Here is a 114,308-nt window from a genome sequence, read left to right on the forward strand (position 1 = left end):
GCGGCTGTGCTTCGAGACCGCGGAGTCGCTGACCCCGACGAGGTCGCGGGCGGTACCGAACTCCACCCAGTCGGCGCCCTGCAGCAGCGCGCACAACGCCAGCCGCGGTCCGGTCTCGAAGATCGGGTGCCGGACGCCCGCGGACCCGCCGGGCGCGGTCACGGTGTCACTCGGCCGGCCGCGATGTCGTCGCGCATCCGGGCCCGCACCCACATGTTGCCGAGCACGATGAGCACGGCCACCGGGACCAGCACGACGAGGGCGACGACGCGCTGGCCGTTCCCGACCAGGAGGTGGATGGAGGCCAGACCGGCGAGGGTGACCAGGAAGACCAGCGGCCGCACCCGCCGGGCGCCCGGGTACGCGCGGACACTGCGCGGCAGCGCGACCCCGGACCGCCGGCGCCGGAGCACCGCCCAGGCCGCGGCGGCCGCGGCGACACCGAGCAGCGCCCACTGGACGCCGGGAAGACCGCCGGGCAGGAACGAGGCCCAGATCGGGATGCCGGCCATCAGGACGAGCGCGGCCCCGGTGACCACCCAGTAGGAGGTCGGGAACCCGGCGTGCTCGGACAGCGCGCGTCGCGCGGCGGCGACCCGGGCGAGCTCGGGCGTGTCGGACACGGCATCTCCCATTGCGCACACTCTCCTATCCGCATCAACTTTCTACATGGAAAGCGTATGCGAGATCGCCACAGAGCGTCAACCCGACCGCGCTGCGGGGCGCTACGGGCAGCGCGCGCACGGAACGGGTACACCCGTCCGAACGTCCCGACCCCCGCGAAGGAGCCCGCCCGTGTTCCGCTCCACCCCCGCTCCCTGGACGACCGCCGACATCCCGCCCCAGCAGGGCCGCACCGTGGTCGTGACCGGTGCGACCAGCGGGCTGGGCCTGGAGACCGCACGCGCGCTGGTCGAGGCGGGCGCCCGTGTGGTGCTCGCCGTGCGCGACACCGACCGCGGCGACGCCGTGGCGGACGGTCTCGGCGGCGCCGCGAGCGTGCGCCGGCTGGACCTGGCCGACCTCACCTCGGTGCGCGAGTTCGCCGCCGGCCTGGAGGGCCCGATCGACGTGCTGGTCAACAACGCCGGGCTGATGGCCGTCCCGGAGGCCCGCACCGCGGACGGGTTCGAGATGCAGCTCGGGGTGAACTTCCTCGGCCACGCCGCGCTCACCGGCCTGCTCGCGGACCGGATCACCGACCGCGTCGTGACGCTGTCCAGCGCGGCGCACCGGATCGGCCGGATCGCTCTCGACGACCTGAACTTCCAGCGCCGCCGCTACGAGCGCTGGACCGCCTACGGCCAGTCCAAGCTGGCCTGCCTGATGTTCGCCTACGAGCTCGAGCACCGGTTCGTCGCCGCCGGGTCCCGGCTGCGGTCGGTGGCCGCGCACCCCGGTTACGCGGCGACCGACCTGCACTCGCGCACCGAGTCCGTGCAGGACACGGTGATGGCCGTACTGGTCCGGGCGTTCGCCCAGCCGGCCGCGGCCGGTGCGCTGCCGACGCTGTTCGCGGCCACCGTGGCCGACCTGCCCGGCGGCGCCTTCATCGGACCGGACGGGATCGGCGAGGCGCGCGGGCACCCGCGCCCGGTCGGCTCCTCGGCCGCCTCGCACGACCGCCGGGTGCAGCGGGCGCTGTGGGACCGGGCCGAGGAGCTGACCAAGGTGTCCTTCCCGATCTGAGAAGGAGCTACAGCTTCGAGGTGCGGGTGAAGTTCTCCGGGACGATCAGGTCGTCCCGGGTGAGCTCGTGGATCGAGCTCTTCCCGAGCCCGAGCAGCGCCTCGTCGATGCCCTTGTAGAGGATCGACAGCACGTTGCTCACCCCGCGCTCGCCCTGGGCCGCCATCCCCCACAGGTAGGCGCGCCCGATCAGGCAGGCGCGCGCCCCGAGCGCCAGCGCCTTCACCACGTCCGACCCGCGGCGGATCCCGCCGTCCATCAGCACCTCGACCTGCTCGCCGACCGCGTCGACGATCGCCGGCAGGGCCCGGATCGACGCCGGGGTGCCGTCCAGGTTGTTGCCGCCGTGGTTCGACACCGAGATCGCGGTGGCACCGGCGTCGACGGCCCGGCGGGCGTCGTCCGGGTGCATGATCCCCTTGATCATGAACGGGCCGCCCCACTGCTCGCGCAGCCAGGCGATGTCGTCCCAGGTCGGCAGCGGCGAGGTCCACCACACCCCGTAGGCACCGAAGAAGGTCGGGGCCTCGCCGTCCGACGGCGCCATGTTCGGCGTCTTCAGGTCCGGCAGCCGGCCGCTGCGCGCCCAGTCCAGCAGGTAGCGCGGCCTGGTGATCACCTCGGGCGCGAACTGCGCCATCGCCTTCAGGTCGATCTTCTCCGGGATGGGCGGGCTGCCCCAGTCCCGGCGGGTGGCGAAGGTCCAGTCCAGGGTCACGATGAGCGCCTTCGCGCCGGCCGCGCGGGCCCGCTCGGCACGCGCCAGGATGTCCTCCTTGGACCCGGCCCAGTAGACCTGGAAGAAGACCTTGTCGTGCACCGCGCAGACGTCCTCGACCGACCGCGAGGCGAACGAGGACAACCCCATCGCCGTGCTGACCGTCTGCTCCGGGTTCAGCGGGTTCTGGATGTTCGAGCTCGCCGCGGCCCGCGCGACGGCGACCTCGCCCTCGGGGTCCACCGCCTGCACCCCGGTCGGCGAGATGACCACCGGCAGGTCGATCTCCTGCCCCAGCACCGTGGTCTTCTGGTCCCGCTGCGGCGGCAGGCCCGCGATGTGCGGACGGAACCCCAGCTCGTCGAACGCGGCGACGTTGTCGGAGAGCGTGATCCCCTGCTCCGACCCGGCCACCAGCGCGTAGTACACGGACTTCGGCAGGCGCCGGCGCGCCCGGCGCTGGGCCTCCGCGACCGTCTCGAACCAGTCCTTCGTGCTCGCCATGGCTGCCCCTTCGCAGTCCGCCCGGTCACTCGGTGTGCCGATCACCGCACCGTCGGGAGCGACGGTGTCACGGGACGGCCTCCGTCCGCACCGTAGCGATTCGGCACCCGGTGCCACAATCGGCAGGGGTGATATCCCGTCCGTTCGACGGGGCCGGCACCACCCGCTCGACCGGCCAGGACGGCGCTCGCGACACTCCCGGCCGGGTCATGCGTCACCCTGTCGCCCGTTCCGCCGCACGCACACTCACGCTGCGCCACCGGGACCACCGGGACGGCCTACCCCGGATCGGGCGAGACAGGGCTCCGGACCGGGCGTTCGTGACGCTCCGCGCCCTCGATACGGTGTGCCCGCAGTCACCGGTCAGCGGGCCGAGGAGGCCCGCGGCGAGGAGGAGCCGTGTACAGCCACTCGCGGGGTGGGCACGTATCCGGTGCGACGCCGATCGCCCCCGGCGGGGCCGCCGGGTACGGGACACCGGGCGGATTCGGGGCCGGCAACCACCGGCCGATCGGCCTGCCCGGCCAGGCCCGGGCACCCGAGCCACCGCCACAGCGCCCGACCGAGGGCGGCGGGGGACTGACGGTCCTGGCCGTGGACGACGAGGAACCGGCCCTGCTGGAACTCGCCCACCTGCTCGGCGAGGACCCGCGGGTGACCTCGGTCCTCACCGCCCCGGACGCGACCGAGGCGCTCCGGATCCTGCACGGGTCGCAGGCCGACACCTCCAAGCCGACCGTGGACGTGGTGTTCCTCGACATCCGGATGCCCGGTCTCGACGGCCTGGAGCTGGCCCGGGTGCTCAACGCCATGGCCGACCCGCCCCCGGTGGTGTTCGTGACCGCGCACGACGACCGGGCGGTCGACGCCTACGAGGTCGGCGCCGTCGACTACCTGCTCAAGCCGCTGCGCACCGAGCGCCTGTCCGGATCCCTGGACCGCACCGTCGCGCTGCGCACGGCTCGCCGGACCGACCCGGGCGGGCCGGGTGGGCACCCCGACGGACCGCCCACGCTCCCCCCGGGCACGCCGGTACCGCACGCCCAGCCGCGGCGGGGCGCTCCCCCGGCGCCCGGCACCGACGACGAGGTCGTCCCGGTCGAGCTGGCCGGCACCACCAAGCTGGTCCCCCGCTCGTCGATCCGGTTCGTCGAGGCCCAGGGCGACTACGCCCGGCTGCACACCAACGAGGGCAGCCACCTGGTGCGCATCCCGGTCTCGGTGCTCGAGGACCGGTGGGGCGAGGCCGGGTTCGTCCGGATCCACCGGGCCTACCTGGTCGCGCTGCCGCTGATCACCGAGCTGCGGATGTCCGGCTCCGGCTACGTGGTCCGGCTGGGCAACGGCCCCGGGGCGGTCGAGCTGCCGGTCAGCCGCCGGCACACCGCCGGGCTGAAGCGGATCCTGCGCGGCCGGCCGCCGCGGCCCCAGCGCGGCCCGGACGACGGCCCCGACGGCCCGATCCTCCCCCGCTGACGGCGTTCCCCGGCCGTTCGACCGCTGTCCCCCGACCGGCGACGCACCCGGGTTCGCGACACGGGGACACCGCCCGGTCACGCTCCGCGCTGCCGAACGATCTCCCGTCACCTAGCCTGGTGATCGGTGTTCACCTCCTCCGCGGTCGCAGGGTCGTCGTCCGGTCACCGGGCCACCCGTCGTGCACGGTCGCTCGTGCTGCTCGTCGTCACCCTCGCCGCGTGCGCGCTGCTCGCGAGCTGCGCGCCGGCGCCCGAGCCGCCCGCCGAGGCCGCGCCCGGCCCCCCGGCGCCACCCCCGCCGTCGGCGGCGCCGGCGGTCCCCGAACTTCCGGGCGGCGGCACCGAGCTCTTCCCCGGCCGCCGGCTGGTCGCGCTCTACGGGCACCCCGGCACCCCCGCGATGGGTGTGCTCGGCGAGCAGGACGTGACCGCGTCGATCGCCCGCGCGAAGGACCTGGCCGCGGACTACCAGCCGCTGGTGGACGAACCCGTGGTCCCCGCGTTCGAGATCATCGCGACGGTCGCGGACACCGCGCCCGGGCCGGACGGCGACTACACCTCCGCGATGAGCGTCGACGAGCTCCGGCCGTGGGTGGACGAGGCCGAGCGGGCGGGCGTCTACGTCGTACTCGACCTGCAGCCGGGCCGCGCGGACTTCGGGTCCCAGGCGCAGCGCTACACGGAGCTCCTGACCCGCCCGCACGTCGGGCTGGCCCTCGACCCGGAGTGGCGGCTCGAGGACGGCCAGCAGCACGGGGACCAGGTCGGGTCGGTGGACGCCACCGAGGTCAACGAGACCGCCGACTGGCTCGCCGGGCTCGTCCGCGAGCACGACCTGCCGCAGAAGGTGTTCCTGCTGCACCAGTTCCAGGTCCCGATGATCACCGACCGGCAGGACGTTGTCACCGACCGGCCCGAGCTCGCGACAGTGCTGCACGCGGACGGGTTCGGGACCCCGCAGGAGAAGATCGAGACCTGGAACACCCTGCACACCGCCCCGGGGCCGGACGGCCTGTGGTGGGGCTGGAAGAACTTCATCGACGAGGACTCGCCGACCTTCACTCCACAGCAGACGTTCGACGTCCGTCCCGAGTCACCGGTGTTCGTCTCGTACCAGTGAGCACTCGCGACGGTCCCACCGGGCCCGCACGGCGGGGTGGGCGGCCGCCGAGATCGTGATCACAGGAAGTACGCTCGGATGACCCGAGCGCCGGAGCAGCCGCCGGGCACGCGCCCCTGCCAGGGATCCCGAGCCCCGGCACGGGGTACCCGTCCGTGCCGACCAGTGAAGGGGGTGCCCGGTGGACCGACCGCGTGACGGCGCGCGACCGCCGGGCGGCGACCCGCGCCGTCCCCCCGTGCCGCCGCGGGGCGAGGAGCCCCGCCACGGCCGGCCCGACGAGGACGACGCCGGACGGGACGCACCCCGCTCCGGTCCCGGCCCACGCGCGCGTGGCGGGCGCCCCCGATCTCCCGAGCCCACGCCCGCCCGCCCGGACACCGGACCCGAGCGCCGGCCCGGCCCGCCCCCTGCTCCACCCGGTTCGCCCCCCGCGCCGGCGTCCGACGACCCGTGGATGCGCCGCAGGGAGCGCGACGCCGCCGCGCGAGCCGAGCGCGACGCGCCGTGGGCCTCCCGTAGCGGCCGCGAGGCCGCCGAACCCGGACGAGGCGGGCACAGCGACAGCCGTCCCACCGACATCCGGTCCATCGGCGCCGCCCGGCGCGGGATCGGCGACACCGTGCGGACCACCGCACGGCGGCCGGACACCGCCGCCGAGCGACGGCGGCACCGGGCCGGCGAGCCCGACGCGCCGCCGCAGGAGCGGGACCGCGCCGCCCGGCTGAGTGGTGAGCTGCCCGTCGTCGCGCGCCGTCCCCAGGACCGGTCCGGCCGCCCGGGGGCACCGGCCGGGGGCGGCCCGGCACGCCCCGGTGCGCGGGACGCGGGTGCGCCGCCCGCGTCGGGTACCCGTGACCCGCGCGGCGCCCCGGCCGCGCCTCCCCCGGGTCCGTCCGGTCCACCGGCGGGGCGCGGCGGTCCGCCGCCACCCGCTGCCGCCGCGCCGGCCGGGGCGCCCCCGGCGGGCGCGCCCGGCACCGGGACGGCACGGCCGCCGGGCGACCGCCCGTCCGGTCCGGCCGGCGGGCCGCCACCCGGCCCGCCCACCGAGCGTCCCGCCGCCGGCGGCGCCGAACCGGGCACCCGCCGGCCCGCCGCCGGGACACCCGGTTCCGGCCCGGCCCGGCCCGGACGGCCCGACGGCCCCGGCGACCCGGCCCGCGGGCGCACCGAGCGACCCGGCGCCCCGGCCGCGGCCGCCGCCGGGTCCGCCCGGCCCGGTCCGCCCGGGGAGCGCCCCGGCCGGCCTCCGGTCTCGCGTGGCGCGGGCTCCCGGCCCGGCAGCCCGCCCGCGGCACCGGCGGGCGACCGGCCCGGCGCGGGCACGTCGGCGCGCCGGCGGCCCCTCGACACCGCGCGGGCCTCGCTCGGCGCGGCGCTCGGGCTCACCGCGGCCTCCACCCTGCTGCCCGGCAGCGGGCACCTCGCCCTGCGACGGCGTCGCACCGGCGGCCTGATCCTGGGCACGCTGCTCGCCGTGATCGGCTCGCTGGCGATGCTCGTCCTGCTGTCCCGGCGCTCGACACTGCTGCAGAACCTGCTGTCCACCACCACGCTGACCGTCATCGCCGGTGCGCTGGTGCTGGGCGGGATCGCCTGGATCGCCCAGGTCGCGCGGACCTACGCGCTGGCCCGCCCGCGCGGGATGCCGCTCGGGCAGAAGATCCTCGGGACCGGCACCGCGGCCCTGCTGTGCCTGACCGTGGCCGTGCCGTTCGGGTACGGGGTCGAGCTGCTGAACTCCCAGCGCGGCCTGCTCAACACGCTGTTCCAGGGCGACGACGCGACCGCCGCCGAGGCGCTGGGCAAGCCACGGCTGAACGTGCTGCTGCTCGGCAGTGACGCCGGCGACGACCGGGCCGGCACCCGGACCGACACGATGATGGTCGCGAGCATCGACACCAACTCGGGCCGGACGACGCTGTTCAGCCTGCCCCGCAACATTCAGCGGGCCGAGTTCCCGCCGGGTTCCGAGGCCGCCGAGGAGTTCCCGAACGGCTTCCGCGACGCGAGCGGCCCCGAGGGCGACTACCTGCTCAACGCGGTCTACGGCTACGGCGAGCTGCACCCCGAGCTCGCGCCGCCGGGCCCCACCCGGTTCCCCGGGCTCAACCTGCTGCAGTCGACGATCTCCTACATGACCGGGCTCCCGCTCGACTACTACATGGAGGTCGACATGGCGGGGTTCTCGTCGATGATCGACGCGCTCGGCGGGGTCACGGTCAACGTCGGCGCCGAACCGGTCCCGGTCGGCGGGGTCACCGCGGGCGGGACGTACACCACCCCGGACTACTACATCCAGCCCGGCATCCAGCACCTCGACGGCGAGGACGCGCTCTGGTTCGCCCGCTCCCGCCGCGACGGCACCGACTACCAGCGGATGGGCCGGCAGCGCTGCCTGATCCAGGCGATGACCACCCAGACCACGGCCACCGAGGTCATCACCCGGTTCCAGAGCATCGCCGAGGTGACCCGGGACAACGTCTCGACCGACATGCCGCAGACGGTGCTGCCCGCGCTGGCCGTGCTCGCCGACGAGGGCTTCCGGCTGGAGAGCGTGGCGTTCGACCCGTCGCTGCCCGACCCGGAGTCCTCGACCGGGTTCTTCAACACCGCGCGGCCGAACGTCCCCTACATGCAGCAGGTGGTGCGGGACGCGATCGCACCCCCGCCGCCCCCGCCGGACCCGGCGGCGGCACCGCCGCCACAGGCGGACGGGTCCACGACGCCCGAGCCGACGGGTGACGCGACCGCCGAGCCGGAGGAGGAGCCGGCCTCGGCCGCACCGCAGTCGGTCGAGGACGCCTGCGCGGCGGTCGGCGAGGAGGACGCCGAGGGCGAGCCGCAGGGCGACGGGTCCCCCGCCGCGTCGTCGTCCAGCACGACGACCACCGGCATGGGCCCGGTCGGCGGGGTCCGGCGCGAGCACGGCTGAGCCGCCTCCCGGCCACCGGTCCGGCATGGTCTCCGGCCGGATCCGTCCGGGAACCGGGCCGGCGGGGCGACCGACGCCGCGGGCCCGCACGCCGGGAGTGGCGTGCGGGCCCGCGTTGCGTGTGTGACCGGGTCAGGCCGTGGCGAACGCGCCCAGCACCTGGTCGGGCCGGATGCCCGCGAAGTGCCGCTGCCAGATCTCGTAGTAGAGGAACTCCTCCTCCGAGCGCAGCGCCCACGAGTTCTCCGGCTGCTCCGGCACGGACCGGATCTCCCCGGACTCGCGCGCGGCCGCGGCCTTGGTGTCGGCCAGCTCGGCGAGCACGGTGCCGGCACCGGACCCGTCGCCGAACTGCTCCTTGCCCCGCCACAGCAGGTCCTCGGGCAGCCAGCCCTCGAACGCCTCGCGCAGGATCGCCTTCTCCGGGCGGCCGTCGGTGCGCAGCTTCCACTCCGGCGGCAGCGCCAGCGCGGTGCGCACCAGGCCCGAGTCCAGGAACGGCTCGCGGGCCTCCAGACCGAAGTACATCGTGGTGCGGTCGCAGCGCTGCAGGTTCAGGTGGTGCAGCTGCTCCAGCGAGCGGACGAGCTCGGCCTGCAGGGTGTCGGGGTCGGCGTACTCGGGGCCGTGCGTGTAGGAGTAGCCGGCGAACAGCTCGTCGGCACCCTCCCCGGTCAGCACGACCTTGACCTTCTTGGCCGCCTCGCGGGCCAGGATCAGGTTGGGCACCGCGCTGCGGACCAGGGCCGGGTCGTAGTGCTCGATGACCTCGACGGCGTGGTCGAGCGCCTCGTTGATGTCGTCGGCGGACACGATGATCTCGTGGTGGTCCGACCCGATGTGCGCGGCGACCTTGCGGGCCGCGATCAGGTCGCCGGAGTCCTCGGTGCCGACGGCGAAGGTCGGGAGCTGCTCCCCGCGGGCCCGGGCCTCCTGCGCGGCGATGGCCGCGACCAGCGCCGAGTCGAGACCGCCGGACAGGAACACGCCCACGCCGACGTCGGACATCATCCGGCGGCGCACCGCGGCGATGACGGCCTCGCGGACCTGGGAGAGGTCGGCCTCGTCCCAGCCGGGCCGGATCGCCCGGCGGGCCGGGCGGACCTCGACCGGCACCGACTCGGCGAACCGCACCAGGCCGGACGCCGGGCTCCACAGGCAGCCGGGCGGGAACGACTCGACGAAGGGCCGGTCGTCGGCGTCGAACGCGCGCAGCTCGCTGGCGAACAGCACCGTCGCGTTCGGGTCCGGGTTGGTGTAGGGCACGGTGTCCCCGGCCCCGTCGGCGATGTCGCGTGGCGGGATCCAGTACAGCGGCTTGACGCCGAACGGGTCGCGGGCCACCAGCCCGGACCCGTCCTCGCGCCCCATCGCGACGGCGAACATGCCGTTCAGCGAGGCGACCGCGACCTGCCCGTCCCACATCACCGCGTGCAGCGCGGCCTCGGTGTCGGACTTGGTGCGCACCGTCCCCTCGGGGAAGCCCTTGCTGATGCGCTCGTGGTTGTAGATCTCGCCGTTGCCGACGATCCAGGCCGTCTGCCGGGCGTCCGACATCGGCTGGTGGCCGCCACTGACGTCCATGATGGACAGACGCTGGTGTCCGAGCCAGGTGCTGCCCACCACCTGCACGCCCGTGTCGTCCGGCCCGCGGTGCGACACTCTTGCCAGCATCCGCTCGTACTTCTCGGTGTCCTTCGGTGTTCCCACCGCTGTCCCGCCGAAAGCGGCGACGATCCCGCACATGATTCCCATCATCCCATGTCCGGGTGGATACCTCCGGGGACTTCGGCATGATCAAGGTGTGAGTTCGGACGCTGAAAGGCGTTTCCGGCCGTTTCGGGTTTGCCCCGTAGGTCCCGGGTCAATACCGTCGTGACAGGCCGGGGCGGTCCGGCGTCACCACTGCCGATCGCGGATCCTCGCTGTCGACGGACGGCCTCCCCACCCCGGCCGAGGAGCAGGCGCGGCGACGCCGCGTCATGGACCGACCGCGAGGGGCGGAGTCACGTGAGCACGGCAGGGCACGACGAAGGCACGGGCCGGCACAAGGTCGTGATCGTCGGCGGTGGATTCGGCGGCGTCCAGGCGGCCAAGGCGCTCAAGGGCGCGGACGTCGACGTGACCGTCGTCGACCGCACCAACCACCACCTGTTCCAGCCGCTGCTGTACCAGGTCGCCACCGGGATCCTGTCCCCCGGGCTGATCGCGCCCGCGCTGCGCCGGGTGCTCAAGAAGCAGCGCAACGTGCAGACGCTGCTCGCCGAGGTCGGTGAGATCGACCTCGAGGCCAAGGTGGTGCGCGCGGCCGCGCCGGACGGCCAGCGCATCGACCTGCCCTACGACACGCTCGTCGTCGCCGCGGGCGCCACGCACGCCTACTTCGGCCACCCCGAGTGGGCCGAGCACGCGCCGGGCATGAAGACCATCGAGGACGCCCGGCTGCTGCGCAGCCGGATCCTCGGCGCCTACGAGCTCGCCGAGGTCTCGCACGACCCGGCCGAGCAGGCGGCCTACACGACCTTCGTCGTCGTCGGTGCCGGGCCGACCGGGGTGGAGCTCGCCGGTCAGCTCTCCGAGCTGGCCCAGCACGTGCTCCCCCGCGAGTACCGCGCGATCGACACCCGCAAGGCCCGGATCATCCTGCTGGACGCCGCGCCCGCGGTGCTGCCGCCGTTCGCGAAGAAGCTGCAGGACTACACCCGCAGGACCCTCGAGGCCAAGGGCGTCGAGGTCCGGCTCAACACGATGGCGACCGGAATGGACGCCGACTCGATCACCGTCAAGGGCCCGCAGGGCGAGGAGCGGATCACCGCCCGCACCAAGGTCTGGGCGGCCGGGGTGCAGGCCAACCCGCTGGCCGAGCTGCTCGCCAAGGCCTCGGGCACCGAGGTCGACCGGGCCGGGCGGCTGCCCGTCGACCCGGACTGCAGCCTGCCCGGCCACACCGACGTCTTCGCGGTCGGCGACATGGTCTCGACCATCGACCGGCTGCCCGGCGTCGCGCAGGTCGCGATGCAGCAGGGCACCTACGTCGGCAAGCTGATCGCCGCCCGGGCCAAGGGCGACGACACCACCCCGGCGCCGTTCCGGTACTTCGACAAGGGCTCGATGGCCACCATCGGCGCCCGCGAGGCGGTCGCCGACGTCCGTGGCGTCAAGTTCACCGGCTGGCTCGGCTACGTGATGTGGTGCTACGTGCACGTCATGTTCCTGATCGGCTGGGGCAACCGGTTCGGCACGCTCTACAACTGGGTCCGCTCGCTGCGCTACGCGCGCCACCGCGGCCACCGGCTGATCAGCGTCACCGCCTCCTACGACGCCGCGCAGGACGACCGGCACGCCCGTTCGGTCGACTCCGCGCACCCGCACGACCCGGTCGAGCACCGCGGCGACGTCGACCCGCGCGCGGCGGCGGCTCCGGAGGACGGCCCGGCGAGACCCGCGGCGTCGGCCTGAGCCTCTCTCGCACCGCCTGACCTGGGAGGACACACCTGGGTGACGGTGGTGCGGCAGGCGGTCGGCTTTCCGCGCCGAGGGGCCGTCCGACGGTGCGACACGCCCCGGGGATGGGGGTTCCCGCAGGTCGTGCGCATGGTTCTGCCACTCTGTACCGCGATCCGCGATACACAACCGCCCCGCCACGGGGCGCGTGGAACCGAGAGGAGGCGTCAGAGATGGCACTGCCCACCCTGACCCCGGAACAGCGCGCCGAGGCGCTCAAGAAGGCGGCTGCCGCGCGCACCGCCCGCAAGGAGCTCCGCGACAAGATCGCCAGCGGCGAGGAGACCATCCCCGCGGTGCTGGGTCGCGCGAAGACCGACCAGATCGTCGGCAAGACCAAGGTCGCCGATCTCCTGAAGAGCGTCCCGGGCTGGGGCCCGGCGAAGGTCTCGAAGGTGATGGAGGAGGCCGGCATCGACGCCTCGCGTCGTGCCGCCGGTCTCGGCGAGCGTCAGCGCCAGACGCTGATCGAGAAGGTCGGCTGAGTCCTTCCTGCTCCGTGCGACGGCCCGGACCACCGCCTGGTGGCCCGGGCCGTCGCATGTCCAGGGCGGGCGTGGCACGAAGATCGTCTGCTGGCAGGCTGCACGTCCGTGGAGCGTGAGGTCGAGGTCGAGCCCGGGGTGTCGCTGTGGGTCGAGGACCTGCCCGCCGACGGCCCCGCGGCCGGCGTGCCCGCGGTCCTGCTGCTGGCGGACGCGAACACCTCCGGGATCACCTGGCCGGACCGGCTGGTGGCGGCGCTGCGGGCCCGCCACCGGGTGCTCCGCTACGACCACCGGGACACCGGGCGGTCCACGCACGCCTTCGAGGACCACCCCTACGGCGTCGCCGACCTCGCCGCGGACGCGCTGACCGTGCTGGACGCCTGCGGCGTCGAGCGGGTGCACGCCGTCGGCGCGGGGATGGGCGGAACGCTGGTCCAGCTGCTGGCCCTGGACGCACCCGAGCGGCTGGCGAGCGCCTCCCTCGTGGTCTCCACCGCCCTCCCGGCGGCCTCCGGTCCCGAGCCGCTCCTGCCCGCCCCGTCGGTCGAGATCCGGCGGATGTGGCAGGAGATGGCGGACCCGCGCGACGAGCGCGTCGAGCTGGCGTGGCGGGTCGAGTACCGGCGACGGCTGGCGGGCCCGGCCGCGCCGTTCGACGCCGCCGACGCCGAGGCGCTCGAGCGCCGGGTGCTGGCGCACTCCGGGCGGGTCGAACCGGCCACCGCGCACACCGAGGCCGACCCGGCCGGGACCGGCCGCGGCGACGAGCTGGGCACCATCGCGGTGCCGACCCTGGTCGTCGAGGGGCCCGAGGACCCGGTGCACCCGCCACCGCACGCCGCGTACCTGGCCGAGCGGCTCGCGGGCGGCCGGAGCGCCCCACCCGTCCGGCTGGTGTCGGTCGAGCACATGGGCCATGTCCCGGTGCCCGCGGTACTGGATCCGCTGGCCGCGGTGCTCCTGGCCCACCTGGCCGAGACCGCTCCCCCACCGGCGGCCCGTCAGCCGACCCAGCGGTAGCGGCGTTCCGGGCGGCCGGTGCCGCCGTAGCGCAGCCGGACGGTCACCGCCCCGGTCGAGACGAAGTGTTCGAGGTAGCGGCGCGCGCTGACCCGGGACAGCGCCGTGGCCTCCGCGCACTCGGACGCCGACAGATCGCGGTCCGGCTCGCCGGTGTGCTCGCGCAGGGTGCCGGCCACCAGCTCCGCGGTCGGCGTCGTCAGCCCCTTCGGCATCCGCTCCGGGCCACCGGCCGGTACGGCGGGCGCCGGGCCGGGCCCGCCGAAGAGCCGGTCGATGTCGGACTGTCCGCGGACCCGGTCCAGGTCCCGCCGGGTGCGCGCCACCCGGTCGAGCTGCGCGGCCAGCGCAGCCGAGTCGAACGGCTTGACCAGGTAGTGCATCGCCCCGCCGTGCAGGGCCGCCGCGATCGTGTCCGGGTCGTCGGCCGCGGTCACGACGAGCACGAACGGGTCGTCGGCCGCCCCGGTGCGCAGGCCGCGCAGCACCTCGATGCCGGAGCGGTCGGGCAGGTAGACGTCGAGGAGCACCAGGTCCGGCCGGAGCCGGCCGGCGAGCTCGAGGGCTTCGGCGCCGGTGTGCGCGACCCCGACCACGGTGGCGCCGGGCGCCCGTTCCACGTAACCGGAGTGCACGGTCGCGACCATGAAGTCGTCGTCGACCACCAGCACCCTCATCGCAGCACCTCCTCACCGGCTCCGGCGGGGGCCGCTGTCACCAACGGCAGGGTCGCCACGAACACCGCGCCGGCGCCGGTGCCCGCCTCCTGCACGGTGATCGTGCCACCGCGACGCAGGCAGGCCTGCCGGGCCAGGGCCAGGCCGATCCCGCGGCCCCCGATCTCGGCCGCCTTCGTGCTGAACCCGGCCCGGAACACCTCCTCGGCCAGCTCGGAGGCCACCCCGGGACCGGAGTCGCGGACCTCGACCCACACCTCGCCGTCGTCCCCGCCGTCCACGGCACCGCCGCCGGCCAGGCCGATCTCCACCCGGCGCTCGCCGTCGCGGGAGGCCGCCGCGTCGATCGCGTTGTCGATCAGGTTGCCCAGCACTGTCACCAGGTCCGCGGACAGGTCGGGATCGCGCTCGGGCGGCGTCGGCTCCAGCCGGGAGTCCGGGTCCAGCGCCAGCACCACCCCGCGCTCGGCCGCCTGGCTGTTCTTCGCGACCAGCAGCGCCGCCGTCGCCGGGTCCCCCACCCGGGCCGACACCTCGCGCCGCCACCCCTCCGAGGCCGCGACGATCCCGGCGACGAACCGCTGCACCTCGTCGTGCTCGCCGAGCTCGGTCAGCCCGGCGATGGTGTGCAGCCGGTTGGAGAACTCGTGGGCCTGCGCGCGCAGCGTGTCGGTGACCGTGTGCGAGGTGTCGAGCCGGTGCTGCAGGGTGGTCAGCTCGGTGCGGTCCCGGAGGGTGACCACCGCACCCACCTCCCGCCCGGCCACGCGGACCGGCATCCGGTTCAGCACCAGCGCCCGGTCCTCGCGCAGCACCAGCTGGTCCTCGCCGGCGGCGGCCCCGGTGAGCACCTCGCGCAGCCGCTCGTCGAGACCGAGGTCGCCGACGTGGTCACCGGGGCGCGTACCGGGCAGCTCCAGGAGCTCGCGGGCGACCGGGTTGAGCAGGGTGATCCGGTCGGCGGTGTCCAGTCCGACGACCCCCTCCTTGATCCCCAGCAGCATCGCCTCGCGGCGCTGCACCAGCTCGACGATCTCGGCCGGCTCCAGGCCGAGGGTCTGCCGGCGGACCCGGCGGGCCAGCAGCAGCGATCCGGCGACGCCGACGCCCAGTGCCAGCCCGAGCAGCGCGAACGTCTCCGCGCGGGCCGCGGCCAGCGACTCGAACGGCGACGGCGCCCGGATGCCGGCCGACACCAGCCCGGCCACCGCGCCCCGGTCGTCGATCACCGGGACCTGGGCGACGACGCCGCGCCCGTCCGGATCCCCGACCCAGGCCCGGCCGGCCGGCGCGGTGCTGTCGCCGGGGTCGAACGGTTCACGGTCCCGGGCCGGGTCCGGTGAGGTGCGTACGACCAGGTCCCGGTCGACGATCTCGATGCCGTCCGCCCCGGACAGGTTCTCGGCGCTGCGCGCGAACGCCGGCAGCAGGTCGTACCGGCCGCTCGCCAGGGCGGAGCGCACGGTGGGGATGGACGCGACGTCCTCGGCGACCGAGAGCATCCGGCGGCCCTGGGTCTCCCGGAACGACTCCGCGGACTGCACCGCGGCGAGCGCGGCGACCGCCCCGAGCAGCACGACGACGACCACGAGCTGCCACACCAGGAACTGGCGTGCCAGCGATCCTCCGGTCCCGCGCCGTCGCACCGGCACAGCGTAGGCGGTGCGATGCGCCGGCCCGCGCCGCTTCTCGCCCCCGCTCCGACGTCGATCGCCCCGGCCCCGGCCGCTCCGACCGCGCCCGCTCACCGGACCGGCGTCTGCTCATGCGATGGCGTGAGCGTTGCCGAGTCCGGTGAGCGTCCCGGCAGCGGGCACGGCCGCGCGCGGCGGGCCACCTCGCAGACGCCACAGCACCTGCGAGGTCACCGAGAGGCCTGCGAGGTGGGGCGGAACCGACTCGCTCCATCCGTCGCACGCTCACCGGATCGGCCTCGTGTGGGCAGCGGGGCTGAGCAGACGGAGCCGGGCGGGTGGGGGGGGTCGGCGGGGACCGGGGCGGGGCGCAGACTCGGTCGGCGCAGATGCGCATCGACGACGGGCGGGACACGGGACCATGGACCGGACGACGACGCGGCGCCGGGCGTCGCTGCTCGCGCTGCTGCTGGTGGCCGCGCTGCTCGCCGCGGGCTGCGGGGCCGGCGGCGCGGACGACCAGGTCCGCGGGCTGCGGATGCTCGTCCCCAACTCCCCCGGCGGCGGGTTCGACGTCACCGCCCGCAGCGCCGCGCGGGCGCTGGAGGACACCGGCCTGACCGGCCCGGTCGAGGTGTTCAACCTGCCCGGAGCGGGCGGCGTCGCCGGCGTCGGCCGGCTGGTCGGCGAGGCGGGCGACGACCGGCTCCTGATGAGCATGGGCCTCGGCGTCGTCGGCGCGGTCGCCTCGCACGGCGCCCCGGTGACGCTGGCCGACACCACGCCGATCGCGCGGCTGGTCTCGGAGAGCGAGATCGTCGTCGTGCGGTCCGACGCGCCGTACCGGGACGTGCACGACCTCGTCGACGCCTGGCGGGCCGACCCCGATGCGGTGACGGTCGGCGGCGGCTCCACACCGGGCGGGCCGGACCACCTGACCACGATGGCGCTGGCCGGTGGGGTCGGGCTCGACGAGTCCGGGGTGCGCTACGTCAGCCACGACGGCGGCGGCGCGCTGCTGGCCGCGCTGCTCGGCGGCGAGGTCGACGCCGCCGTCTCGGGGACCGGTGAGTTCGCCGACCAGATCGCGTCCGGGGCGCTCCGGGTCCTCGCGGTCACCGACGACGACCGGGTGCCCGGCCTCGACGCGCCGACCCTGCAGGAGACCGGGATCGACGTCGTGTCGACGAACTGGCGCGGCCTCGTCGCGCCACCGGGCCTGTCCCCGCAGGCCCGCGAGGAGCTGGTCGCGGTGGTCGCGCGGCTGCGCGGGTCCCCGGAGTGGGCGGAGGTGCTGCGGACCAACGGGTGGCAGGACGCGTGGCTGCCGGGCGACGAGTTCGGCGCCTTCGTGACCGCCGAGACGACCCGGGTGGAGCGGGTGCTGACCGAGCTCGGGCACGACCGGGAGGCCGGGGACGGTTGACAACCCGTCGCTCCGCGCGTTCGGTGAGACGCGTGGTCGTCTTCCTGCTGACCCGCCGCCGCCACGTCGACAACCACGTCGTCGTGAGCCAGGCCTGTCGTTGACCCGCTGATCACCAGGTCCCGCACCACCCCTCTCCGTCGCGCGCGCCCCTCGGGTGTGCCCGAGACGTGCCCGACGACCGATCACCGGGAGCCTCCGTGCCCGACATCGACATCGACACCGACCACCGGACCGACGAGCCGCTGCGGTTCGCCTACTGGGTCCCCAACGTCTCCGGCGGCCTGGTCACCTCGACCATCGAGCAGCGCACCGACTGGGGCTACGACTACAACGTCCGGCTCGCGCGCACCGCCGAGGCCAACGGCTTCGACTACGCGCTGTCCCAGATCCGCTACATGGCCAGCTACGGCGCCGACCACCAGCACGAGGCCACGAGCTTCTCGCTGGCCCTGGGTCTGGCCACCGAGCGGCTGAAGGTCATCGCCGCCGTGCATCCCGGGCTGTGGCAGCCGGCCGTGCTCGCGAAGTGGATCGCGACCGCCGACCACCTCACCGGCGGCCGGATCGCGGTCAACGTGGTGTCCGGCTGGCTGAAGGACGAGTTCACCTCGATGGGCGAGCCCTGGCTCGAGCACGACGAGCGCTACCGCCGCACGAACGAGTTCATCCGGGTGCTGCGCGAGATCTGGACCGCCGGTGACGGCGGCGCCGAGTTCCGCGGCGACTTCTACCGGGTGCACGGCTTCGACCTGAAGCCGAAGCCGGTCGAGGTCCCCGGACGGCCGCATCCGGAGATCTTCCAGGGCGGCAACTCGACCGCGGCCCGGCGCAACGGCGGGACGGTGTCGGACTGGTACTTCTCCAACGGCAAGGACTACGACGGCTTCAGCGAGCAGGTCCACGAGGTCCTCGGGCACGCCGCGACGGCCCCCCGTCTGCGGCCGGTCCGCTTCGGACTGAACGGCTTCATGATCGCCCGGGACGCCGAGCGGGAGGCCCACGAGACCCTGCGCGAGATCATCGCCAAGGCGAACCGCCCGGCCGTCGAGGGTTTCCGGGCCGCCGTCCAACAGGCGGGCAACGCGACCGGCGACGGCCGGGGTATGTGGGCGGACTCGGAGTTCGACGACCTCGTCCAGTACAACGACGGGTTCCGCACCCGGCTCATCGGGACGCCGGAGCAGATCGCCGACCGCGCGATCGGGTACAAGCGACGCGGCGCGAACCTGCTGTTGCTGGGGTTCCTGCACTTCCAGGAGGAGGTCGAGTACTTCGGCGCGAAGGTCCTGCCGATCATCCGGGAGAAGGAGGCCGAGCTCGCCCGCGCGCGGCAGCACGCCACGGTCTGAGCCGGCCGCCACCCGTGGGCCGTGGGCCGGCGATCAGAGGATCGCGGCCCGCAGACCCTCGGCGTGGTCCCGGGCCCAGGCCGCGACGCTGGTGCCCGGCCGTCCGGTGACCTCCTCGACGATCCGGTTCGGCGCCGGCTCGGCGTCGTGCAGGAACCCGAGGATCGTGTGCACCACCATGCCGGCCTCGTCGGCGCCCATCGACGGCTCCAGCGCGGCGACGGCCTCGTCCGGGGTGACCTGCTCGAACCCGATCGGCACGCCGGTGGCATCGGCGAGCGCGGCCACCCACTCCCGGCGGGAGACGGCCTCCGGCCCGGTCAGCGGGTAGGCCTTCCCGGCGTGTCGCCCACCCTCGATCAGCGCGACGGCCGCGACCTCGGCGATGTCGGTCATCGCGGTCGGGGTGCTCGCCAGGTCCGGCCACGGCTCGCGCACGACCCCGGTGGCCTTGATCTGCGGCAGCCACATCCGGCCGTTCTCGACGAAGTCGGCCGGCCACAGGTGGGTCCAGGCCGCGGCGCCGTCCTCGACGGCCCCGCACACCGACCCCCACCAGCTCTCCGGCTCCCCGGACAGGTCGACGACGTGCTCCACCCCCGCCGCGGTGGCCCGGGCGACGACCTCGGCGGCGGTGTTCTCGTCCGGCGCCAGGTACATCGCGCGGACGCCGTCGAACACCCCGTCCAGCGACGACGGCCGGCGCACCGACCCGCGGACGGCCTCCACACCGTCCGGCAGCGCCGCCCGGGCCGGGTCGACGGTCAGTGCGCGCACCGGGCCCGCACCGCGGGCGACCAGGTGGTCGACGACCATCCGGCCGATGTTGCCGGTGGCTCCGGTGACCAGGATCGTCATGCGTTCTCCTCTTCCCGTGGGCGACCTCCAGATCACCGTACAGCGTACCGAGTACGGTCGCACGGTCCGGACACACGACGACGCCCACCCCGGGAGACCGGGACGGGCGTCGTCGTCGTGGAGTCGTCGTGGAGCCGGTGTCAGCCGACCTTGCTGTCGTCGCGCGCCGCAGCGCCGCCCCGCAGCCGCGGGAGGAACCGGCCGGTCCGCGCGCGGTACGCGGCGTACTCGTCGCCGAGGGCGGTGCCCAGCCCCGGCTCGTACACCCGGCGGGCCTGGATCTGGACGGCGACGAGGATCAGCACCCCGGCGAGCACCCCGAGCAGGGTCGGGGCCATGAACAGCATCCCGGCGCAGCCCACGATCAACCCGGTGAGCGCGGGGTTGCGCACCCGCCGGTGCAGCCCGCCGGTGGCCAGCACCGGGCGCCGGGCGGCGTCCGGGTCACCGGCCGCGGCGGCCCCGGCCTCGGCGGCCGACCGTCGCCAGACCGTGCCCAGCTGCAGCAGCGAGACCGCGACGACCGCGAACCCGAGCAGCAGCAGACCGGCCCCGACCACGGCGACGCCCGGCCGGGACAGCACCGAGATCGGCTCGAGCACGTCCAGGGCGACCAGCAGCGGGGCGACGAAGCCCAGCGCCGCGGCGAGGACGAACAGGGTGCGCGCCCACCAGGCGGGGCTGCCCGGGGTGCGGGCGATCTCGAGCCGGCGCTCACCGCGCGCGCGGTGTGCCCGCCGCCGCGCCCAGGCCCCGACGCCGACGGCGGCCAGGCCGAGCAGCAGCGCGGCCCAGCCCGCGCCCCGGTGGCCGACCTCGGCGGCGACCCGGGCCCAGGCGTCGTCGCCCCAGACCTGCGGGACGGCCTCGACGAACAGCCAGCCGCCGAACACGAAGAACATCACCGACGCGCCGATCGCGATGACCCGCTCGGGGAGCTTCTGGCCGAGCTTGCGGCCGATGACGATGGCCATCGCGTCGGCGGCGACCATGCCCAGCGTCGAGCCGAGCCACACGCCGAACCAGCCGTACTGGGTGGCCAGGGTGATGGTGGCGAGCATGGTCTTGTCGCCCAGCTCGGCCAGGAAGAAGGCCACCGTGACGGCGATGACGGCCGACTTCCCGGCCCGCGCGGCCTTGCGTTCCTCGTCGTCGGACAGCGAGTCCCCGCGCAGGGTCCACGCGCCGAAGACTCCGAAGGCCAGCGCGGCGACCAGGGAGATCCAGCCGGTGGGGAGCGTCGCGCCCAGGCCGTAGCCGACGGCGACCGACACCAGGTGGGTCACCGAGGTGGCGATCGTGATGCCGATCAGGACCGGGACCGCGTTGAAGCGGGTCGCGAACGTCAGCGCCATGAGCTGGGACTTGTCCCCCAGCTCGGCCACGAAGATGACGCCGAAACTGACCGCGAACGCGATCAGGAATCCGTTCATGTCCATCCCTCGATCTCGCGCCGGACCGAGGTGGAAACGGGAGTAGCTCGATCCGGCTCATCCGGATCGAAGGTCTCGCTCGCCTGGTGGTGGACAGGCCGCTGCACCCGGGCCGGTCGACGAGGACCGCGCCAGTATGTCGAGCGCAGCGTTGGGAGCTACTCCCCTTCGCGTGCGTCGATCACGGTACCGCATCGTGCCGCCGGTGTTCGAGGCCCGGCACCGGATCCGCGCGTGTGACCGCGCCCACGTCCGCTGCCTCCCCAGTTCTGTCCATTCGTGATCTCGGCACCTCACCGAGCCGCTATGTTCCCGCCGTGGTGTGGATCGGGATCATCCTCGTGCTGCTCGGTGCCGGCTGCTTCTACGGCGCCGTGCACACCCAGCGGCGGGTGCACGCGATGATGGCGGCGGAGACGCTCTCGGTGCCGGAGCTGCTGGAGCAGGCGGGCATCGCGGCGGAGCTGAACGGCGGGCCCGGGAGGTTCCGGAAGGTGTGCGAGGTCGTCGGGGAGACCGCCCCGGCGCCGGTCGGCGTCCTGCGCTCGGAACTGACCGGCACCGAGTGCGTCTGGCACTCGCACCGGGTGGAGCGCCGTTACGAGAGCCGTGACCGGGACAGCGAGGGCCGTACCCGGACCACGACGAGGACCGAGACCGTCTCCGAGCGCACCTCCCCGCACGGCTGGCCGCTGCTGCGTGACGGCCACACGATCGGCATCGACCACGGCGGGCGGCGCCCGGACCCCGTGGAGCAGGTCCTCGACCGTTTCGAACCGTCGGACGAGCAGCGCGGCTTCTTCGACCGGGGCGACCGGACGCTCGGTTACCGCCACCAGGAGTGGGTGCTGCGGACCGGGGTGCCGATGTACGTCCTGGGGGAGGTCGACGACCGGGACGGCCCCCTGATCATCCGGCCGCCGGCGGACACGACGCAGCCGTTCGTGCTCTCCACGCGCACCGAGGAGGAGCTGACCCGGTCCGACCGGCAGACCCAGCGGTGGTGGGCCCGCGGCGGAGCGGTACTCGTGGTGCTCGGCCTGGCACTGACGGTGGGCGGCGTCCTGACCTGAGCGCGCGCCGCGTCGTCGCACATCGAACGCGCGCCGGATTCCCAGCGCGGTCACAGGGTCGTCTCAGGCTCGCGACGCACAGTACGTCCATGACCGAACACCGGCCGGGCCAGGACGAGCCCCACGCCACGTCGCCCGACGGCGGCCCCGCCGGGGATCCGGTCCAGGACCCGATCCGGCCCGATCCGCGTACGCAGGGCGCGCACGCCGAACCCGCCGGCGAGCAGGAGGCGGCGACCACCATGACCGACACCGACCACCGGAACCAGCAGCCGCCGGAGTGGGCGACCAGGACGTACCCGTCGGTCCCCGCGCACGGCGCCGGCGCCCCGCCGACCTCGGTGTACCCACCGTTCCCGCCGCAGACCGGCGGTGGCCGGCACGGCGGGTCGACGCCGCCGCGGCGCCGCGGCGCCGGGCTGGTGGCGGTCGCGCTGGCCGCCGGTCTGATCGGCGGCGGTGTCGGCTTCGGCGGCGCGTACGCGGTGTTCGAGAACGGGTCCGGCACCGCGGCGACGCTGACCAGCAGCGCCGCCCCCGGCACACCGGCCACACCGGCCGACGGGACGGTCGCGGGCGCGGCCGCCGCCGTCACCCCCAGCACCGTCGACATCCAGGTCCGCGGTGCGCAGGGCACCGCGGAGGGCTCCGGCGTGATCCTCACCGCGGACGGCGACGTGCTCACCAACAACCACGTCGTCGCCGGTGCCGGTGGCGGCGGGCAGATGACCGTGACCCTCGCCGACGGCTCGCAGCACTCGGCCACGGTGGTCGGCACCTCCCCCAGCTACGACCTCGCCGTGATCAAGCTCGACAACGTGTCCGGCCTGAAGGCGGCCACGCTCGGCGAGTCGAACGACGTCCAGGTCGGCGAGGAGGTCGTCGCGATCGGCTCGCCGCAGGGCCTGTCCGGCACGGTGACCGCCGGCATCGTCAGCGCACTGAACCGGACCGTCACCGCGGGCGGCGAGAACAACGAGGCCCCGGTCGTCTACAACGGACTGCAGACCGACGCGCCGATCAACCAGGGCAACTCCGGCGGGCCGCTGACCAACCTGGCCGGGCAGGTCGTCGGCATCAACTCGGCGATCGCGACGAGCGGGCAGAACGCCGGCTCGATCGGCCTCGGCTTCGCGATCCCGGTGGACACCGCCAAGCGGGTCGCCCAGGAGCTCATGTCCGACGGTGTGGCGACCAAGCCGCAGCTCGGCGTCCAGGGATCGGTGACCGGCGCCGGAGCGGGTGCCGACCGGGCGGCCGGTGGCGGCGCGGAGATCGCGTCGGTGCAGCCGGGCTCCGCGGCGGCGAACGCGGGACTCGCGGCCGGCGACGTCGTCACCCGGGTGAACGAGTACCCGGTCTCCAGCTTCGCCGACCTGATCGCCCGGGTCGGCAACTTCGCCCCCGGCCAGCAGGTCACGCTGACCGTCGGCAGCGGCGAGGGCGCCCGGCAGGTCCCGGTGACCCTCGGCAGCGTCCGGGACGACCAGGCGGCGAACGCCCAGAACGGCTCGCAGAGCAGCCCGCTCGAGCCCGGTCAGGGCGGTCAGCCCGGGCAGGGCGAGGGCGGCCAGGGCGGCGGCCTGCCGTTCGGGTTCAGCCCCTTCGGCGACGGGAACTGACCCGGCCCGCCCTTCGTTCACACCATCGACGGCCCACACTCTCCGGCCGGACGCGGCTCCATCCCTCCCGCCGCGTCCGGCCGGACCCTTGTCGGCCAGGGTCCGGCTCAGGCGTTGCCCAGCACCCGGTCGACGGCGATCTCCAGCACCACCCGCTGCGGGTTGACCCGCGGTTCCTTGTACTCGGCGGCGTAGCGACGCTCGGCGTCGTGCACCACGGCCGGGTCGTCCCGGACGAACGCGACGCCCTCCAGCGTCGACCACGTGCGGCCCTCCACCAGCGAGACGGCGACCCGGGCACCGCCCGGTCCGGCCGCGACGACGTTGCGGGCCTTCTGCGAGCCCGCGCTGCAGATCACCCGGGCGATCCGCTCCCCGACGTCGACGGTGACCCCGACCGGCACCGCGTGCGGGGTGCCGTCCCGCCGCGGGGTCACGAGGGTGCACGGGCGGCGCTCCGACCAGAGCTCGACGAACCGGTCGGAGACGCCGTCGGCGAGGGATCGGCGAGAAGTCATGGGTCCATCCTCGCCACCCGGACGCGTGCGCACCGCCCGGCACGCCGACGCCCGCGGTGACCGGTCGCAACCCCACCCGGTGGTGCGACTCCCGTCCGGGTGACACGTCTACCGATCTTGAGAGGGTCTCGCTTCACTCTCCGCTGTCGCCACGGGCGCCCCATTCGCCCCGGCGGTCACATCGAACACGTTCGTCACAGGGAGTGGATCCATGACCGCACGCTCGCTCACCCGCCGCACCGGGACCGTCGCCGCCGCGCTGATGCTGGCCGGGTTCGCCGCCCTGCCGCTGGCCGGCGCGGCGGCCGCCGCCGAGCAGTACCCCGGGGCGGGGACCGCGGCGCCGCACGCCCAGCAGCAGGACCCCGACCCGTCGGCGCCCGACGACATCAGCATCGGGACCGACGGGAACGCCGCGTCGGCCTCGAGCACCTCGACCGTCCGGACCGGCGAGGGGTCGGCCGGATTCGTCGATCTGGACTGCGCGGACCTCACCCGGGCCCAGGCGCAGGCGCTGCTGGAGGCCGACCCGACCGACCCGCACGGCCTCGACCGCGACAACGACGGGCTCGCCTGCGAGCGCAACGGCGTCCCCGAGACCACCGCGACCGAGAACAGCGGCGCGGTCGGGAACAGCGGCGCGGCCGGGAACAGCGGCGCGGCCGAGGCGGCCGGGTACGGGTCCGGCCAGGTGCTCGCCGTGCCGGAGGGCGGGGTCGAGGCCGGGGACGGCTCGGGCGCCGGCGGCGCGCCGGACGCGTCCGCGTTCGTCCTGGCCGGCACCGGGGCCGTGCTCGCCGCGGGTGCCGGGGTCGCGGTGTGGAGCGGTCGGCGGTCGGGCCGGGCCGCGGCGCTCCCGGGCCGTCACACCGGCCACGGTGCGGGCCGGGTGTGACGTGCCTGCCGCCCGGCAGGACCTCGGGTGGCGCGGCGCGCGGTGGCGGCGGGCGGTCGTCGCGATGGCGGTGACCGGGGTGGTGCTGACCGTCCCGTCCGCGCTGCCGCCGGCCGCTCTCGGCGGGACGGTCGCGCCCGTCCCGACCACGACGACCCGTCCGGCCGCCGCACCGCTGCCGGAGGCGACCCCGGTCCGGGTGCGTGCGACGGCGATCGGACTGGACAGCCCGACCGTTCCGCTCGGGCTCGACGACGCGGGGGCGCTGGACGTCCCGGTCGGTGCCGCGAGCACCGGGTGGTACGCGGGCGGCCCCGTACCGGGGGCCCGCGGCCCCGCGGTGCTCACCGCGCACGTCGACTGGGACCGGGAGCCGGGACCGTTCTTCCGGCTCGGCGAGCTGACCCCCGGGGACCTGGTGCGGGTGGACCGCGCCGACGGCAGCGTCGCGACGTTCGAGGTGCAGGCCGTGCGCCGGCACCCGAAGGAGCGGTTCCCCACCACCGAGGTCTACGGCGACCTGCCGGTGGCCGGGCTGCGGCTGATCACCTGCGGGGGTGGGTTCGACCGGGTGGCGCGCAGCTACTCGGACAACGTCGTCGTCCATGCCGCGCTGGTCGAGCCGGGCCGCGGTCCGGTGTAGACGCCCCGCGGCCGGGCCCGTGGGCCGGGCTCGGCGTACTCCTCGAGCGCGTGCGCCACCCAGCCCACGGTCCGGGCGACGGCGAACACCAGCTCACCGGCGTCCGATCGCAGGTCGTGGGCGAGCATCAGGGCGGCGAGCGCGAGATCGATGTTCGGGGCCGGGCCGTCGCCGCGGGCCAGCCCCTCGGTCAGCGCGTCGACGGCGGCCAGGGCCCGTTCCGCGGCCGGGTCACCGCGCAGCACGGCGAGCAGCTCGACGGCCCGCGGGTCCGGTCCGGTGTAGACGCCGTGGCCGAACCCCGGTACCCGCTCGCCGGCCCGCAGCCGTTCGGCCAGGGCGGCGTGCGGGTCCTCGAGCGCGCCGGCGAGGAACCGGTACGCGAGCCCGCTGGCCAGGCCGTGCCGCGGGCCGTCGAGGGCGCCGAGGCCGGCCGAGACCACGGCGTGCACGTCCGCCAGGGTGCCCGCCGCGACCCGGGCGGCGACGGTCGAGGCGGCGAGGCCGTGGTCGGCGAGCAGCACCAGGGCGGTGCCCACCCGGTCCGGGCCCGCCCCCGGGTCCGCGGACGGGTCGCGGGCGAGCGCGGGCCACAGCCGCGCGGCGAGCCCCTCCCCCTCGGCCTGACGATCCGCGCCGAGCGGCACGTCCCGTGCCCCCGGATCGGGGTCGGCGACACGGGACGTGCCACTCGACGGGCGCGCCGCCGTGTCGTCCGGCCCGGCCCCGTCGGCCAGGGCGGCGACGACCGTTCCCAGCAGGCTCGCGGCGGTCCGGGTGACCGCGGCGGCACCGACGTCGGCGCGCAGCGGGTCGGCCGCGGCCAGCGCCGCGACCGCGAGCCGGAACCGGTCGGTGCCCCGCGCCCCGGCGGGCAGTGCGGCCAGCGCGGACCGGACCACCGGCAGCAGACCGGGGTCGGGGTCGAACGCGACCGGCCCCGGCGCCTGCCAGAGCAGCCCGGCGACGTCGGCCAGCGTGCCCCCGGCCCGGGCGATCTCGCCTGCGGGCACGCCGCGGTAGTACGGGCCGCCGTCGGCCACGAGTGTGACCCGCGTCCTGATCCGCTCCACCGCCCCGGACGGGTCCCCGGCCTCGCGGCCGCGCCCGGCGAGCGCCTCCACCTCGTCCTGGGCGAACCGGCTCCCCCGTCGCTGCGCACCGCGCACGCTGGTCAGCAGCCCGCGGCTGGCATAGGCGTAAACCGTCTCGCGCTTCACACCGAGCCGCTCCGCGGTCTCGGCGACCGTCAGGTACTCCACCTCGTGGACCGTATCAACATTGACCGCATCAATATTGACAACGACGGTCGCCCGCGCGCACGGTCCGCCCATGACCACCATCGAGAGCACCGTCCCGCCGGTCCCACCGGGCCTGCGCGGCGTGGCCGTCACCACGACCGGGATCGGCGACGTCCGCGGGGACGAGGGCTTCTACCACTACCGCCAGTACTCCGCCGTCGACCTGGCCCGCAGCCGGACCTTCGCCGACGTCTGGCACCTGGTCGCCCGCGGGACACTCCCCGGCCGGGAGGCGGGCGCGCGGTTCGCCGCCGACGTCGCCGCCCGCCGGGCCCTGCCGGACGCGCTGGCCGCCGCGCTGCCGGTGATCGCCGGTGCCTGCCGCGACGACCTGCTCGCCGGACTGCGGACCGCACTGTCGATGCTCGGCCCGCTGCGCGGCATGCGGCCGATCTGGGACGCCGGCCCGGACCGCGGTGCCGACGACGCGCTCACCGTCTGCGCGGCGACCCCGACCGTGCTCGCCGCGCTGCACCGGCTGCGCGCCGGGCTCGACCCGGTGCCGCCGCGCGCCGACCTCCCGGCCGCCGCGAACTGGCTGTGGATGCTCACCGGCGACGAGCCCGCCCCGGCGCACACCCGCGCGGTCGACGCCTACCTGGTGAGCACGCTCGACCACGGGTTCAACGCCTCCACCTTCACCGCCCGGGTGGTCGCCTCGACCGGTGCCGACGTCGCGTCCTGCGTGGCCGCCGCGCTCGGCGCGTTCGCCGGCCCGCTGCACGGCGGCGCGCCGGACCGCGCGCTGGAGTCCCTGGACGCGATCGACCGGGACGCCGGCGGCTCGCCGGAGCGCTGGGTGGCCGACCGGCTCGCCGCCGGGGAACGGATCATGGGGTTCGGGCACGCCGTCTACCGCGGCCCGGACCCGCGCACCGCACTGCTGCGCGAGGTCGCCGAGCAGCTCGGCGGCCCGCTGCCCGCGCGCGCCGCCGACGTCGAGCGGAGGGTCGCCGCGACGCTCGCCGAGCTGCGCCCGGACCGGCCGCTGCACGCGAACGTCGAGTTCTACGCCGGCGTCGTGATGGCGGGCTGCGGCATCCCGCGGCACATGTTCACGCCGACGTTCGCGACCAGCCGCGTCGTCGGGTGGTGTGCGCACGTGCTGGAGCAGGCGGCGCAGCGGCGGCTGATCCGGCCGTCGGCGACCTACGTCGGGCCACCGGCGCCCCAGCCGGTCCCGGATCCGTCGTGACGGCCTGAATCAGCGCGGGTCCGCGCGGGTGTCCCGGCGGATCGGGTGGTCCGCCGGGATCTGGACCAGGACGATGCGGGTGCCGTCGGGGTCGGCGACCCACATCTCGTGCAGGCCCCACGGTTCCTGTGCCGGCTCGCGCAGCACCGGGACGCCGGCCGCGGACAGCTCGGCGTGCGCGGCGTCGAGGTCGCGCACCTGCAGCCACAGGCGCAGCCCGCCGGCGTCCGGCGCGACCTCGCCGGCGCCGGTGTCCGGGGCCCCGGAGGGACGCGCCGACACCTCGAGGAACCCGCTGCCCAGGAAGAACACGGTCCCGCCGGGGAACTCCCGGGAGATCGCCAGTCCGAGCGTGTCCCGGTAGAAGGCGACCGCGGCGGCGGGGTCGGCGGGCCGGAGGATGGCGCGGCTGGCGAGGATCTCCACGGCGTCGCACCGTAGTCGCCCGGGTATGCGGGTCCCGCACCGCGGCGAGATGCATTGCATTGACAAGATCCTCACTTGCCGGGCGCGCGCGGCCGTGCTCATCTGGAGGAGCACCATCGGTTTCTCCTCGACATGTCACGGAGGTCGTGTGTCACGGGACGCGACGCCAGCCCGCCCGCTCGTCGCGATCACCGTCCTGGCCTCGTGCGGCGTGCTCGTCTCCCTGCTGCAGACGATGGTCGTCCCGTTGCTGCCGCAGTTCCCCGCGCTGCTCTCGGTCAGCCCTGCGACGGCGTCCTGGCTGATCACCGCGAACCTGATCGCCGGCGCCGTCTCCGCGCCGGTGTTCGGCCGGCTCGGTGACATGTACGGCAAGCGCCGGATGCTGCTGGTGGCCCTGGGCATGATCGCGGCCGGTTCGCTGCTCGGCGCGCTCACCACGGACATCGTGTTCCTGCTGGTCGCGCGGGTCCTGCAGGGCGCGGCCTTCGGGGTGATCGCGCTGGGGATGAGCCTGATGCGCGACGTGCTCCCCCCGGAGCGGATCGGATCGGGTGTCGGCCTGATGTCGTCGTCGCTCGGGTTCGGGGGCGCGATCGGGCTGCCGCTGACCGGGGTGGTCGCCCAGTTCGCGGACTGGCGGTGGCTGTTCGCGGGGACCGCGGCGATGGCGGTGCTGCAGCTGCTGCTCGTGGGCCGGCTGGTGCCGGAGTCCGGGTCGCGTCCCGGCGGGCGGTTCGACGTCGTCGGCGCACTGGGGATCGGTGGCGCGCTGGTCTGCGTCCTGCTCGGGGTGTCCAAGGGCAACGAATGGGGCTGGACGTCGCCGCTCGTGCTCGGCCTGGCCATCGCGGCGGTACCCCTGATCGGCGTCACCGGGTGGCACCAGCTGCGCACCAGCGCGCCCCTGATCGACCTCCGGGTGTCCGCCCGGCCGACCGTGCTGCTGCCGAACCTCGCCTCGGTGCTCCTCGGTTTCGCCATGTTCGCCGGCTTCCTGCTCACCCCGCAGATCCTGCAGGCACCGGTCGACACCGGTTACGGCTTCGGGTTCTCGCTGGTCGCCACCGGGATCGCCCTGCTGCCGATGGGCGGCATGATGGTGGTGTTCTCGACGGCGTCGGCCGCACTGTCGCGGGCCCGTGGCCCCCGCACGACGGTGCTGCTCGGCACGCTCCTGCTGGGGTCCGGCAACTTCGCGTTCGCCCTGATCCCCGGGACGGTGTGGCTGCTCGTGGCCGCGTCCACGGTCACCGCGATCGGCGCCGCGCTGGCCTTCTCGGCGATCCCGCTGCTGATCATGCGGGCGGTCCCGCCGACGGGGACGGCCGCGGCGAACAGCCTGAACACCCTCGCCCGCCAGCTCGGGACGAGCTCGTGCGCGGCGGTGGTCGCCGCGGTGGCGACCGCGTTCCTGCACGACGGCGGACCGCTGCCCTCGGCGACCGCCTACACGATCGCGTTCGCCGCGGCCGGCACCGCGGGCCTGCTGGCGACGGTGCTGGTCGTCCTCACCCCGGCCGCCCGCCCGGTGCGGGCGGACGCCGCCGAGCCGGTCGCCGCCGGCTGAGAGGCCCCGGCGGGCACCGCCGCGTCGAGCCGACCTCCGCTCCACAATGGACACGGCTGCGTGCCGCCCGCGGACGGCCACGACGGCCCGGACCCGCCGGGCGGCCGTCCCGCGCTGCGGCGTGCATGTGCACGCCCCGGGGACGCCCCCGTCGCGATGATGATCATTCTACTGTGGACAGTATATGGTCGCCCACCTGCGGAAATGCCGCAACAGAATGCGAACCAGCGGGTACGACCGACCGGTAACATTCTCGCCGGTAACAGTCCGAGTTGACCGACTTTCCGTGAGGGCGCACACTTCGACCACTCATCACATTCCGATCGTGGCCGTCCACCTATACCGTTGCAGGCACCGCATCCGACCCGATCACCCGGCCTGAAGCACGCGTCCGGCCAGGTGATTCCGCCGCCGGCCGCACCGGCCCCAGGAGGTCGCCCATGAAGCCGTTCGTGGTCAACAACCACGGCCGTCTGGTCTTTCCCGCCAATTTCCTCGCCGAGCTCGATTTCTCGGTGATCGACGACCTCGAACAGTTCACCGCAATCGTCGGCCGCGATTTCGAGGCGAAGGCCCCGACCGGGACCGAGATCCTGGAGCGGATCACCTCCGGCAGCTACGAGAGCCGGTTCGGGCTGCTGCGCGACATGAGCCAGAACCTGTTCTGGGTCAACCGGTTCTCCATGACGATGTTCGAGAAGCGGCCCACCCGGTGGCGGGACCTGCCACGGCAGCGCGGCGACGTCTACCTGCCCGTCCTGACCCCGTGGGAGGACGGCGACAAGAAGGTGCGCGCGGTCCGGGAGGCGTTCGCGTCGCTGCCGCCCACCTGGGACGACGGGACCGAGAAGAAGATCTTCGACATCCTCTTCGACGTGTTCGGGCACCGGCGGCACCACGCCACCGAGCTGCCCGCGCTCAAGCCGACCGTCGCGGAGTTCCTGGACACCCCGGGCGCACGGACGTTCGTCGTGCCCGGCCACGACCCGGACTACCCGGTGTACTCCTTCAACGAGATCCTCGACGCGCACGCCGAGCGGCCCGAGCTCGAGGCGCTCACCCGGTGGGCGATGGTGCTGCACAACCAGTACCCGTGGAACCGCGCCGCCACCGAGCTGCGCACCGCCGACGAGATCGGCGACGACGACCACGTCATCGCCTTCCACCCGCGCAACCGCGACGTCGCCGCGTTCCTGGACCGCGCCCGGGGTGCCCGCCCGGCCCGCCGCGGCCGGGTCTCGGTCCAGGCCGACCCGGTCGCCCCGCAGACGCCGCTGCCCCCGGTCCGGGTCCGCGAGGCCTTCCGGGTGCAGCCGAAGGTCGAGGCGGTGGCCGTCGTCCGCGGTGAGCACGTCTGCTCCAACACCGACGTCGTGCGGAACTCGGCGTTCTCCTGGTCCCCGATGAGCGCCGAGGAGATCTCCGCCAAGACCGGGATCGACCAGCGTCGCTACACCGAGCTCGACATCGAGGACCTGGCGTGGTCGGCCGCGGTCCGCGCGCTGGAGCACTCCGGGCGGGGCCCGGAGGAGATCGGCGCCGTGCTCGTCGCCACCTGCACCAGCGAGCGGCTGATCCCGTCGCTGTCGACCTGGCTGTCCGGCCGGCTCGGGCTGCTCCAGACGCACTGCTCGGCCGACATCGTCGCCGCCTGCGCCGGGCTGCCCTACGGGCTCGCCGAGGCCGTCCGGCAGCTGCAGGAGGTGGACCGGCCGGTGCTGCTGGTCTGCGTGGAGAAGTTCTCCGACAAGATCGGCAACGTCCGGACCTCCCGGATGATCTTCGGGGACGGCGCCGCGGCGATGGTGATCTCGCCCGCCCCGGCCGGCGAGCCCGGCGACGTCGACCTGCTGCAGACCTACGCGTCGGGCCCGGTCTCCGAGGTCAACTCGATCATCTGGCCGAACCCGGACTTCGACAACGACATCACCGTCTACGGGCCCGAGGTCAAGGCGCTGGTGTCCCGGTACCTGGACCAGATGATCTCCGAGCTCGGCGAGCAGCCGGGTCCGGACGGCACCGGGTCGATGCTGGACGCGATCGACCTGATCGTCCCGCACCAGGCCAACAAGACCATGATCCTGCAGCTCGCCGGGAAGGCCGGACTCTCGGCGGACCAGCTGTACTTCGACATCGAGCGGATGGGCAACGTCTCCGCGGCGTCGATCCCGATCGCGATGTTCGACGCCGTCGCCGACGGCGCCGTCACCGGCCGCACCCGGGTCTTCGCCCCGGGGTTCGGCGCCGGAGCGGTCGGCGGCTACGCCGTGCTCGAGGTCGATCCCGCGGTCATGGCACCCGAGGTCGTCCTCGACCCGGCCGCCGGCGCGCGGCCTCCCGCCGAGGCCGTCGCGGCCCCCACGACGGACGACGTACGCATCGCGTTCGGCGAGTAGCAGGATGGGCCCTGACCGACCGGACGGGGGCAGGCGATGCTTGTCCCCGTCCGGGCCGGTGGGAGAGCCGGCCGTACCGCCGTCGTCCGCAGCACCGTCGTCGCAGTACAGCACCGTCGTAGCAGCACAGCACCAGGAGCAGTGACACCCGCCATGTTCTCGCGCATCGCCATCGTCAACCGCGGCGAACCCGCCATGCGACTGATCAACGCCGTCCGCGAGTGGAATGCGCAGAACTCCCCGGACCGGCGTCTGCGCACCATCGCCCTGCACACCGCGGTGGACCGCCGCGCGATGTACGTCCGGGAGGCCGACGAGGCCGTCCTGATCGGGCCGGACGATCCGGACCACATGGGCGCGAGCCCGTACCTGGACCACGCCGAGCTGGAGCGCGCGCTGCGTGCGACCCGGGCCGACGCGGTCTGGCCGGGCTGGGGCTTCGTGTCGGAGAAGGCGGACTTCGCCGAGCTGTGCGCGCGGCTGGGCATCACCTTCGTCGGCCCGTCGGCCGAGGTCATGCGCCGGCTCGGCGACAAGATCGCGTCCAAGCAGCTGGCCGAGTCGGTGGGGGTCCCGATGGCCCCGTGGTCGGGCGGCCCGGTGGCGGACATCGAGGCGGCCCGCAAGGCCGCCGACGGCATCGGCTACCCGCTGATGGTGAAGGCGACCGCGGGCGGCGGCGGCCGCGGCATCCGGTACGTGCCCGGCCCCGACCAGCTGGACGAGGCGTTCGAGCGGGCGGCGTCCGAGGCCTCCCGTACCGCGGGGGACGCGACGGTGTTCCTGGAGCGGGCGGTCTCCGGTGGCCGGCACGTCGAGGTCCAGGTCGTCGCGGACCACACCGGCGACGTGTGGACGCTCGGGGTGCGGGACTGCTCGGTGCAGCGCCGCAACCAGAAGGTGATCGAGGAGTCGGCCTCCACCGCGCTGGACGCCGACCAGGAGACGCTGCTGCGCGACTCCGCGGCCGAGCTGGCCCGGGCCGCAGGCTACGTCAACGCGGGCACCGTGGAGTTCCTCTACCAGCCCGAGGAGAAGCTGCTCTCCTTCCTGGAGGTCAACACCCGGCTGCAGGTCGAGCACCCGGTCACCGAGGCGTGCACCGGCGTCGACATCGTCAAGCTGCAGCTGCACGTCGCCGCCGGGGGCACCCTGGCCGAGGTCGCACCCTCGGTCCCGACGGCGAGCGGCTGGGCGATCGAGGCCCGGCTGACCGCCGAGGACCCGGAGCGCGAGTTCGCGCCCGCCCCGGGCCGGATCGAGCACCTCGCGCTGCCGAGCGGGCCCGGTATCCGGGTGGACACCGGCGTCGCCGCCGGGGACGTGATCCCGCCCCAGTTCGACTCCATGATCGCCAAGGTGATCGCCTGGGGCCGGGACCGCGACGAGGCCCGCGCGCGGCTGTCCCGGGCGCTGCGCCAGACCGCCACGGTGATCGACGGCGGCTCGACCAACAAGGCGTTCCTGCTCGACCTGCTCGACCGCCCGGAGCTGCGCTCCGGCGCGCTGCAGACCACCTGGCTCGACTCGATGATGGCCGGCGGCTACATCCCGCCGCGCCGCCTCGACGTCGCCCTGCTGGCCACCGCGATCCAGTCGCACGACGGGCACGTCGCCCGCCAGCAGGAGCGGCTGGTCCGCTCGGCCGAGGCCGGCCGGCCCGAGGTCGGCTACGAGACCTGGCACCAGACCGACGTCACCGTCGCCGGGCAGTCCTATCCGCTGCGGGTGGCCCGGACCCGGGCCGGCCGCTACCGGGTCGAGCTGGACGGCGCGACGCTGGACGTCGACGTCGAGCGCAACGGCGCCTACGAGCGCCGGATCACCGTCGGTGAGCAGAGCTGGACCGTGCTGTCGGTGGCCCAGGAGTCCGACTACCTGGTCGAGGTCGACGGGGCCGTGCACCGGATCTCCGGCGGCGAGGCCGGCATCGTGCGCGCGCCCGCCCCGGCGATGGTCGTCGCGCTGCCGGTCTCCCCCGGCGACGTGGTGTCCGAGGGCGACACGGTCGCGATCGTCGAGTCGATGAAGCTGGAGACCTCGCTGCGCGCCCCGTTCGACGGGACCGTCGCCGAGCTGCTGGTCCCGGCGAACACCCAGGTCGACGGCGGCACCAAGCTGGTCCGCCTGGAGCCCTCCGCCGACGCCGGCTCCGCGGCCGCGTCCTCCCCCGCCGACCGGGCCGACCTGAGTGCCTTCACCGGCACCGGTGACTCCGGCGAGCCCGCCACGACCGCCGCGGACGCGCTGAGCGCGCTGCGCTTCCAGGTGCTCGGGTTCGACGTCGACGAGAGCCAGGCCCGCCCGCAGCTGCGCCGCCTGGCCGGGGCCCGCACGGAGCTGGCCGGCGACGACCCGTCCGTGCTGGCCGGTGAGACCGCCGTCCTGCGGATCTTCGCGGACCTGTGCGCGCTGTCGCGCAACCGCTCGGAGACCGACGACGAGACCGGCGAGACCGAGCGCAACCCGCAGGAGTACCTCTACGCCTACCTGCGCACCCGGGACGTCGAGGACGAGGGTCTGCCCGAGTCGTTCCAGGCGAAGCTGCGCCGGGCGCTGGCGCACTACGGCGTCAGCGACACCTCGCCCGACCCCGAGCTCGGCCCGGCGCTGTACCGGATGTTCCTCGCGCACCGGCGCGCCGCGCAGCAGGTGCCGGTCGTGCTGGCCCTGCTGAACTGGCGGCTGCAGCACCCGGAGTCGCTCTCCGGGCTGACCGCCGCCGGCCGCGAGGACTACCTGCGGACCCTCGACGAGCTCGTCGTCGCCACCCAGCTGCGGCACCCGGTCGTCGGGGACACCGCCCGCCTGCTGCGCTACCGGGCCTTCGACGCGCCGGTGGTCGCCGCCGAGCGCACCCGCGTCCTCGGTGAGGTCCGGGAGAGCCTCGACGTGCTCGCCGCCGACCCGGACACGGCCGACCGGGCGTCCCGGATCGACGCCCTGGTCGCGTCCTCGGAGCCGATCCTCGGCGCGTTCGGCGACCGGCACGACGCCGTGCTGCTGGAGGTCATGACCCGGCGCTACTACCGGGTCCGGCCGCTGGGCGAGCTGGAGCACACCGAGTTCGCGGGCCGCCCGCTGCTGACGGCCCGGTACGACCACCTCGGCAACGACCGGACGCTGTTCGCCTCGGTGATCGACAACAACGACCCCGAGGGTGCGCTGGCGACCGCCGAGGAGCTGCGCCGCCGGGTCGCCGAGCTCTCGGACGGCCGCACCGCGCTGGTCGACCTCTACGTCACCTCCACCAAGGCCGACGACGGCGGCGACCCCGACTCCCGCGCCGAGCGGGTCCGCGCCGCGCTGGGCCGCGTCCCGGGCGCGCTGCACCGGGTCGCGGTCGCGGTCCGGCCCAACCCGCGGACCGTGGAGTCCGACGCGGCCGAGGGTCCGACCTGGTTCACCTTCCGGCCGGACGAGACCGGCGAGCTGGTCGAGGACCGGACCCTGCGCGGCATGCACCCGCTGGTCGCCGACCGGCTGCGGCTGTGGCGCTTCCGCGACTTCTCGCTCAGCCGGATCCCGGCCGTCACCGACGTCCACCTGTTCCGGGCCACCGGCCGCGAGGTCACCGCCGACGACCGGCTGATCGCCATGGCCGACGTGCGGGAACTGACCGTCATCCGGGACGACGAGACGGGGCGGGTCCGCTCCATCCCGCAGTTCGAGCGGGCGCTCGACGCCTGCATCAACTCGCTGCGCGCCGCGCGGGCCGCGGACCGGACGCTGGCCCGGATGTCCTGGAACCGGATCCAGCTCTACGTCTGGCCCGAGGTCGACATCCCGCTCACCGAGCTCGACTCCGTCGTGCGCCGGCTGGCCCCGCGCACCGCGAACCTGGGCCTGGAGCAGGTGCTGGTGGAGTTCCGGACCTCGCAGGGTGACGGGGACCCGAAGTCGATGCTGCTGCGGATGTCCCGGCCCCCGGGCGCGGGGCTGACGCTCAAGCTCGACGAGCCGCCGACCGAGCCGATGCGCGAGCTGGACGCCTACGACCAGAAGGTGCTCAAGGCCCGTCGCCGCGGCGCCGTCTACCCGTACGAGATCGTCCCGCTGCTCACCGCGCCTATCGACGCCGGCGAGGGCGTGTTCACCGAGTACGACCTCGACGACGACGGGGTGCCGCACCCGGTCGACCGCGCCCCCGGTGGCAACGCGGCCAACCTGGTGCTCGGCGTCGTCACGGTGCCGACGCAGCGCTACCCGGAGGGTATGACCCGCGTCGTCCTGCTCGGCGACCCGACCCGCGCGCTCGGCGCGATCGCCGAGCCGGAGTGCCGCCGGGTGCTCGCCGCGATCCACCTGGCCCGCGAGCTGGACGTCCCGGTCGAGTGGTTCGCCGTCTCGGCCGGCGCGAAGATCGCGATGGACTCCGGCACCGAGAACATGGACTGGATCTCCCGGGTGCTGCGCGGGATCATCGAGTTCACCCAGGACGGCGGCGAGATGAACGTCGTCGTCACCGGCATCAACGTCGGCGCCCAGCCCTACTGGAACGCCGAGGCCACGATGCTGATGCACACCAAGGGCATCCTGGTGATGACGCCGGACTCGGCCATGGTGCTCACCGGCAAGCAGTCGCTGGACTTCTCCGGCGGCGTCTCGGCCGAGGACAACTTCGGCATCGGCGGCTACGACCGGATCATGGGCCCGAACGGCCAGGCGCAGTACTGGGCGCCGGACCTGTCCGGGTCGGTGAAGGTGCTGCTGTCGCACTACGCGCACACCTGGACGCTGCCGGGCGAGCGGTTCCCCCGGCCCGCGCCGAGCACCGACCCGGTGACCCGCGACGTCACCACCGCGCCGCACTCCGGCCCGAACTGCGAGTTCGGCACGCTCGGCGAGATCTGGGCGGCGGAGACGAACGGCGAGCGCAAGAAGCCGTTCGACATCCGCTCGGTGCTGCGCGGCGTCGCCGACGCCGACCACCCGACCTCCGAGCGGTGGGCCGACATGCACGACGCCGAGTCGGTCGTCGCGCTCGACGCGCACCTCGGCGGGCAGCCGGTCGCGATGATCGGCGTCGAGTCCCGGCCGATCCCGCGCCGCGGCCCGCGCCCGGTGGACGGGCCGTCCCAGTTCACCGCGGGCACGCTGTTCCCGCGCTCGTCGCGCAAGTGCGCGCGGGCGATCAACGCGGCGTCCGGCAACCGGCCGCTGGTCGTGCTGGCGAACCTGTCCGGGTTCGACGGCTCCCCGGAGTCGCTGCGCGGCCTGCAGCTGGAGTTCGGCGCCGAGATCGGCCGGGCGATCGTCAACTTCGACGGCCCGATCGTGTTCTGCGTCGTCTCCCGCTACCACGGCGGCGCGTTCGTGGTGTTCTCCGGAACGCTCAACGACAACATGGAGGTCGCCGCGATCACCGGCTCCTACGCCTCCGTGCTGGGTGGCGCGCCCGCCGCGGCCGTGGTGTTCGCCGGCGAGGTCAACCACCGGACCGCCGCCGACGAGCGGATCACCGGCCTGGAGTCCCGGATCGCCGCCGCCGGCGAGGCCGGCGACGAGGCCGAGGCGTCCCGGCTGCGCGGCGAGCTCGCCACGCTCCGCCCGGACGTCCGCTCGGAGAAGCTCGGCCAGGTCGCCGACGAGTTCGACACCAAGCACTCCATCGAGCGGGCGCAGTCCGTCGGCTCGGTGCACCGGATCGTCACCCCGGAGCAGCTGCGGCCCTACCTGGCCGACGCCGTGCAGCGGGGTATGGCACGCACGCTCGACGTCCGCTAGAGCGAGATCACTGGAGGTTCGCCCATGACCGCAATCACCGACACCAACCCCGAGCAGCGCGTCGCGATCGTGACCGGCGGTGCGCGCGGGATCGGCGCCGCGATCACCACCCTGCTCGCGCGGCAGGGGGTGCACGTCGCCGCCGGGTACTCGTCGAACTCCAAGGCCGCCGAGGACCTGGCTGCGAAGCTCGGCGCCGAGGGGGCCTCGGTGTCGGTGCACCAGGGCAACGTCGGTGAGCCGGACGACTGCAGCCGGGTCGTCAACGAGGTCCTGGAGCAGCGCGGCCGGGTCGACTACCTGGTCAACAACGCCGGGATCACCGTCGACAAGACCGTCCGGAAGCTGACCGTCGACGACTGGCACGCGGTGCTGCGGATCAACCTGTCCGGCGCGTTCTACATGACCAAGGCCGTGCTGGAGCACATGACCGGCAACGGGTTCGGCCGGATCGTCAACATCTCGTCGGTGATCGGCCAGACCGGCTCGATCGGGCAGGCCAACTACGCCTCGTCCAAGGCGGGGCTGATCGGGTTCTCGAAGTCGCTGGCCCAGGAGGTCGCGGGCAAGGGCGTGACGGTCAACTGCGTCGCCCCCGGCTTCATCGAGACCGAGATGGTCGCGGCGGTGCCGGAGAAGGCGATGGAGAAGATCCTCGCGAAGATCCCGGTCGGGCGCCTCGGGCAGGCCGACGAGATCGCCCGCGCGGTGCAGTTCCTGGTCGACGACCGCGCCGGCTACGTCACCGGCTCGGTGATCAGCGTCAACGGCGGCCTGGACATGGGTTCCTGACCCGCCCCTGCCCCTGTACCCGCCCGCGGCCACCCCACCCCGGTGCCGACTCATGACGCTTAGGTCCGGTATCACCGAACCGAAGCGTCATGAGTAGGGCGTGGGGTGGGGCGGTCGGAGCAGTGCGGCCAGTTCGGCGTACGGGAGTGCCTGTTCGATCGGGGTCCAGGTGCCGCGGTCGAGGAGCTCGGCGGCCAGGTCGCGGGTCGCGGTGATCGCGGAGCGGGCGGGCGGAGCCCACCGACAGCCGGGCCACGCCGAGCGCGCGCAGGCCGTCGACGTCGGGCAGGCCGGGACCGGCCAGCACGTTGAGCGGGACGTCGAGGGCCGCCACCAGCTCGGCGATCGTGTCCGGGTCGGTGAGCCCCGGCGCGAAGACGCAGTCGGCGCCGGCGGAGTGGTAGGCGCGCAGCCGCTCGACGGTGTGGCCGAGGCGGTCCTCCGGTGCGCCGATCCCGCGCCAGTACACGTCGGTGCGGGCGTTGACGACGATCGGCACGCCCGCGGTCCCGGCGGCCTCCCGGGCGGCGCCCACCCGCTCGGCCGCCTCGGCGACGGCGAACAGGTTCCCGGCGCCGTCGACGTCCTCGATGTTGATGCCGGCCGCGCCGGCGCCGATGACCGTCGTGACGGACTCCGCGACGTCGACGGGGCCGGCGCCGTAGCCGGACTCGAGGTCGGCGGTCACCGGCAGCGCGACGGCCGCGGCGATCCGGCGGATCTCCTCCACCATCTCGTCGAGACCCATGACCTCGCCGTCGGGGTAGCCGCGGGTCGCCGCGATGCCCGCGCTGGTGGTGCCCAGCGCCCGGCACCGCGGGTGGGCGGCGAACACCCGGGCGCTGGGCACGTCCCAGGCGTTCGGCAGGACGAGCGGGATGTCGGAGTGGTGCAGCCGCCGCAGTGTCTCGGCGCGCTCGCGGGGATCGGGACGGTCGGGCATCGGCCCACTGTCCCACTCAGCTACGGGAGCAGAGGCCCTTCGACTCCAGGACCCGGGCGACGGCCGCGTCGTTCGCCTCGGGGGTGATCCGGCCGTCGGCCAGGGCCTGCTCGGCGGCGTCGAGCAACGGGCCGACCGGGGTGACGTTCGAGGAGAGCGCGATGTCCGCGCCGGCCGACAGCGCCCGCGTGGTCGCCTCCGCCAGCCCGAACCGGTCGGTGATCGCCTTCATCGCGCCGAGGTCGTCGGTCATCACGACGCCGTCGAAGCCGTACTGATCCCGCAGCAGCCGGTAGGTGGCGGCGTCGATGCTGGTCGGGTTGCCGTTCTCGGTGAGCCCGGGGACCTCCAGGTGCCCGAGCATCACGCCGACCCGGCCGTCCAGCGGTGCGCCGGGACCGATCAGGTCCGCGTAAGGGCGCAGGTCGGAGGCCTGCAGCTCGGCCAGCGGCGGGGTGCTCACCGACCCCTCGTGCGAGTCGCCGGAACTGTTGCCGTGTCCGGGGAAGTGCTTGAGGACGCCGTACACCCCGCCGGCCTCCTGGCCCTCGGCCCACGCCCGGGCGTAGCGGGTGACGGTGTCCGGGTCGTCGGAGAACGCGCGGTCGCCGATCACCGAGTTCGCGGGCTGGGCGGACACGTCCACCGACGGGGCGAGGTTCCAGGTGACGCCGCGGGCCCGCAGCTGCTCGGCACGTTGCGTCGCGATCGCGGTGACCTGTTCGGGCGTGGACTCCGCGGCCATCCGCCGGGCGCTGGGGATGTCGCCGTCGAGCTCGTCGATCCGCTGGACGCGGCCGCCCTCCTCGTCGACCGCGACGGCGAGCGGGGTGTCCGAGGCGTCCTGCAGCGCCTGCATGGTGCCGTCGGTCAGCAGGGCGGTGGCGTTGCCGCCGAGGAACACCCCGCCGACCTTCGAGTCCCGCACGATCGTCGCGGCGCCGGCCGGGTCCGCGGCGTCGACGCCGACCATCAGCCGCTGCGCGAGCCGGTCGCGTGTGGACAGGTCCCCGACCCGCGGGAGGCAGGTGTCGGTGGGCTCCGCGGCCGCCTCGGGGACGTCCACCGGGGCCGCCCGGGGTGCCGCGGCGCCGTCGGGGCCGGTGGCGGCCGAGGCCAGCATCGGTCCCGCGACGACGGTGCCGGCGACCAGCGCGCCGGCGACCAGCGCCGTCCCCAGGACGGCGGCGAGCGACCGGCGGCGGGTCCCGGTGACCGGGTGTACACGTCCACGCATCGCCGGACATCGTGACATCCGGCCACGACGACCGGAGCGTCCCGCCGCGCCCGGGCGGGTGTCACCCGCCGAGAAGCACCCCACGTGCGTCGGGCGGTCGGGTGCACGCTCTGCAGGCCGGCCACGCGCCTCCTCAGGGGCACACCAGCGCTGTTCGATCATGAGCCGAGGGCGCTCGGGTACCCCTCGACGGATCCGAGGCACGGTGCGAGGCACGAGGCCGAGGCCGAGGCCGAGGCCGCGCCGCCTCGCCTCGGGCGACCGGCGGTCCCAGCTCTCGAGGGGCATGTGGGGGTAGTTCGATCATGAGGCGGCAGCTCTCACGTACCCCTCGAGCGACGCCGGCGGGCCGGTGCGTGGCGGTGTGCACAGCACAGAGGGCTCAGGTCAGGGGCGGCACGCGCTCGTTCCCCGGGGGTGGGCCGGGCGGGGTGCCGTCGCCGAAGGGCCGGCCGCCCAGCTCGTCGCGGCCGTGCGGGGTCAGCCAGCCGGACGGGTCGGGCCCGTCCGGGACGATCCCGGTCGGGTTGATCGAGGTGTGCACGCCGTAGTAGTGCTGCTTGACCTGCTCGAAGTCGATCGTGTCGCCGAAGCCGGGGGTCTGGAACAGGTCGCGGGCGTACGCCCACAGCACCGGCAGCTCGGTGAGCTTGTGCCGGTTGGCCTTGAAGTGGCCGTGGTACGCGGCGTCGAAGCGGACCAGCGTCACCCACAGCCGGATGTCGGCCTGGGTGATCGTGTCGCCGACCAGGTAGCGACGGTCGGACAGATGCCCGGACAGCGCGTCGAGCCGGTCCCAGAGGGCGCGGTAGGCCCGGTCGTAGGCGTCCTGGGTGCCGGCGAACCCGCACTTGTAGACGCCGTTGTTGACGTCGTCGAAGATCCCCTCGCCGATCCGGTCGATCTCGCCCGCGTCCGGCCACAGGTCGGGCGCGCCGTCCCGGTGGAACTCCCGCCACTCGGTCGAGAGGTCGCGTTCGAGCGCCGCGTAGTCGTTGGTGGCGACCTTCCCGGACGCGACGTCCACCATCGCCGGGACGGTGACGCCGTCGTCGTAGCCGGGGACGGCCTTCTCGTAGGCCTCGCGCAGGTACTCGATCCCGAGCACCGGGTCGACGTTCCCGGGGTCGAGGTGGAAGCGCCAGCTGCGCTCGTCGTGCAGCGGCCCGGCGATGCCGAGCGAGATCGCGTCCTCCAGGCCCAGCAGGCGGCGGGTGATGATCACCCGGTTCGCCCACGGGCAGGCCCGCGCCCCGACCAGCCGGTAGCGGCCGGGCGCGACCGGCCAGGGTGCCGACTCCTCGGCCGTGATCCGCCCGGCGACGCCCAGTGGTTCCCGCACGAACTCGCCGCTGCCCTGCTCTCTCTCCACGCGGAGCGACGCTAGCGGCGGACGGGGCACCGCGCAGGTCGTCCCGTCGTCGCGACGACGCCGGTCGGACACCCGGGAACGAACGTCGCACACCTCCCGACGGAGTGGCTGCGTTGGTACGGAAGAGTGATTTCGAAATCCATGCCGTGAGCGAGGTCACACTTCTGTCTCGAATTTCGCGGAGTCGACACGGCACGGCGTGTCGGGCCTCGCCCCCGGACGGCCGCGCGCCGCCCCGGCCCGCGCCACCCCGCGCCCGCGCCGCGGCTGCGGCACTGGTCGAGGCGCCGCCGGCGGCACCCCCACTCCGCGCCCGAGGCTCGGGGAAACATGCCGGAAACATGGTCCGGACCGGCTGCGTTGCGTATAACACAACATCTGCGACCGATCCAGGCCCTCCCACCGTGCCCGGACGCAACACCCCGTCGCCCCCTACCGTCGAGGCGCCCGAAGAACCTGCGATCAACGTCGAGGAGACGCGGTACATGACGGCCGATCACCGCACCGACAGCGAACTTCCCGAGCTCGGCAGGACCGTTCAGGAGTTCGGAGACGAACCGCTCGAGGTCCGGGAATCCACCCACTACAAGCACGAGTACGTGCAGACGTTCGTCGACAAGTGGGACGAGCTGATCGACTGGAGAGCCCGCTACCAGAGCGAGGGGAAGTTCTTCGTCGAGCAGCTGCGCGACCGCGGGGTGGAGAGCGTCCTCGACGTCGCGACCGGGACCGGCTTCCACTCGGTCCGGCTGCTGGAGGAGGGCTTCGAGACCGTCGTCTCGGCCGACGGGTCCGCGGAGATGCTGGCGAAGGCCTTCGCGAACGGCATGAAGTTCGGCGGCCACATCCTGCGTGTCGTGCAGGCCGACTGGCGCTGGCTGAACCGGGACGTGCACGGCGAGTACGACGCGATCATCTGCCTCGGGAACTCGTTCACGCACCTGTTCTCCGAGCGCGACCGCCGCAAGGCGCTCGCCGAGTTCTACGCGATGCTCAAGCACGACGGCGTCCTGATCCTGGACCAGCGCAACTACGACTCGATCCTGGACAACGGGTTCTCGTCGAAGCACCAGTACTACTACTGCGGCGACGACGTCGTGGCCGAGCCCGAGCACGTCGACGACGGGCTGGCCCGGTTCCGCTACCGCTTCCCGGACGGGTCCGAGTACCACCTGAACATGTTCCCGCTCCGCAAGGACTACACCCGGCGGCTGATGCACGAGGTCGGGTTCCAGCGGGTCAACACCTACGGCGACTTCCAGTCGACCTACTCCGACAGCGAGCCCGACTTCTTCGTGCACATCGCCGAGAAGGCCTACCTGGAGGGTGGTGACCAGGCGTGACGCAGGCGCAGGCCGCGGAGACCACCGCCCGGAGCTACTACGACTCGGAGGACGCGGACACCTTCTACTCGCGGATCTGGGGTGGCGAGGACATCCACGTCGGCCTCTACGAGACCCCCGACGAGGAGATCGCCGCGGCCAGCCGGCGCACCGTGGCCCGGATGGGCGAGATCGCCGGGATCGGCGCCGGCACCCGGGTGCTGGACCTCGGCTCCGGCTACGGGGGTGCCGCGCGTCAGCTCGCCCGCCGGTTCGGTGCCGGCGTGCACTGCCTGAACCTGTCCCCGGTGGAGAACGACCGCAACACGCGGCTGACCCGGGAGCAGGGCCTCGCCGAGCAGGTGACGGTCGCGACCGGCACCTTCGAGGAGGTGCCCGTCCCGGACGGCTCGGTCGACGTCGTGTGGTCGCAGGACGCGTTCCTGCACTCCGGTGACCGGGAGCGGGTCCTCGACGAGGTCGTGCGGGTGCTCGCGCCCGGCGGCCGGGTGGTGTTCACCGACCCGATGGCCGTCGACGGGCTGGACCAGTCGTCGATCCAGCCGATCCTGGACCGGATCCAGCTGTCCACGATGGCCACGCCCGGGTTCTACACCGAGGGCCTGGAGAAGCGGGGCCTGTCGCAGGTGCGGTTCCACGACCACGCCGCGCAGCTGCCGACGCACTACCGCCGGGTGCGCGAGGAGCTCGTGGCGCACGAGGACGAGCTGTCCTCGGCGATCTCGACCGGCTACATCACGAAGATGAAGGCGGGGCTGCAGCACTGGGTCGACGGCGGCAACGCCGGGCGGCTCACCTGGGGCATCCTGCACGCCGTGAAGGACTGACCCCTCCACCACGCACGACGGGCGCGGCTCCACATCGGAGCCGCGCCCGTCGGGCGTCCGGGCCGGGTGGGCTCAGCCGTCGTCGCGGTCGTCGTCGTCCCGGTCGTCGTCACCCCGGTCGTCCTGGTCGTCCCCGTCGTCGTCGCGGTCGTCGTCGCCGGCGGGCTGTTCCTGCGGGGCCGGCTGGGGCGCGGGGGCGGCGTCACCCCCGCAGGATGCGGCGGTGGTGAGGACGAGGGCTCCGGCGGCGAGGGCACCGAGCAGCGCCCGGATCAGGGAGGAACGTCGCATGTGTGCAGATTCTGCCCCGCAACGGCTCCGTTCACCTGTTCAGGAACCGCCGCAGTGATGCGGTCGTCACCGCGGGCTGCTCGTCGACCAGGAAGTGCCCGGCGCCGGCGACCGGTTCGCCCTCGACCAGCCCGGGGTCGGCGGCCTCCCGGCGCCACACCTCCAGCGGGCTCTCGGCGTTGCCGCCGACGACGCCCTGCTCGCCCCACAGCACCAGGGTGGGCGCGGAGATCCGGATCCCCCCGGCGGCGGACGCCGCGTCGTGCTCCAGGTCGATCGAGGCCCCCGCCCGGTAGTCCTCCATCATCGCGTGCCGCGCGGCCGGGTCGGCGAACGCGCGCTCGTAGTCCGCGACCGCCTCGACCGGGTGCGCGTCGAGGCCCGATCCCCAGCCGCCGAGCGCGGTGTGCAGGTACCCGATGGGGTCCCCGGAGAGCAGCCGCTCCGGGAGGTCGGCGGGCTGGATGAACAGGAACCAGTGGTAGTACGCCGTCGCCAACCGCCGGTCGGTGTGGTCGTAGACGTAGCCGGTGGGCAGGATGTCGAGCAGCGCCGCCCGCTCGACCCGGGCGGGGTGGTCGAGCAGCATCCGGTGGGTGACCCGTGCCCCGCGGTCGTGACCGAGCACCGCGAACCGGTCGTAGCCCAGCCGCTCCATCACCTCGACCTGGTCGGCGGCCATCGCGCGGAACGAGTAGCCGGCGTGGTCGTCGCGCGGCTCGGGCCGGCCGGACGCGCCGTAGCCGCGCAGGTCGGTGACGACGACCGTGTGGTCGCGGGCCAGGTCCTCGGCGACCGGCGCCCACATCGCGTGGGTCTGCGGGAAGCCGTGCAGGAGCAGGACCGGCGGGCCCTCGCCGCCGTGCACACCGTGGATCCGCACCCGGTCGGTCGGGTGCCCGCCGTCGGCCGGGCCGACGGTCAGATCGAAGGGCGTGAAGTCGTCGTACACGGCTCGTCGCCTCCCGGGGACGTCGTGTCGTCCACCGCGCGGGCCCGGAGGTCGAACACCCAGAACCGCAGCACGGCGAAGCGCAGCAACCCGCCGGCGAGGCTCGCGACGACCAGCGCCGCCGCCTCCTCCCGCGGGCTGGGCGTCGCCACCCACTGCAGTGCCAGCAGCACGGCCGAGGTGTAGCAGGCGTAGAACGCGACGGTGCCGATGTCCTGGACCCACTCCCGGAGCCGGTGGGCCGGGGCGCCGCCGAAGGCGAACCGCCGGCTCAGCTCGGTGCTCAGGGCGGTGGTGAGGATCAGCGCGAGCAGGTTCGCCGGGACGGCCGCCAGCCACGGCCGGAACAGCAGGAACAGCGCCGCGTTCAGCCCGGTCGCCACTCCCCCGACGGCGGCGTAGCGCCCCAGCTGGTCGACCAGCGGGTGCCGGAGGGCGGCGCTCATGCGGGTGCGGACGCCGGTGTGCGTGCCGACGACGGCGTCCGGCGCCGGCCGCTCGCCCGCGCCGGAAGTTGTTGCGTTCACCGGACCTCCCGCCGTCCACCCTGGATCTTCCCAGGGGTACCCGCGGGCCGCACGCGGAACCGTCCGGCGCGTCACAGTGACGTCTCGGGTCGCCGACGTCCCGGAGTCACCAACGCCCCTGGTCGCCGCCCGGGGACCGGCGCCAGTTCTCGCACCCCGTCGCGGGGCTCGCACCCCGGGATGCGTCGGCGCACCGGCTGTCGTCGGTGCGGGAACGGCGCCGGGGTGCGAGAACCGCCGCGACGGGGTGCGGGACCCGCGGAGGGGGCGGAGTCAGATCTGCAGGAAGACCGTCTCGCCGTCGCCGCGCAGCCGGATGTCGAACCGGTAGCGGCCCTCGCCGTCCGGGGTCGCGACGAGGGTGTCCCGCCGGTCCACCGGGACGTCGGCGAGCAGCGGGTCGGTGGCGTTGGCCTCGGCGAACTCGGGGAAGTAGATCCGGGTCACCAGGCGGTCGAGCAGCCCGCGGGCGAAGACCGAGACGTCGATGTGCGGGGCCTGACCCGGCTCGTCGCCGAGGCCGGGCAGGGCTCCGGGCAGGACGGTCCGGACGCTCCACCGGCCGTCGTCGCCGGTGGGGGCGCGACCGAACGCGCGGAAGCCCTCGACGGCCGGCTCCTGCGCGCCGCGCGGGTCGTCCGGGTGGTCGAAGCGGCCGTCCGGGTCGGCCTGCCAGGTCTCGATCATCGCGTCCGGCACGACGGACCCGTTCCCGTCGTAGACGGTGCCGCCGATCGTGACCGCGCCCGGGGTGCCCTCCGGCACGACGTCGGGGCCGTCCGGCCAGGGCAGCCCGAGGGACAGGTAGGGGCCGACGGTCTGCGACGGCGTCAACGGGTGGGTCATGCGTGCGGCTCCTCGAACGGGGTCTGCTCCCGGCCGCGCAGCACGATGTCGAACCGGAAGGCCAGGGCCCACTCCGGCCGCGTCGCGTCCAGGTCGAAGGTGGACACCATGCGGCGCCGGGCGCCCTCGGGCACCGAGTTGTAGATCGGGTCCTGGGCGAACAGCGGGTCGTCCGGGAAGTACATCTGGGTCACCAGGCGCTGGGTGAAGGCCTGGCCGAACAGCGAGAAGTGGATGTGCGCCGGCCGCCACGCGTTGTGGTGGTTGCCCCACGGGTAGGCGCCGGGCTTGATCGTCGTGAAGGTGTAGTTGCCGAGCGAGTCGGTGAGCACCCGGCCGCCGCCGGAGAAGTTCGGGTCCAGCGGCGCGGGCCAGGTGTCCCAGCGGTGCGCGTAGCGCCCGGCCGCGTTCGCCTGCCAGACCTCGACCAGGGTGTCCGGCACGGGCCGGCCGTCGGAGTCCAGGACGCGGCCGAAGACCACGATCCGCTGGCCCTGGGCCTCGCCGGTCCCGCCGCGGGTCAGGTCGTCGTCGCCGGGCTCGATCGGGCCGGTGAGCAGCGGCCCGGTGACCTCGGTGAGCCGGTGGCGCAGGATCACCGGCTGCTGCTGCGGCGCCCGCAGCCCGGTGCTCTTGTAGCCGGGCGAGAGCATCGGGGGGTGGGTGCCCTCGGGCACCGGCGCGTAGCCGGGCGGGCGGAGCAGGGGCGGCGTCATCGGCGGCGGTCCTTCCTCGTGGTGGGTTGTCAGCGCTGAGATTCGTTCCGCGAGCTGCTCTCAACAACTGCCGTGCGGCAGGCCGACGTAGTTCTCGGCCAGGCTCGTCGCGGCCGCGCGGGAGGTGACGGTGTAGCGCAGCTGGGAGCGCTGCAGCCCGGTGCCGAACGCGTCGCCGGCCTCGGTGTCCGGGCCGAAGCGGTGCAGCATCGAGGTCATGAACCAGGAGAAGTGCTCGGCCCGCCAGACCCGGCGCAGGCAGGTGGCCGAGTACGCGTCGAACCCGGTTCCCGAGCCCGTGCGGTAGTGGTCGGTGATCGCCTCGGCCAGCACCCGGACGTCGGCGATCGCCAGGTTCATCCCCTTGGCGCCGGTGGGCGGGACGATGTGCGCGGCGTCGCCGGCCAGGAACAGCCGGCCGTGCCGCATCGGGGACGCGACCATGCTCCGCATCGGCGTCACGCCCGGCTTCTCCAGGAACTCGCCCTCGTTGAGGGTGAAGCCGTCACAGGCCAGCCGGGTCTGCAGCTCGTCCCAGATCCGCCGGTCCGACCAGGCCGCCACGTCGGAGTCCGGATCCCGCGCGTCCGCCGGGACCTGCAGGTAGAGCCGGGTGACCTCGGGGTTGCGCATCGAGTAGAGCGCGAAGCCGCGGTCGTGGTGGGCGTAGACGAGCTCGTCGGTGGTCGGGGCGGCGCGGGCCAGCACGCCCAGCCAGCCGAACGGGTACACCCGCTCGGCGATCTCCTGGTCGTAGGCGGTGCGCGAGATCCCGTGGAACCCGTCGCAGCCGGCGACGACGTCGCAGCGCAGCCGGTGCTCGGTGCCGTCGGCGGCGGTCCAGGTGATCGACGGGGTCTCCGAGTTGAGGTCGTGCAGCGCGACACCGGAGACGTCGAACTCCACCGGCAGACCGGCGTCGTCGACCCGGTCGGCGAGCAGGTCCTTCACGACCTCCTGCTGGCCGTAGACGGTGATGCCGGACCCGACCAGCTCGCCGAAGTCGATGCGGTGGTCGGCGGCCGGGCCGCCGGGCTCGTCGGAGAACCGCAGCGCGATCCCGTGGTGCGGCATGCCCTCACGGTCCAGCCGCCCCGCGACGCCGGCCTCGCGCAGCAGCTCGACGGTCGGCGCCTCGAGCACCCCGGCCCGGACCCGGGCCTCGATGTAGGCGCGTGACCGCGCCTCCAGCACCACGCTGTCGATCCCGGCCAGCGCGAGCAACCGCGCCAGGACGAGCCCGGCCGGCCCCGCGCCGACGATCCCCACCCGGGTCCGGTGCTCGGTCACCCCGCTCCCTCGCGTCATGGCCGTACTGTCCCCGACCCTCGGCCACCCCCTCGACCAGCCTTCCGCTCTGCGGAAGAATGCCCGCTCATGTCGACGCGTCCGGCCCGCTCCGGGGTGACCGCCCGGGTGCTCGACGTGCTCGGTGCCTTCACCGCACGCACCCCGGCGCTGAGCCTGTCCGACATCGCCCGCCGGACCGACCTGCCGCTGACGACCGTGCACCGGCTGGTCGGCGAGCTCACCGCCGGCGGCGCGCTGGACCGCGGCGACGACGGCCGGTACACGATCGGCCTGCGCCTGTGGGAGATCGCGCACCTGGCACCGGCCAGCACCGGCCTGCGCGAGGCCGCGATGCCGTTCCTGGAGGACCTGCACGAGGTCACCCGGCACAACGTGCAGCTCGCGGTGCTGGACTCGGCCGACCCGGGCGAGGTCGTCTACGTCGAGCGGCTGTCCACACGCGACGCCGTGTCCATCGTCACCCGGCCCGGGTCGCGGATGCCGGCGTGCGCCACCGGGGTCGGGCTGGTGCTGCTCGCGCACGCCGACCCGGCCGACGCCGAGCGGGTGCTGGCCCGGCCGCTGCGCCGGTTCACCCCGCACACCGTCTGCGACCCGGACGACGTCCGCGCGCTGCTCGCGCAGGCCCGGGCGGGCGGCTTCGTGATCTCCGACCGGCAGGTCGAGCCGGTGTCGCTGTCGGTCGCGGCACCGGTCCGGTCCGGCGACGGCCCGGTCGTCGCGGCCCTGTCGGTGGTGGTGCCCGCGGACGGCACGAACCCGCACACCTGGGTGCCCGCGGTCCGGGCGGCGGCCCGCGGGATCAGCCGGGCGCTGGGCGCTGCGCGCCCGTGAGTGCTTTCCGGGGCCAGGGCCCCGGAAAGCACTCACGGGTGGAACGGTGGGCGGCGTGCGCGACTTCCGGATCGAGATCCCCGACGCCGAGCTCGACGACCTCCGGGACCGGCTCGCCCGGACCCGCTGGCCGTCCCCCGCGACCGTCGACGGGTGGGACCAGGGCGTGCCGCTGGACTACGCCCGCGACCTCTGTGAGTACTGGCGGACCCGCTACGACTGGCGCCGGGCCGAGGCCGAGATCAACGCCTGGCCGCAGTTCCGCACCGGCCTGGACGGCGGGGGCGACGACGCCGTCGAGGTGCACGTCCTGCACGCCCGCTCGCGTCACCCCGGCGCGACGCCGCTGCTGCTCACGCACGGCTGGCCGGGCTCGCTCGTGGAGTTCCTGGACGTCCTGCCCGCGCTGACCGACCCGCCGGAGGGGGCCGACGCGTTCCACGTCGTCGTCCCGACGCTGCCCGGCTACGGGTTCTCCGGCACGCCCACCGTCCCCGGCTGGGGGATCGAGCGGATCGCCGTCGCGTGGGCCCAGCTGATGGACCGGCTCGGCTACGAGCGGTTCGCGGCCGCGGGCGGCGACTGGGGTTCGGTCATCACCTCGGCGCTGGGGACCGCGGCGCCGGAGATGCTCGTCGGGATCCACCTGACGATGCCGACGGCCCCGCGCCCGGAGGACGACCCGCCGCTGACCGCGCAGGAGAAGGCCGACATCCGGTTCGCCAAGGAGTTCGACCGGTACGGCGGCGGGTACTCGGCCGAGCAGTCCACCCGGCCCCAGACGATCGGGTACGGCCTGGCCGACTCCCCCGCCGGACAGTGCACCTGGATCGTCGAGAAGTTCTGGGACTGGACCGACTGCGCCGGGTCCCCGGAGAACGTGATCAGCCGGGACCGTCTGCTGGACAACGTGATGCAGTACTGGCTGGGTGGAGCGGGGGCATCGTCGGCGCGGTTGTACTGGGAGAGCTTCGGACGGCGGCGGCGCAGCGACGAGGTCCCCGTGCCGACCGGGGTCGCGCAGTTCCCGCAGGAGATGCTCAAGCTCCCGCGGGTGTGGCTGGAACGGCGCTACACCGACCTGCGCCGGTTCAGCCGGTTCGACGTCGGTGGCCACTTCGCCTCGCTGGAGCAGCCGGACATCTACGTGGACGAGCTGCGGGAGTTCTTCCGCCCGCTGCGCTGACTCCCCGTGCGGGTCCCGCCTCAGACCACCAGCACCGAGGCGGTGAAGCCGTGCAGGTGGTTGCGACCGCCGACCGGGCCGATCTCGCCGGCGGCGAAGAACCCGGCGACCCGCGGGCCGCGCCGTCCGCCGTGCGCGGCCGGCGGCGCGGCGGCGCCGTCCGGGTCGAGGCCGGCGCGCACCGCGCGGACGTCGTGGTCGGCGTCGCCGAACATCCCGGCGCCGCGGCCGTTGCAGGAGAACAGCAGCGCACCCTCCGCCGGGCCCGAGCGACGCAGCGGGCCGAGCAGTTCGTGCAGGTTCTGCGCGGCGCCGGCCGCGTCACGGACCTGGAACCGGACCGTCGTGCCGACCGGGACGACGTCGCCCGCCACCACCGACCCGTCCGCCGGGTCGACCGCGAGCACCGCGCGCACGAGGAAGTCGCCGCGCTCGTGGGTCTCGGCGTACTCGTCGACGGCGACGCCGAGGTGCAGCCCGCGCAGCGCCTGCTCCGCCTCGCCGGGCGGGAGCGCGGCGATGATCTCGCGGAGCCGTTCCGCCGCGGGACGGCCGGCGAGGCCGAGCAGGCGGTTCTGCTCGGCGCCGGTGACCGCCATCGCCGGGCCGATCGGGCGGCAGCCCTGGCTGACCACCAGCCGCGGGGCCGGGTCGCCGCCGAGCAGCGCGCCGACCGCGCCGCCGGTGTGCACCCGGCCGTCGACGAACAGCCGGTTCGCCCCCGGGCCGCCCGGGGCGCTGGCGAGCCCGCCGATGACGGGGAAACCCGGGTTCGTCGCGTTCACCCGCTCCAGGACGCCGCCGACCGGGAACGCGTAGGGGTCGGCGACGAGGACCGCAGCCCGGTCGCCCTCACCGGGCGGGCGCAGGCCGCGCACGGTGATCGCGTCCTCCCCGTTCGGCCCGACACCCGGGCGGCGCTCGGCGGACGGGACCAGCGCGGTGACCGTCGTGCCGGGGAGGGCAGCGGCCCAGACCGCGACCGCGGGCTCGGCCTCGACGCCGCGGGCGTCGGCCATCACACCGTGCGCGGTCGCGCCGATCGCGGTCGCCGCGCCGGCGAGCTCCATGACGCGCAGACCCGCCGCCTCGACCTCGGTGCCGGGTGTCCGATCCGGGCCTCCGGGGCACACGAAGAACACGAGCAGGTCGGGGGTGCTGCCGCCGAGTGCGGCCAGGGCCTGGGCGGTCGCGACCTCTGCCGCGCCGGTGAGGTCCGGTCCGACGGCGAGCCCGTCGCCGACGCGCCTGTCCCCGGTCGGCATCGCCGCCTCCTCGTCCCCGGCGCGGGCTGCGAGGTGCGGCCAGGGCCGACGACGCTACGCGGGCCGGGGTCGCGCCGCAGCCCGCCACGGTCGCGCCGGGGCGGGAGGCTCAGGGGTCGCGCGGGCGGGGCGCGGGGATGCGGCCGGGGCGCGGCCACAGCCGCAGGCGGGCGACGGCGTGGACCCGGGCCGGGCCGAGGGCCGCGGAGTCGGTGGAGCCGTAGGGGTTGTCCCCGCGGACGTGCCACCCGTCGCCGTCCGGGTGCTCGGCGCGCTTGACCGACAGCTGACCGGGACGGGTGTCCCAGGTCACGAGCACGACGTCACCGGGTCGCGGCCTGGCGCCGAACCGCACCAGCACGACGTCGCCGTCCGCCAGCGCAGGCGACATCGAGGGCCCCCGCACGGTCACCCTGCGCCAGCGCACGATCGCCTCCCTCCAGAGTGGATCTCGCCGCTGCGCCCGGCCTGCTGCGGTCCGGCCACGAGAGTAGGGTCGGCGCTGCCAGAACGATCACCCACCAGGGAGGACCCCCATGCGGCTGTCCCGCATTCTCCGCCCGCGGCTGGAGGCCACCGCGCACTGCGACCTCCCCTGCGGCGTGTACGACCCGGCTCAGGCCCGGATCGAGGCCGAGTCGGTGAAGGCCGTCCAGGAGAAGTACCAGGGCAACTCCGACCCCGAGTTCCGGGCGCGCGCGATCGAGATCAAGGAGCAGCGGTCGGACCTGGTCAAGCACCACCTGTGGGTGCTGTGGACCGACTACTTCAAGCCGCCGCACTTCGAGAAGTACCCGGAGCTGCACGAGCTGTTCAACAAGGCCACCAAGGCCGCGGGCGCCTCCGGCACCAAGGGGTCGGTCGACCCGGCCACCGGCCAGGAGCTGCTCGACTACATCGCCCAGATCGACAAGATCTTCTGGGAGACCAAGCAGGCTGCCTGATCACAGGCCCCGAAGCGGCGCTGACCAGCGGGAACGTCTCCCGACGGTCAGCGCCGTTTCGCGTCGTCCGCGTCGCGGACGTCCGTCCCGTGCTCGGCGAAGGCCGTGAAGTCCCGCATGTGCTGCAGCTGCTGCGCGCGGAAGGCACCGCGCATGAGCGGCGCCATCAGCCGCATCGGCGCGCTGCTGAACCGGTACTCGTTCTCGCTCACCCAGAGCGTCGCCCCCGGACCGGCCTCGGTCAGCCGCTCGCGCGCGGCGCTCCACATGCCCGTCGCGACGAGTTCCCGCTCGTAGTACACGAGGCCGTCCCCCGGGATCCCGTGCAGGTCCGCCGGTTCCCGGCGTGTGATGGTCTCGGTCGCCTCCATCTCCTGCTTCCCGGTCCGCAGCACGACGCGCGACGTGGTCCCGACCTCTCCGTGCGCTCCGTTCAGCGGTTCGTGCAGGACCAGACCGCGCAGCCACTTCGGCAGGTGCGCGGGGTCGGCGAGCAGCTGGACCACCCGCTCCCGCGGCAGGGCGATCTCGGTCGAGACGGTGAACTTCATGGCGGGGCGCTCCAGGACTCGTCTTATATCAGCGACAACTAATACTCTTCCGGCGCTCGGAGATCCAGCCGCGTGAGCGTGGGCCACCGGTCGGACGCCCGGGCGGGCCGGCTCCCGAACGGCGCCGGCGGCGCGGGGGCGCCGAGCGCGCGTCGAGCTCGTCGTCCGTGAGTCGTCTTACCCACACCCGGCAGGCCGACCGTGAGGTGCAACGTCGGCCGGGAGCTCATGGGAGCATCCTGCCCGGCAGGGTCCCGCGGATCCGGTCCACCAGATCCGCCACCGGCGTCCCGGCCTCCGCTCGGTTCCGCACGGCCACGACGAGGTCCCGGTGCGCCCACCCGTCCTCCAGCGGCACCCCCACCAGCGACTCACCGACCTCGCGCGCGGGCAGGATCGCCACCCCGACCCCGGCGGCGACCGCCCGCAGGACCGAACCGGCGTCGGGGAACCGCGCGCGGTGCCGGGGATGGCTGCCCAGCGGGACCGCGTGCGAGCGGAGCAGCTCCTCCAGCGGGCTGCCCTCGACGTGCCCGACGAGCACGTCGCCGTCGAGCACCTCGGCGAACGCCACGCCACCGCGGCCGGCGAGCCGGTGGTCCGGCCGGACCGCGACCACCAGCGGGTCCGGTCCCAGCGAGTACCGCTCCAGCCTCCCGAGGTCGACGCTGCCGGCCAGCACGCCGAGGTCACCGCGGCCGGCGGCGAGGTCGGCGACGATCCGCCTGCTCGGCTGCTGCACCAGGTTGACGTCGATGCCCGCGTGCTCGACGAGGAAGTCGACCACGTGCCCGGTCACCAGCGAGACGCCGGCCGTGTTGACCAGGACGGTGACCGTCGCGGCGTGCCCACCGGCGAGCTCGGCGAGCTCGAGGCGCAGCCGTTCGTGCCGTTCGACGACGTCGCGGGCGTGTGCGAGCAGCCGTTCCCCCTGCCGGGTGGGTGTGACGCCGCGCCGGTGCCGGTCGAACAGCGGCACCCCGGCCGCAGCCTCCATGGCGGCGACCCGGCCGCTCGCCGACGCCAGCGAGAGGTGCACGAGCTCCGCGCCACCCGTGATGCTCCCGCGGTCGACGACACCGACGAGCAGCCGCAGATCGAGCAGGTCGAACGACACCGGGACAGGGTAGACACTTCGGACCGACCGAAGGCAGATTTCGCGAATATCGGCTTCAGAAGCACGGGACGCCGATCCAGACTTCTCGACATGGACACACCAGAGAGCTCGGCGACCCGCCTGCGTCGCGCCACGCCGGCACTCGTCGTCGCCCTGCTCGTGCTGGCGGTGACCGTCGGGCAGGTCGCGGGTACCCGGGCGGTCCGGGAGCAGCTCCCGGACGCGCACCGCACCGTCGCCACGGTCCTCGAGGTCGTCGAGGCTCCGGCCGCGCGCAGCGCCGGGCCGCCCCGGAGCGCGGTCCGGGCGACCTGGACGGGCCCGACCGGGGAACCGCAGGTCGGAACCCTGGTGCTCGACGGGCGCCCCGACCCCGGGAACAGTCGCACCATCTGGACCGACGGCGGCGGCGCGCCGGTCCGCGTCCCGATCGAGGCGACGACGGCGGGCCTGTCCGCCGCGAGCCTGGTCCTGCTCCTCGGGGCGGCCGCGTTGCTCGGCGCCCGGGTATGGACGACCACCGTCGAGGCTGAGCGGGACCGTCACGCGCTGGCTGCCGAGTGGGCCGCCGTCGAGCCGCTGTGGAGTGGGCGCGGCGGGGTCCCCGGCGACCGATGAGCCCGCCCGGCCCGGCCGGTCTGCCCTTTCACGAACGGACGGACGGACCGGGCAACGGGAGGTGGGGCGGGTGAACACGCTCGCGGGACAGGTCGCGCTGATCACCGGCGGCGCACGCGGGCAGGGCCGGGCGCACGCGCTGACCCTCGCCCGGGCCGGCGCCGACGTCGTGGTGTGCGACATCGCCGGCCCGGTCCCCGGCGTCGACTACCCGCCCGCCACGCCCGACGACCTCGACGGCACCGTCGAGGCGGTGGAGGCACTCGGCCGTCGCTGCCTCGCCGTCGTCGCCGACGTGCGGGACGCCGCGGCGATGCAGGCCGTGGCCGACCACGCCGTCGAGACCCTGGGCCGGATCGACATCGCCGTCGCGAACGCCGGGATCGCCACCGGCGGCCCGCTCGCCACGATGTCCGACGACACCTGGCGGACCATGATCGACGTCAACCTGACCGGTGTCTTCTGCACGTTCCGGGCGGTGCTCCCGCACATGATCGAGCGCGGGTCCGGGCGGATCGTCGCGACGTCGTCGATCGTCGCCGAGACCGGTGCGCGCGACTCGGGCCACTACGCCGCGGCCAAGGCGGGCGTCGTCGCGCTGGTGAAGTCGGTGGCCCACGAGGTCGCCGACCACGGGATCACGGTGCACGCCGTGCTTCCCGCCGGGGTGAACACGACGATGATCCACAACCCGGCGACGTACCGGGTCATCCGGCCGGACATGGAGAACCCCGGGCGCGACGACGTCGAGAAGGTGTTCGCCCAGGGCAGGCCCCGCCCCGGCCTGCTGGAGCCCGACGACGTCGCGAACGCGGTGCGCTATCTCGTCTCCGACGAGGGCCGGCTGCGGTCCGGGGACTGCCTCACCCTCGCGAACGGGCTGCAGTGAACGCGCTCCGGTAGAGCAGAATCGGCAGCCGTGCCCACCCACGTCGCGCTGCTGCGCGGGATCAACGTCGGCGGTTCCGGGAAGGTCCCGATGGCGGAGCTGCGCGCGGCGCTGACCGCCCGCGGGTTCACCGGCGTCGCCACCTACATCCAGTCCGGGAACGTCGTGCTGACCAGCCCGGACGACCCCGGCGCCGTCGCCGGGACCGTCGCCGGCGTCCTGCGCGAGGAGTTCGCGCTCGAGCGTCCGGTCGTGGTGTTCGGGCGCGACGAGTACGCCGCCGTCCTCGCCGCGAACCCGTTCCCGCAGGTGACCGAGCCGAAGCAGCTGCACGCGGTCTTCCGGGCGGCCCCGCCGACCGACGCCGAGCGCGCCGCCCTCACGGCCGCGGTCGAGGCCGGACGGGCCGGGGGCAGCCGGGAGGACGCCGCGATCGTCGGGCGGGTGGTCTACCTGCACCTGCCCGACGGCATCGGGCGCAGCGAGCTCGGCGCCCGGCTCTCGACGCGGACGACGGCGGCCGACGGCGGCGGGACGGCCCGCAACTGGGCCACCGTGCGCCGGCTGCGGGAGATGCTCGACGACTAACGGTGCGCGCCGGCGCCGGTGACGCCGGTCGCCCGCAGGAGAAGGTGCATCGCGACGTCCACCGACCGTTCGCGGACGTCGGTCCGGCCTCCGGGCAGCTGCACGTCACGGGCGATCACCTCGCCGACCGCGGTGCTGACACACAGGCAGACGTAGCCGACCGGCTTCGCCTCGGTCCCGCCGTCCGGGCCGGCGACGCCGGTGATGCCGACCCCGACGTCGGCGCCGAACCGGTCCCGGGCGCCGTCGGCCAGCGCGCGGGCGACCTCCGGCGACACCGACCCGTGCTCGGCGATCACCTCCGCGGGTACGCCGAGCAGCGCGGTCTTGGCCTCGTTCGCGTAGGCGACCACCCCGCCCGCGACGTAGGCCGACGACCCCGGCCGGTCGACCAGCCGTCCGGCCAGCAGCCCGCCGGTGCAGGACTCGCCGGTCGCGACCGTCCACCCCTTGGCCCGCAGGGCGTCGGCGAGCAGCTCGTCGGTGCTCGTGCCGTCCGCGCTGATCAGCTGCCGGGCGTGCTTCTCGACGATCGCGTCGGCGAGCGCGCGGGCCGCGTCCTCCGCGCCCGGCAGCGGGCGCAGGTCGACCTCCAGCTCGGACCGGCGCAGGCACGTCGTCACCTCCACCCCGGACGGGTCGAGACCGCGCAGCGTCGCCGCGATCTCCGACTCGGGCAGCCCGGCGAAGCGCAGCAGCCGCGGCTCGGTGCGCGGGGCGCGCGCGAGCAGCTCCGCGACGGGTGCGGCCGCCAGCGCGGCCGGCCACATCCCGGCGAGCTCCCGCGGCGGCCCGGGCAGGACGACGACGAGCGGGCCGCCGTCGCGCCGCACGGCCAGCCCCGGCGCGGTCCCGACCGGCTCGAGCACGGTCGCGCCGCGCGGCACCCGGGCCTGCTTGTCGGTCGCCGCGTCCAGCGCCGGCCCGTCGAACCCGGACCGGCTCGCCCAGCCCGCGACCTTGGCGTGGATACGGTCCCGCAGTCCCGCGTCGAGCTCCATCGGTGCCCCGCAGAACGCGGCGACGACGTCCGCGGTCAGGTCGTCGGCGGTCGGGCCGAGTCCACCACTGGTGACGACGAGGTCGTCGCCGGCCGCGGAGTCGAGCTCGGCCCGCAGGTCCTCGGGCCGGTCCCCCACCAGTACCACCCGGCGCACCTCGATGCCGAGCTCCCCCAGCGCCCGGGACAGGAACGGCCCGTTGGCGTCGGCGAGCAGCCCGGTCAGCAGCTCGCTCCCGGTCACCAGGACGGACGCGGTGGGGCGGGTCGGGGGCGTCGGCATGGCCCGAACCTACCCGCGCGCCGGGGCCCTCGCCGCCACTCCGCGGGCGCCCCGCACGATCGGCCGCAACGGTCCCCGAACGGCCCAACCGCGCGGCCGGGTCACCCGGCGGTGCGCGACCGCGCGGGCGTCGCCGCAGGTCGTCCGGTGTGGCATCACCGATCGATCGAACGGATCACCCGATCGTGAGGCAACCTCCACCCGGACACGCCGACAGGCGCTCGCCGACGGCGTGTCCTCGCCGGTTCCGGACCGCTCGTCGCGGGCGACGCGCTCGCCGACGATCATGCCCCGTCGTGTCCCGGATCCCGGCGCGGCGCGCGACCGGCGCCCGACCTGGACGGACGGGCAGATCGACACCGGAACCGGTGAACCCTGCCGCACCGATGACACAGAGTGGTCACGACTGCGCAGACGGACGCTCTCAGTGTGGTCTCAGCGCGGGTGCCCGACACTGTGTGGCATGTCAGGGATGTCTGGGACCACCGGCCACGCCGGACCGTCGGACGACGCCGCTACCTGGGTGGGCGAGCTCGACAGACTCGCACCGCTGCGTGACCTGCGCGTCGCCCCGGAGTTCCGGGCCGCCCGGCTGCTGATCACCGTCGGCGGCACGCCGCAGGGGCAGGTCACCGTACCGTTGCGGAACGGTCGTGCGACCGCCGCCGACCTCGAGGCCGCCTGCGTGACCCTCGGCCCGCCCGAGCAGGTCACGCCGGCCCCGGTCGCCGCCGACCCGGTCACCGTCGTGATCGCGACGCGGAACCGTCCCGAGTCGCTGGCCCGCTGCCTGCGCGCCGTGCTCGCCTCCGACCACCCCGCGCTGTCGGTCATCGTCGTGGACAACGACCCCACCGACGAGCTGACCCGCGACGCCGTCGCGGCCGCCGGGTCGCCCCGGGTCCGCTACGTCCGCGAGCCCCGCCGCGGCGCCTCGGTCGGGCGCAACCGCGGGCTGGCCGAGGCCCGGACCGAGATCGTGGCGTTCACCGACGACGACACCGAGGTCGACCCCGCCTGGGCCTCCCGCCTCGCCGGCGCCTTCGCCGCCGACCCCGAGCTGGCCTGCGTCTCCGGCCCGGTGCTGGCCGCCCGCCTGGGCAGCCCCGAGGAGCGCGCCGCGGACGTCGCGCTGGCCTGGAACAAGGGCTTCGCCCCGCGCCGGTTCACCCTCGACAACCCGCCCGAGGACTCGCCGATCTTCCCGTTCGCGCCCGGCCTGTTCGGCATCGGCGCGAATCTGGCCGTGCGCGCCGCCGCGGCCCGCGCCGCCGGCGGCTTCGACGAGGCGATGGGCCCGGGCACCCCCACCCACGGCGGCGAGGACTGCGAGTTCCTCGTCCGGATGATCCTCAACAGCTACGTGCTGGGCTACGTGCCGGGCGCCTACCTGTGGCACCACCACCGTCCCGACGCGCACGCCCTGCGCGCCCAGATGGAGGGCTACGCGGTCGGGCTCGGCAGCTTCCTCGCCAAGGTCGCCCTGTCGCCGCAGGGCCGCACCGCGGCGCTGCGCCGGCTGCCCGCCGCCGTCGCACGGCTGCGGCACATCTCGGCCCGTGAGGCCGGCGCCGGTGAGGCGATGCCCGCCGACGCCGACCAGACCCGCGCCCGCGGCCTGCTGACCGGGCCGCGCGCCTACCTGCAGTCCCGCCGCGCGGTCCGCCGGGCCGGCGGAGCGGTGCCCCCGCTGGTGACCCAGCCGATGCAGGCGGTCACGCCGAAGAACCCCGCCGCATTCGGGACACCGTCCGCCACGGCGCCGGTGTCCCGGCCGGCCGCCGGCCGGGAGCCCGGGCGGGACCCCGTCGCGCCGCCGGTGCCGGTCGCACCGGCCCTCGTCGCGGGGTCGTCGGCCGGAGCGTTCACGGCGGTCCGCCCGGTTCCCGCGACCGGGTCCGCGGCCACCGACCCCGGCGCTCCGGCGCCGGGCCCCGGGCACGCCCCGGCGCCCGGTCACGGGGGCCCGGCCGTCCGGACCTGAGCGGCCCCGGTGCCGCGCCCGGTCCCGTCCCGCCCGGGTACCCGGCCGGAACGCCGAGGCGGCGTCCCGGAACGTTTGTGCGACCTACGACCGCGGTCGTAGGGTGGGCGCCCGCCCTGACTAGGGTGGGAGCGGGGGGCCACACGAGCGGCACGTCAAGCAACGGCGGCCGGTTGTCATCCACGGTGAGACCCAGGTGAGAGCCGGGCCGCGCACCGCTGTCGACGACTGTCGAGGGAGCACGAGAAACATGAGCAGTGAGACGCCCACCGGGGTGGGGGACGAGCAGGGCCCCGACGTCGGCGAGGTCGTCCGCTTCGAGGTGGTCGAGCACTCCGGCGGCGCGATCGTCGTCCACGTGCACGGCGAGATCGACACGATGACCGCGCCGGTGCTGTCCGAGCAACTGGCCGAGAAGATCCCGTCCGCGGCCTTGCTGGTGGTCGACCTGACCCGGGTCACGTTCCTGGGGTCGGCCGGCCTGGCCGCGCTGGTCGAGGCCAAGGCGAAGGCGGAGGGGGCCGACAGCCGGCTGCGGCTGGTGTGCGGATCGCACGCCGTGACCCGCGCGCTGGAGGCGACCAACCTGATGTCCCTGTTCGACGTCGCCGACGGTGTCCCGGAGGCACTCCGGACGGCGTGAGGGCCGGGGAGGCGTATGGGCGCCTGGTGGCCCCCGCGGTCTTCAACACCGACGTGGCCGGGTATCCCGGCCAGGCGGGTTCGATTCCCGTCCGCCTCCGCCATCTCCGCCAGGGCTACTACGGTGATCCGCCGTGCCGCCCGTGAGCTCAGAACCGATCTCCTCGCCCCCCGCGTCGCCGCCCGCCGATGACCCGGCGCGCCGGCTGACCGACGTCGCCGGCGCGGTGCGCTCCGGGCGGCGCACCGCCGGCGAGGTGGCCGTCGCGCTGCTCGACCGGCTCGGGACCCCCGGTGCCGACCCGGCGGCGCTGCTCTCGGTCGACCCGGAGGCGCTGCGGGCCGCGGCGGCCGGACTCGACCGGCGGACCGACCGGTTCGCCCTCCCGCTGGCCGGCGTACCGGTCGCGGTCGAGGACGGCATCGCGGTCGCCGGGCGCGGCGACGAGCCGGTCCGGCGGCTGCGCACCGCGGGCGCGCTCGTCGTCGGCCGGGCGCGGACCGCGGAGCTCGGGATCGGTCCCGACGACTCCCCCGGCGGCCGGGCGACGGCGGCCGCCGTCGCCGCCGGGCTGGTCCCGCTCGGGGTCGGGGTGGACGGCGACGGCGCCCTGCGCGCGGCCGCCGCGGCGCACGGGCTGGCCGCGCTCAAGCCGGGACGCCGGGTGCTGCCGCTGTCCGCCGTGCAGGAACGCCGATGGTCAGGGCTCGCCGAGACCACACTGGTGACCGCGGGCCCGGCCGACCTGCTCGCCGCACTCGACGCGCTCACCGCGCCCACGGCGCGCGGGACCGCGGCCGCCCGGGCCGGGGACCCGGCCCGCCTCGCCCGGGCCGTGTCGGACCCGGACGGCGCTCCCGCCGCACCGGCCGGCGGCGACCCGGACGCGCCCGCACCCGTCGGGACGCTGGTCTGCTCGCTGCGCACCGGCCGGACCGGCCACGCCGACCCGACCGCCGCCGCCGGCGTGCACGCCGCGCTCCGGCTGCTGGAGGCCGCCGGCCTGCGGCTCGTCGCCGCGGACCCGCCCTACGGCGCGGTGCTGTCGGTGCACGCCGCCCGCCGCCGGCAGGCGGGGCTGGCCCGCAACGTCGACGACCTCGGCCTGGACCCCTCGGCGCTGCCCCGCCCGGCCCGGGCGGCGCTGCGGCGCGGACGCCGGATCCGTCGCCTCGGCGGGGTCCGGCCGGCCACCCCGGCGTCCTGGCGGCAGCGGCTGCTGGGCTGGCTCGACGACACCGGCGCCGAGGCGGCGCTGCTGCCCGCCCCGGCCGGTCCGGCGGGCGCGGGCTCGACCGGGCTGGCGGCCTGGAACCTCACCGGGCTGCCGTCGCTGGTCGCGCCGGTGCCGTGGGCCGGTGGGCGGACCGGCGTCCAGCTCGTCGGCCGGCCGGGTTCGGAACGGCGGCTGCTCGCCACCGCGGCGCTGCTGTAGCCCGTTCAGACCGCGGGCGGTTCCCACCTGCCGGTGGCCAGGAAGCGCTCCAGCGTCGCCGTGTACGGAGCGAGGTCCATGCCCTGCCCGGCGACCCAGCCGTCGTCGTAGTAGCTGTGCCGGTAGCGCTCGCCGCCGTCGCACAGCAGCGTGACGACGCTGCCCGTCCGGCCGTCCCGGATCATCCCGGCGACGAGCTGGTAGACGCCCCACAGGTTGGTGCCGGTCGACCCGCCGGCCCAGTGCCCGGTTCGCTCGCGCAGGTGCCGGACGGCGGCGACGCTGGCCGCGTCGGGCACCGGGAACATCCGGTCGATCACCGACGGCACGAAGCTCGGCTCCATCCGCGGCCGGCCGATGCCCTCGATCCGCGACGGCATCCCGGTCACGTGGTCGGCCACCCCGCTCGCCCAGCCGGGCAGGAACGCCGAGTTCTCCGGGTCCACCACCGCGAGCCGGGTCGGCAGCCGCCGGTAGCGCAGGTAGCGGCCGATCGTCGCCGACGTCCCGCCGGTACCGGCGCCGACGACGATCCACTCCGGGATCGGGTGTGGTTCCTCGGCGAGCTGGGACAGGATCGACTCGGCGATGTTGTTGTTGCCCCGCCAGTCGGTGGCCCGCTCGGCGTAGGTGAACTGGTCCAGGTAGTGCCCGCCGGACTCGGCGGCCAGCCGCTCGGCCTCGGCGTAGACGTCCGGGCCGCGCTCGACGAAGTGGCACCGCCCGCCCTCGCGCTCGATCAGCGCCACCTTCTCCGGGCTGGTGGAGCGGGGCATCACCGCCACGAACGGCAGCCCCAGCAGCCGGGCGAAATAGGCCTCGGACACCGCGGTCGACCCGGAGCTGGCCTCCACGACCGTCGTACCCTCGGTGATCCAGCCGCTGGCCAGTGCGAACAGGAACAGCGAGCGGGCCAGCCGGTGCTTGAGGCTGCCGGTGGGGTGCACCGACTCGTCCTTGAGGTAGACGTGCACGCCCCACTCGGCGGGCAGCTCCAGCACGTGCAGGTGGGTGTCGGCCGACCGGTTGGCGTCGGCCTGCACGCGGCGCATCGCCTCGTCGGTCCAGGCTCGGGTACGGGCGCAGGAACGGTCGACCGGGTCCACGCCCGCGGACCCTATGCGATCAGGTGCACGGTCCCACCGCCCTCGTTCCCCCCGCCCTCGGTGACCGCGCCGATCCGGGCCGCCCGGTGGCCCCGTCCGCGCAGCCACGCGACGGCGGCGTCGGCGGCGTCCGGCGCGGCGCCGAACAGCAGGCCGCCCGAGGTCTGGGCGTCGGCGAGCAGCAGCACCTCGTCCTCGGTCACCTCGCCCGCGATCCGGTCGGCCACCCACTCACGGTTGCGGCGGGTGCCGCCGGGCACGACGCCGCCGGCGATCAGCTCGCGCACCCCGTCCAGCACCGGCACGGCCGCGACGTCCACCCGTGCGTCCACACCGGACGCGGCCGCCATCTTCGCCAGGTGGCCGAGCAGGCCGTAGCCGGTGACGTCGGTGCACCCTCCTGCGCCGGCCTCGCGCGCGGCGACGGCGGCGTCGGCGTTCGGTGTGGTCATCGCGGCCACCGCGGCGTCGACGTCGGCCGGGACACCGCGCTTCACCGCCGTCGAGATCACCCCGATGCCCAGCGGCTTGGTCAGCACCAGCGCGTCGCCGGGCCGCAGCCCGGCGTTGGTCAGCACCCGGTCCGGGTGCACCTCGCCGATCACGGCCAGGCCGTACTTGGGCTCCGGGTCGTCGATGGTGTGCCCGCCGACCACGGCGAACCCGCAGTTCCGGCCGATCTCCGCGCCGCCGGCCAGCACCTCGGTGAGGACCTCGGGCCCCAGGTCGTCGGACGGCCAGCACACCAGGTTCAGCGCGAACAGCGGCGTGCCGCCCATCGCGTAGACGTCGGACACCGCGTTGGTCGCCGCGATCGCGCCCCAGGTGCGCGGGTCGTCGACGATCGGGGTGAAGAAGTCCGTGGTCGCGACCAGCGCCCGGTCCGCCGACAGCCGCCAGACCGCGGCGTCGTCACCGGTGTCGGTACCGACCAGCAGGTCCGGGTGCGACGGCGGGACGAGGCCGGCCAGCGCCGCGTCCAGCCGGGCCTGGCCGAGCTTGCACCCGCACCCGGCGCCGTGGCTGAACTCGGTGAGCCGCCGGCGGGTCACGGTCTCCGACATGGCTGTCCCCTCTCGGCGGTGACGGGCGTCACCGCCGACGCTACCCGCACGGCCGAACGGGACACCGGATCGCAGGCCGCCGGGCGACCGGCCGGTCCCGTCCGTCGAACGGGGGCTGCGCGACCACCGTGGCGCACCCGAGACTGTCTCGTCGTGATGGTGGCGTGAGAGGTGTACGGGGCCGGGCCGGCGGCGTGGGATCCGATGCGGGACCCGGACGGGAGCCGGTCGGGGAGGCGGTCGACGACGTGACCGGCGAGGAGGGCGCGACGACCGCGGACGAGTCGTCGGACGCCGGACACGACGCGGGCCGTGATCCGGACCCCGACCGCCGCACCGGCCACGACCCGGGCCAGCACGCGGACGACGTGCGGGACGACGAGTCCACCCGGGCCGCCACCCGCCCCGTCGCCGAGGCGCGGCCGGCGGCCGCCCGGGGCGGGGACGGCGCGCAGGCCGGGCCCGCGGCTCCCGGGGCTCCCGGTTCCGCGGACGGGGCGCTGCAGTCCCGGCTGGCCGCGGCCGACGCCGACCGCGCCGAGCTGCGCCGCCGGGTCGAGATCCTCGCCGCGGCGCTGGAGGAGGCCCGGGCCCGCCCGCCCGAGACGTTCGGGATGCGCGCGGACAAGGTGCTGCGGATGGCCGAGCACGACGCCGAGCGGCGTCGCCGCGCCGCCGAGGCCGACGCCGGGCAGCTGCGCGAGCAGGCCCGCGCGGAGGCGGACCGGCTCGTCGGCGACGCCCGCGAGCACGCCGGCCGGATCACCGCCGGCGCGCACGCCGAGGCCGGGCGGATGCTCGCCGACGCCCGCGCCGAGGCGGACCGGCTGGTCGGCACGGCCCGGGCCGACATCGACCGGCTGCGCGCCGCGGGCGCGGGGGCCCGCCGGGACAGCGCGCTGACCGCCGACGCCGCGGCGTCGATGCACGCGCACGCGGTCGGGGTCCGGGACGCCGTGCGGGAGGAGATCGCACGGCTGCACGGGGTGCTCGGCGACGAGCTCGGGCGGCTCGGGGGGCCGGCGCCGGCGGGCACCGGCGTCGGGCGCGGCTCCGCTCCCGGTGGCGGGTGGGTCGACGACACCGGCGGTGCTCGCAACGGCGGTCCGGACGGCACCGGATCGTTGTCCGCGGCGCCGGGGCCGCGGCGTGCGGGCGCGCACGCCCTGTTCGATCCCGAACCGGGTCCGCCCGGACCGGCACGCCCCGCGAGCCCGCAGCCCTGGCCCGCGCAACCCGGCGTTCCGCAGCCCGAGAGCCGTCAGCCCGGGAACCCGCAGCGTGGGGGCGCGCGGCCCGACGGTTCGTGGCTCGACGGTCCGTGGCCCGGGACCTCGCCGTCCGGTGACCCGCAGCCCCGGATCTCGCTGCCCGCCCAACGCGGGCCGGAGGACACCGCGGTGGATCCCGAGCCGGACGCGATCGACGCGGACGTCGCCCACGGCGCCGACGTGGAGGCCGAGGGCAGCGGCGAGCCGGTGCGGGACACCGCGGGTTCCTGACCCGGGCGGGGCCGTACCTCGTCCCGGGTGGGAGCGCGCGGGCTGCCGGGAGCGGCGGCGTTCCGCGGGACACCGTCGGGCTGCGGTACTACCGTGCGTGGATGACCACCGCGCGCCCGCCGGAGGCGGCGGACCCGCGCCGCCGCGTCCCGCGCACCGACGCCGTCCTGGCCGAACCCGAGCTGCGCGCGGCGGCCGGGCGGCTCGGCCGGGACCGGGTCAAGCGGGCCGTCACCGCGGCCCAGCAGCGGGCCCGGGACGGGCTGATCGACCCCGCCGGCGTCGCCGCCGACGCGCTCGCCGCGCTCCCCGCGGCGGCGACCACGATCCGGCCGGTGCTCAACGCCAGCGGCGTCCTGCTGCACACCAACCTGGGCCGGGCCCCGCTGTCCGACGCCGCGGTCACCGCGCTGTCGGCCGTCGCCGGGACGTGCGACGTCGAGCTGGACCTCGCCACCGGCCGCCGCGGGCGCCGCGGCACCGGGGCACTCGACGCGCTGCGCACCGCCGTCCCCGGCGCCGATGCGGCCTGGGTCGCCAACAACGGCGCCGCCGCGCTGGCGCTGGTCTGCGCCGCCCTGGCCTCCGGCGGCCGCGAGATCGTGATCTCCCGCGGCCAGCTCGTCGAGATCGGCGACGGGTTCCGCATCCCCGAGCTGATCGAGTCGACCGGCGCCCGGCTGCGGCCGGTCGGCACCACCAACCGCACCCACCTGCGCGACTACGCCGAGGCGATCGGTCCGGACACCGCGTTCCTGCTGGTCGTGCACCCGTCGAACTTCGTGGTCAGCGGGTTCACAGCCGACGTCGGCGTCGCCGAGCTCGCCGGGCTCGGGCCACCCGTCGTCGCCGACATCGGGTCCGGCCTGCTCACCCCGCACCCGCGGCTGCCCGACGAGCCGGACGCGTCGAGCACGCTGACCGCCGGCGCGGACCTGGTGACCGCGTCCGGGGACAAGCTGCTCGGCGGCCCGCAGGCCGGGCTGCTGCTCGGCGGCGGGCAGCGCGGCGCGGAGCTGGTGGAGCGCGTGCGCCGGTTCCCGCTGGCCCGGGCGGTACGGGTGGACAAGCTGACCCTGGCGGCGCTGGAGGCCTCCGTCACCGGCCCGCCGACGCCGGTCCGGGCGGCGCTGGACGCCGACCCGGCCGACCTGCGGGCGCGGGCGTCCACACTGGCCGCCTCGCTCGCCGCGGACGGCGTCGACGCGTCCGCTGTGGACACCGTCGCCGGGGTCGGCGGGGGTGGCGGCCCCGGGGTCGAGCTGCCCAGCGCGGCGGTGTCGCTGCCCGCCCGCTACGCCGACGCGCTGCGCGCCGGGGACCCCGCGGTGCTCGGCCGGGTCGCCGACGGCCGCTGCCTGCTCGATCTGCGGGCGCTGCCGGCCCGCGACGACGACGTTCTCGCGGGGGCCGTACGCGCGGTCCGGCCCGGGGTCTGAGCCGTGCACGTGCTCTGTACCGCCGGGCACGTCGACCACGGCAAGTCGACCCTGGTCCGGGCGCTGACCGGGATGGAACCCGACCGGTACGCCGAGGAGCACCGGCGCGGGATGACGCTCGACCTCGGCTTCGCCTGGACCACGCTGCCCGGACCCGGGGCGGTCGCGTTCGTCGACGTGCCGGGCCACGAGCGGTTCGTCTCCACCATGCTCGCCGGCGCCGGGCCGGTCCCGGCCGCGCTGTTCGTCGTCGCCGCCGACGAGGGCTGGATGCCGCAGTCCGCCGAGCACGCCGACGCGCTGGCCGCGGCCGGGCTGCGGCACGGGCTGCTGGTGATCAGCCGCGCCGACCTGCTGGACCCCGAGCTCGCGCGGGACGACGCCCGGGCCGAGCTCGCCGCCCGCGGGCTCGGCAGCTGGCCGGCGGTCGCGGTCTCCGGTCGCACCGGCGAGGGGCTCGACGCGCTGCGGACCGCGATCGCCGAGCTCGTCGCCGGGCTGCCGGCGCCCGACCCGGACGCCGCCGTCCGGATGTGGGTGGACCGGGCCTTCACCGTCCGCGGGTCCGGCACCGTCGTCACCGGCACGCTGGGCACCGGCACCGTCCACCGTGGCCAGGAGCTCGAGCTCGACGGCGCCGGCGGCCGGATCGCGGTCACCGTCCGCGCGGTGCAGGAGCTCGGTGAGCCGGTCGAGACCGCCACCGGCGTAGCCCGGGTCGCGCTGAACCTGCGCGGGCTGCCCCGGGAGAAGGTGCGCCGGGGCGACGCGCTGCTCGACCCGCACGCCTGGCCGTCCGTCGTGGAGGCCGACGTGCGCCTGCACGGGATCGGCGGGCCCGCCCAGGTCCCCGACTCGCCCGTCGGGCTGACGCTGCACGCCGGTTCCGCGGCCGTCCCGGTGCGGGTCCGCCCGCTCGGCGACGACGTCGTCCGGCTCCGTCCGGACCGCCCGCTGCCGCTGCGCATCGGCGACCGGGCGGTGCTGCGCGACCCGGGGGCGCACCGCGTGGTGGCCGGGCTGACCGTGCTCGACCCGCAGCCCCCCGCCCTGCGCCGGCGCGGCGCGGCGCGGCGCCGGGCCGGGACGCTGGCCGCGGCGAGCGGAGTGCCGGACGCCGCCGGGGAGCTGTCCCGCCGCGGCGCGGTACGGACCGGTGACCTCGTCCGCTGGGGGGTGCCCGGACCGGAGGTGGCCGCGCTCGCCGCGCGGGTCCCGACGGCCGCCGGCTGGCTGCTCGATCCCACCCGCGCGACCGAGGCGGCCGAGGCGCTGGACCGCGCGGTCGCCGCGCACGACGCCGCCGACCCCCTCGACCCGGGGATCCCGCTCGCCGAGGCCCGCCGGGCGGCGGGGCTGCCGGACGTCGCGCTCGTCGCGGTCGCACTGGACCGGGCGGGCGACGGGGCGCCCGGCGGCCCGGTGGTGCGGGACGGCCGCGTCGTCCGCGCCGGCGACGACGGGCCGCCCGCCGCCGTCCTCGACGCCGCCCGGCAGCTGCACGCCGACCTGACCGCCGCGCCGTTCGCCGCACCGGACGCCGACCGGCTCGCCGCGCTCGGGCTGGGCCCGCGCGAGCTGGCGGCCCTCGAACGGGCCGGGGAGCTCCTGCGGCTCACTCCGGACGTGGCGCTGCTGCCGGACGCGCCGGACCGGGCCGTCGAGGTGCTGCGCGGCCTCGGCCCGGAGTTCACCCTCAGTGCCGCGCGGCAGGCGCTGGGCACGAGCCGGCGGGTCGCCGTGCCGCTGCTCGAGCTGCTGGGACGGCGGGGCCGTACCCTCCGGACGCCGGAGGGGACCCACCGGTTGAGGTGAGCCGCTCCCCGGACCGGGTCCCGCTCCGACTGGCGGCCCACCCCGGCGGTGCCTACCGTCGTTGCGATGACCGACTCCCGCCACCCCGGCCCCGGCGATCCGGACGGGACGCCCGGCGGGATCGTCAGCGCCGACCCGCCACCCCGCGTTCCCGGCGTCCCGGGCCTCCCCGACGTCACCGACACCTCCGGCGGGTTGCGGATCGAGGTCGTGGCCCGCCCGGCGGGTGTCGTGGTGGTCTCGGTACAGGGTGAGCTCGACATGCTCACCGCCCCGGAGATGCGGCAGGAGGTCTCCGAGCGGCTGCGGACCGCGTCCCTGGTGGTGCTCGCACTCGACGGCGTCGCCTTCCTCGGCACGAGCGGCCTGGCCGCGCTGATCGAGCTCCGCGAGCAGGCACACCGGGACGGCGTCGAACTGCGACTCGCCTGTACGGAGCGCCGCGTGCTCCGCCCGCTCGGGATCGCGGGGCTGCACCACCTGTTCGACATCCACGACGACGTCGAGGCCGCATTGAACTCTTGAGTGTGACATAGGTCACTCATGCGCAACGGGGAACGGGCGTGTACGCCCCGTCGATCACGTGTGAGCAGGGCCGATGGCCACCACGCGGCCGTCGTACGGGGCGCCCTGACACCGGACCGTGCCCGTCGCAGGTTTGATCTCGGGCTCCCTCGGGAAACGCAGCGACAACGCAGCCCGGCCGACCCCGGGGTCCCGACCGACGAGGTGAGCACGTGAGCGACGTTTCCCGGCTTCCCGGCCCGATGGACGACGTCTGGCAGTGGCAGCGCCTCGGCGCGTGCCGCGGCATGGACAGCGCGGTCTTCTTCCACCCCGACGGCGAACGCAACCCGTCCCGCTCGCGGCGCACCGAGCGTGCCAAGCAGGTCTGCCGGGGCTGCCCGGTCGTCCAGGAGTGTCGCCGGTTCGCCCTCGCCAGCCGCGAGCCGTTCGGGGTCTGGGGCGGGCTCGGCGAGTCCGAACGGCGCGCCATCCTCGAGCGCCGCGACGCCGCCGAGCGGCCCGCGGTCGTGGCGGAGGCGCCCGGGCTGGTCGCCGCCGGCTGACAGTCGTCCATCCCGAGCCCGCCACTGCGCCCGCGGTGGCGGGCCGTGTCGCATCCGGACATCGTGCCCGGACGTCCTGCCCGGACGCCGTCAGGCGGTCTCGGCGCACGCACCGTCCGGTACCGGGGCGGCCTGCGCGTAGTGCCCGACCGGGCCGTCGGCCAGCGGGCGGTACGGCAGCACCGGCAGCCCGTAGACCCGGGCGACCCGCCGTACGGCCCGCCGGACGACCTCGATCTCCGGGTCCGCCACCGGGCCGGTCGTCGCGGGTGCCACGCAGAACGTGTGCTCGTCCGGGTCGAACCCGACGAGCTCGGACAGCGCGGCGACGAGATCGTCCTCGTCGCCGTCCTGCACGGTCCAGCGCAGCCCCAGCCGGTGCACCCGGACCCGGCCGGCGCCGATGCGGGGCACCGGCATCGTGACCGGCTCGGGATCCGGGGCCGGCTCGCCCGCGCCCGCCTCGCCGACGGGGCCGGCGTCGTCGGCGGGATAGTCCTCGGCCTCGGCCGGGGCGACCAGCCGCTGCGGTCCGGCCGGATCGGTACGGACGACCAACAGGTCGGTCTCCCCCACGCCGTCCGGCAACACGGACAGCCCGGTCCCGGTCCGGACGACCTCGGCCTCGGTCAGCGCCACGGCCACCAGCCGGCGCGGCCGGGCCGCGTCCTGCCCCACGCCCATCACGTGCCCCTCGGATTCGCACTACTGCTGTCGGGGGACAGTAGACCGCGCACGGAGCAACTCAGCGCGCCGAGATCGGCCCCGTTCGGACGAGTGGAGTCACCGGCTCCGCGAGCGGATCGGGCCGGTCCCGACGGGCCGCCGAACGTCCACGGAGGACTCCGGCGGCGCCGGTCGCGGCGATCACCGGTCGCCGCTCCGGGCCGGGCGGTCGAGCGGCCGGTCGCTCCCGCCGGCCGGTTCGCGGGGGCGGGGCGGCGGGCTCAGGCCGGGCCGTCGAGCCGGATCGCGAGCAGCGCGATGTCGTCGTCGAGCCGGGACGGCAGGCACACCTCGAGCAGCTCCTCGACGACGGTCTCCGGCGCGGCGTCGGACGCCAGCCCGGCCAGCGTCCGCTCCAGCAGCTCGGCACGGGCGTCGGGGTCCTCGCCGACGATGTCGGTCAGGCCGTCGGTGTAGAACACCAGCAGCGACCCGGGGGGACAGGTGACCGACGCCTCGTCGCGGCTCGCCCCCGCGGCCCGGCCGAAGTCCGGCACCGCGCCGAGCATCGGCGAGTGGTGCTCGTCCAGCCGGGTGAGCGCCCCGTCCGGCGTGCGCAGCAGCGGGGCCGGATGCCCGGCGTTGGCGTAGCTCAGCGCGCGGCTGCCGTCCGCGGCGGCCGGTTCGAACCGGGCGTAGACCGCGGTCGCCATCGCCGCGATGTCGAGTCCCTGCACCAGCTGGTCGCAGCGGTCGAGCACCGACCCGGGCCGGTCCCCGCCCCAGGCGTAGGAGCGCAGCACACCGCGCAGCTGGCCCATCGCGGCCGCGGCGTTCAGGTCGTGGCCGACGACGTCGCCGACCGCCGCGCCCACCGACCCGTTCGGCATCGGCAGCACGTCGTACCAGTCCCCGCCGACCTGGTTGCCGTCGGCGCCGACCAGGTAGCGCGCGGCCACGGCCATGCCCGGGACCTGCGGCAGCACCGGGAGCAGGCTGTGCTGCAGGGTCGCCGCGGCCGCCCGCTCGACCTCGTAGAGCCGGGCGTTGTCGACCGCCAGCCCTGCCCGCCCGGCGAGGTCGACGGCCAGGTGCAGGTCCCGCTGGGTGTAGCGGCGGCCGTAGGGGAACTGGGTGGCCAGCGTCATCAGGCCCAGCACGCGGCCGCGGCCGCGCAACGGCACGACGAGCGCCGAGCGCAGCCGCAGCCGCTCGTAGTCGTCGGCGGCCGCCGGGTCGTCCGGGTGCAGCTCGCGGCCGTCGTCGGGCAGGTCCTGCACCAGGTAGGGGTTCCCGTCCCGGATCGCGGCCGCGGCCTGCTCCTCGATCGGCGCGGTCCGCAGTGGACCGTCCCGGCCGAGCAGCTTCTCGTCGTCGCCGTCCCGTGCGGCGACGGCCATCCGCTCCCGGCTGCGGCCGTCCGGGATGTCGAGCAGGTCCACCGTGCACAGGTCGGCGAGCTCGGGGACGACGATCCGGGCGAACCGGGAGCACGCGTCCGCGACGTCGAGCGCCGCGGTCATCTGGGTGGTCGCCTCGGCCAGCAGCCGCAGCTGCGCCCGGGCGGCCTCGGCGTCGGCGAGCGCGGCGCGCCGCTCCTGCTCGACGACGACCCGCTCGGTGACGTCGCTCTGCACGCCGACGAAGTTGACCAGCTCGCCGTCCCCGTCGTGCACCGGCGAGATCGAGATCTGGTTCCAGAACGCGGTGCCGTCCCGGCGGTAGTTCAGCAGCACCTCGGTGATCGGCCGCCGGTCGTGCAGGGCCTGCCGGATCCGCCGGACCGAGGCCCGGTCGGTGTTCGGGCCCTGCAGGAACCGGCAGTTCTTGCCGACGACCTCGTCGAGCGGGTAGCCGGTCAACCGCTCGAACGACGGGTTCACCCAGGCCAGCGGGTCGTCGTCGCGCTGCGGGTCGGAGATCGTGAACGACATCTCGGTCGCCAGCACGGCGCGGTCGCGCAGGAACTCCATCCGGCTGCGGTCCCGGCCGCTGCCGTCGGAGTCGGCCAGCGGGAGCAGGACGGCCAGCGCGCGGGAGGGCCCGACCCCGGCCGACTCGCCGTCCGAACTGCCCGCCTGGGGATCGGCCAGCGCGAACCCGGTCACCCACACCAGAGTGCTGCTGGCCGTCCCGCCGTCGCCCGGCACGGAGCCGGCGGCGCCCGCCTCGGCACCGCCGACCGGCGCCCCGTCGCGGTCGGGCACGAGCCCGGTCCCGTGCAGCGCGACCGGCACGCCCGGGACCGACTCCCCGGCGGCGACCCGGGCCAGCGGGGACTCCTCACCGGCGAACGGCCGCCCGTCGAGGTCGGTCAGCCGGGCGGCCTCGCTCCACTCCCGGACACCGATCGGCAGCCGGACGGCCTCCCCTGCCAGATCGAGGGCCGTGGAGTTGGCGTAGACGATCCGCCGCTCCGTGACGTCGATCATGAGGACGGCCACCTGCGCACCCCCGCGGACGTGCGGCATGGCCGGGGTGCTGGGCTGCTCGCCGAGTGACTCGGTGGACGTCGCGACCGCCTGGTCGACGGCGCGGTCCACGGCGTCGCCGGGCGGCCCGGCATCGACGGCCGGCACGTGGTCGGGATACCGGGACACGCCCGCGAGCGTAGTGGCGGTGAGCCGGGGGCAGCGCGTCAGGACCGAGGCACGGCGGTCGAGTGCCGAGGCAGCGGCACCGAGGCACGGCGGTCGAGTGCCGAGGCAGCGGCACCGAGGCACGGCGGTCGAGTGCCGAGGCAGCGGCACCGAGGCACGGCGGTCGAGTGCCGAGGCAGCGGCACCGAGGTACCGAGGCGGGCGTGCCGGGCCCGGCGGTCCGGAGCCGAGGCGGCGGCACCGGCCGGTATCGTCTGGGCAGGGCGACCCGCGGGGCGGCCGCGCCGGGACCCGGCCGGACTGTTGCGCGGCGGAGCCGGCTCATGTCCGCCCGGGTCGAGACCAGGGCCGTGCGGCACCGGTGAGAGCCACGGCGTCGACGCGTCGCGGCGTCCCACACGGAGGTGATTCCCCTGCCCGGATCCACGGCGGCGCAGCCGTCCCGGGACGACGGCGGCCCGACCGGAACCGCCGATCTCGACGTGTCGTTCTCCGCACCGCGCGGTGGCCTCACGGTCCTGACGGTGCGGGGCGAGGTCGACACCCTCACCGCACCACGGCTCGGCGTCGCCCTCGACGAGCTCCTCGACGACGGTGCCCCGGGGGGCTCCATCGCCGTCGATCTCGAGGCCGTCACCTTCCTCGCCTCGAGCGGTCTCGGCGTGTTGATCCACACCGCCCGGCGGGCCGCCCGCGACGGGAAGCAGCTCTACGTCGTCGCCACCAACCGGGCCGTCCTGCGTCCGCTGGAGGTGACCGGTTCGGCCCAGCTGTTCACCCTCGTCGCCGACCGGGACCAGATCCCGGGCCCCTGACCGCCGGGCCCGACCCGCGCTGCACGACGGGGCGCGGCGGGCCATGATCACCGCGCCGGCGCGTACGCCTCGTGACCGGCCGCACCGACCACCACCGGACGAAAGGACCCCCCGCGTGGCCCAGGAGGACATCCCCAGCGACCTCGCCGACCGCGGCACCGCGGGCGCTGCGGGAGCTGCGACCGTCGAGATCCGGACCGCGGCCCGCCCCGCGCTGATCCCGACGGTGCGCGCGGTCGCGTCGGACCTGGCGGCCCGGGCGGACTTCGACCTCGACGCCATCTCCGACCTGCGGATGGCGGTCGACGAGGCGTGCGCGACGCTCGTCGGGCTCGCCGCGCCCGGTTCCGCGCTGGAGTGCACGTTCGACGTGCACGGCGAGCGGATCGACGTCACCGCGCGGGTGGACACCCCGGCCGACGCGGCACTGCCGACCGACAGCTTCGGCTGGCGGGTGCTGCAGACCCTCGCCGACCACGTCGCGGCCGAGACCGGTGAGGAGGGCGAGGGGCACTCCGCCCTCATCATCCGGCTGCACAAGCTCGCCGGACCCGGGCTGTGACGGCGGACGCCGAGTACGCCCACCTGACCCCGCTGCTCCAGGAGTACGCGGGCCTCGACGCCGACGACCCGCGCCGCGAGACGCTGCGCGCGCAGCTGGTCACCGGCTACCTGCCCGTCGCCCAGCACATCGCCCGCCGGTTCAACCACCGCGGAGAGCCCCTCGACGACCTGGTGCAGGTCGCGACGGTCGGGCTGATCAACGCGATCGACCGGTTCGACCCCGAGCGCGGCGGGGAGTTCTTCTCCTTCGCCGTACCCACGATCTCCGGCGAGGTCCGCCGGCACTTCCGCGACCAGAGCTGGTCGATGCGGGTGCCCCGGCGGCTCAAGGACATGCACGTGTCGATCAACGGCGCGGTCTCCGAGCTGTCCCAGGTCCTCGGCCGCGCCCCGAAGCCCTCCGAGATCGCCGACCGGCTGGACCTGCCGGTCTCCGAGGTGCTCGAGGGGCTCGAGGCCGCCGAGGCGTACCGCAGCTCGTCGCTGGACGAGATGCTGTCCTCCGAGGACGGCAGCGCCACGGTCGGCGAGCTCGTCGGGGACGCCGACGCCGAGCTCGACCGGGTCGACTACCGCGAGTCGCTCCGGCCGCTGCTCGCCGATCTCGCCCCGCGCGAGCGCACGATCGTGATGCTGCGGTTCTTCGGCAACCGCACCCAGACCCAGATCGCACACGAGGTCGGCATCTCCCAGATGCACGTGTCCCGGCTGCTGGCCCAGACCCTGGCCCGGCTGCGGAACCGGCTCGACCCCGACGACCGCCGGATGTGACGACGACCCCGCGCCGCAGCGTGGTGACGAGACGGGAGCGCTGATGAGCGAGCCGGAGCACGTGGTGGTGGTCGGTGCGGGGCTGGGTGGCCTGCGCACCGTGGAGGGGCTGCGCCGGGCCGGCGTCGGCGGGCGGATCAGCCTGGTCGGCGCGGAGAAGCACCTCCCCTACGACCGCCCGCCGCTGTCCAAGCAGTACCTGGCCGGCGAGTGGGAGCACGACCGGATCGCCCTCACGACCGAGGACGACCTGGACGAGCTGGGCGTCCGGATGCACCTGGGCCGGTCCGCGGTCGCGCTGGAGCCCGGCCAGGTCGAGCTGGACGACGGCACCACCCTGCACGCCGACGCGATCGTGCTCGCCGTGGGTCTCACCTCCCGCACCCTCGACGGCGGGCCGGGATCCGCGCGGCTGCTGCGCGACCTCGACGAGTCCCGGACGCTGCGCGACGCGCTCGGCGCGGCGTCGGAGCTGCTGGTCGTCGGGGCCGGGTTCATCGGCACCGAGGTCGCCTCCACCGCCGCGTCCCGCGGGCTGAGGGTGACCGTGCTGGAGGCCGCCGCGACGCCGATGGCCCGGGTGCTCGGCGAGCAGGTCGGCGCGCTGGCCGCCCGGCTGGTCCGCGAGGGCGGGGTCGACCTGCGCTGTGACGCGTCGATCGCGTCCCTCGGGGACGACGGCGCGACCCTCGGGTCCGGGGAGGTCGTGACCGCCGACGAGATCGTCCTCGGGATCGGCGGGCAGCTCGACCTGGGCTGGCTGGAACCGACCGGCCTGGACCTCTCCGGCGGGATCCCGTGCGACGAGCGCGGCCGGGTCGACGGGCTGGACGGCGTGTGGGCGGTCGGTGACGCCGCCGCCTGGACCGATCCCCGGCACGGCGACCGGCCGCGGCACGAGCACTGGACGTCGGCGACCGACCAGGCGGCGGTCGTGGCCGCCGACATCGCCGGCACCGACCCGCCACCGGCGACCGTGCCCTACTTCTGGTCCGACCAGTTCGGGCTCAAGATCCAGCTGATCGGGCGGCCCGACCTGGCCGACTCCGTCCTGCCGCTGCACGGCGAGGGCTTCGCCGACGACGGCGACACCGGCGGCCCGATCAAGGGCACCGCGATCGGCTACCTGCGCGGCGACGAGCTCGTCGCCGTCGCCGGCTTCGGTGCGGCCCGCCGGGTCGCCCGCTACCGCCGGCCGCTCGCCGACGGCGCCGACCGGGCCGCGACGCTGGAGTTCCGCGACTCGCTCGGCTGAGCGCTCCGGACGCCCCGGCTCCGACGGGTCAGCGCAGGATCGAGCGCAGCAGGGCGAGGCCGACCAGCGCGCCGACCGCGATCAGCGAGTACTTGATCTTCGGGTCGGCGAGCCTGGCGGCGACCTGCTCCTTGCCGCCCTCGATCAGGTTCTTCGGGTTCGCCCGCTCGGCGAGCGCGTCGAGGCTCTCCTCCAGCGCGTCCCGGGTCTTCTCGATCTCGCGCTGGATCTTCTCGGGGTCGCGGGCCACCACGTCTCCTCCGACTCGGCCGGTGCGCGCCACGCGCCCGGAGCTCTGCTGTGTACTCGCCCGCGCCAGGTCCGGGCCGTGGGGGCCGGGCGGTGGGCGGGGTGGCACACACCGTAGCCACCGTGCGGGCCGGTCGCGCCCCGGGCCACGGCGCGCCGCGGGATCCGTCCACAGATCGGGCGGGAACACCCGATCCATCCACAGGACGCGCACTCGTCGCGGACCCGGCCCGGAACGGGTGGCACGCTGAGCGCCATGAGCACCAGGCTGCAGGCGGGAGACCCCGCCCCCGACTTCACCCTCGACGACGCCGACGGCAAGCCCGTCTCGCTGGCCGACCACCGCGGCCGGAAGGTGATCGTCTACTTCTACCCCGCGGCGAGCACCCCTGGCTGCACGAAGGAGGCCTGCGACTTCCGCGACAACCTCGCCGAGCTGAACGACGCCGGGATCGACGTGCTGGGGATCTCCCCGGACGAGCCGGAGAAGCTCGCGCGCTTCCGGGACGCCGAGCAGCTGACCTTCCCGCTGCTGTCCGACCCGGACCGCACGGTGCTGACCGAGTGGGGCGCCTTCGGCGAGAAGACGATGTACGGCAAGACCGTCACCGGGGTCATCCGGTCGACGTTCCTGATCGGCGAGGACGGCACGATCGTCGAGGCGAAGTACAACGTCCGGGCCACCGGTCACGTCGCCAAGCTCCGCAAGGACTGGAAGATCTGACGGCGGCGGGGCGGCCGGCGGGCGGTGTGTCGTGCCTCGCGCCCGCCGGTGGACCGATGCGCAGCTGGTCGACGCGGTCGCGGCGTCGAGCCGGTTGAGCGAGGTCTGTCACCGGCTCGGGATCAAGCCGGGGCGGTACGACTGGCTCCGGGCACACATCGTCCGGGTCGGAGCGGACGCGAGCCACATCCCCGCCGCGGCGGAGGGGCGACGGCGGAACCAGTGGACGGACTCGCGGCTCGAAGCGGTCGTCGCCGGTTCTTCCTCGGCCGCCGAGGTGCTGCGCACGCTCGGCTACGCGCCCAGCGGCGGCATGCACAGACTCATCATCGGCCACATCCGCCGGCTCGGACTCGACACGAACCACTTCCGGGGTCAGGGCTGGGCCCGCGGCCGCACAGTCCGGACCCGGAAGGTTCGTCCGCTGGCCGAGATCCTCATCCGGAACTCCACCTACACGAACACCGGGCATCTGCGACGGCGGTTGATCGCCGAGTGGCTCAAGCCCGATCACTGTGAGGAGTGCGGGCTCCGGGAGTGGCGGGGTCGCCCGCTACCGCTGACGCTCGACCACGTGAACGGTGACCACACCGACAACCGCCTCGACAACCTCCGTATCCTGTGTCCGAACTGCCACGCGCTCACGGAGACGTGGTGCGTCCGAAAAGACTAACCGGTGTAGCCCAATCGGCAGAGGCGCGGTCTTTAGGTGGCCGTCAGTGCGGGTTCGAGTCCCGTCACCGGTACGAGGCTCAGGCCGAGGGGGTCTCGGGTATCGGCCGGCGGGCCGCGAGTATGACCCCACCGAGCCCGAGCGCCGCACAGATCACCGAGACCACCAGCAACGACGGCGGCACGTGTCCGGTGACGGCGTCGCCGAGGGTCACGATCGCGACCGTGCTCGGCGACGATCCGATGATCGTCCCGATCAGGTAGGGCCAGAACCGGATCGACGAGAGTCCGGCGAGGTAGTTCATCACCGCGAACGGCAGCAGCGGCATCAGCCGCAGCGAGGTGACGGCGAGGATCCCGTGGTGGTCGAGCCGCTCCCGCACCCAGAGCGCGCGCGGGTTCCGGGCCCAGCGACCGATCATCCGGCCCCCGGTGAGCCGGACGAGGGCGAACGCGACCGTGGCGGACAGCGCGGTCGCGAGCACGGCGAGCGCGATCCCGGCGGTCGTGCCGAAGAGCACGCCCGCGGACACGGTGAACACGGTGCGCGGGAACGGTGGCACGTTCAGCACCACCTGCAGGAGCACGAAGACCACCGGGCCCCACGGACCGGCGGCCTCCACGACGCGGCGGATCTCACCGAACTGCGGCACCACCGACAGGCCGTAGGCCCGCGCCACCAGAACGACCAGCGCCGTCGCGAACACCAGGCCCACCAGGACCAGGAGGAGACGCCACCACCGCACGAGGTATCACCGTACTCAGCGGGACCGCGCGACCGGCGTCACATCCCCGATTGCCGGTGCGCCTGGCACGGTGCTCGGTATGAACGCCGGTGAGACTCCGAAGATCGGTCTGGACCCCTCCGAACTCGACCCCGACGGCCTGGCCGTCCGGCGCGAGGTGCTCGGCAGCGCGCACGTCGAGAGGGCGATCGCGCGGGCCGACGCCACGACCGCCGAGTTCCAGCAGCTGATCACCCGCTACGCCTGGAACGAGATCTGGACCCGGCCCGGCCTGGACCGCCGGATGCGGTCGGCGATCACGCTGACCGCGCTCGTCGCGCACGGGCACTGGACCGAGTTCGAGATGCACGTACGGGCCGCCCTCCGCAACGGGCTGACGCCCGAGGAGATCACCGAACTGCTGCTGCAGACGGCGATCTACTGCGGCGTCCCGGCGGCCAACTCCGCTTTCGGGATCGCCCAGCGGGTGCTGGCCGAGCCCGATCCGACGGGCTGAACCGGCCGGCCGCACGGCCGGTCGGCCGGGCAGGACCCCACTGCCGGCGGTCGGGCCGGCGGCTCAGGCGTCGCCGAGCAGGGCCCGCAGGTGCGGTACCAGGGCACGGAGGGCGAGCCCCCGGTGCGAGGCGGCGTCCTTCTCCTCGGCCGACAGTTCGGCCGCCGCGCGGGTGTCGCCCTCCGGGGCGAAGATCGGGTCGTAGCCGAACCCGTTCTCCCCGCGCGGCGCGCGCAGCAGCGCCCCGCGCCAGGTGCCGTGCACGACGGTCCGGCCCGGGACGTCCTGCTCGGCGCCGGGCACGGCGTCACCGGATGCGGCGGCGGCCTCCGGCGACACCAGCGCGGCGGCGCACACGAACGCCGCGCCGCGGCGCTCGTCGGGCACGTCACCGGTCTGGCCGAGCAGCAGCCACAGGTTGGCCTCGTCGTCGCCGTGGGTCCCGGACCAGCGGGCCGAGAAGATGCCCGGCATCCCGTTGAGCGCGTCGACGGTGATGCCGGAGTCGTCGGCGATCGCCGGCAGCCCGGTCGCCGCGGCGGCGTCGCGGGCCTTGGCCAGGGCGTTCTCGGCGAACGTGGCGCCGGTCTCCGGGGCCTCCGGGAACTCGGGCACGTCGGCGAGCCCGAGGATCTCGACGCCGTCCAGCCCGGCGGCGTCGACGATCCGGCGCAGCTCGACGAGCTTCTTGGCGTTGCGGGTGGCGAGCAGGACCCGCGTCACGGCGTCTCGTCCTTCTCCGCGGCCGCGGCGGCCTCGGCCTTCTCCGTGGTCAGTTTCGGGTGCGGTCCGGCCAGCGCCTCGATCTGCATCCGGGCGAGCTCGGAGATCCCGGCGAGCGCGGAGTCCAGCATCGCGTCCAGGGTGGCCCGGGAGAACGTGGCGCCCTCGCCGGTGCCCTGCACCTCGATGAGGGTCCCGGTCTCGGTGGCGACGACGTTGGTGTCGACCTCGGCCCGGGAGTCCTCGGTGTAGGGCAGGTCGAGGCGGACCCGGCCGTCGACCACGCCGACCGAGACCGCCGCGACCTGGCAGGAGATCGGCTTGGGGTCGGACAGCTTGCCGTGCTCGCCGAGCCAGGTGACGGCGTCGCACAGGGCCACGTAGGCCCCGGTGATGGCCGCGGTGCGGGTGCCGCCGTCGGCCTGCAGCACGTCGCAGTCGATCGCGATCGTGTTCTCCCCCAGCGCGCGCAGGTCGATGCAGGCCCGCAGGGACCGGCCGATCAGCCGGGAGATCTCGTGGGTGCGGCCGCCGATCTTCCCCTTCACCGACTCCCGCGACGAGCGGGTGTCGGTCGCCGAGGGCAGCATGGCGTACTCGGCGGTGACCCAGCCGAGCCCGGAGCCCTTGCGCCAGCGCGGGACGCCCTCGGTCACGCTCGCGGCGCACAGCACCCGGGTGTCGCCGAACTCCACCAGCACCGATCCGGCCGGGTGCTTCTGGAAGCCCCGGGTGATCGTCACCGGGCGCATCTCGTCGTCGGTGCGTCCGTCGGCCCTGACCTCTGCTCTGCTCACCGGGCCATCGTAGGAAGTCACACCTCGAGGACCGCGTCCGGGAACGCGTGCTCGACCGGCCCGGCGAACGCGGCCCTCGCCTCGGCGACGATCTCGTCGCCGTCGTGCCAGGCGGGCACGTGGGTGACCACCAGCCGTCGGGCACCCGCCGCGGTGGCCTGCTCGCCGGCCTCGCGGCCGGACAGGTGCACCCCGGGCGGGTTGTGCGGCCCGTGCGGCCAGCTGGCCTCGCAGAGGAACAGGTCGGCGTCGCGGGCGGCGGCGACCAGTCCGTCGCACGCGGCGGTGTCGCCGGAGTAGGTCAGGACCCGGCCGGCGTACTCGACCCGCAGCGCGTGACCCGGGGCGGAGTGGAAGACCGGGAATGCGGTGACGGTGACGGCGTCGTCCCCGCTCCCGACGGTCACCGGGGTGCCCGCGGCGAGGTCGGTGAAGGTGAAGACGTCGGTGAGGTCGGTGCCCGCCAGCTCGTCGCCGGTGGGCGCGTAGGCGCGGGCGAACCGGTCGTGCGCACCGGCCGGGGCGAGCACCGGCAGCGGACGGGCGGTGGCGTCGTACGGCGGGCGCGGGTGGTACCGGCGGTGCACGACGAGCGAGGCGAAGTCGGCGCAGTGGTCGGGGTGCAGGTGACTGAAGGCGACCGCGGTCAGGTCCCACGGGTCGGCGTGCCGCTGCAGCGCGCCGAGCGTGCCGTTGCCGAGGTCGAGGACCAGCCGGGTGCTCCCGGCCTCCACCAGGTAGCCGGACGCCGGGGACCCCGGACCGGGGCCGCTACCGGAACATCCGAGAACGATCAGCCGCACGGGAGCGGACCCTATCGGGCGCGTCCGGTGCGGCGCAGCCACCAGAGCCCGACGAAGGGCAGCACCAGCGGGATGAACGCGTAGCCGATCCCGTAGTAGGACCAGACCGTGTCCTGCGGGAAGTCCGAGGGCACGAACACCGTGAAGGTGCCGACGGTGAGCACGCCGATGAGCTCGAACACGACGGCGGCCCACGCGAGGCGCCGGAAGCCCGGTCCGGTCCCGGCGAGCCCGATCGTGGCCAGGATGTAGACGATCCCGGCCAGCGCCGAGAGCGAGTACGCCAGCGGCGCCTCGCCGAAGCGTTCGGCGATCTGCACGCCGCCACGGGCGGTCGCGGAGAGCGCGAAGATCCCGTAGACGGCGATCAGCGCCCGCCCCGGCCCGGTCGCGGTGGCGCGGACCTCGCCACCGTCGCGCTCACGCACCGGGGACCCACAGTCCTTGCAGGCGCAGCACGGCGACCAGCGTGCCGATCGCCCCGGCCGCGATCACGGTGCCGCCCCAGCGGCTCGGCTCGGCGGTCGCGAACTGCAACGCGATCGGCATCACGCAGACCGAGACCACGAGGTAGATCAGGAAGGTGGTCTGTTCGGGCAGCGTGACGCCGCCGAGGAGCACCTGGTAGGTGGCGATGAGGGCCTGCACGACGAGCAACACCTCGGCCGCCCCGACACCGATCCGGTGCCACCGGTCCGGCGGGCGGTTCAGCGCGGTGGTGACCAGACCGAACACCGCGACGGCCGCGAGCACCACCGTGCTCACCAGGACAAGAGCACCGATCACGGCGCGGAGGTTACTCGGGCGACCGGGTGCTCCCCGGACCCGGCCCGGCCGACGACCGAGCCGATCTCGGGCCCGAGGAAGCGGCGGCCGAGCCGCCGGAACGGCTCCGGGTCGCCGGTGGCGAGGAACCGGTGCTCGCCCGGGGGGCCGGTGTCGTCGCGCAGCAGGTCGGCCGCGTGCAGCGTGCGGACCAGGGTGCGGGCGGTCTCGTCGGCCGAGGAGACCAGCGTGACGTCCGGGCCGAGGACGATCTCCAGGACGCCGGTGAGCAGCGGGTAGTGCGTGCACCCCAGGACGACGGTGTCCACCCCGGCCCGCTGCAGCGGCTCCAGGTAGCTCTGCGCGACGCCGAGCACCTGGCGGCCGCTGGTGGTGCCGCGCTCGACGAAGTCGACGAACCGGGGGCAGGCCACCGTGGTGATCTCGGTGTCGGGGGCGGCGTCGAAGGCGTCGGTGTAGGCCCCGGACGCGATCGTCGCGCGGGTGCCGATGACGCCGATCCGGCCGTTGCGGGTGGTGGCGACGGCCCGGCGCACGGCCGGCCGGACGACCTCGACGACCGGGACCGGGTAGCGCTCCCGGAAGTCGGCCAGGCACGCCGCGGACGCCGAGTTGCACGCGATGACCAGCGCCTTGACCCCGGACTCGACGAGCTCGTCGCCGATCGCGAGCGCGTGCCGCCGGATGTCGGCGATCTTCTTCGGCCCGTATGGGCTGTGCAGGGTGTCGCCGACGTAGACGATCCGTTCGGCGGGCAGCAGGTCGATCACCGCCCGGGCGACGGTGAGCCCGCCGACCCCGGAGTCGAAGATCCCGATCGGGGCGTCGACGGACTCCGGGCCGCTGCTGCTCACATCCTCAGGGTAGGGGTGCCCCGCCGGTCGGCCTTCGCGACCCAGGACGCGGCGACGACGCCGCCGATCGCGCCGAACAGGTGGCCCTGCCAGGAGACCATCGGGTCGGAGGGCAGCACGCCCCACAGCAGCGAGCCCCAGAACAGGAACAGCACGACGGCGAGCACGATCTGCCCGACGTTGCGCGCGTAGAAGCCGCGGACCAGCAGGAACAGGAACCAGCCGAACACGATCCCGGACGCGCCGATCACCGGGTACGGCGAGGTGAGCCAGACCCCGACCCCGCCGATCACCCAGATCGTCGCGGTCACGGCGAACCACTGGGCGATCCCGCCGGACATCGCGAGGAAGCCGAAGATCAGGAACGGCAGGGTGTTCGCGATCAGGTGCGCCCAGTCGTCGTGCAGCAGCGGAGCGGTGAGGATCCCGGCCAGCCCGCCGGTGTCCCGCGGGTAGATCGCGCCGGCGTACTGGACCATCCCACCGGAGGCGGAGTCGATCGCCTCGAACAGCCACAGCGCGGCGGTGAACAGGAGCATGATCGCCGCGGCCCGTTTCGGCGCGGGCGGGAGCACACGCGCAGGGGCCCGGCCGGACGGGAGAGCGGTCATGGCCCCGACGGTACCCGCGCCCCCGCCCGTTTCGCCCGCACTGTCGCATTCGGTCGATCAGCGCGGCCGCTGCTCGCACCCGGACGGAGCAGCCTGAGCCCGGCTTTGCTCTGCTCACCGCTACGCGCGGGCGCGGCGACCCCAGCGCCCGGCACGATCCGGGGCCGGTGCACGCGCGCGGATCGGGCGAACGGGCGCGCCACGGCGACCGGCTCGGCTCCGCCGTTCCGAGATCACGACGTCGCGTCGCGCCGACGGAGACCCTGCCATGATCGTCGAATGGGTGCCGGCAGGTGCCAGAGCCGGCACCGATCGGGACCGAGCTGATGATCACGATCGGAGCTCGCCGCCGGAGCCGGGTGCCCCGGGCCGAATGGCAGGGGCCGGGCGGCCCGCGCCGGTCAGGCCCAGAGGTGGCCGTCGATCCCCTGTGCCGCGGAGCCGAGGTCGCCGGAGTAGGCCCCGGTGGACAGGTACTTCCACCCGCCGTCGCACACGATCAGCACGACGTCGGCCCGCTCACCGGCGTCGACGGCCTTGTTCGCGGCCCCGAGCGCGGCGTGCAGGATCGCCCCGGTCGAGATGCCGGCGAAGATCCCCTCCTGCTCGACCAGCTGGCGGGTCCGGCGCAGCGCGTCGTAGGAGCCGACGGAGAACCGGCCGGTGAGCACGGTCTCGTCGTACAGCTCCGGGACGAAGCCCTCGGACAGGTTGCGCAGGCCGTAGACCAGCTCGCCGTAGCGCGGCTCGGCGGCGATCACCTGGACGTCCGGCTTCTGCTCGCGCAGGTAGCGCCCGGCGCCGACCAGGGTGCCGGTGGTGCCCAGGCCGGCCACGAAGTGCGTGATCGAGGGCAGGTCGCGCAGGATCTCCGGGCCGGTGCCGCGGTAGTGCGCGTCGGCGTTGGCCGGGTTGCCGTACTGGTAGAGCATGACCCACTCGGGGTGCTCGGCGGCCAGCTGTTTGGCGACGGCGACGGCCTGGTTCGACCCGCCGGCCGCCGGCGAGGAGATGATCTGCGCGCCGTACATCGTGAGCAGCTGACGCCGCTCGGACGAGGTGTTCTCCGGCATCACGCAGACCAGCTCGTAGCCCTTGAGCCGGGCCGCCATCGCCAGCGAGATGCCGGTGTTGCCCGACGTCGGCTCCAGGATGGTGCAGCCCGGCGTGAGCAGCCCCTGCTTCTCCGCGTCCTCGATCATCGCCAGCGCGGGCCGGTCCTTGATCGAGCCGGTGGGGTTGCGGTCCTCCAGCTTCGCCCACAACCGGACGTCCTCGGACGGGGACAGCGACGGGAGACCGACCAGCGGGGTGTCCCCGACGGCCTGCAGGAGCGACTCGTAACGCATCGTCGGGACTCAGCGCCCGCCGGCGACGGCCGGGAGGATGGTCAGCGTGGAGGACTCCGTGACCGGGGCCTCGAGACCGCCGGCGAAGCGGACGTCCTCGTCGTCGACGTAGATGTTGACGAAGCGGTGCAGCTTGCCGTCGGTGATCAGGCGGTCCTTGATGCCGCTGTGCCGCGACTCCAGGTCGTCGATGACCGCGGCGACGGTCTCACCCTTGGCGTCGACGGTCTTCTCGCCGCCGGTGTGCGTGCGGAGGATCGTGGGGATGGAGACGGAGACGGCCATCTGAGGTGTTCACTCCTGAGGTTGCGTGGCGTGGTGGGTGTCTTCACGCGGCAACGCGACCGATCATCGGTGACATTCCCGCGCGACCTCCGGCGCGGGTGCGCGGGAGGAGGGTCAGGCGCGGTCGGGCACGTCGTCGGAGCCGGTGTGGGAGAACATGTAGGACTCCACGACCTGCAACTCGTCCTCGACGACCTCGCCACCGACGAGGTGGTACGAGCGGACCTCGGGCTCGGCGTCGGGCGTGGCGAGGCCCACGATCAGCCAGTGCTGGTCCGGGGTCCACTCCATCTGCGCGATGTCCTTCACCGAGGGGTACGCCTCGGGCAGCCCGGTGTCGGTCAGCGGGCGGCGCGGCACCCGGGTGTGCGAGTGCACGACGAGCATCCGCCGCTCGTCGTTCGCGTCCAGCTCGCGCTCGAGCCGGATGTCCTCGGCCGGGGAGAAGGCGAAGTCGCTCGCCACCTCGTCGGCGTTGGTCATCGGCACGTAGCGCTCGGGGTGGTCGCCGCGCTCCGGGCCGACGAGCTGTCCGCACGCCTCCAGCGGGAAGTCCCGCCGGGCGTGCGCGACGATCCCGTCGAGGAGATCTCTGCGGATGACCAGCACGACGTCGAGGATACGTCCCGTCCACCGGGCGCCGCACCCGACGGGTGCGGATCACAGCCTCGGGGTCAGAGCGCTGTCGACCGGACCCGAACCAGGGAGTCCTGCACGTAGGTCAGCCAGTGGTAGACGCCGAGGTGCTGGCCGCGCGGATCGTCGTCGGGCAGCTGCTCGGGCATGTTCTCGCTGACGTCGAGCGCGGTACCCAGCGCCAGCCGGACGTCGTTGAGCGCGGCCAGCCAGGCGTCGGCCTGGGAGGTGGTCAGCTCGAGGCGGCCGCCGGCCTCGGGCAGCGTGTCGAGCACCTCGGCGGCGGCGGCGTCCTTGGCCTCGATCAGCCCCGGTTCGTGCAGCGACCGCATGCCGCCGGCGAGGTCGGAGTCCTCGTTGGTGAAGTCGGGCAGCAGCCGGGCGAGCACCCGGTCGGTGGGCCGCGAGGTCGGGCCGGTCCGGATCCCGGTCAGCTCGGCCAGCTCGTCGGTCGGCGCGAGCTCCGCCCGGGTGGCCAGCATCTGCCGGACCTCGGTGAACAGCCCGCGGAGGACCGCGGCCTCCTCCCCGGAGAACCCGGAGACGTACCGCACCTTGTCGCCGCGCCCGGCGCGCTTCCAGCCGTTCATCAGGCGCGCTGCATGGTGGCCCAGAGGCCGGCCGCGTGCAGCTGGGCCACATGCCCCTCGACGGTGTCCTTGTCGCCCGCGGACACCGCGGCCCTGCCCTTGTGGTGCACGTCGAGCATCAGGGCGTTGGCCTTCGGCTCCGGGTAGTGGAAGACCTTCTGCAGCACATAGGTCACATAGGACATGAGGTTGACCGGGTCGTTCCAGACGATCGCCTGCCAGGGCAGGTCGGGCGACGCGGTCTCGTCGATCTCCGGCGAGACCTGCTCCGTGGGCGACGGGGACGGCGCGGTCATGCGCCCCATGGTGGCACAGCGGTACGGCGGTTCTCGGCACTCGGGGTGAGACCGGGCACGGTCCACGGAATAGGCTCGCCCCATGAGCGAGCCCGGCACCGGCCTGTTCACCGATCGCTACGAGCTCACGATGGTGGCCGCGGCGCTCGCCGACGGCACCGCGGACCGCGCGTGCGTGTTCGAGCTGTTCGCCCGCCGGCTGCCCGACGGCCGCCGCTACGGCGTCGTCGCCGGCACCGGACGGCTGCTCGAGGCGCTGACCCGGTTCCGCTTCTCCCCCGCCGACCTGGCGGCGCTCGAGAGCGTCGTCGACCCGGCCACGCTGGACTGGCTGCGCGACTACCGCTTCACCGGCGACGTCGACGGCTACCCGGAGGGAGAGCTCTACTTCCCCGGCTCGCCGGTGCTGACCGTCACCGGCACGTTCGCCGACGCGGTGGTCCTGGAGACCCTCGCGCTGTCGATCTACAACCACGACTGCGCGATCGCCTCGGCCGCCGCCCGGATGGTCACCGCGGCCGCCGGCCGCCCGATGATCGAGATGGGGTCCCGGCGCACCCACGAGGAGGCCGCGGTGGCCGCGGCCCGGGCGGCGTACCTGGCGGGCTTCGCGACGACGTCGAACCTCGCGGCCGGGCAGCGCTACGGCATCCCCACCGCGGGCACCGCCGCGCACGCCTTCATCCTGCTGCACGACGACGAGCAGGCCGCGTTCCACAGCCAGGTCGCCGCCCTGGGCACGGACACCACGCTGCTGGTCGACACCTACGACATCCGCAAGGGCATCGCCAACGCCGTGGAGGCCGCCGGGCCCGGTCTGGGTGCGGTCCGGATCGACTCCGGCGACCTGGGCGAGCTGGCCCGCCAGGCCCGCGACCAGCTCGACGAGCTCGGCGCCACGAACACCCGCATCGTGCTGTCCGGTGATCTCGACGAATACGCGATCGCGTCGCTGCGGGCCGAGCCGGTGGACTCCTACGGCGTCGGGACGTCGCTGGTCACCGGCTCCGGGGCGCCGACCGCCGGGATGGTCTACAAGCTCGTCGAGGTGGACGGCCGGCCGGTGAGCAAGCGCTCCAGCGCGAAGGAGTCGCGCGGCGGACGCAAGTCCGCGCTGCGCCGGTTCAAGCCGACCGGCACCGCCGTCGAGGAGGTCGTGTTCGGCGCCGTGGGTGGGCGGGGAGAGGACACGCCGCTCGGCCCGCACGACCGGCTGCTGCCGGTGCCGATGGTGCGCGGCGGGGAGCTGATGGACGGCACCGGCTCGCTCGCCGACGCCCGGGAGCGGCTCCGGACCGCGCTGGTGTCCGTGCCGTGGGAGGGTCTCAAGCTCTCCCGGGGCGAGCCGGCGATCCCCACCGTCTTCCCGAACGCCTGAGAGAGGTACCCGACCAGATGGCACGCGCACTGATCGTCGTCGACGTCCAGAACGACTTCTGTGAGGGCGGCGCGCTCGGCGTGACCGGCGGTGCGGCCGTCGCCGCGCGGATCGGGCAGCTGGCCCGCACAGGTGGCTACGACCACGTCGTCGCCACCCGGGACGTGCACGTCGACCCGGGCCCGCACTTCAGCGACACCCCGGACTTCGTGGACTCGTGGCCGCCGCACTGCCGGGCCGGGACCCCGGGGGCCTCGTTCCACCCGGCGCTGGACGTGGCGCCGGTCGAGTGCGTCTTCGACAAGGGCGCCTACACCAGCGCCTACTCGGGTTTCGAGGGTGCCAGCGAGAACGAGTCCGGCGAGCCGCTGTCCGACTGGCTCGACGCGCGCGGCGTCACCGCGGTCGACGTCGTCGGGCTGGCGACCGACCACTGCGTCCGCGCGACCGCACTGGACGCCTCCCGGCTGGGCCTGGCGACGACCGTGCTGCTCGGGTACTGCGCCGGCGTCGCGCCGGGGACCACCGAGCGGGCGCTGGCGCAGCTGGCCGAGGCCGGCGTCACCGTCGACGGCGGCTGACCGCCGGCCCCGACACGTCATCGACCGACACGTCATCGACCGACACCTCAGCGACACAGCGGGAGCGCGGACCATGGGTGTGCTGGACATCGAGGAACAGGCCGTCGTCGACACGGTGCGCGAGTTCGTCGACCGGGAGGTGCGACCGCAGGTCCGGGAGGTCGAGCACGCGAACGCCTATCCCGAGAAGTGGATCGAGCAGATGAAGGAGCTCGGCATCTACGGCCTCGCGATCCCCGAGCCCTGGGGCGAGGCCCCGGTGTCGATGCCCTGCTACGCCCTGGTCACCGCGGAGCTGGCCCGCGGCTGGATGAGCCTCGCCGGGGCGATGGGCGGGCACACCGTGGTCGCCAAGCTCCTGGTGGCGTTCGGCACCCGGGAGCAGCAGGACCGCTACCTCCCGCGGATGGCCACCGGCGAGCTCCGGGCGACCATGGCCCTCACCGAACCGGGCGGCGGCTCGGACCTGCAGGCGATGGCCACCCACGCGCGGCCGACCGGCAGCGGCTACGTGGTGAACGGGTCCAAGACCTGGATCTCGAACGCCCGGCGCTCCGGGCTGATCGCGCTGCTCTGCAAGACCGACCCCGACGCCGAGCCCCGGCACGCGGGCATCTCGGTGCTGCTCGTCGAGCACGGCCCCGGGCTGACCGTGTCGAAGGACCTGCCCAAGCTCGGCTACAAGGGCGTCGAGGCCTGCGAGCTGGTCTTCGACGACATGCAGGTGCCCGCCGACGCCGTCCTCGGCGGGGTCGAGGGGAGCGGCTTCGCCCAGATGATGAAGGGCCTGGAGACCGGCCGCATCCAGGTCGCGGCGCGTGCACTCGGGGTCGCCGACGCCGCGCTGGAGGACGCCCTGCGCTACGCCCAGGAGCGCGAGTCGTTCGGCACACCGATCTGGCGTCACCAGTCGGTCGGCAACCATCTCGCCGACATGGCCACCAAGGTCACCGCCGCCCGGCAGCTGATCCTGCACGCCGCCGAGAAGTACGAGGCCGGCCGGCGCTGCGACATGGAGGCCGGGATGGCGAAGCTGTTCGCGTCCGAGATCGCCATGGAGGTGGCGCTGGACGCGGTGCGTATCCACGGCGGCTACGGGTACTCCACCGAGTACGACGTCGAGCGCTACTTCCGGGACGCCCCGCTGATGATCGTCGGCGAGGGCACCAACGAGATCCAGCGCAACGTCATCGCGTCCCAGCTGGTCGCGCGCGGTGGTCTCGACCGGCGCTGAGCCGGCCGGGGCGGTGCCGGGACGGTCGTCCGCCGTCCCGGCCGCCGGGGTTCAGGCCTTGAAGCGGAACGGAGCCAGCGCCTCGGCCAGGCGGACCGGGTCGCCGTCCTCGCCGGGGGCGTGGTGGAAGCCCTCCGCCTCGGCGAGCCCGATCAGCTCGCGGCCGTCGAACAGCCCGCAGACGTAGCGGACGGTGTCCTCGCCGATCTCCTCGACCGCGACGCGGAGCTGGTAGATGCCCGGGTACTGCACCTGGGCCAGGTACTGCACCGACAGCGACGACGGCGACAGCCCGTCCAGCGGGCCACCGGCCGGGTAGCCGAGGACGTCGGTGTGCAGCTCGGCCAGGCCGTCGAGGTACCAGGAGGCCAGGGCCACGTTGTTCACGTGCCGGTTGGTGTCGATGTCGGAGAACCGGGTGCGGACGTCCCAGCGGAACGGATAGTTCTCGCGGACCCGGCGGGCGTCCCCGCGCTCCGGACGGGTCGGGGCGGGCGCGTCGATCCGGATGCCGTCGAGCGCGGTGCGGACGTCGTCCGGCAGCGGCGCGGGACGGCCGTCCTCGGTGAGCACCGAGGTCGACTCGGCGGTGGCGACGACGTCGTCGCCGGAGAACACCGCGTAGCTGTAGCTGAACGAGGTCGTCCCGATGTGGCTGACGCCGACGCCGATCCGGTAGCGGCCGGCGACGGTCAGCGGGGCGAGCACGTCGACCTTGATCGCGGCGAGCAGGATCCCGACCTGCGACTGCATGCGGGTCTGCAGGTCCGCACCGAAGGCGTCGTGCTCGACGGCGACCCGGGCGTCCTCGAACCAGCGGACCAGGGCGTCACGCCCGATCCGGCGGCTCGCGTCGAGGTCGGCGTAGCGGGCCTCGTGCTCGACCAGGATCGGGAACGTCCCGGCCTCGGGCACCGCCGTGGTCTGCGTGGAGATCGTTGCTGTCACAGCCCCTATCGTGACGATGTGTCGGTGATCACCCACGACCGGCCGCCCTTCGTGACACCGTGTGACCGTCCCGTTCACCCTCGTCAAGGCCTCGCCGGTCCCGCCCCGCTCCCGCGGAGGGCTCGGTAGCCTCGTCCGGTGCCCGCTCCCGTGCCCACCAGAGACCTCCCCGGCGTGCACGAGCTGCTGGAGGTCGCGGTCTCCTCGGTCGGCGGGTCGCGCCGCGAGGGCCAGGACCGGATGGCCGACGCCGTCCGCCGCGCGCTGTCCTCCGGCGAGCACCTCGCCGTGCAGGCCGGCACCGGCACGGGCAAGTCGCTGGCCTACCTCGTCCCCGCGATCCGGCACGCGATCGCCCGGGACACCACGGTGGTGATCTCGACCGCGACGATCGCGCTGCAGCGCCAGCTCGTCGACCGTGACCTGCCCCGGGTCGCGAAGGCACTGAAGTCCTCGCTCGGCCGGGAGCCGACGTTCGCGATCCTCAAGGGCCGTCGCAACTACCTGTGCCTGAACAAGCTGCACGGCGACATGGACGACGGCGCCGACGAGGCCGACCAGCTCTTCGACGCGTTCGCGGTCTCCGCGCTGGGCCGCAACGTCAAGCGGCTGCACGAGTGGGCGTCGGACACCGAGACCGGCGACCGCGACGAGGTCGTCCCCGGCGTCCCGGACGCGGCCTGGCGGCAGGTGTCGGTCACCGCGCGGGAGTGCCTGGGCGCCTCCCGCTGCCCGGCCGGCGAGGACTGCTTCGCGGAGAAGGCGCGCGGCGAGGCGGGGCGGGCCGACGTCGTCGTCACCAACCACGCGCTGCTCGCGATCGACGCGATGGGCGAGGCCCAGGTGCTGCCCGAGCACGACGCCGTCGTCGTCGACGAGGCGCACGAGCTCGTCGACCGGGTGACCGGCGCGGCCACCGCCGAGCTGACCGCCGGCACCGTCGCCGCGGCCGCGCGGCGCTGCGGCAAGCTCGTCGACCAGGAGCTGGCCGACCGGCTCGCCGAGTCCGGCGAGGGGCTCGGCGCCGTGCTCGAGGATCTGACGCCGGCCCGCTGGGAGTCGTTGCCGACCCCGGCCGCGGGCGCGCTGAACGCGATCCTGGAGGCCGCCGCGGGCTGCCGGCAGGCGATGGGCGGGCGGCGTGGCGCCGCCGAGGACGCCGACCCCGACGGCGCCGCCGCGCGCAAGCTCGCGCAGGCGCTGCTCGACGAGGTGTCGGAGACCGCGATGCGGCTGGTGGAGACGTTCAAGGAAGCGGACGCGGCGAAGCGGCGCGACGTCGTGTGGCTGGGCGAGCAGGGCCCCGACGGCAGCCGGTACAAGGTGCTGCGCGTCGCGCCGCTGTCGGTGGGCGGGCTGCTGCGGGAGAAGCTGTTCAACGCACGCACCACCGTGCTGACCTCGGCGACCCTGGCGCTGGGCGGGTCGTTCGACGCGCTGGCCCGGCAGTGGGGGCTCCCGGCGTCGCAGCCGAAGGAGCGTGGCGACACCCCGCCGACCACCCCGGAGGGGCACGGTCCGGTGCAGGACCCGGAGGCGCCGCGCTGGCAGGGACTCGACGTCGGCTCCCCCTTCGCGCACGGCAGGTCCGGGATCCTCTACCTCGCGAAGCGGCTCCCCTCCCCCGGCCGGGACGGGCTCGCTCCGGAGACCCTCGACGAGATCGAGGGCCTGGTCCGCGCGGCCGGCGGCCGGACGCTGGGCCTGTTCTCCTCCACCCGTGCCGCCAAGCAGGCCACCGAGGCGCTGCGGCCGAAGCTGGACACGCCGCTGCTGTGCCAGGGCGAGGACTCGACGATGCTGCTGGTCAAGCGGTTCGCCGAGGACGACGAGACGTCGCTGTTCGGGACGCTGTCGCTGTGGCAGGGCGTCGACGTCCCCGGGCCGTCGCTGTCGCTGGTGATCATCGACCGGATCCCGTTCCCGCGCCCGGACGACCCGCTGGTCGCCGCCCGGCAGAAGGCCACCGACGCCCGCGGCGGCAACGGATTCCTGTCGGTGTCCGCGACGCACGCGGCGCTGCTGCTCGCCCAGGGCGCGGGCCGACTGCTGCGCGCGACCGACGACCGGGGCGTCGTCGCGATCCTGGACCCGCGGATCGCGACCGCCCGCTACGGCGGGTTCCTGCGGGCGTCGCTGCCGCCGTTCTGGGAGACCAGCGACCCGGAGAAGGTCCGCGGCGCGTTGCAGCGGCTGCGGGAAGCCTGACCCGGACGATACGTTGTGCGCAACCGATGCACGCACGACGACGTGAGGAGCACACGGCCATGCCGAGCTACACCACGGAGGCGACCTCGTCCGGCGGCGGCCGGGACGGCCACGTCCGCACCGACGACGGCTTCATCGACCAGGACCTGAAGATGCCCCCGGAGCTCGGCGGACCGGGCGGGGCGACCAACCCCGAGCAGCTGTTCGCCGCCGCCTACGCCGCCTGCTTCCACGGCGCGCTGCGGCTCGCCGCGGGCAACGAGAAGGTCACCGTGCCCGACGGCACCACGGTGACGGCGACCGTCCAGCTCCAGCCCGACGACGTCAGCTTCCACGTCGCCGCCGACCTCACCGCGCACCTGCCCGGGATGGACAAGGCCGAGGCGGAGCAGCTCGTCGAGGCCGCCCACCAGGTCTGCCCCTATTCGAAGGCCACCCGCGGCAACGTCGACGTCACCCTGACCACGACCGTCTGACCCGCGCCGAATCCGTGATCAGGCGGTCTGCGGGAGGGCCAGGCAGGTCACGGTGCCGGGGTCGACCTCGGTGAACCCGGCGTCGCGGACCGCGGCGATGCCGGGGGCGCCCGCCTCGAGATCGGCCACCAGCCGGTCCCACTCGCCCACCGCCGGGGTCCGCACCGCGAAGCGGGGCACGTCCGCCGGGTCGACCACCGGCCAGCCGCGCAGCGCGCCGAGGATCATGCTGGCGTGCCCGACCTGCGCGGCGGCCTTCCCGACGGTCATCTCCACGTGCGGGTTCAGCAGGACCCGGGGCGCGCCGGCGGGGACCGGGCCCGGCTCGTCGGGCTCCAGCTCGGTGCCGCCGATCTGCAGCCGGGACACCGTCCTCGGCACGTCGTCGACCGGGCCGGGCAGCAGTGCCCGGACCTCGGCGCCGCCGATCCCGACGGTCACCCCGGGCAGCTCCTGCACGGCACGCCAGTGCGCGCCCCGGGCCCGGCGGGCGATCTTGCGGATCCGGCCGTCGATCCAGGTCTCGACCGCGTCGTGCCACTCGCCGCCGGGCAGTGCGCGCGGGTCGAGGCACACCGCGACCGCCGCCGTCGCGGCCGCCTCCAGCAGCGGGGTGCGTGCCGGGAGCGGGTCCCGCTCGATCCGCAGCACGACCGGCATGGCGCGCACGACCCCGTCGGCCTCCGGCGGGATCGCCCGGGGTCGCGCGCCCGTCCCGTACCGCCCCGCGAGCAGGTCCAGCACGGAACCGGTCACGCGATCGGCACCCGGCGCAGCACGCCCTCGTCGGCGTCCGCGGCCTCCACCTCGCTGCGGGTGATGCCGAGGACGAACAGCACGACGTCGAGGTAGGGCACCGACACCGAGGTGTCGGCGACGTCCCGCAGGGCCGGCTTGGCGTTGAACGCCACCCCGAGGCCCGCCGCGGAGAGCATGTCGATGTCGTTGGCCCCGTCGCCGACCGCGACGCACTGCTCGACCGGGATCTCGTGCGCGTCGGCGAACCGGCGCAGCGCGACGGCCTTCCCGGCCCGGTCGACGACCTCGCCGGTCACCCGGCCGGTCAGGCGCCCGTCGGCGATCTCCAGCTCGTTCGCGGCGACGAAGTCGAGTTTCAGCTCGTCGGCCAGCGGGGCGATGACCTGGGTGAACCCGCCGGAGACGACGCCACACCGGTAGCCCAGGCGGCGCAGGGTGCGGATCGTGGTGCGGGCGCCGGGGGTCAGCTCGATCTCCGCGGCGACCTCGTCGACGACCGAGGCGGGCAACCCCTCCAGGACGGCGACGCGGCGGGTCAGCGACTCGGTGAAGTCCAGCTTCCCGGCCATCGCCTCGGAGGTGACGGCCCGGACCTGCGCCTCGACGTCCGCGCCGGCGCGGGCCGCGAGCATCTCGATGACCTCGCCCTGGATCAGCGTGGAGTCGACGTCGAAGACGATGAGGCGCTTGCTGCGCCGGGCCAGCCCGGCCCGGGACACCGCGACGTCGACGCCGGCCTGCCGGGCCACCTTCACCAGCCGCCGGCGCAGGGTGCCGGGCGGGTAGGCGTCGGCGTCGCCCTCGGGCACCGGCGAGACGAGCAGCTCGAGCCCGGTGACCGGGTAGTCGGCGACCCGGCGGATCGAGTCGATGTTGGCGTCCACCGCGGCCAGCTCGGCGGCGATGGCGCCGAACGCGCGGGCGGTGATCGGCCGGCCCAGCACCGTCACGACGTGCGTCGAGCGCGGGCGCGCGTCCCGCTCGCCGTCGCGCTGGATCTCGATGTGCACCGACATGTCGATGGAGTCCATCGCGGCGCCGACGGACTCCTGCAGTTCCTCGGGGTCGCCCTCGGGCACCACCAGGGCGCCGAGGGTGAGCCGGCCGTTGACCACGACCTGTTCGAGGTCGAGCAGCTCGACCCCGGCGGCGGTGAGCGCGGCGAACAGGACGGAGCTGACACCGGGACGGTCCGGCCCGGTCACCGTGACGAGCACGGTGGACCGGGCCGGACCGGGACGGGCTTCCGCCACGTCAGTTGGACTTGGGGTCGTCGTCCGGCATCGATTCCTTGCCCACTTCCTGGGCCACGACCTCGGACGGCGCCGCCCGGTGTCCGACGTGCGCCTCGGCGCGGGCCCGCTCGACCAGGTGCGGGTAGTGCAGGTCGAACGCCGGGCGCTCGGAGCGGATCCGGGGCAGCTCGGTGAAGTTGTGCCGCGGCGGCGGCGACGAGGTCGCCCACTCCAGCGAGTTCCCGAAGCCCCACGGGTCGTCCTTGTCGGTGACCCGGCCGAACCGGTAGCTCTTGAACACGTTGTAGATGAAGGGCAGCGTCGAGAACCCGAGCACGAACGCGCCGATCGACGAGATCATGTTCAGCGTCGTGAAGCCGTCCATCGGCAGGTAGTCGGCGTACCGGCGCGGGTAGCCCTCGTTGCCCAGCCAGTGCTGCACCAGGAACGTCAGGTGGAACCCGACGAAGGTCAGCCAGAAGTGGATCTTGCCCAGCTTCTCGTCCATGAACCGGCCGGTCATCTTCGGGAACCAGAAGTAGATGCCGGCGTAGGTCGCGAACACGATCGTGCCGAACAGCACGTAGTGGAAGTGCGCGACGACGAAGTAGGTGTCCGAGACGTGGAAGTCCACCGGCGGCATCGCGAGCAGGATGCCGGTGAGGCCACCGAAGAGGAACGTGACGAGGAAGCCGACCGAGAACAGCATCGGCGTCTCGTAGGTGATCTTGCCCTTCCACAGGGTGCCGATCCAGTTCACGAACTTGACGCCGGTCGGGATGGCGATCAGGAAGGTCGTGAAGGAGAAGAAGGCCAGCAGCACCGCGCCGGTGGCGTACATGTGGTGCGCCCACACCGCGACCGACAGGGCCGCGATCGCGATCGTCGCGAAGACCAGGCTCTTGTAGCCGAAGATCGGCTTCCGGGAGAACACCGGGAAGATCTCGGACACGATGCCGAAGAACGGCAGCGCGACGATGTAGACCTCGGGATGGCCGAAGAACCAGAACAGGTGCTGCCAGAGCACCACGCCGCCGTTCTCCGGGTTGAACACGTTCGCACCGAGGTGCCGGTCCGCCGCCAGGCCCATCAGGGCGGCGGTCAGGATCGGGAACGCGATCAGGATCAGGATCGCGGTCACGAAGATGTTCCAGGTGAAGATCGGCATCCGGAACATCGTCATGCCGGGCGCGCGCATGCAGACGATCGTGGTGATGAAGTTGACGCCACCGAGGATCGTGCCCAGACCGGAGACGACCAGACCCATGATCCAGAGGTCACCGCCCGGGCCGGGCGAGCGGACCGCGTCGGACAGCGGGGTGTAGGCGAACCACCCGAAGTCGGCGGCGCCACCGGGGGTCAGGAACCCGGACAGCACGATCAGGCCGCCGAACAGGAACAGCCAGTACGAGAACGAGTTCAGCCGCGGGAACGCGACGTCGGGGGCACCGATCTGCAGCGGCACGATGTAGTTCGCGAAGCCGAACAGCACCGGCGTCGCGTACAGCAGCAGCATGATCGTGCCGTGCATGGTGAACAGCTGGTTGTACTGCTCGGTCGACAGGAACTGCAGCTCCGGCCGCGCCAGCTCCGCCCGGATCAGCAGCGCCATCGCGCCACCCGCCAGGAAGAAGGCGAAGGACGTGAACATGTACAGGATCGCGATGTCCTTCGGATCCGTCGTCCTCAGCATCCTGAGGAACGTGGATCCCTTGCCCGTCCGGCGCGCCGGATACGGGCGCGTCGAGATCGGCTTGGGCTCGACGGCTGTCAACCTGGGCCTCCTGCACTTGCCTGACCTGAGCACGTCCTCGCGGACGCGTGGACTCTAGCCTCCGACCGGCGGGCGTCGCCCGACCGGTCGGCGGTGATCCACACGGATCCGCACGGGACCGCATCGGGCCCGTCTCGCGACCGGGCGCACGATGCCCGACGATTGTGCTCTACGAAGGGTAGAACGACCACCCCGGGAGCGTTCGGGCAGGGCCGCCGCCACCGCACGACCGGGGGATCCGGCCCCATCCCGCCCCCGGCCGTCGGAACCGCCCGGGCCGTGAATACCGTGTCCTCCGATGGTCGTGCCACCGCCTGCTCCCCCGGCGGGATCCCGCCGGCGCCGGGAGCCCGGCTGGGACGCGCTGCGCATCGGCTTCGTCCTGCTCGTGGTGCTCTACCACGCCACCCACCTCGGCCCGGTCCTGCATCCGGACCTGGCCCCGCGCCCCGTCTCGTTCGACCACCAGATCGGCGCGAGCCTGCTGCTGGTCGTCTCCGCGTACTTCGCGTGCGCGACGCTCGGGCGGCAGCCGGCGGGCCGCTACTGGTGGGGACGCGTCGCGCGGCTGCTGCCGGCGTTCCTGGTCGCCGTCCCGGTGGCCTGGATCACGCTGCGGTTCCTCGCCCCGGACGACTGGGGCGGGCCGCGGATCCGGGAGCTCGCCTGGAACTGGCTGATGCTCGGCAACTGGGACGTCGTGCGGTTCCCCTGGCTGGACCCGGCGTTCTGGACGCTGCCGCTGCAGCTGATGGCCTTCACCGCGGCCGCGGTGCTGGGCACGACGCGCTGGGCCTCCGGGGCGCGGGTGCGGATCCTGACCTGGGCGCTGGTGCTGGTGCCGCTGCTGCAGTGGCCGCTGCGGGCCGCGCCGGGCGAGCTGGCGCCGCCGCCCGAGTGGTACCGGATGATCGTCGACGGGTTCGGGTTCCACCGGCTGCACCTGTTCGCCGCCGGCATCGCGGTGTGGATGTGGTCGACCCGCCGGCTGGGCACCCCGCACGCGCTGGCGCTGCTCGCCCTGTGCGGCGCCGCCCAGTTCGTGCACGGGTTCGCCGAGGGCCCGGACGGCGTGCTGCGGGTCGACGCGACGGCCGCGGCCGGGGTCTGCGCCGGCATCGCGCTGGTCGCCGTGGTCTCGCGGCTGCCGCGGCCCGGGTCGTGGACCCCGGCGCCGTTCGCCTCGGCACTGCAGTGGCTGGCCGGCATCTCCTACGGCGTGTACCTGATGCACCAGACCGTCGGCTACGTGCTGATGCGACGGCTGCAGGACCTCGGCGTCGGGCCGGTGCTGCAGTCCGCCGCGATGGTGACGGCCGCACTGCTGCTCGGCTGGGCACTGACCCGGACGGTCGAGCAGCCCGCGCACCGGGCGCTGATGGGCTGGTGGGACCGGCGCGCGGAACGCTCCCGCGAGCCGGCTCACGCATGACGCCCTAGCGAAGGGGTTCGAACACCTCGGTCCACAGCTCCGGCGCCGTGGCCGGGTTGGGCGGGGAGTCGACGATGTAGAACTCGGTGCCCAGCCCCATGGCGAAGACCGGCTCGGGCATCGTCAGCATGAAGTGCTCCGGCCCCATCTGGCTGGCGTGCGCCCGCATCGAGGCCCGCTTGGTCTCCGCGTACTCGACGGCCTCGACCCGGTGGGTGATCTCCGACTCGGGCTTGCCGAACGAGCCGTCGTCCGGGATCTCCGGGATCTCGATCTCGGAGCCGCGCTCCTTCTGGAGCCCCTTCATGCCGCGGATCAGCCAGTCCCGGTTGGTGGTGTTCTGCGCGACGACCGGGACCCCGGCCCGCTCCCCGGCGCGGGCACCGACCCGGTGCACCTGGATGTGGTCGGGGTGGCCGTAGCCGCCGTTGTCGTCGTAGGTGGTGAGGACGTCGGCCTCCTCCTCCTCGCAGATCAGCGCGAGCCGCTTCGCCGCGTGCTCGACCGGGGCCTGCCAGAAGCAGTACGGCGCGTCGTTGCTCGCCTCGCCCATCATCCCGGAGTCGACGTAGCCGAGGAACTCGACGCGGGCGACACCGAGCTCCTTGGCCGAGGCGAAGCACTCCGCGGAACGGCGCACCGACAGCTGCTCGCCGTCGGCGAGGACGCCGGGCACCGGCTCGCCGAGCTCGCCGCGGGTGGCGAACACGAGCACGACGCGGTGCCCGAGTGCCGCGGCCTTGGCGAGCGTGCCGGCGGTGCCGATCGACTCGTCGTCGGGATGGGCGTGAAAGCTGACGAGGGTCCCCACGTCCGGCGAGCCTACGGACCTCCTCCACGCCTGCCGTTCCGGTGCCCCGACAACGATCTACAACCCGTTGACGCCACGTCGGATGTGTGTAGCATCACATGCTCCCGACCGGCACAGGAGCCACCCACCATGGCTGATGTCAGCGCTGACACCCCGGCCGCTTCCGCCCCGGACGTCTTCAACGCGGCCGCCCACCTCACCGCCGCCCGGGTCGAGGCCGGCGACGGCGACCGCACCGCCGTCCGGTTCCCGGCCGGCTCGCTCACCTACGCCGAGCTCACCGACCGGGTCCGCGCGGTCGCCGGCGCGCTGCGGACGGCCGGGGTCCGGCCCGAGCAGCGGGTGCTGTTCGTGATGCCCGACGACGTCGAGCTGTTCACCGCGATCCTCGGCGCGATGTGGGCGGGCGCGGTCGCCGTCCCGTGCTCGACGATGCTGACCGGCCGCGAGCTGGCCGTGCTCGTCCGGGACTCGCGGGCGACCACGGTGATCGGCGGCGCCGCGTTCGCCGACGCGCTGACCGAGGCGTGCGCGGGCGCGCCCGACCTCGAGCGGGTGGTGCTCACGGGCACCGCAGCGCCGGTCACCGCACCGGGGGTCGCCGCCCTGACCTGGGACGGCCTGCTCGCGAGCGGCGGTGGCGGCGGCACACCGATGCCGGACCCGCACCCCACCTGGGACGAGTCGCAGGCGCTGTGGCTCTACACCTCCGGCACCACCGGCAAGCCCAAGGGCGCGATGCACCGGCACGCCGACATCCGCGTCGTCGGCGAGACCTACGGCGCGCAGGTGCTCGGCATCCGGCCGGACGACGTCTGCCTCTCGGTGGCCAAGCTGTTCTTCGCGTACGGCATCGGGAACAGCATGTTCTTCCCGCTCGCGGCCGGGGCGTGCGCGGTGCTGGAGCCGTCCCGCCCGACCCCGGAGTCCTACTCGCGCCTCGCCGCCGAGCACGGCGCGACGCTGTTCTTCGCCGTCCCCAGCTTCTGGGGCCCGATGATCGCCGCGGAACTACCCCCGGAGCGGTTCGCGACGGTGCGCCGCGGCGCCTCGGCCGGGGAGACGCTGCCGGCCCGGATGTTCCACGGCGTCCGCGACCGGTACGGCTTCGAGGTGCTCGACGGCATCGGCTCGACCGAGGCGCTGCACATCTTCATCTCGAACCGGCCCGGCGAGGTCGTGCCCGGCAGCTCCGGGTTCCCGGTCCCCGGCTACGAGGTCCAGCTGCGCCGCCCGGACGGTTCGGTGATCGACGGCGCCGGGGAGCAGGGGATGCTCTACGTCGCCGGGGACTCGGTCTGCACCGGCTACTGGTGCCGGACCGAGGTGAACCGGCTGGTCTTCCAGGGCCGCTGGATGCGGACCGGCGACCAGTACGTCCGGGGCGAGGACGGGTCCTGGACCTGTCTCGGCCGCGCCGACGACGTGCTCAAGGTCGGCGGCATCTGGGTCTCCCCCGCCGAGGTCGAGACCCGGCTGCTGGAACACCCCGGGCTGGCGGAGGCGGTCGTCGTCGGCGTGCCGGACGCGGACGGGCTGGACAAGCCGGTCGCGTTCGTCGTCCCCCGCGACGCCGGCTCCGCGCCGTCGCCCGCCGAGCTCGTGGCGTTCTGCCGGGACGGGCTCGCCGCGTTCAAGCGACCGCGCGAGGTCGTCACCGTCGGCGAGCTGCCGAAGACGGCGACCGGGAAGATCCAGCGCTTCCGGCTGCGCGCCCGGGCCGCGGACCTGGTGTCCGGGCGCCCGGCCGAACCCGAGCCGGTGGTCTGAACGGCCGGTGCCCTGACCGAGACGGCGAGGAGGCCGGCGTGCACACGTGGGAATGGATCCCGGAGACCCCGGCGAGCTGGGACGACGGCAAGGCGACCGTCCTGTCCGGACTGGACCCGGCACTGTTCGGGCTGGGCAGCCCCGGCGACGGCGACCCGCTCGGCGACGAGTGGTGGCGGGTCGAGGACGGCGCGGGCCGGACCGTCGGGTACGGCCGGCTCGACGGGTCGTGGGGCGACGCCGAGATCCTCGTCCTGGTCCACCCCGACGTCCGGCGCTCCGGCGTGGGCTCGTTCGTGCTCTCCCACCTGGAGGCCGAGGCGGGGCGACGGCGGCTGAACTACGTCTACAACGTCGTCCCGCACGGCCACCCGGACCCCGAACAGGTCACCGGATGGCTGACCGCACACGGGTTCGCGCCCAACGACGTCGGCGAGCTCCGCAAACAGATCCCGGCCGGAGCCGGTCCCACGAGGCGGTGAGGGCACACAGGGGTGGTTCGATCTTCGGACGGGGACGCCGGTGTACCCATCGAGGGCGTTCGCGCCACGGGTCACGCGCCCGGCAGGTTCGCCAGGGCGGTTTCGGCGGCGCGGGTGACGGTGTCGCACCCACCGTCACCGAAGATCAGCAGCCCGGCCCCCGGAGCGTCGAGCACGAGGACGCACACCGGGCCGGGTTCGCCGCTCCGGACGGCGGGGAGGCCGGCCACCACGGCGTCCTCGACCGGCTCCCCCTCCGCCCGCGCCCGGGTCGCGAGGTCGTCGAACCCGCCGTCCCCGGTCACGACCGTCATCTGCACGCCCATCATCGGTCCGGAGATGCCGGCGTCGCCGGACGCCACCTCGTCGCGGGACGGCGTGAAGTGGCATCCCGCGGGCGGGCCCGTGATCGCCCGCGGGTCACCGCCGAGCCCCAGCGCGGAACGGTCCGCGGGCGGGAGCAGCCCGCACGGATCGATCGCCGCCCAGTCCACCTCCGCGGGGCCGGCCGCGGGAGCTGCGGCGCCGGCGGCACCGCAGCCGGCGAGAACGGTCAGGAGCAGGGTCAGGACCAGGAGTCGAACCGGGCCCGCCGGCGACGAGATGCGCATGCCGCGGACGGTCGCAGGCCCGCACCGGCACGGGACGCGGTCGCCGGACACCGATCGCGACCGCGAACACTCCACACTCTTCCGTCGTCGCGTCAGGTTGTTGTAGTCTTTGGCGAGTCGCGACGACGCGAGGAGGCGCTCCGGCCATGACCGATGCCGATCCCACGACCGAGGAAGGCTCCGTCGTGGTCGACTTCGACCGGGACCCCGGGAGCTACCGGCACTGGCGCCTCGAGATCGACGAGGAGACGCCCGGCACGGCCCGGGTGGTGCTCGACGTCGACGAGGCCGGCGGCCTCGTCCCGGGCTACGAGCTGAAGATGAACTCCTACGACCTCGGCGTCGACATCGAGCTGTACGACATCGTCCAGCGACTGCGGTTCAGCCACCCCGAGGTGCGCGCCGTCGTCCTCACCAGCGGGAAGGACCGCAACTTCTGCGCCGGCGCGAACATCCGCATGCTGGCCGGCTCCCCGCACCCGTGGAAGGTGAACTTCTGCAAGTTCACCAACGAGACCCGGGCCGCGATCGAGGACGCGACCGCGCACTCCGGCCAGACCTGGATCGCCGCGCTGAACGGCACCGCCGCCGGCGGCGGCTACGAGATGGCGCTGGCCTGCGAGCGGATCCTGCTGATCGACGACAACTCCTCCACCGTCGCGCTGCCCGAGGTGCCGCTGCTCGGCGTGCTGCCCGGCACCGGCGGGCTGACCCGGGTCACCGACAAGCGCCGGGTCCGCAAGGACCGCGCCGACGTCTTCGCCACCAAGTCCGAGGGGTTCGGCGGGAAGCAGGCCGTCGAGTGGCGCCTCGTCGACGAGGTGATCCCCAAGCGCCGGTGGGACGAGACGGTGGCCGAGCGGGCCGCGTCGGCGGCCGCGGAGTCGTCGCGGCTGCCCGGCGGGCCCGGCATCGACCTGCCTCCGCTGTCCCGCACCGAGGCCGCGGACCGGATCTCCTACACCCACGTGCACGCGGACCTGGACCGCGAGCGCGGGCTGGTGGAGATCACGATCGACGGGCCGGACGGCGGCGTCCCGGAGAGCATCGAGCGGGTCCGCGAGCTCGGCGCGGCCTTCTGGCCCCTGGCGATGACCCGCGAGCTCGACGACCTGATCCTGCGGCTGCGGACCAACGAGCTGGAGCTGGGCACCTGGGTGATCCGCACCCGCGGCGACGTCGAGGACGCGCTGGCGTTCGAGCGGGTCATCGCCGAGCACTCGGGCGACGACTGGCTGGTCAACGAGATCCGCCGGTACTTCGCGCGGACCCTGAAGCGGCTGGACGTGACGAGCCGCAGCCTGATCGCGCTGATCGAACCGGGGTCCTGCTTCGCCGGGGCGCTGCTGGAGCTGGCGCTGGCCTGCGACCGGCAGTACATGCTCGACGGCACCATCGACGGCGACGAGCAGGGCGACGAGGCCCAGCTCATGCTGTCGGCGAGCAACTTCGGCACGTTCCCGATGGGCAACGGGCTGTCCCGGCTGGCGTCGCGGTTCTACGGCGACGACGACCACGTCGCGAAGCTCCGGCAGGAGACGGGCCGGCGCATCGAGGCCGGTGAGGCCCTGGACCTGGGGCTGGTCACCGACGCCCCGGACGACATCGACTGGGACGACGAGGTCCGGATCATGCTCGAGGAGCGGGCGTCGCTGTCCCCGGACGCGCTCACCGGGATGGAGGCGAACCACCGGTTCGTCGGCCCGGAGACGATGGAGAGCCGGATCTTCTCCCGGCTCACCGCGTGGCAGAACTGGATCTTCGTGCGCCCGAACGCCTCCGGGCCGGAGGGCGCGCTCCGCAGGTACGGCACCGGCCGCAGGGCCGACTTCGATCGCAAGCGAGTCTGAGGGAGTCGCACAGTGTCCATCGACTACGGCGAGAAGATCCCGAACAACGTCGACCTGGCCGGCGACCGGAAGCTGCAGCGGGCGCTGGAGTCCTGGCAGCCGAACTTCCTGAACTGGTGGAAGACGATGGGCCCGGCGGTGCCGACCCAGGACGTCTACCTGCGTACCGCCGTCGACGTCGGCAAGGAGGGGTGGGCGCAGTTCGGGCACGTCGCGATGGAGGAGTACCGCTGGGGCGTGTTCCTCTCCGAACGCGGCGACGACCGGCGGATCGCGTTCGGCGAGAGCCGCGGCGAACCGGTGTGGCAGCAGGTCCCCGGCGAGTACCGCGCCGACCTGCAGCGGCTGATCGTCATCCAGGGCGACACCGAGCCCGCGTCGGTGGAGCAGCAGCGCCGCCTCGGCGAGACCGCACCGTCGCTCTACGACCTGCGCAACCTCTTCCAGGTCAACGTCGAGGAGGGCAGGCACCTCTGGGCCATGGTCTACCTGCTGCACGCCTACTTCGGACGGGCCGGGCGCGAGGAGGCCGAGGCGCTGCTGCAGCGCAACTCCGGTGACCTCGACTCGCCGCGGATCCTCGGGGCGTTCAACGAGGAGACCCCGGACTGGCTGGCGTTCTACATGTTCACCTACTTCACCGACCGGGACGGCAAGTACCAGCTCGGCACGCTGAAGGAGTCCGCGTTCGACCCGCTCTCGCGGACCTGCGAGTTCATGCTCAAGGAGGAGGCCCACCACATGTTCGTGGGCACCACCGGCGTGGACCGGGTGGTCGAGCGGACCTGCGAGCTGATGCGTGAGCACGACACCCTCGAGGTCGGCCCGCACGGCGGCATCCCGCTGGACCTGATCCAGCGCTACATCAACTTCCACTACTCGGTGTCGCTGGACCTGTTCGGCTCCGAGCAGTCCACCAACGCGGCCAACTACTTCACCGCCGGCCTCAAGGGCCGCTGGCAGGAGGAACGCCGCGCCGACGACCACCTCCTCACCGACGACGGCTACGGCATGGAGCGGGTCCGCGACGGCCAGGTCGTCACCGACGAGGTCCCGGCGCTGCTGGCGCTGAACCTGGACCTGCGCAACGAGTACGTCAAGGACTGCGGGTCCGGGGTGAAGCGCTGGAACCGGATCCTGGAGAAGTTCGGGTTCGACGAGCGCGTCCACCTGCCGCACGTCGGGTTCAACCGCGAGGTGGGGATCTTCGGCGGCCACCACGTGACCCCGAAGGGCGACCTGGTGTCCTCCGACGCCTGGGAGGCCCGCCGCGACGACTGGCTGCCGTCCGAGGCGGACCGCACGTTCGTCCAGAGCCTGATGCGACCGGTCTACGAGCCCGGCAAGATCGCCGGCTGGATCGCGCCGCCGTCCAACGGGATCAACGGGAAGCCGTTCGAGTACGAATACGTGCACCTGGCCTGAGAACTGCGGACCGGCACCTCACCCGCTTTCCCGGAGCTCGGCGACGATCCGTTCCTTCGCGAGCCGGATGTGTTCGGTGAGCGCCGCGCACGCCGCTTTCTCGTCGCCCGCGGTGATGGCGTCCAGAACCGCCTGGTGTTCGGCCATCACCGTGGACGGCGACGTGCGGCGATGGGCGCTGTACTGCCCCATCGTCAGGTGGATCTCACCCGAGATCATCTCGTACATGCGGCTCAGCCGCTCGCTCTCGAATCCGTGCACGAGCCCCCAGTGGAACGCGATGTCGGCCTGCACGGACTCGGCGAAGTCACCCCGGTCCACGGCGAGCCCGATCGCCTGCTGAGCCCGGCTGACCTCGTCCGGGATCCGCCGCAACCTGGCGAGATGACCGGCTGCGGTGGCCTCGAACGTGGACCGGCTGAAGAACAGGTCCTCGATCTCGGACTCGGTGAGACGGGGCACGATCGCGGTCTTGTGGGCGACCCGGCGGATGAGCCCGAGACCCGTCAGATGCTCGATGCACGCTTTCGCCGTCGACCGCGCGACCCGGTACTCGGTGGTGAGCCGGATCTCGGTGATCTTCTCCCCCGGCGCGATGTCCCCATTGATGATCCGGGCGCGAACGGATTCGATGAGGGCGTCCGTGAGTGACGCCGTTCCGAGCTTGAATGGGCCCGTGCTGGTCAACGCGTTCTTCCTTTCCCCGGCGCCCACCGGGTGACGCATCCGATTCCGCCCCGGCGGGTGGACATCATGGCACTCCGGCGCTCCCGCGACCGTGGCGCGCGCCGTCCGGCACCAGTGGTCGGCACGAACGGATCGGCGGCGTGGCACCACTCCGCGACGCGGTGGACGCAGGTGACCTTCACCGACGACGATCCCGGCACCTTCGACATCGACTTCCGGGTCGACGTCATGTGCCGCACCCGCTCGAACGCCCTGTGCCTCAGCGCCGGCGGCTACATGGCCTTCTACCCGACCCGGATGCCGTTCCACCACCGCAGCGCCAACCTGGGCGACAGCGACCCGTTCGGCGCGCTGGTCGCCGAGGCCCGGAAGCTGGACATGCACGTCATGGCCCGGGTCGACCCGCACGCCATCCACGCCGACGCGGCCGAGGCGCACCCCGAGTGGCTCGCACGCGACGAGCACGGCGAGCCGATCGAGCACGACTCGATGCCGGGGTCTACTGGACCGACCCCTTCAGCACCCAACTGAGCGAGCACATCACCGGGATCGCGACGGAGATCGCCCGCGAGTACGACGTGGACGCGCTGTTCGCCAACCGCTGGGAGTCGGTAAGGGGTGTCCTCCTCGGAGCCGGTGGCGCGCCGGTTCCGCGCGGACACCGGCCACGACCTGCCCCGGGTCGGCGACCTCGACGATCCCGCGTGGCCGGCCTACTCGGCGTGCCGACGCCGTGGTTAGTCGAGCCCGTGGTCGAGGCCTTCGACCTGCACCACCGCTGCGAGGGCGTCCGGATCGCCCGGGTGCACGCCGCCGAGGTCGCGGCGCGACGTGGCGGACGTGCTCTGGGTGCCCGCACCGGACCTGATGTCGTCGTACAGCGTCTCGTCGGCGACCTGGCCACCGACGCGTTCTTCATCTTCCTGATGGTCCAGTTCATCCGCGGGATCCCGCGTGAGCTGGACCAGGCGGCCTGGGTGGACGGCGCCGGTCCGTTCCGGGTGTTCTGGTACATCATCCTGCCGCTGATGCGCCCGGCACTGATCACCACGACGATCTTCACCTTCATCTGGACCTGGAACGACTTCTTCTCCCAGCTCATCTACCTGACGGCGAACTCCGTGTTCACCGTCCCGGTGGCACTGAACGCGCTGGTCGACTCGGAGTCCGGCGAGGGCGTCGGCACCCTGATGGCGATGTCGCTGCTGTCCCTGGTCCCGATCCTGTGCTTCTTCGCCTTCGCGCAGCGGTACCTGATCCGGGGGATCTCGACCACCGGACTCAAGTGAGAGCCGCTCACTACGATCGGCGCCATGAGCGACACGGCGCTCCCCGAGGTGATCGGGAGCCGGCTGCGGGCCGTCCGGACGTCGGCGAACCGGTCGCTGTCCTCGGTCGCCCGTGAGGTCGGCATCTCGGCGAGCGCGCTGTCCCAGATCGAGTCCGGCGCGATGCGGCCCTCGGTCAAGCGGCTGGTCGAGATCCTCTCCGCGCTCGGCGCACCGGTCTCGGCGGTGTTCACCGACGCCGGACTGTTCCGCCGGGCCGACGCCGAGGGCGGGGTCGAGGTGTCCGAACCGCTCGACGGGGTGCACCTGGCGCTGCCCGCACGCGCCGCGTCGGCCCGGCTCGGCGAGGGGGTGACCTACCGGCGGCTGGCCCCGGTCGTCATCCCCGGCCTGGACCTGTTCGAGTCCGTCTACCCGCCGGGCACCTCGTCCAGCCCGGACGGCGGCATGCTGGTCCACACCGGCTACGACTGCGGCAGCATCGTCCGCGGCGAGCTCACCTTCGAGTTCACCGAGGGCACGGTGCGGGTCCCGGCCGGCGGCTCGCTGTCCTTCTCCGCCACCCGGCCGCACCGGGTGGTGAACGAGACCGCGGACGTCGCGGTGGCGGTCTGGGCGACCGTCAGCGTCGCGGGGAACCCGGACACCCGGCGCGAACGATCCCGGATAACCGTTACCCGGACGAAACCACGCAACGATCGTTAAGCCATAGCTTCACACGGGACCGTCGACCAGCGCGGAGTCCTCCGCCGCGCCCGATGCAAGGCCCGGGAGCCGCCATGTCCGCCGTCCGGCCGACCGAGTCGAGCCAGCCCAGCATCCAGACGGACGTCGGCGACGCCCCGCACCCGTCGCTGTACAACGACGACCTCGCGCCACTGCCGGCCGAGCAGCGTCGCTGGGGCGCCTTCGCGATCTTCAACGTCTGGACCAACGACATCCAGAGCCTGGCCGGCTACACCCTGGCCGCCAGCCTGTTCATCACCGCCGGGATCAACGGGTGGTGGGTGTTCGCCGCCATCGTGCTGTCCGGCGCGTTCGTCAACTTCCTCGTCAATCTGACGGGAATCCCGAGCGTCCGCTACGGCGTCCCGTACGCGGTGATGGCCCGGGCGAGCATGGGCGTGGTCGGGGCCCGGTTCCCCGCGCTGATCCGCGGCGTGGTCGGGATCTTCTGGTACGGCGCGCAGACCTACTTCGCCTCGACCGCCGTCGCGCTGGCGATCAACGCCTTCGCCGCCGACTCCGGACGCGCGGTGTTCCTCGGGATGGACTGGGTCGACTGGGTGTCCTACACCCTGGTCGCGATCCTGCAGATCGCGCTGTTCGCCCGCGGGATCGTGTGGATCGAGAAGTTCCTCAACTTCGCCGGCCCGGCGGTCTACCTGGTCATGATCGCGCTGCTGGCCGTCATCTGGGTGCAGGCAGGCGACCAGCTGATCCCCGCCGTCGGAGCGATCTTCGACAACTCCGAGGTGCAGGGCTGGGCCGCGGTCGCCGCCTTCTTCGGCGTGATGGGCACGATGATCGCCTACTTCTCCGCGGTCATCATCAACTTCGGGGACTTCTCCCGGTTCTCCCGCAGCGAGGCCTCGATGAAGCGGGGGAACCTCACCGGGCTGCCGGTCAGCCTGGCGTTCTTCACGTTCCTGAGCCTGTTCATCACCGCCGGCGCCTACATCGTGCTGCAGGACGGCCAGGGCGAACCGCTCACCAACCCGGCCGAGATCGTCGGGCTGGTCGGCAACCCGTTCCTGACCGTCCTGGCCGCGGTGACCTTCGTCGTCGCCACGATCGGGATCAACCTGGTCGCCAACTTCATCCCGCCGGCCTACGACCTGTGCAACCTCGCGCCGCGCCGGATCTCCTTCCGGGGTGGCGGGCTGATCACCGCGGGCGTCGGGTTCGTGATCGGCGGGCTGTGGGTGGCGACGATCGAGCAGATCGGGCTGCCGACGTTCGTCGACACCCTCGGTGCGCTGCTCGCCCCGCTCTACGGCGTGCTGGTCGCCGACTACTACATCGTGCAGCGCCGTTCGCTGAAGGTCGCCGACCTGTTCACGATGGACCCGGCCGGGCGCTACCACTACACCCGCGGCTGGAACCTGCGGGCGATCGCGGTCATCGCGGTGTCGGCGTGCTTCTCGCTGGCCGCGGTGTGGACGCCCGCGCTGGAGGGCCTGAGCGGGTTCGCCTGGGTCTTCGGCGCCCTGCTCGGCGGGGTCCTCTACACGGCAGCCCTGTGGGGCTACCGCACGAACACCCCCGCCGGGACGGGCTCCGGCTGACGCCCCGATCCCGCCGAGATGCAGACCTGGGCGGTCCCGGAGACGCCGGGACGACCGTGGTCTGCATCTCGGCGTCGATACGGGCCGTCAGTTCCCGGTCGACGGCCGGGTGGCCTCGGGCGTCGGGGCGGGCGGGCACTGCGCGTCGGACCGGTCGCCGTCGACCCGCGGCGGCAGCGCGCCGGTGAGCAGGTAGTCGGCGACCCGGTCGTCGGTGCAGGCCACCCCGGACAGCGACGTCGCGTGCGAGTGCCCGCCGACGCCCTCGATCAGCGCCGAGCCGCCGAACGTGCGCCGGGCCTGCAGCGCGCCCTCGTAGGGGGTGGCGCCGTCGTAGGTCTCGGAGATCAGCAGCGGGCCGGTCGCGAGCCGGCCCGCGACCTGCGGCGCCGCCGACGGGGGCACCGCCCAGTCCAGGCACGGCGCGTTGTACCAGGCGTTGCCCCAGGTCTCGAACGGTGCCTCGCGGTCCACCCGGGTGTTGTCGGCCTCCCAGGTCGTCCAGTCCCGCGGGAACGGTGCGTCGGTGCACTGGGTGGCGAGGTAGACGGCGTAGTTGTTGTCGTCGGTGGGTGAGCCGGCCTGGTCGTAGGCCGCCTTGAGTGCGGCGGCGTCCCCGCGGGCGCCCGCCACGAACGCGTCGGCCACACCTGCGTACTCGGCGACGTTGTAGCCGGCGCGCAGGAAGATGTCGGTCCACTCCGACGACCCGATCAGGCCGCCGGCCGGGGCGGTACGGAACCGTTCGCGCAGGTCGTAGAACCGCTTCTCGACGTCGCCGCCGGTGTTCCCGAGTCCGTAGACGGCGTCGTTCTTGGCCACCCAGTCGAAGAAGGTGACGATGTTGCGCTCGAACGCGACGTCCTGGTTCAGGTTCGACTCGTACCACCAGTCCCGGGGGTCGACGACGCCGTCGAGCACCATCCGGTGCACCCGGTCCGGGAACAGCGTGGCGTAGACCTGGCCGAGCAGCGTGCCGTACGAGTAGCCGTAGTAGCTGATCTCCTCGGCGCCGAGGGCCCGGCGGATCAGGTCCATGTCCCGCACCGTGTCCTCGGTGCGCAGGTGTTCCAGCAGCGCGCCGCCCTTCGCGGCGCAGGCCTGCGCGTAGGCGCGGGTGCGCGGCAGCCAGGCGTCGACCGCGCCGTTCTCCGGGCGGTAGTCGGGCCGGCGGTAGCCGCCGTAGTCGGCGTCGCAGCTCAGCGCGGGCTCGCTGGTCCCGACCCCGCGCGGGTCGAAGCCGATCCAGTCGTAGGCGCCGCCGGCACCCTCCGGGACCAGCGAGCCGAGCAGGCTCAGCCCGACGCCCGGTCCGCCCGGTCCGCCCGGGTTGACCAGGATCGGGCCCTGGTAGCGGTCGTCGGGGACGGTGTGCCGGATCCGGGAGACCGCGATCCGGATCTGCTCGCCGCCGGGGTCGGCGTGATCGAGCGGGACGGCGAGCGTCCCGCACTCGGCGCCGGCCTGTGCCGATGCCGCGTCGCGGCAGGTTCCCCAGGTGATCGTCGGGGTGGGGCCAGCCGGCGCCGGCGGGCCCGGATCCGCCGGTGCCGTCGCCGCCGTGCTCAGCGTGACCGCGACGGCGGTGAGGATCGTGCCGATCGTCCTGCGCACCACGCCCCACCCTCCCGGGCGCCCCCGCACCCGTGCCCCGACGAGAGCCGGGACGTTGCCAGTCGCAACCCGCTGTCCACAATCGCCGGGCCGGGTCGCGACCGGATCGGACGAGCGAACCACTCCTTGACCGGGTGAGCGGGGCTCGCGAGGATCGTCGGTCGTGGACCTTCTGCCCGGTGTGCGTGCGCGCGAGGTGCCGACCGACCGGATCCGGATGCACCTGCTGGGGGCGGGTCCCGAGGACGGTCCGCCGCTCGTGCTGGTGCACGGCAACCTCTCCACCGGCCGGTTCTACGAGCACGTGATGCCGGACCTGGCCGCCGACGGCTACCGGGTGCTGGCCCCGGACATGCGCTCGTTCGGGCGCAGCGAACCCGCCCCGCTCGACGCCACCCGCGGCCTCGACGACTGGGCCGACGACGTCGACGCCCTGCTGCGCGCCCTCGGCGTCACCACCCCGCCGCACCTGGTCGGCTGGTCCACCGGCGGCGGCGCGATCGCCCGCTACGCCCTGCGGCACCCCGCGGCGTCGCTGACCCTGGTCGACCCGGTCGGCCCCTACGGCTACAGCGGCGTCCGCGACGACGGCACCCCCGTGCACGACGACGGCGCCGGTTCCGGCGCGGCCGGGGCGCACCCCGACTTCGTGGCCGGGCTGCGCGCCGGGGACCGCACGGGAGACAGCCCGTTCTCGATCCGCAACGTGATGCGCCAGACCTACTGGTCGCCGTCGTTCACACTGCCGCCCGAGCGCGAGGACGTCCTGGTCGACGAGATCCTGCTGACCGTGATCGGCGACGGCGGCTACCCCGGAGCGGCGGCGGCGTCACCGCACTGGCCCGGTTTCGCCCCCGGCGCGACCGGCCTGCTCAACGCGCTCTCGCCGCGCCACCTGCGGTGGGACGGCGTCGTCGACCTGGAGCGCAAGCCGCCGGTGCTGTGGACGCACGGCTCCGACGACGTGATCGTCGCCGACGGGTCGATGCTCGAGGCCGGGACGCTCGGCCGGGCCGGTCTGATCCCCGGCTGGCCCGGCGCCGACGAGTTCCCGCCGCAGCAGATGGTGTCCCAGATCCGCGACGTGCTCGACCGCTACGCCGCGGCCGGCGGCCGGGTGCGCACCGAGTGGTTCGACGGCTCCGGACACGGCCCGCTGTTCGACGCCCAGCAGCGCTGGACCACGACGCTGCGCGAGTTCCTCGCCGCGTCCTCGCACTGATCCACTCCGGGGCGGCCGATCGTCACCGACCGGCCGCCTGACGCCCTCTTTTGCTCTGCTCACCCCGACGCACCACCGGCCGGATCCGTGCGGTTCGCGCAGGTCAGGGCAGTTCGCGGACGAGGCGGGCGGGGACGTCGCCGGTGGCGGGGACCAGGAGCAGGTCACCGCCGTCGGCCTCGGCGCGGCCGGCCTCGCCGACCCACCGGGCGACCGGCACGTTGTCGCAGGCGATCAGCGTGCTCGGCCCG

At 74.4% G+C, this 114,308-nt stretch carries 106 protein-coding genes, 2 tRNA genes and 1 pseudogene (2 of these 109 running past the window's edge); 57 read left to right on the plus strand and 52 right to left on the minus strand.

The window, feature by feature from the left end:
* Both WIS52_RS27100 and WIS52_RS27105 read right to left on the minus strand, forming a co-directional pair.
* A protein-coding gene (locus WIS52_RS27100; RefSeq protein WP_349301222.1) for a winged helix-turn-helix domain-containing protein crosses the window boundary here: on the minus strand, positions 1-162 show its 5' portion. 162 nt of this gene lie to the left of the window's left edge; only the first 162 of its 324 coding nucleotides appear in the window; it begins with the start codon at positions 160-162; the stop codon falls past the left edge of the window.
* Complete coding sequence (locus tag WIS52_RS27105; protein WP_349301223.1) at positions 159-623, minus strand: hypothetical protein; 465 nt, start codon at positions 621-623, stop codon at positions 159-161. Before WIS52_RS27105 ends, WIS52_RS27100 begins: the two co-directional genes overlap by 4 nt.
* 172 nt (positions 624-795) lie before the next feature.
* Here WIS52_RS27105 and WIS52_RS27110 point away from each other — a divergent pair, with 172 nt between their 5' ends.
* On the plus strand, positions 796-1,689 hold the full coding sequence (locus WIS52_RS27110; RefSeq protein WP_349301224.1) for an oxidoreductase: 894 nt from the start codon (positions 796-798) through the stop codon (positions 1,687-1,689).
* Between the two features lie 7 nt (positions 1,690-1,696).
* Here the strand turns inward: WIS52_RS27110 and mftD are convergent, their stop codons facing one another.
* Positions 1,697-2,911: a pre-mycofactocin synthase MftD gene (gene mftD / locus WIS52_RS27115; protein WP_349301225.1), complete on the minus strand. Its 1,215-nt coding sequence runs from the start codon at positions 2,909-2,911 to the stop codon at positions 1,697-1,699.
* A gap of 579 nt (positions 2,912-3,490) precedes the next feature.
* On the opposite strand from mftD, the gene WIS52_RS27120 reads away from it, so the two are divergent.
* From WIS52_RS27120 to WIS52_RS27130, 3 genes are all read left to right on the plus strand, one after another.
* Entirely contained in the window at positions 3,491-4,387 is an 897-nt protein-coding gene (locus WIS52_RS27120; RefSeq protein WP_349301341.1) for a LytR/AlgR family response regulator transcription factor, read from the plus strand.
* Between the two features lie 126 nt (positions 4,388-4,513).
* Positions 4,514-5,509, plus strand: a complete 996-nt coding sequence (locus tag WIS52_RS27125; protein ID WP_349301226.1) for a hypothetical protein — start codon at positions 4,514-4,516, stop codon at positions 5,507-5,509.
* Between the two features lie 457 nt (positions 5,510-5,966).
* Positions 5,967-8,447: an LCP family glycopolymer transferase gene (locus WIS52_RS27130; protein WP_349301227.1), complete on the plus strand. Its 2,481-nt coding sequence runs from the start codon at positions 5,967-5,969 to the stop codon at positions 8,445-8,447.
* 132 nt (positions 8,448-8,579) lie between these two features.
* Here WIS52_RS27130 and WIS52_RS27135 read toward each other — a convergent pair whose 3' ends face one another.
* Entirely contained in the window at positions 8,580-10,157 is a 1,578-nt protein-coding gene (locus tag WIS52_RS27135) for an asparagine synthase-related protein (RefSeq protein ID WP_349301228.1), read from the minus strand.
* A 165-nt stretch (positions 10,158-10,322) separates the two neighbouring features.
* Between WIS52_RS27135 and WIS52_RS27140 the strand changes: the two genes are divergently transcribed.
* The 3 genes from WIS52_RS27140 (at position 10,323) to WIS52_RS27150 (ending at position 13,459) form a co-directional block, all read left to right on the plus strand.
* Positions 10,323-11,906 carry an NAD(P)/FAD-dependent oxidoreductase gene (locus tag WIS52_RS27140; RefSeq protein WP_349301229.1) on the plus strand — a complete coding sequence of 528 codons (1,584 nt, stop codon included), beginning with the start codon at positions 10,323-10,325 and terminating at the stop codon, positions 11,904-11,906.
* Between the two features lie 218 nt (positions 11,907-12,124).
* Positions 12,125-12,436, plus strand: a complete 312-nt coding sequence (mihF, locus tag WIS52_RS27145) for an integration host factor, actinobacterial type (RefSeq protein ID WP_349301230.1) — start codon at positions 12,125-12,127, stop codon at positions 12,434-12,436.
* 108 nt (positions 12,437-12,544) lie between these two features.
* Positions 12,545-13,459 (plus strand): alpha/beta fold hydrolase, encoded by a 915-nt coding sequence (locus tag WIS52_RS27150; protein WP_349301231.1) that lies wholly within the window; start codon positions 12,545-12,547, stop codon positions 13,457-13,459.
* On the opposite strand, the gene WIS52_RS27155 is transcribed toward WIS52_RS27150, so the two are convergent.
* The gene (locus tag WIS52_RS27155; protein ID WP_349301232.1) at positions 13,441-14,136 is read right to left on the minus strand and encodes a response regulator; all 696 of its coding nucleotides are present in this window, start codon (positions 14,134-14,136) and stop codon (positions 13,441-13,443) included. The two genes, WIS52_RS27150 and WIS52_RS27155, sit on opposite strands and share 19 nt — an antisense overlap.
* Positions 14,133-15,782: a sensor histidine kinase gene (locus WIS52_RS27160; protein WP_349301233.1), complete on the minus strand. Its 1,650-nt coding sequence runs from the start codon at positions 15,780-15,782 to the stop codon at positions 14,133-14,135. The genes WIS52_RS27155 and WIS52_RS27160 overlap by 4 nt, the downstream gene beginning before the upstream one ends.
* Positions 15,783-16,191: 409 nt before the next feature.
* Here WIS52_RS27160 and WIS52_RS27165 point away from each other — a divergent pair, with 409 nt between their 5' ends.
* Together WIS52_RS27165 and sfnG are read left to right on the plus strand one after the other, a co-directional pair.
* Entirely contained in the window at positions 16,192-17,196 is a 1,005-nt protein-coding gene (locus WIS52_RS27165) for a Bug family tripartite tricarboxylate transporter substrate binding protein (RefSeq protein ID WP_349301234.1), read from the plus strand.
* Between the two features lie 209 nt (positions 17,197-17,405).
* Positions 17,406-18,548, plus strand: a complete 1,143-nt coding sequence (gene sfnG / locus WIS52_RS27170; protein WP_349301342.1) for a dimethylsulfone monooxygenase SfnG — start codon at positions 17,406-17,408, stop codon at positions 18,546-18,548.
* Between the two features lie 33 nt (positions 18,549-18,581).
* On the opposite strand, the gene WIS52_RS27175 is transcribed toward sfnG, so the two are convergent.
* Entirely contained in the window at positions 18,582-19,406 is an 825-nt protein-coding gene (locus tag WIS52_RS27175; protein ID WP_349301235.1) for an NAD(P)H-binding protein, read from the minus strand.
* A 140-nt stretch (positions 19,407-19,546) separates the two neighbouring features.
* Positions 19,547-20,839, minus strand: a complete 1,293-nt coding sequence (locus tag WIS52_RS27180) for a TMEM165/GDT1 family protein (protein ID WP_349301236.1) — start codon at positions 20,837-20,839, stop codon at positions 19,547-19,549.
* A gap of 317 nt (positions 20,840-21,156) precedes the next feature.
* Here WIS52_RS27180 and WIS52_RS27185 point away from each other — a divergent pair, with 317 nt between their 5' ends.
* Entirely contained in the window at positions 21,157-21,912 is a 756-nt protein-coding gene (locus WIS52_RS27185) for an E3 ubiquitin ligase family protein (protein ID WP_349301237.1), read from the plus strand.
* 89 nt (positions 21,913-22,001) lie between these two features.
* Positions 22,002-23,534, plus strand: coding sequence for a S1C family serine protease (locus WIS52_RS27190; RefSeq protein ID WP_349301238.1), 1,533 nt, complete (start codon positions 22,002-22,004; stop codon positions 23,532-23,534).
* Positions 23,535-23,641: 107 nt separating this feature from the next.
* Here the strand turns inward: WIS52_RS27190 and WIS52_RS27195 are convergent, their stop codons facing one another.
* On the minus strand, positions 23,642-24,052 hold the full coding sequence (locus WIS52_RS27195) for a pyridoxamine 5'-phosphate oxidase family protein (RefSeq protein ID WP_349301239.1): 411 nt from the start codon (positions 24,050-24,052) through the stop codon (positions 23,642-23,644).
* A gap of 211 nt (positions 24,053-24,263) precedes the next feature.
* Between WIS52_RS27195 and WIS52_RS27200 the strand changes: the two genes are divergently transcribed.
* Positions 24,264-24,947 (plus strand): excalibur calcium-binding domain-containing protein, encoded by a 684-nt coding sequence (locus WIS52_RS27200; protein ID WP_349301240.1) that lies wholly within the window; start codon positions 24,264-24,266, stop codon positions 24,945-24,947.
* 1 nt (position 24,948) lies between these two features.
* The gene (locus WIS52_RS27205; RefSeq protein ID WP_349301241.1) at positions 24,949-25,590 is read left to right on the plus strand and encodes a class F sortase; all 642 of its coding nucleotides are present in this window, start codon (positions 24,949-24,951) and stop codon (positions 25,588-25,590) included.
* Here the strand turns inward: WIS52_RS27205 and WIS52_RS27210 are convergent.
* The gene (locus tag WIS52_RS27210) at positions 25,530-26,852 is read right to left on the minus strand and encodes a citrate synthase (RefSeq protein ID WP_349301242.1); all 1,323 of its coding nucleotides are present in this window, start codon (positions 26,850-26,852) and stop codon (positions 25,530-25,532) included. The two genes, WIS52_RS27205 and WIS52_RS27210, sit on opposite strands and share 61 nt — an antisense overlap.
* 70 nt (positions 26,853-26,922) lie before the next feature.
* Here WIS52_RS27210 and WIS52_RS27215 point away from each other — a divergent pair, with 70 nt between their 5' ends.
* Positions 26,923-28,086 carry a citrate/2-methylcitrate synthase gene (locus WIS52_RS27215; RefSeq protein WP_349301243.1) on the plus strand — a complete coding sequence of 388 codons (1,164 nt, stop codon included), beginning with the start codon at positions 26,923-26,925 and terminating at the stop codon, positions 28,084-28,086.
* A 9-nt stretch (positions 28,087-28,095) separates the two neighbouring features.
* Here WIS52_RS27215 and WIS52_RS27220 read toward each other — a convergent pair whose 3' ends face one another.
* Positions 28,096-28,512, minus strand: a complete 417-nt coding sequence (locus tag WIS52_RS27220; RefSeq protein WP_349301244.1) for a VOC family protein — start codon at positions 28,510-28,512, stop codon at positions 28,096-28,098.
* Positions 28,513-28,660: 148 nt separating this feature from the next.
* On the opposite strand from WIS52_RS27220, the gene WIS52_RS27225 reads away from it, so the two are divergent.
* The 4 genes from WIS52_RS27225 to WIS52_RS27240 all read left to right on the plus strand — a co-directional run bounded on the left by WIS52_RS27225 (position 28,661) and on the right by WIS52_RS27240 (position 38,997).
* Positions 28,661-30,082, plus strand: coding sequence for an MFS transporter (locus tag WIS52_RS27225; protein ID WP_349301245.1), 1,422 nt, complete (start codon positions 28,661-28,663; stop codon positions 30,080-30,082).
* Between the two features lie 440 nt (positions 30,083-30,522).
* Positions 30,523-32,478, plus strand: a complete 1,956-nt coding sequence (locus tag WIS52_RS27230) for a 3-oxoacyl-ACP synthase III family protein (RefSeq protein ID WP_349301246.1) — start codon at positions 30,523-30,525, stop codon at positions 32,476-32,478.
* 153 nt (positions 32,479-32,631) lie between these two features.
* Positions 32,632-38,205 carry an ATP-binding protein gene (locus tag WIS52_RS27235; protein ID WP_349301247.1) on the plus strand — a complete coding sequence of 1,858 codons (5,574 nt, stop codon included), beginning with the start codon at positions 32,632-32,634 and terminating at the stop codon, positions 38,203-38,205.
* A 24-nt stretch (positions 38,206-38,229) separates the two neighbouring features.
* Positions 38,230-38,997 carry a 3-oxoacyl-ACP reductase family protein gene (locus WIS52_RS27240; RefSeq protein WP_349301248.1) on the plus strand — a complete coding sequence of 256 codons (768 nt, stop codon included), beginning with the start codon at positions 38,230-38,232 and terminating at the stop codon, positions 38,995-38,997.
* Here WIS52_RS27240 and WIS52_RS27245 read toward each other — a convergent pair.
* The 3 genes from WIS52_RS27245 to WIS52_RS27255 form a co-directional block, all read right to left on the minus strand.
* A complete protein-coding gene (locus tag WIS52_RS27245) occupies positions 38,969-39,940 on the minus strand; it encodes an isocitrate lyase/PEP mutase family protein (protein ID WP_349301249.1) in 972 nt (323 codons plus the stop codon). The genes WIS52_RS27240 and WIS52_RS27245 overlap by 29 nt on opposite strands.
* Positions 39,941-39,956: 16 nt before the next feature.
* Positions 39,957-41,177 (minus strand): glycoside hydrolase family 3 N-terminal domain-containing protein, encoded by a 1,221-nt coding sequence (locus tag WIS52_RS27250; protein WP_349301250.1) that lies wholly within the window; start codon positions 41,175-41,177, stop codon positions 39,957-39,959.
* Between the two features lie 382 nt (positions 41,178-41,559).
* Positions 41,560-42,549, minus strand: coding sequence for a glutathione S-transferase family protein (locus WIS52_RS27255; protein ID WP_349301251.1), 990 nt, complete (start codon positions 42,547-42,549; stop codon positions 41,560-41,562).
* 485 nt (positions 42,550-43,034) lie between these two features.
* On the opposite strand from WIS52_RS27255, the pseudogene WIS52_RS27260 reads away from it, so the two are divergent.
* A pseudogene (locus tag WIS52_RS27260) lies at positions 43,035-44,719 on the plus strand (glycine/sarcosine N-methyltransferase).
* 72 nt (positions 44,720-44,791) lie between these two features.
* Here the strand turns inward: WIS52_RS27260 and WIS52_RS27265 are convergent.
* The 6 genes from WIS52_RS27265 to WIS52_RS27290 form a co-directional block, all read right to left on the minus strand.
* The gene (locus WIS52_RS27265; protein ID WP_349301252.1) at positions 44,792-45,010 is read right to left on the minus strand and encodes a hypothetical protein; all 219 of its coding nucleotides are present in this window, start codon (positions 45,008-45,010) and stop codon (positions 44,792-44,794) included.
* Between the two features lie 31 nt (positions 45,011-45,041).
* Entirely contained in the window at positions 45,042-45,962 is a 921-nt protein-coding gene (locus tag WIS52_RS27270; protein WP_349301253.1) for an alpha/beta fold hydrolase, read from the minus strand.
* Positions 45,932-46,489 (minus strand): GtrA family protein, encoded by a 558-nt coding sequence (locus WIS52_RS27275; RefSeq protein WP_349301254.1) that lies wholly within the window; start codon positions 46,487-46,489, stop codon positions 45,932-45,934. The genes WIS52_RS27270 and WIS52_RS27275 overlap by 31 nt, the downstream gene beginning before the upstream one ends.
* 273 nt (positions 46,490-46,762) lie before the next feature.
* Entirely contained in the window at positions 46,763-47,335 is a 573-nt protein-coding gene (gene pcaG / locus WIS52_RS27280) for a protocatechuate 3,4-dioxygenase subunit alpha (protein WP_349301255.1), read from the minus strand.
* A complete protein-coding gene (pcaH, locus tag WIS52_RS27285) occupies positions 47,332-48,051 on the minus strand; it encodes a protocatechuate 3,4-dioxygenase subunit beta (RefSeq protein WP_349301256.1) in 720 nt (239 codons plus the stop codon). The genes pcaG and pcaH overlap by 4 nt, the downstream gene beginning before the upstream one ends.
* A gap of 60 nt (positions 48,052-48,111) precedes the next feature.
* Positions 48,112-49,359 (minus strand): 4-hydroxybenzoate 3-monooxygenase, encoded by a 1,248-nt coding sequence (locus WIS52_RS27290; protein WP_349301257.1) that lies wholly within the window; start codon positions 49,357-49,359, stop codon positions 48,112-48,114.
* A gap of 69 nt (positions 49,360-49,428) precedes the next feature.
* On the opposite strand from WIS52_RS27290, the gene WIS52_RS27295 reads away from it, so the two are divergent.
* A complete protein-coding gene (locus WIS52_RS27295) occupies positions 49,429-50,196 on the plus strand; it encodes an IclR family transcriptional regulator (RefSeq protein ID WP_349301258.1) in 768 nt (255 codons plus the stop codon).
* 55 nt (positions 50,197-50,251) lie between these two features.
* The gene (locus tag WIS52_RS27300) at positions 50,252-51,382 is read left to right on the plus strand and encodes an epoxide hydrolase family protein (RefSeq protein WP_349301259.1); all 1,131 of its coding nucleotides are present in this window, start codon (positions 50,252-50,254) and stop codon (positions 51,380-51,382) included.
* Positions 51,383-51,402: 20 nt separating this feature from the next.
* On the opposite strand, the gene WIS52_RS27305 is transcribed toward WIS52_RS27300, so the two are convergent.
* The gene (locus WIS52_RS27305) at positions 51,403-52,647 is read right to left on the minus strand and encodes an FIST signal transduction protein (RefSeq protein ID WP_349301260.1); all 1,245 of its coding nucleotides are present in this window, start codon (positions 52,645-52,647) and stop codon (positions 51,403-51,405) included.
* 109 nt (positions 52,648-52,756) lie between these two features.
* A complete protein-coding gene (locus WIS52_RS27310) occupies positions 52,757-53,074 on the minus strand; it encodes a S24/S26 family peptidase (protein ID WP_349301261.1) in 318 nt (105 codons plus the stop codon).
* Between the two features lie 109 nt (positions 53,075-53,183).
* Here WIS52_RS27310 and sodN point away from each other — a divergent pair, with 109 nt between their 5' ends.
* Positions 53,184-53,591 carry a superoxide dismutase, Ni gene (gene sodN / locus WIS52_RS27315; RefSeq protein WP_349301262.1) on the plus strand — a complete coding sequence of 136 codons (408 nt, stop codon included), beginning with the start codon at positions 53,184-53,186 and terminating at the stop codon, positions 53,589-53,591.
* Positions 53,592-53,638: 47 nt separating this feature from the next.
* Here sodN and WIS52_RS27320 read toward each other — a convergent pair whose 3' ends face one another.
* On the minus strand, positions 53,639-54,142 hold the full coding sequence (locus tag WIS52_RS27320) for an SRPBCC family protein (protein WP_349301263.1): 504 nt from the start codon (positions 54,140-54,142) through the stop codon (positions 53,639-53,641).
* 226 nt (positions 54,143-54,368) lie between these two features.
* Positions 54,369-55,259, minus strand: a complete 891-nt coding sequence (locus WIS52_RS27325; protein ID WP_349301264.1) for a LysR family transcriptional regulator — start codon at positions 55,257-55,259, stop codon at positions 54,369-54,371.
* A gap of 90 nt (positions 55,260-55,349) precedes the next feature.
* Here WIS52_RS27325 and WIS52_RS27330 point away from each other — a divergent pair, with 90 nt between their 5' ends.
* From WIS52_RS27330 to WIS52_RS27340, 3 genes are all read left to right on the plus strand, one after another.
* Positions 55,350-55,877, plus strand: coding sequence for a hypothetical protein (locus tag WIS52_RS27330; RefSeq protein WP_349301265.1), 528 nt, complete (start codon positions 55,350-55,352; stop codon positions 55,875-55,877).
* A 70-nt stretch (positions 55,878-55,947) separates the two neighbouring features.
* Positions 55,948-56,766 (plus strand): mycofactocin-coupled SDR family oxidoreductase, encoded by an 819-nt coding sequence (locus WIS52_RS27335; RefSeq protein WP_349301266.1) that lies wholly within the window; start codon positions 55,948-55,950, stop codon positions 56,764-56,766.
* Positions 56,767-56,796: 30 nt separating this feature from the next.
* Positions 56,797-57,354, plus strand: coding sequence for a DUF1697 domain-containing protein (locus WIS52_RS27340; protein WP_349301267.1), 558 nt, complete (start codon positions 56,797-56,799; stop codon positions 57,352-57,354).
* Here WIS52_RS27340 and WIS52_RS27345 read toward each other — a convergent pair.
* Positions 57,351-58,637 (minus strand): competence/damage-inducible protein A, encoded by a 1,287-nt coding sequence (locus WIS52_RS27345; RefSeq protein WP_349301268.1) that lies wholly within the window; start codon positions 58,635-58,637, stop codon positions 57,351-57,353. The two genes, WIS52_RS27340 and WIS52_RS27345, sit on opposite strands and share 4 nt — an antisense overlap.
* Before the next feature lie 463 nt (positions 58,638-59,100).
* On the opposite strand from WIS52_RS27345, the gene WIS52_RS27350 reads away from it, so the two are divergent.
* The 4 genes from WIS52_RS27350 (at position 59,101) to WIS52_RS27365 (ending at position 62,699) form a co-directional block, all read left to right on the plus strand.
* A complete protein-coding gene (locus tag WIS52_RS27350) occupies positions 59,101-60,621 on the plus strand; it encodes a glycosyltransferase family 2 protein (RefSeq protein WP_349301269.1) in 1,521 nt (506 codons plus the stop codon).
* Positions 60,622-60,871: 250 nt separating this feature from the next.
* Positions 60,872-61,264, plus strand: coding sequence for an STAS domain-containing protein (locus WIS52_RS27355; protein ID WP_349301270.1), 393 nt, complete (start codon positions 60,872-60,874; stop codon positions 61,262-61,264).
* A gap of 7 nt (positions 61,265-61,271) precedes the next feature.
* Positions 61,272-61,367: transfer RNA gene (locus WIS52_RS27360), tRNA-Sec, on the plus strand.
* 39 nt (positions 61,368-61,406) lie between these two features.
* The gene (locus tag WIS52_RS27365; protein WP_349301271.1) at positions 61,407-62,699 is read left to right on the plus strand and encodes an amidase family protein; all 1,293 of its coding nucleotides are present in this window, start codon (positions 61,407-61,409) and stop codon (positions 62,697-62,699) included.
* Between the two features lie 5 nt (positions 62,700-62,704).
* Here WIS52_RS27365 and cds1 read toward each other — a convergent pair whose 3' ends face one another.
* Together cds1 and selD are read right to left on the minus strand one after the other, a co-directional pair.
* Positions 62,705-63,805, minus strand: a complete 1,101-nt coding sequence (gene cds1 / locus WIS52_RS27370) for an L-cysteine desulfhydrase Cds1 (protein WP_459077136.1) — start codon at positions 63,803-63,805, stop codon at positions 62,705-62,707.
* Between the two features lie 11 nt (positions 63,806-63,816).
* The gene (gene selD / locus WIS52_RS27375) at positions 63,817-64,869 is read right to left on the minus strand and encodes a selenide, water dikinase SelD (RefSeq protein ID WP_349301272.1); all 1,053 of its coding nucleotides are present in this window, start codon (positions 64,867-64,869) and stop codon (positions 63,817-63,819) included.
* Positions 64,870-65,117: 248 nt separating this feature from the next.
* On the opposite strand from selD, the gene WIS52_RS27380 reads away from it, so the two are divergent.
* The 5 genes from WIS52_RS27380 to WIS52_RS27400 all read left to right on the plus strand — a co-directional run bounded on the left by WIS52_RS27380 (position 65,118) and on the right by WIS52_RS27400 (position 70,695).
* Positions 65,118-66,371: a V-type ATP synthase subunit E family protein gene (locus WIS52_RS27380; RefSeq protein ID WP_349301273.1), complete on the plus strand. Its 1,254-nt coding sequence runs from the start codon at positions 65,118-65,120 to the stop codon at positions 66,369-66,371.
* A 101-nt stretch (positions 66,372-66,472) separates the two neighbouring features.
* On the plus strand, positions 66,473-67,810 hold the full coding sequence (gene selA, locus WIS52_RS27385) for an L-seryl-tRNA(Sec) selenium transferase (protein ID WP_349301274.1): 1,338 nt from the start codon (positions 66,473-66,475) through the stop codon (positions 67,808-67,810).
* 3 nt (positions 67,811-67,813) lie between these two features.
* Positions 67,814-69,625, plus strand: a complete 1,812-nt coding sequence (gene selB, locus WIS52_RS27390) for a selenocysteine-specific translation elongation factor (RefSeq protein WP_349301275.1) — start codon at positions 67,814-67,816, stop codon at positions 69,623-69,625.
* Positions 69,626-69,691: 66 nt separating this feature from the next.
* Entirely contained in the window at positions 69,692-70,150 is a 459-nt protein-coding gene (locus WIS52_RS27395; protein WP_349301276.1) for an STAS domain-containing protein, read from the plus strand.
* 212 nt (positions 70,151-70,362) lie between these two features.
* The gene (locus WIS52_RS27400) at positions 70,363-70,695 is read left to right on the plus strand and encodes a WhiB family transcriptional regulator (protein WP_349301277.1); all 333 of its coding nucleotides are present in this window, start codon (positions 70,363-70,365) and stop codon (positions 70,693-70,695) included.
* 90 nt (positions 70,696-70,785) lie between these two features.
* On the opposite strand, the gene WIS52_RS27405 is transcribed toward WIS52_RS27400, so the two are convergent.
* Both WIS52_RS27405 and WIS52_RS27410 read right to left on the minus strand, forming a co-directional pair.
* Positions 70,786-71,379: a hypothetical protein gene (locus tag WIS52_RS27405; protein ID WP_349301278.1), complete on the minus strand. Its 594-nt coding sequence runs from the start codon at positions 71,377-71,379 to the stop codon at positions 70,786-70,788.
* Between the two features lie 263 nt (positions 71,380-71,642).
* The gene (locus WIS52_RS27410) at positions 71,643-73,961 is read right to left on the minus strand and encodes a SpoIIE family protein phosphatase (protein ID WP_349301279.1); all 2,319 of its coding nucleotides are present in this window, start codon (positions 73,959-73,961) and stop codon (positions 71,643-71,645) included.
* Positions 73,962-74,365: 404 nt separating this feature from the next.
* On the opposite strand from WIS52_RS27410, the gene WIS52_RS27415 reads away from it, so the two are divergent.
* The 4 genes from WIS52_RS27415 to WIS52_RS27430 all read left to right on the plus strand — a co-directional run bounded on the left by WIS52_RS27415 (position 74,366) and on the right by WIS52_RS27430 (position 77,366).
* Positions 74,366-74,776, plus strand: coding sequence for an STAS domain-containing protein (locus WIS52_RS27415; RefSeq protein ID WP_349301280.1), 411 nt, complete (start codon positions 74,366-74,368; stop codon positions 74,774-74,776).
* 115 nt (positions 74,777-74,891) lie between these two features.
* Positions 74,892-75,338 (plus strand): ATP-binding protein, encoded by a 447-nt coding sequence (locus WIS52_RS27420; RefSeq protein WP_349301281.1) that lies wholly within the window; start codon positions 74,892-74,894, stop codon positions 75,336-75,338.
* Positions 75,335-76,111 carry a SigB/SigF/SigG family RNA polymerase sigma factor gene (locus WIS52_RS27425; RefSeq protein ID WP_349301282.1) on the plus strand — a complete coding sequence of 259 codons (777 nt, stop codon included), beginning with the start codon at positions 75,335-75,337 and terminating at the stop codon, positions 76,109-76,111. Before WIS52_RS27420 ends, WIS52_RS27425 begins: the two co-directional genes overlap by 4 nt.
* A 43-nt stretch (positions 76,112-76,154) precedes the next feature.
* The gene (locus WIS52_RS27430; protein WP_349301283.1) at positions 76,155-77,366 is read left to right on the plus strand and encodes an NAD(P)/FAD-dependent oxidoreductase; all 1,212 of its coding nucleotides are present in this window, start codon (positions 76,155-76,157) and stop codon (positions 77,364-77,366) included.
* A 28-nt stretch (positions 77,367-77,394) separates the two neighbouring features.
* On the opposite strand, the gene WIS52_RS27435 is transcribed toward WIS52_RS27430, so the two are convergent.
* Positions 77,395-77,616: a DUF3618 domain-containing protein gene (locus WIS52_RS27435; RefSeq protein WP_349301284.1), complete on the minus strand. Its 222-nt coding sequence runs from the start codon at positions 77,614-77,616 to the stop codon at positions 77,395-77,397.
* A 255-nt stretch (positions 77,617-77,871) separates the two neighbouring features.
* Here WIS52_RS27435 and bcp point away from each other — a divergent pair, with 255 nt between their 5' ends.
* From bcp to WIS52_RS27450, 3 genes are all read left to right on the plus strand, one after another.
* Positions 77,872-78,339 (plus strand): thioredoxin-dependent thiol peroxidase, encoded by a 468-nt coding sequence (bcp, locus tag WIS52_RS27440; protein WP_349301285.1) that lies wholly within the window; start codon positions 77,872-77,874, stop codon positions 78,337-78,339.
* 31 nt (positions 78,340-78,370) lie between these two features.
* A complete protein-coding gene (locus tag WIS52_RS27445; protein ID WP_349301286.1) occupies positions 78,371-79,012 on the plus strand; it encodes a hypothetical protein in 642 nt (213 codons plus the stop codon).
* Positions 79,012-79,085, plus strand: a tRNA-Leu gene (locus WIS52_RS27450). The genes WIS52_RS27445 and WIS52_RS27450 overlap by 1 nt, the downstream gene beginning before the upstream one ends.
* 6 nt (positions 79,086-79,091) lie before the next feature.
* On the opposite strand, the gene WIS52_RS27455 is transcribed toward WIS52_RS27450, so the two are convergent.
* Positions 79,092-79,757, minus strand: a complete 666-nt coding sequence (locus tag WIS52_RS27455) for a TVP38/TMEM64 family protein (protein WP_349301287.1) — start codon at positions 79,755-79,757, stop codon at positions 79,092-79,094.
* Positions 79,758-79,836: 79 nt separating this feature from the next.
* On the opposite strand from WIS52_RS27455, the gene WIS52_RS27460 reads away from it, so the two are divergent.
* Positions 79,837-80,253 carry a carboxymuconolactone decarboxylase family protein gene (locus tag WIS52_RS27460; protein WP_349301288.1) on the plus strand — a complete coding sequence of 139 codons (417 nt, stop codon included), beginning with the start codon at positions 79,837-79,839 and terminating at the stop codon, positions 80,251-80,253.
* 63 nt (positions 80,254-80,316) lie between these two features.
* Here WIS52_RS27460 and WIS52_RS27465 read toward each other — a convergent pair whose 3' ends face one another.
* From WIS52_RS27465 to clpS, 12 genes are all read right to left on the minus strand, one after another.
* On the minus strand, positions 80,317-80,976 hold the full coding sequence (locus tag WIS52_RS27465; RefSeq protein WP_349301289.1) for a non-canonical purine NTP pyrophosphatase: 660 nt from the start codon (positions 80,974-80,976) through the stop codon (positions 80,317-80,319).
* A complete protein-coding gene (gene rph, locus WIS52_RS27470) occupies positions 80,973-81,773 on the minus strand; it encodes a ribonuclease PH (protein ID WP_349301290.1) in 801 nt (266 codons plus the stop codon). Before rph ends, WIS52_RS27465 begins: the two co-directional genes overlap by 4 nt.
* 17 nt (positions 81,774-81,790) lie before the next feature.
* Entirely contained in the window at positions 81,791-82,576 is a 786-nt protein-coding gene (locus WIS52_RS27475) for an MBL fold metallo-hydrolase (protein ID WP_349301291.1), read from the minus strand.
* A gap of 11 nt (positions 82,577-82,587) precedes the next feature.
* Positions 82,588-83,004 carry a hypothetical protein gene (locus WIS52_RS27480; protein WP_349301292.1) on the minus strand — a complete coding sequence of 139 codons (417 nt, stop codon included), beginning with the start codon at positions 83,002-83,004 and terminating at the stop codon, positions 82,588-82,590.
* A complete protein-coding gene (locus tag WIS52_RS27485) occupies positions 82,997-83,362 on the minus strand; it encodes a hypothetical protein (protein WP_349301293.1) in 366 nt (121 codons plus the stop codon). Before WIS52_RS27485 ends, WIS52_RS27480 begins: the two co-directional genes overlap by 8 nt.
* Complete coding sequence (gene murI, locus WIS52_RS27490) at positions 83,359-84,216, minus strand: glutamate racemase (RefSeq protein ID WP_349301294.1); 858 nt, start codon at positions 84,214-84,216, stop codon at positions 83,359-83,361. The genes WIS52_RS27485 and murI overlap by 4 nt, the downstream gene beginning before the upstream one ends.
* Positions 84,213-84,827 carry a rhomboid family intramembrane serine protease gene (locus WIS52_RS27495; RefSeq protein WP_349301295.1) on the minus strand — a complete coding sequence of 205 codons (615 nt, stop codon included), beginning with the start codon at positions 84,825-84,827 and terminating at the stop codon, positions 84,213-84,215. The genes murI and WIS52_RS27495 overlap by 4 nt, the downstream gene beginning before the upstream one ends.
* Positions 84,828-85,228: 401 nt before the next feature.
* The gene (locus WIS52_RS27500) at positions 85,229-86,176 is read right to left on the minus strand and encodes a PLP-dependent cysteine synthase family protein (RefSeq protein WP_349301296.1); all 948 of its coding nucleotides are present in this window, start codon (positions 86,174-86,176) and stop codon (positions 85,229-85,231) included.
* 9 nt (positions 86,177-86,185) lie between these two features.
* Positions 86,186-86,461, minus strand: coding sequence for a MoaD/ThiS family protein (locus WIS52_RS27505; RefSeq protein WP_349301297.1), 276 nt, complete (start codon positions 86,459-86,461; stop codon positions 86,186-86,188).
* A 114-nt stretch (positions 86,462-86,575) separates the two neighbouring features.
* The gene (locus tag WIS52_RS27510; RefSeq protein ID WP_349301298.1) at positions 86,576-87,070 is read right to left on the minus strand and encodes a M67 family metallopeptidase; all 495 of its coding nucleotides are present in this window, start codon (positions 87,068-87,070) and stop codon (positions 86,576-86,578) included.
* Positions 87,071-87,135: 65 nt separating this feature from the next.
* Entirely contained in the window at positions 87,136-87,687 is a 552-nt protein-coding gene (locus tag WIS52_RS27515; RefSeq protein ID WP_349301299.1) for a DUF2017 domain-containing protein, read from the minus strand.
* Positions 87,687-87,983, minus strand: a complete 297-nt coding sequence (gene clpS, locus WIS52_RS27520) for an ATP-dependent Clp protease adapter ClpS (protein WP_349301300.1) — start codon at positions 87,981-87,983, stop codon at positions 87,687-87,689. Before clpS ends, WIS52_RS27515 begins: the two co-directional genes overlap by 1 nt.
* 82 nt (positions 87,984-88,065) lie before the next feature.
* Here clpS and WIS52_RS27525 point away from each other — a divergent pair, with 82 nt between their 5' ends.
* From WIS52_RS27525 to WIS52_RS27535, 3 genes are all read left to right on the plus strand, one after another.
* Positions 88,066-89,361: a nicotinate phosphoribosyltransferase gene (locus WIS52_RS27525; protein ID WP_349301301.1), complete on the plus strand. Its 1,296-nt coding sequence runs from the start codon at positions 88,066-88,068 to the stop codon at positions 89,359-89,361.
* Positions 89,362-89,378: 17 nt separating this feature from the next.
* Positions 89,379-89,942, plus strand: coding sequence for a nicotinamidase (locus WIS52_RS27530; RefSeq protein WP_349301302.1), 564 nt, complete (start codon positions 89,379-89,381; stop codon positions 89,940-89,942).
* Positions 89,943-90,015: 73 nt separating this feature from the next.
* Positions 90,016-91,176 carry an acyl-CoA dehydrogenase family protein gene (locus tag WIS52_RS27535; RefSeq protein ID WP_349301303.1) on the plus strand — a complete coding sequence of 387 codons (1,161 nt, stop codon included), beginning with the start codon at positions 90,016-90,018 and terminating at the stop codon, positions 91,174-91,176.
* A 51-nt stretch (positions 91,177-91,227) separates the two neighbouring features.
* Here WIS52_RS27535 and WIS52_RS27540 read toward each other — a convergent pair whose 3' ends face one another.
* Complete coding sequence (locus WIS52_RS27540) at positions 91,228-92,124, minus strand: thioesterase family protein (protein ID WP_349301304.1); 897 nt, start codon at positions 92,122-92,124, stop codon at positions 91,228-91,230.
* Between the two features lie 150 nt (positions 92,125-92,274).
* Between WIS52_RS27540 and WIS52_RS27545 the strand changes: the two genes are divergently transcribed.
* Positions 92,275-94,332 carry an ATP-dependent DNA helicase gene (locus WIS52_RS27545; protein WP_349301344.1) on the plus strand — a complete coding sequence of 686 codons (2,058 nt, stop codon included), beginning with the start codon at positions 92,275-92,277 and terminating at the stop codon, positions 94,330-94,332.
* A 59-nt stretch (positions 94,333-94,391) separates the two neighbouring features.
* Entirely contained in the window at positions 94,392-94,808 is a 417-nt protein-coding gene (locus WIS52_RS27550) for an organic hydroperoxide resistance protein (protein WP_349301305.1), read from the plus strand.
* A gap of 18 nt (positions 94,809-94,826) precedes the next feature.
* Here WIS52_RS27550 and WIS52_RS27555 read toward each other — a convergent pair whose 3' ends face one another.
* The 3 genes from WIS52_RS27555 to ctaD are packed head-to-tail and all read right to left on the minus strand — an operon-like array spanning position 94,827 to position 98,576.
* Positions 94,827-95,564: a peptidyl-tRNA hydrolase gene (locus WIS52_RS27555; RefSeq protein ID WP_379611448.1), complete on the minus strand. Its 738-nt coding sequence runs from the start codon at positions 95,562-95,564 to the stop codon at positions 94,827-94,829.
* On the minus strand, positions 95,561-96,784 hold the full coding sequence (gene serB, locus WIS52_RS27560; protein WP_349301346.1) for a phosphoserine phosphatase SerB: 1,224 nt from the start codon (positions 96,782-96,784) through the stop codon (positions 95,561-95,563). The genes WIS52_RS27555 and serB overlap by 4 nt, the downstream gene beginning before the upstream one ends.
* A gap of 37 nt (positions 96,785-96,821) precedes the next feature.
* Positions 96,822-98,576, minus strand: a complete 1,755-nt coding sequence (gene ctaD / locus WIS52_RS27565) for an aa3-type cytochrome oxidase subunit I (protein WP_349301306.1) — start codon at positions 98,574-98,576, stop codon at positions 96,822-96,824.
* A 298-nt stretch (positions 98,577-98,874) separates the two neighbouring features.
* On the opposite strand from ctaD, the gene WIS52_RS27570 reads away from it, so the two are divergent.
* Complete coding sequence (locus WIS52_RS27570; RefSeq protein WP_349301307.1) at positions 98,875-100,008, plus strand: acyltransferase family protein; 1,134 nt, start codon at positions 98,875-98,877, stop codon at positions 100,006-100,008.
* Between the two features lie 4 nt (positions 100,009-100,012).
* On the opposite strand, the gene WIS52_RS27575 is transcribed toward WIS52_RS27570, so the two are convergent.
* Positions 100,013-100,819: a PIG-L family deacetylase gene (locus tag WIS52_RS27575; protein WP_349301308.1), complete on the minus strand. Its 807-nt coding sequence runs from the start codon at positions 100,817-100,819 to the stop codon at positions 100,013-100,015.
* Between the two features lie 129 nt (positions 100,820-100,948).
* Between WIS52_RS27575 and WIS52_RS27580 the strand changes: the two genes are divergently transcribed.
* Positions 100,949-102,589: a benzoate-CoA ligase family protein gene (locus WIS52_RS27580; protein WP_349301309.1), complete on the plus strand. Its 1,641-nt coding sequence runs from the start codon at positions 100,949-100,951 to the stop codon at positions 102,587-102,589.
* A gap of 38 nt (positions 102,590-102,627) precedes the next feature.
* On the plus strand, positions 102,628-103,071 hold the full coding sequence (locus WIS52_RS27585; protein ID WP_349301310.1) for a GNAT family N-acetyltransferase: 444 nt from the start codon (positions 102,628-102,630) through the stop codon (positions 103,069-103,071).
* Between the two features lie 71 nt (positions 103,072-103,142).
* Here WIS52_RS27585 and WIS52_RS27590 read toward each other — a convergent pair whose 3' ends face one another.
* The gene (locus tag WIS52_RS27590; protein WP_349301311.1) at positions 103,143-103,682 is read right to left on the minus strand and encodes a DUF3558 family protein; all 540 of its coding nucleotides are present in this window, start codon (positions 103,680-103,682) and stop codon (positions 103,143-103,145) included.
* Positions 103,683-103,828: 146 nt separating this feature from the next.
* Here WIS52_RS27590 and boxC point away from each other — a divergent pair, with 146 nt between their 5' ends.
* Positions 103,829-105,532 (plus strand): 2,3-epoxybenzoyl-CoA dihydrolase, encoded by a 1,704-nt coding sequence (boxC, locus tag WIS52_RS27595; RefSeq protein WP_349301312.1) that lies wholly within the window; start codon positions 103,829-103,831, stop codon positions 105,530-105,532.
* 12 nt (positions 105,533-105,544) lie between these two features.
* Positions 105,545-106,957 carry a benzoyl-CoA 2,3-epoxidase subunit BoxB gene (boxB, locus tag WIS52_RS27600; RefSeq protein WP_349301313.1) on the plus strand — a complete coding sequence of 471 codons (1,413 nt, stop codon included), beginning with the start codon at positions 105,545-105,547 and terminating at the stop codon, positions 106,955-106,957.
* Between the two features lie 18 nt (positions 106,958-106,975).
* On the opposite strand, the gene WIS52_RS27605 is transcribed toward boxB, so the two are convergent.
* Positions 106,976-107,671 (minus strand): GntR family transcriptional regulator, encoded by a 696-nt coding sequence (locus tag WIS52_RS27605; RefSeq protein WP_349301314.1) that lies wholly within the window; start codon positions 107,669-107,671, stop codon positions 106,976-106,978.
* A gap of 144 nt (positions 107,672-107,815) precedes the next feature.
* Between WIS52_RS27605 and WIS52_RS27610 the strand changes: the two genes are divergently transcribed.
* From WIS52_RS27610 to WIS52_RS27625, 4 genes are all read left to right on the plus strand, one after another.
* Positions 107,816-108,175 (plus strand): alpha-amylase family protein, encoded by a 360-nt coding sequence (locus WIS52_RS27610; protein ID WP_349301315.1) that lies wholly within the window; start codon positions 107,816-107,818, stop codon positions 108,173-108,175.
* A 173-nt stretch (positions 108,176-108,348) separates the two neighbouring features.
* A complete protein-coding gene (locus tag WIS52_RS27615; RefSeq protein ID WP_349301316.1) occupies positions 108,349-108,933 on the plus strand; it encodes a carbohydrate ABC transporter permease in 585 nt (194 codons plus the stop codon).
* Between the two features lie 24 nt (positions 108,934-108,957).
* The gene (locus tag WIS52_RS27620) at positions 108,958-109,638 is read left to right on the plus strand and encodes a helix-turn-helix domain-containing protein (protein WP_349301317.1); all 681 of its coding nucleotides are present in this window, start codon (positions 108,958-108,960) and stop codon (positions 109,636-109,638) included.
* A 74-nt stretch (positions 109,639-109,712) separates the two neighbouring features.
* A complete protein-coding gene (locus tag WIS52_RS27625; protein ID WP_349301318.1) occupies positions 109,713-111,221 on the plus strand; it encodes an NCS1 family nucleobase:cation symporter-1 in 1,509 nt (502 codons plus the stop codon).
* A gap of 87 nt (positions 111,222-111,308) precedes the next feature.
* Here the strand turns inward: WIS52_RS27625 and WIS52_RS27630 are convergent, their stop codons facing one another.
* Positions 111,309-112,835 carry an alpha/beta hydrolase gene (locus WIS52_RS27630; protein ID WP_349301319.1) on the minus strand — a complete coding sequence of 509 codons (1,527 nt, stop codon included), beginning with the start codon at positions 112,833-112,835 and terminating at the stop codon, positions 111,309-111,311.
* A 163-nt stretch (positions 112,836-112,998) separates the two neighbouring features.
* On the opposite strand from WIS52_RS27630, the gene WIS52_RS27635 reads away from it, so the two are divergent.
* Positions 112,999-114,057, plus strand: coding sequence for an alpha/beta fold hydrolase (locus WIS52_RS27635; RefSeq protein WP_349301320.1), 1,059 nt, complete (start codon positions 112,999-113,001; stop codon positions 114,055-114,057).
* A 103-nt stretch (positions 114,058-114,160) separates the two neighbouring features.
* On the opposite strand, the gene WIS52_RS27640 is transcribed toward WIS52_RS27635, so the two are convergent.
* Positions 114,161-114,308, minus strand: partial view of an META domain-containing protein gene (locus tag WIS52_RS27640; RefSeq protein ID WP_349301321.1) — the 3' end only. 290 nt of this gene lie beyond the right edge of the window; only the last 148 of its 438 coding nucleotides appear in the window; the start codon falls outside the window, past its right edge — the gene reads right to left on this strand; the stop codon is at positions 114,161-114,163.

Source organism: Pseudonocardia nematodicida (assembly GCF_040105385.1).
In the GTDB taxonomy this organism is placed as follows: Bacteria; Actinomycetota; Actinomycetes; order Mycobacteriales; family Pseudonocardiaceae; genus Pseudonocardia; species Pseudonocardia nematodicida.

What these genes read in the sequence shown, in the direction of transcription:
- mftD (WP_349301225.1), bottom strand. Translation starts at nt 2,911, where the DNA reads ATGGCGAGCACGAAGGACTGGTTCGAGACGGTCGCGGAGGCCCAGCGC.
- WIS52_RS27130 (WP_349301227.1), top strand. Translation starts at nt 5,967, where the DNA reads ATGCGCCGCAGGGAGCGCGACGCCGCCGCGCGAGCCGAGCGCGACGCG.
- mihF (WP_349301230.1), top strand. Translation starts at nt 12,125, where the DNA reads ATGGCACTGCCCACCCTGACCCCGGAACAGCGCGCCGAGGCGCTCAAG.
- WIS52_RS27155 (WP_349301232.1), bottom strand. Translation starts at nt 14,136, where the DNA reads ATGAGGGTGCTGGTGGTCGACGACGACTTCATGGTCGCGACCGTGCAC.
- WIS52_RS27165 (WP_349301234.1), top strand. Translation starts at nt 16,192, where the DNA reads ATGGACCGGACGACGACGCGGCGCCGGGCGTCGCTGCTCGCGCTGCTG.
- WIS52_RS27175 (WP_349301235.1), bottom strand. Translation starts at nt 19,406, where the DNA reads ATGACGATCCTGGTCACCGGAGCCACCGGCAACATCGGCCGGATGGTC.
- WIS52_RS27180 (WP_349301236.1), bottom strand. Translation starts at nt 20,839, where the DNA reads ATGAACGGATTCCTGATCGCGTTCGCGGTCAGTTTCGGCGTCATCTTC.
- WIS52_RS27190 (WP_349301238.1), top strand. Translation starts at nt 22,002, where the DNA reads ATGACCGAACACCGGCCGGGCCAGGACGAGCCCCACGCCACGTCGCCC.
- WIS52_RS27195 (WP_349301239.1), bottom strand. Translation starts at nt 24,052, where the DNA reads ATGACTTCTCGCCGATCCCTCGCCGACGGCGTCTCCGACCGGTTCGTC.
- WIS52_RS27200 (WP_349301240.1), top strand. Translation starts at nt 24,264, where the DNA reads ATGACCGCACGCTCGCTCACCCGCCGCACCGGGACCGTCGCCGCCGCG.
- WIS52_RS27215 (WP_349301243.1), top strand. Translation starts at nt 26,923, where the DNA reads ATGACCACCATCGAGAGCACCGTCCCGCCGGTCCCACCGGGCCTGCGC.
- WIS52_RS27230 (WP_349301246.1), top strand. Translation starts at nt 30,523, where the DNA reads ATGAAGCCGTTCGTGGTCAACAACCACGGCCGTCTGGTCTTTCCCGCC.
- WIS52_RS27235 (WP_349301247.1), top strand. Translation starts at nt 32,632, where the DNA reads ATGTTCTCGCGCATCGCCATCGTCAACCGCGGCGAACCCGCCATGCGA.
- WIS52_RS27240 (WP_349301248.1), top strand. Translation starts at nt 38,230, where the DNA reads ATGACCGCAATCACCGACACCAACCCCGAGCAGCGCGTCGCGATCGTG.
- WIS52_RS27245 (WP_349301249.1), bottom strand. Translation starts at nt 39,940, where the DNA reads ATGCCCGACCGTCCCGATCCCCGCGAGCGCGCCGAGACACTGCGGCGG.
- WIS52_RS27250 (WP_349301250.1), bottom strand. Translation starts at nt 41,177, where the DNA reads ATGCGTGGACGTGTACACCCGGTCACCGGGACCCGCCGCCGGTCGCTC.
- WIS52_RS27265 (WP_349301252.1), bottom strand. Translation starts at nt 45,010, where the DNA reads ATGCGACGTTCCTCCCTGATCCGGGCGCTGCTCGGTGCCCTCGCCGCC.
- pcaG (WP_349301255.1), bottom strand. Translation starts at nt 47,335, where the DNA reads ATGACCCACCCGTTGACGCCGTCGCAGACCGTCGGCCCCTACCTGTCC.
- pcaH (WP_349301256.1), bottom strand. Translation starts at nt 48,051, where the DNA reads ATGACGCCGCCCCTGCTCCGCCCGCCCGGCTACGCGCCGGTGCCCGAG.
- WIS52_RS27290 (WP_349301257.1), bottom strand. Translation starts at nt 49,359, where the DNA reads ATGACGCGAGGGAGCGGGGTGACCGAGCACCGGACCCGGGTGGGGATC.
- WIS52_RS27295 (WP_349301258.1), top strand. Translation starts at nt 49,429, where the DNA reads ATGTCGACGCGTCCGGCCCGCTCCGGGGTGACCGCCCGGGTGCTCGAC.
- WIS52_RS27305 (WP_349301260.1), bottom strand. Translation starts at nt 52,647, where the DNA reads ATGCCGACCGGGGACAGGCGCGTCGGCGACGGGCTCGCCGTCGGACCG.
- sodN (WP_349301262.1), top strand. Translation starts at nt 53,184, where the DNA reads ATGCGGCTGTCCCGCATTCTCCGCCCGCGGCTGGAGGCCACCGCGCAC.
- WIS52_RS27320 (WP_349301263.1), bottom strand. Translation starts at nt 54,142, where the DNA reads ATGAAGTTCACCGTCTCGACCGAGATCGCCCTGCCGCGGGAGCGGGTG.
- WIS52_RS27330 (WP_349301265.1), top strand. Translation starts at nt 55,350, where the DNA reads ATGGACACACCAGAGAGCTCGGCGACCCGCCTGCGTCGCGCCACGCCG.
- WIS52_RS27345 (WP_349301268.1), bottom strand. Translation starts at nt 58,637, where the DNA reads ATGCCGACGCCCCCGACCCGCCCCACCGCGTCCGTCCTGGTGACCGGG.
- WIS52_RS27350 (WP_349301269.1), top strand. Translation starts at nt 59,101, where the DNA reads ATGTCAGGGATGTCTGGGACCACCGGCCACGCCGGACCGTCGGACGAC.
- WIS52_RS27355 (WP_349301270.1), top strand. Translation starts at nt 60,872, where the DNA reads ATGAGCAGTGAGACGCCCACCGGGGTGGGGGACGAGCAGGGCCCCGAC.
- selD (WP_349301272.1), bottom strand. Translation starts at nt 64,869, where the DNA reads ATGTCGGAGACCGTGACCCGCCGGCGGCTCACCGAGTTCAGCCACGGC.
- selA (WP_349301274.1), top strand. Translation starts at nt 66,473, where the DNA reads ATGACCACCGCGCGCCCGCCGGAGGCGGCGGACCCGCGCCGCCGCGTC.
- WIS52_RS27395 (WP_349301276.1), top strand. Translation starts at nt 69,692, where the DNA reads ATGACCGACTCCCGCCACCCCGGCCCCGGCGATCCGGACGGGACGCCC.
- WIS52_RS27405 (WP_349301278.1), bottom strand. Translation starts at nt 71,379, where the DNA reads ATGGGCGTGGGGCAGGACGCGGCCCGGCCGCGCCGGCTGGTGGCCGTG.
- WIS52_RS27430 (WP_349301283.1), top strand. Translation starts at nt 76,155, where the DNA reads ATGAGCGAGCCGGAGCACGTGGTGGTGGTCGGTGCGGGGCTGGGTGGC.
- bcp (WP_349301285.1), top strand. Translation starts at nt 77,872, where the DNA reads ATGAGCACCAGGCTGCAGGCGGGAGACCCCGCCCCCGACTTCACCCTC.
- WIS52_RS27460 (WP_349301288.1), top strand. Translation starts at nt 79,837, where the DNA reads ATGAACGCCGGTGAGACTCCGAAGATCGGTCTGGACCCCTCCGAACTC.
- WIS52_RS27495 (WP_349301295.1), bottom strand. Translation starts at nt 84,827, where the DNA reads ATGACCGCTCTCCCGTCCGGCCGGGCCCCTGCGCGTGTGCTCCCGCCC.
- WIS52_RS27500 (WP_349301296.1), bottom strand. Translation starts at nt 86,176, where the DNA reads ATGCGTTACGAGTCGCTCCTGCAGGCCGTCGGGGACACCCCGCTGGTC.
- WIS52_RS27505 (WP_349301297.1), bottom strand. Translation starts at nt 86,461, where the DNA reads ATGGCCGTCTCCGTCTCCATCCCCACGATCCTCCGCACGCACACCGGC.
- WIS52_RS27515 (WP_349301299.1), bottom strand. Translation starts at nt 87,687, where the DNA reads ATGAACGGCTGGAAGCGCGCCGGGCGCGGCGACAAGGTGCGGTACGTC.
- clpS (WP_349301300.1), bottom strand. Translation starts at nt 87,983, where the DNA reads ATGACCGCGCCGTCCCCGTCGCCCACGGAGCAGGTCTCGCCGGAGATC.
- WIS52_RS27525 (WP_349301301.1), top strand. Translation starts at nt 88,066, where the DNA reads ATGAGCGAGCCCGGCACCGGCCTGTTCACCGATCGCTACGAGCTCACG.
- WIS52_RS27530 (WP_349301302.1), top strand. Translation starts at nt 89,379, where the DNA reads ATGGCACGCGCACTGATCGTCGTCGACGTCCAGAACGACTTCTGTGAG.
- WIS52_RS27535 (WP_349301303.1), top strand. Translation starts at nt 90,016, where the DNA reads ATGGGTGTGCTGGACATCGAGGAACAGGCCGTCGTCGACACGGTGCGC.
- WIS52_RS27550 (WP_349301305.1), top strand. Translation starts at nt 94,392, where the DNA reads ATGCCGAGCTACACCACGGAGGCGACCTCGTCCGGCGGCGGCCGGGAC.
- WIS52_RS27570 (WP_349301307.1), top strand. Translation starts at nt 98,875, where the DNA reads ATGGTCGTGCCACCGCCTGCTCCCCCGGCGGGATCCCGCCGGCGCCGG.
- WIS52_RS27580 (WP_349301309.1), top strand. Translation starts at nt 100,949, where the DNA reads ATGGCTGATGTCAGCGCTGACACCCCGGCCGCTTCCGCCCCGGACGTC.
- WIS52_RS27590 (WP_349301311.1), bottom strand. Translation starts at nt 103,682, where the DNA reads ATGCGCATCTCGTCGCCGGCGGGCCCGGTTCGACTCCTGGTCCTGACC.
- boxC (WP_349301312.1), top strand. Translation starts at nt 103,829, where the DNA reads ATGACCGATGCCGATCCCACGACCGAGGAAGGCTCCGTCGTGGTCGAC.
- WIS52_RS27620 (WP_349301317.1), top strand. Translation starts at nt 108,958, where the DNA reads ATGAGCGACACGGCGCTCCCCGAGGTGATCGGGAGCCGGCTGCGGGCC.
- WIS52_RS27625 (WP_349301318.1), top strand. Translation starts at nt 109,713, where the DNA reads ATGTCCGCCGTCCGGCCGACCGAGTCGAGCCAGCCCAGCATCCAGACG.